The organism is Trinickia violacea (assembly GCF_005280735.1).
GTDB lineage: Bacteria > Pseudomonadota > Gammaproteobacteria > Burkholderiales > Burkholderiaceae > Trinickia_A > Trinickia_A violacea.
Map to the genome: position 1 here is coordinate 4,284,310 of NZ_CP040077.1, position 111,354 is coordinate 4,395,663.

Consider the following 111,354-nt stretch of genomic DNA (forward strand, 5'->3'; position numbering starts at 1 on the left):
CACCGCCGAGCGCGGCGCGAAGCTCGCCGAGCGCTTCAACGGCCGCTCGATCCCGCTCTCCGAATTGCCCGCGCGGATGCACGAGTTCGACATCATCGTGTCCTGCACGGCGTCGACGCTGCCGATCATCGGCCTGGGCGCCGTCGAGCGCGCGGTGAAGGCGCGCCGCCACCGTCCGATCTTCATGGTCGACCTGGCCGTGCCGCGCGATATCGAACCCGAAGTCGCGAAGCTCGAAGACGTGTTCCTCTACACCGTCGACGATCTCGGCGCGATCGTGCGCGAAGGCAACGCCTCTCGGCAGGCGGCCGTCGCGCAAGCCGAGACGATCATCGAGACGCGCGTCGCCAATTTCATGCAATGGCTCGACGCGCGCAGCATCGTGCCGGTGATCCGCCACATGCACACGCAAGCGGATTTGCTGCGCCAAGCGGAAGTCGAGCGGGCGCTCAAGATGCTCGCTCGCGGCGACGATCCCGCAGTGGTGCTCGAAGCGATGTCGCAATCGCTGACCAACAAGCTCATCCACGGCCCGACGCACGCGCTCAATCGCGCCAGCAGCGACAACCGCGATACGCTCATCGAGCTGATGGGCGGCTTCTACAAACACTCGAACTCTTCAGACCGTTAGCGGCGCTGCCTCGCATCCTTGCTCCGCTCCGGGAGCCCGCAGGCAGACTGATCGAGCCAGACTGATCCACCGATTCCCCGCCGCGGCCGCTCCGCCCCACCATTTCAGATTTGCAGCCTACCCGGGAGCCCCGCTCCACACCATGAAAACGAGCATGCAACTCAAGCTCGACCAGCTCACCAACCGGCTGGCCGAACTCAATGACCTGCTAAGCCGCGAAGACGTGACGTCGAACCTCGACCAATACCGCAAGCTCACGCGCGAGCACGCCGAAATCGGGCCGGTGGTCGAGCATTACGCGCGCTGGCGGCAGGCGCTCACCGATTCGGCGACCGCGCAGGAACTGCTCGCCGACGCGTCGATGCGCGATTTTGCCGAAGAGGAAGTGCGCGGCGCACGCGAAAGGATGGGCCAGCTCGAAGGCGAGCTGCGTACGATGCTGCTGCCGAAAGACCCGAACGACGAGCGCAACATCTTCCTCGAAATCCGCGCGGGTACGGGCGGCGACGAGTCGGCGCTGTTCGCGGGCGATCTGCTGCGCATGTATTTGCGCTTTGCCGAGCGGCAACGCTGGCAGGTCGAAATGATGTCGGAGAGCGGGTCGGATCTCGGCGGCTACAAGGAAGTGATCGTGCGGATCGCGGGCCAGGGCGCGTACTCGCGGCTCAAGTTCGAATCGGGCGGGCACCGCGTGCAGCGCGTGCCGGCGACCGAGACGCAGGGCCGCATCCATACCTCGGCGTGCACGATCGCGGTGATGCCGGAAGCCGACGAGATCGGTGAAGTCGAGATCAATCCGGCAGACCTGCGCATCGATACGTTCCGCGCGTCGGGCGCGGGCGGCCAGCACATCAACAAGACGGACTCGGCGGTGCGCGTCACGCACTTGCCTACCGGGATCGTCGTCGAATGCCAGGACGACCGCTCGCAGCACAAGAACAAGGATCGCGCGCTGAAGGTGCTCGCCGCGCGCATCAAAGATAAGCAGTCCCACGAGCAGCACGCGAAGGAAGCCGCGACGCGCAAGAGCCTGATCGGCTCGGGCGACCGGTCCGAGCGGATTCGCACCTACAACTTCCCGCAGGGGCGGCTCACCGATCACCGCATCAACCTGACGCTGTACAAGCTCGAAGCCATCATGGACGGCGATCTCGACGATCTGATCGCCGCGCTCGTCAGCGAACATCAGGCGGAGCTGCTGGCTTCGCTGGGCGACGCGGACTGAGTTCGCGCGACGTCTTCCGATTCGAGCCGCTTGCCGATGAACGCCACCGACGAAGCTGGACGCATGCCGCAAACCGCTGCCTCGCTGCTACGCGCATCGACGCTGCCCGCGCTCGAAGCGCGGATTCTGCTGACGCACGCGCTGGGTTGGCGTCGCACGGAGCTGATCACGCGGGGCGACGAGCCGCTCGCCGAAGCCGCGTGCGCGCAGTATCGGGCGCTCGAAGCGCGCCGCGCGGCCGGTGAGCCGATCGCGCAGATCGTCGGCGCACGCGAGTTCTTCGGCCTCGAATTCGAAGTGACGCCGCACGTGCTGATTCCGCGTCCGGAGACAGAGCTGCTGGTCGAAACGGCGCTTGCCGCGCTCGAAGGCATCACGGCGCCGCGCGCGCTCGACCTCGGTACGGGTACCGGCGCGATCGCGGTGGCGATTGCGTCGGCGCGGCCCGACGCGCGAGTCTGGGCGCTCGACCGCTCGGCCGAAGCGTTGGCTGTCGCCACGCGCAACGCGGCCAAGCTGCTCGACGCCAAGCGTCCCGGCGGCGCACTGCAGCTCCTGCAAAGCGATTGGTACACGGCGCTCGATCCCGCGCTCGCGTTCGACGCGATCGTCAGCAATCCGCCCTACATCCGGCACGGCGATCCGCATCTGACTGAGGGCGACTTGCGCTTCGAACCGCGCGGCGCGCTCACCGACGAAGCGGACGGCCTGTCTGCGATCCGCATCATCGTGGCGGGCGCGGGCGAGCGCCTCGTGTCACGCGGCCAGTTGTGGATCGAACACGGCTACGACCAAGCCGCCGACGTGTGCGCTTTGCTCGCGGCGCAAGGCTTCGAAAACGTCCATTCGCGCGCCGATCTCGCCGCCATCGAACGCATCAGCGGCGGCGTTTGGAAGCACGGCGGGACGAACGGCGAATGAACGGCGCGAACGCGCCAGCCGGCGCCACCGGCCCCGCTGAGGCCCGCGCCACGCTCAGCCCGGCCGGACGAATTCCGCTATCATTTCGATCTATCTCTACCCTACAAAACGCAAGGCCCCTCATGGAAACGCAACAACGCATCAAGCAAATCGTCGACGAGAACGCCGTCGTGCTGTTCATGAAAGGCAACGCGCAATTCCCGATGTGCGGCTTTTCGGGCCGTGCGGTGCAGATCCTGAAGGCATGCGGCGTCGATCAGTTCAAGACCGTCAACGTCCTCGAAGACGACGACATCCGCCAGGGCATCAAGGAATTCTCCAACTGGCCGACCATTCCGCAGCTCTACGTGAAGGGCGAATTCGTCGGCGGCTCGGACATCATGATGGAGATGTACCAGTCCGGCGAACTGCAGCAGCTGTTCGCAGCGGCGTAAAGCCGTCCGCCTCGCTTCACGCTACCGGCCAGCGGCAAGTTCGATGGACACACCCAGCATGCCGCCGCGCCGGCTGATCGTCGCGATCACCGGCGCCACTGGCGCCATCTATGGCGTGCGCCTGCTCGAGACGCTGCGGCGCGCGGGCGGCGTCGAGACCCACCTGCTGATCTCCGGCGCCGGCTGGCTCAACATCCAGCACGAACTCCAGCTCTCCAAAGACGATATCCATCCGCTCGCCGATGTCGTGCATTCGGTGCGCGACGTGGGCGCGAGCATCGCGTCGGGCTCGTTCGCGACCGACGGCATGATCGTCGCGCCCTGCTCGATGAAAACGCTCGCCAGCATCGCGCACGGCCTCTCCGACAACCTCATCACGCGCGCCGCGGACGTGACCCTCAAGGAACGCCGCCGCCTCGTGCTGATGGTGCGCGAAACGCCGCTGAACCTCGCGCATCTGCGCAACATGACGGCCGTGACTGAAATGGGCGGCGTCATTTTTCCGCCGCTGCCTGCGTTCTACAACAACCCGGCGTCGATCGACGAGATGGTCGATCACACGGTCGCGCGGGTGCTCGACATGTTCGCGATCGGCACGCCGCATGTGCCGGTGTGGCAAGGGATGCGTGGCGTCGACGGTTGATTGGCAACGCACGCGACACAATCAAATTCGTTTTGCCCCGTTTATCAAACGGGAGCGCGCGTCTATAGTCGTAGCAACTTCACTTTCCCGATCGCGCTCGACGCGATCCTGCTGCGATGTCCCGTCTTCCTTCTGTCTACCTGTCTCACGGCGCGCCGACGCTGCCGATCGATCCGTCGCTGCCGTCCGCCGAATTCGCGTCGCTTGCCCAGCATCTGCCGCGTCCGCGCGCGATTCTGATGCTGTCGGCGCATTGGGGCACGCTGGCGCCGGTCGCCAGCACCGCCGAAAAGCCCGAGACGATTCACGATTTCTACGGCTTTCCGCGCGCGCTGTACGAGATCCAGTATCCGGCGCCCGGCGCGCCCGAGGTGGCGCAGCAAGCGGTGGCACTGCTCGCGGAAGCAGGGATCGCGGCCGGCACCGAAACGCACGGTCTTGACCATGGCGCCTGGGTGCCGATGCTGCTGATGTTCCCGCACGCGGATATTCCGGTCGCGCAGCTGTCGATTCAGCCGCGCATGGATGCCGCTCATCACTACAAGATCGGGCGCGCGTTGCGACCGCTGCGCGACAGCGGCGTGATGGTGATCGGCTCCGGCCAGATCACGCACAACCTGCGTGCGGCGGATTTTTCGGCGCGTCCGGAAGATGCCGATCCGCGCGTCGATGAGTTCACGGACTGGTTCGAGGCGAAGCTCGCCGAACGCGACGTCGACGCGCTGCTCGACTATCGTCGCCAAGCGCCGCACGCGGTGCTGATGCATCCGACCGACGAGCATCTGCTGCCGGTGTTCTCCGCACTAGGCGCTGCAGACGACGACTACACGCTCGAGATCCAATCGCTCGGCACCTACCAGCGCTCGCTGGCGATGACGAACTACGTGTTCGGCGGAGCCAACTAGATAACCTAGGTCGCACCGACTCACGGCAGACGCAAAAGCCCGCCTGATCGCTCAGGCGGGCTTTTCGCATCAAGGACGCGTCTCTAAACTAACAACTGCTTAGACGCCGATCCCCTCGAGAATCTCGTCGTGCGATTCGCGCTCGTCGAGATACTCGGTTCGATAGCCGGTGTTGATACCCCAGAAGTAGAAGATCAACGCGACGACGGCAACGATCAGCATGTCCCAGCCGTAGGGCAGCACGCCCAGGCCGCCGAACTGGTGGCTGCCGATCAGCGACAGAAGCGCCATCGACGGCAGATAGGCCACGAGCCACCACGCCGCCTTGAGGTCACGCCCCCAGCCGGCCCAGCCCGACTTGCCCTGGAAGTAGAAGTACACCGGCAGCGCGACGATCATCAGCAGAATGATTTCGCCGGTCAGCGGCCACTTCGCCCAGTACAGCACCATCGACGCGCAAACGAACGCGAACGGCGCGATCACCTTCATGCCCGCCACCTTCAGCGGACGCTCGAGATCGGTCGCCGCGCGACGCAACGACATCAGGCTGATCGGGCCGGTCAGGTACGAGATCACCGTCGCGACCGAGATCACCGCCGCCAGCGAGCTCCAGCCGCGGAAGAAGAACAGGAAGATGAACGAGACGATCAGGTTGAACCACATCGCGTTGCGCGGCACGCCGTAGAACGGGTGCACGTTGCCGAACATCTTCGGCATCGTGTTGTTGCGCTCCATCGCGTAGATCATGCGCGTGGTCGTCGCCATGTAGGTCGTGCCGGTACCGCTCGGGCTCACGAACGCGTCGATGTAGAGCAGGATCGCGAGCCAGTTCAGGTTCAGCGCGAGCGCGAGTTCCGCGAACGGCGACTTGAAGTTGAAGTGGCTCCAACCCTTCGCGACGTCGCTCGGGTTCACCGCGCCGATGTACGCCACTTGCAGCAGCACGTAGATCACGAGCGCAAGCAGGATCGAGCCGATCACGGCGAACGGCACGCTCTTGGCCGGATTGCGCGCTTCACCGGCCAAGTTGATCGGGCTCTGAAAGCCGTTGAAGCTGAACACGATGCCGCTCGTCGCCACCGCGGTAAAGACCGCCGACCAGCCGTACGGCGCGAACGTGCCGGCTTCGCCGAAGTTCTGCGAATGGAAACCGGTCAGCAAGAGGCCGAGGATCGTCGCACCCGGGATGATGAACTTGAACACGGTGATGGCCGTGTTGGCGCGCGCAAACACCTTGACGCCCCAGTAGTTCAGCATGAAGTAGATCACGACGAGCACGGCCGAAAGCAATAGGCCGTTTGTCGTTAGCGAGCCGTTGACGAACAACTCATGCGCCCATTCATAGGGCCAAGTGCTCATGTACTGGATCGACGCTTCCGCCTCGATCGGAATCACCGACACGATCGCGATCCAGTTCGCCCACGCGCTGATGAAGCCGACGAGCGCGCCGTGCGAGTAGCGCGCGTAGCGCACCATGCCGCCGGATTCCGGGAACATGGCGCCGAGTTCGGCATACGTCAGAGCAATGGCGAGAATCACGACAGCGCCGATGATCCACGCGCAGACCGCGGCGGGACCCGCGATTTTGGCGGCCTTCCATGCCCCGAAGAGCCAACCCGAGCCGATGATGGAACCCAGGCCTGTCAGCATCAGTGCAAACGGTCCGACGTTCCGTTGTATAGAACTTTTCACGACTTCTCCTTCCTCTATCTCAAAAGGCATGGTCAGCGCGGTCTCTCACAAGACGACTCGGCGCAGGGCACGGGCGCTGCCACGCGTTCTGTGGGGGCCGATGTACCACTCGGTGCAACCGGCCACGCGGCGCGTAGTTTAACGGTTGCAACCTTCGAATGGCACCAAAATGGATTAGGCACTACAAAAAAAACGGTCAAACCGCAAGCTTTGTAAGCGTTATTCCCGTCATTTACGCGTAGCACATTAGAAAAGCCCCCCAAGCTTGTCGGGATTGGGTTGACCTTTGATCGCTTTCGCCTTATAAAGTGCGAGCAGGATTTCAAGTGGCGAGTGAATTGGTCTTTCGTAGTTTCGCCCCATCAACGGTACTCCGGTTGGTCCTATTACCCTTCCTTGATTTTCATGCGCTCCCCCAAGGCTTCGGCCTTTTTTACACATTGTTAGGAAAAAGTAATATGGAAACCGGTACCGTCAAGTGGTTCAATGACGCAAAGGGCTTTGGCTTCATCACGCCGGACGGCGGTGGCGAAGATCTGTTCGCGCATTTCTCGGAAATCCGCACGGAAGGCTTCAAGACGCTGCAAGAAAACCAGAAAGTGACGTTCGACGTTAAGACTGGCCCGAAGGGCAAGCAAGCCGCTAACATCAAGCCGGTGTAAGCGAGCGCTGCCTTAGCAGGACGCAAAAAGCCCCGCAATTGCGGGGCTTTTTATTTGTCGGATGAGAAAATCCGCTGCGCCTAAAAATGCATTAATGAAAAATGCGCTGCGCGTGAATTCCCAGGCCGGTCGCCACGCTGGCGAGGCGGTCGCCGAACACCGGCTTGGCAGCGGAGAAAGCGCCAGCCAAGGCGTTCGATAGGAACGCGAGGCCCGTCGAACCGCCCGTGAAATAGATCGCGCCAACGTCGCGCGGGGCGATGCCGGCAGCCTGCACCGTATCGCGCGCAGCCTGGACGATGCGCTGGACTTCGTCGAGACCGGCTTCGATCAGCTGCGCTTCGTCGAACGCGAGCCGCAGGTCATCCTCCACCTCATCCAGATCGATCAGCGTCTGGCCGCCGGCCGCGACGCCGATCTTCGCCTCTTCCGCCCGCGCGGCCAGCGCATGGCCGAGACGCCGCTCGACGACGCGCATCAGGCGGTCGTGCTGCCGCAAATCGGTGTAAAGGTGCCGCATCAGCTTCAACTCGCTGACACGCTTCGGCGCGTAGACGGTGTTGATCAAATGCCACGTCGCGAGGTCGAAATAGATGCGGTTCGGCAGTTCGCGTCCTTCCGGATCCAGCGAGCGGTAGCCGAGTTCGCGCAGGATCGTCGTGAGCTCGACGCGCCGGTCGAAATCCGTGCCGGCGACGTGCACGCCGTGATGCGCGAGCACGTCGTCCTTGCGCTCGATCCGTTTCATGCGCTCGGGGCCGACCCGCACGAGCGAAAAGTCCGACGTACCGCCCCCGATATCGGCGACCAGCACGAGCCCTTCTTCGGTGAGCCGCGATTCGTAGTCGAACGCGGCGGCGATCGGCTCGTACTGGAAGTGGATCTCGGTGAAGCCCACCGAGCGCGCCGCCGCTTCGAGCTGCTTCTGCGCGAGCCCATCGGCGCGCGGATCGTCGTCGACGAAAAACACCGGGCGGCCGAGCACCGCTCGCGCGATCGGCGCGCCGGCGAACGCCTCGGCCTTGCGCTTCAAGTGGTCGACGAAGATCGCGATGATGTCGGTGTATTTGATCGCGGAGCCGTCGCCGAGGTCGGTCGTCGTTTCCGCGAGCGCCGAGCCGAGAATGCTCTTCATCGAGCGCATCAGGCGGCCGTCGAAGCCGTCGATATACGCCTCGAGCGCGGCGCGCCCGAATTCGCGCGTGTGTTCGTCGGTGTTGAAGAAGACCGAGGTAGGGAGCGTCGTGTAGGCGCCCTCGACCGGTGCAAGCCGCACGCCGCCGCCGGAAGGCAGTGCGACGGCCGAGTTCGAGGTGCCGAAGTCAATCGCGCAGTAAGTCATGGCTTAAGTCGCATCACGCCTGGCGCGAACAATTGAGGACCGGTTTTTTATCATGAAAGCGCGGCGGCCAGCAACCCGGGCGCGCCCGCCGTCGTGTGCATCGGCGCGCACCGAGACGTCGCGGAACGCAATTTGCTCGCGGCTAGCGACTGACTATCGATTTTCTTTGCACGCGCTTGCGCGCCAAGCGGGTTCAGGAGCCTCCACGCAATGACGCACGAAACCATGTCGCAGACGGCGCCCGACATCATCGAAACCGACCTGCCCTCCCGCCTCGACCGCCTGCCGTGGGGACGCTTTCACACGCTGATCGTCGTCGCGCTCGGCGTCACGTGGCTCTTGGACGGCCTCGAAGTCACGCTCGCCGGCGCGGTGGCCAGCGCGCTGAAAACCAGCCCGGTGCTGCGTTTCTCGAACGCCGACGTGGGCTTGGCAAGCAGCGCCTACATTGCCGGGGCCGTGCTCGGCGCGCTCGTCTTCGGCTGGCTCACCGATCGGCTCGGGCGCCGCAAGCTCTTCTTCATCACGCTGAGCCTCTATCTGGCGGCGACAGCGGCGACCGCGACCTCGTGGAATCTCGCGAGCTTCATCGTGTTCCGCTGCTTGACGGGCGCCGGAATCGGCGGCGAATACGCGGCGATCAACTCGACGATCCAGGAATTCACCCCCGCCCGCGTGCGCGGCTGGACCGATCTGGCCATCAACGGCACGTTCTGGGTCGGCGCGGCGCTTGGCGCGGGCGGGTCAATCGTGCTGCTCGATCCGCACGTGCTGCCGGGCGACTGGGGCTGGCGCGCATGCTTCTTCATCGGCGCGGCGCTCGCACTCGTCATCGTCTTCATGCGGACGTGGATACCGGAGAGCCCGCGATGGCTGCTCACGCACAATCAGCCGAGCCCTGCCCGCCGGATCGTCGAGACGATCGAGGCGCGCTTTCGCGAAGCGGGCCGTGTGCTGCGCGACGACGGCGTGCGCGTGCTGCGGCTGCGCGAGCGCAAAGGCACCGCGCTGCGTGAGGTGCTGCATGCGCTCTTCGTGCTGCATCGGCGGCGCTCGCTCGTCGGCCTCTCGCTGATGACGGCGCAAGCGTTCTTCTACAACGCGATCTTCTTCACCTACGCGCTCGTGCTGACCGAGTTCTATGGCGTGCCGGGCGACCATGTCGGCTGGTATCTGCTGCCGTTCGCGCTCGGGAATTTTCTCGGGCCGCTCGTGCTCGGCCATGCGTTCGATGCGATCGGCCGCCGCGCCATGATCGCGTTCACGTATGCGGTATCCGGCGTGCTGCTGATCGCTTGCGGCTACCTGTTCGAGCGCGGCTCGCTCACCGTCATCGAGCAGACGGTCGCGTGGATGGTGATTTTCTTCTTCGCGTCGGCGGCGGCGAGCTCCGCGTATCTCACCGTCAGCGAATCGTTTCCGCTCGAAATCCGCGCGCTCGCGATCGCGGTGTTCTATGCGTTCGGCACGGCGCTCGGCGGTATCGCCGGGCCGGCGCTCTTCGGGCGTCTCATCGATACGCATCAGCGCAGCGAGGTGTTCTCGGGCTATCTGGTCGGTTCCGCGCTGATGATCGCCGCGGCGCTCATCGCGGCGATCTGGGGCATCAACGCGGAGCGCAAGCCGCTCGAGCATGTCGCTCTGCCGTTGTCGGCGGTGAGCGACGATCAAGCGGCGTCGCGATAATAAACAAAAACGCGCAGACGATGCTGCGCGTTTCATGCGTCGTGGCGGAAGCAGCGCCGTTCAGAACGCCTTCTTCCACGCCCCCGCGTACGCGATCTCACCGAGCGCCAAGCGCGTGCGCGGCGCCTTTTCGCGTTCCCGCAGCACCGGATCGAGCTTGTCCGCATCGCCGTAGTGGCCGATCGAAATGAACGCGATCGCTTCGACATCGTCCGGCAGCGCGAACGCCTCGTGGAACGCCTTGTGGTCGAAGCCGCTCATCTGGTGCGCGGCGAGACCCAGCGCGTGAGCCTGCAGCACCAGCGAGAAGCCCGCCGCGCCCGCATCATACGGCGCGACGCGATTCACTTCGCCCTTCGTGTTCAGCTTGTGCGCCGTCACTGCGATCAGCACCGGCGCGTTCGCGTTCCAGCCTTGGTTGAACGGCACGAGCGTCGCGAAGGCGCGCTTGAACGACGCTTCGTCGGTGTGGCGGTCGAACACGATGAAGCGCCACGGCTGCAGGTTGTAGCCCGACGGCGCCCAACGCGCCGCTTCGAGCACGGACTGCAGCTGCTCGCGGCTGATCGGTTCGTTCGAATACGCGCGCGGGCTCCAGCGGCCGGCGATGAGTTCGTGAATCGGGGTTTCGGTCGGTGCGGGTTTCTTGGACATGAGCTTCTCTTGGTCGAGTTCGGAAAACGGCGGCCAGCGCCCGGCCGCATAGCATAACCGTCCTCGCCCAAGCGCGCTCACCCGTTCGCGCGAAAGCAATCCATCCCCATCGATTTGGCCCAGCGAAACGGCGACTGACGGCCTTATGCGGCAGACGCCGCCGCGCCGACCTCCCCACGCCGATTGATGCGCAACACGATGAACGACGCGATCAGACACAGACCGCCCGAAATCATCGACGCCACCGTGTACGTGCCGAGGCTTGCGCGCAGCATCCCGGCGCCGAGCGCCGCGAACGCCGCGCCGAGCTGGTGGCCCGCGACGACCCAGCCGAACACGACGGGCGCCGCATCCTTGCCGTAAACGTCGGTGGTGAGGCGCACGGTGGGCGGCACGGTCGCGATCCAATCGAGCCCGTAGAACACCGCGAAAAGCGGCAGGCCGAAGAAGTCGATGCCGAACGCGTGCGGCAGATACATGAGCGACAGACCGCGCAGTCCGTAATACCAGAACAGCAGCACGCGGCTGTTGAAACGATCGGAGAGCCAGCCCGAGAGCGTCGTGCCGAACAGATCGAAGACGCCCATCGCCGCGAGCAGCGACGCGCCCTGCACTTCCGACAAGCCGTAGTCGCCGCACATCGCGATCAGATGCGTGCCGACATAGCCGTTCGTGCTCGCGCCGCAGATGAAGAAGCTGAAGAACAGCAGCCAGAAGTCACGGGTCTTGCTCGCCATCGCGAGCGTGCCGAACGCGATGGCGAGCGGGTTCTGCTTGGGAGCCTCGTTTCTGACGGGCGCGTCATGCGGCTCGCCGAACGGCCGCAGCGACAGGTCGGCGGGCCGCTCCGGCAGCAGAAACGCGACGAGCGGCAGCACCACGGCAGCGACCGCCGCGACGATCAGCACGACCGCGCGCCAGCCCTGATGCTCCACGACGGCGGCGAGCATCGGCAGGAACACGAGCTGCCCCGTGGCCGAGCTGGCAGTGAGCATGCCCATCACGAGACCGCGATGCGTCGTGAACCACCGGGTCACGACCGTCGCCGACAGCGTCAGCGCCGCCACGCCCGTCGCGCCGCCCACCATCACGCCCCAGATCAGGATCATTTGCCACGGCGCCGTCATCAGCGACGACAGCGCGACGCCGCCGGCCATCGTGGCGAGCGCGGCCAGCACCGTCGGCCGCACGCCGAAGCGCTGCATCGCGGCCGCCGCGAACGGGCCGGTCAGGCCGTACAGCGCGATGTTGACCGAGATCGCGAGCGAGATCGTCGCGCGGCTCCAGCCGAAGTCGTGCTCGAGCGGCACCATCATCACGCTCGGCGTCGCGCGGGTGCCCGCCGCGGCGAGCAGTACGAGAAATACCACCGCCGCCACGAGCCAGCCGTAGTGAAACCGCCCGCCTATCAGTTTTGTTGCCCAGTTCATCGACACTCCGATCCGCGCGCCCTTGCAAGGCGACGCAGCAGTTGATTGTTGCAACTTCTGACAAATATCTTGTGACCGATCGGTAACAATCTGAGTTGCGATGCTAGTTACCGATCGGTAACATGTCAAGCGATCACCCTGCGACGCGGACGGCTATCCGCGTCGCATCAAGCACTTCCCGTACTCAAGCAGGAGCCAGCGTGACTCGAACCGCTACCGATAAATCCGCCACGACGCCCGCACGCGCCCACACCGCGGGCTCCGAGGCGCAAGCGCAACTGCTGCGCGCTGCCAGCGAGCTGTTCTACCGGGAAGGCGTGCGGGCGGTCGGCGTCGATGCCGTGGTCGAACGGGCGGGCGTCAACAAGATGAGCCTGTACCGGCAGTTTTCGTCGAAGGACGATCTCGTCGTCGCGTATCTGGAGCAGTCCGACGTGAGGTTTTTCCGCCGCTTCGAGCACAGCATCGCGAAGCACCCCGGCGATCCGGTCCGCCAGCTCACGCAGTATTTCGAGGATTTGTGCGCGCGCGCGTCCGTCGAGGACTATCGCGGGTGCCCGTTCGTCAACGTGTCGGCGGAGTTTCCCGACGCGTCGCACCCGGCGCGGCTAGTCGTATCGCGCAACAAGGCGAAGCTGATGGCGCGGCTCGCGGAGATCGCCACGCAAGCCGGCGCGGATGACCCGCAAGCGTTGGCAGACGCGCTCGCGCTGTTGATCGAGGGGGTCTACGCAGCGAGCCAGACAGTCGGCCCCGGATGCGGGCCGATCAAGGCAGCGCCGCGCGTGGCGGCGCAACTGGTCGCGGCGGCGTGCGCTTAGAATGCACGGTTTCGATTGACCCAACGAACCATGCCGACGTCCGCCGACTCTCACGACCCCATCCTCGCCGCCACGCGCCACTGGCTGACGCGCGCGGTGATCGGGCTGAACCTGTGCCCGTTCGCGAAGAGCGTGCATGTGAAAAATCAGATCCGCTACGCAATCAGCGAAGCGACGGACATGGAAGGCGTATTGACGGATCTCGAAGCCGAGCTGAACGCGCTGGCGAGCGCCGATCCCGAGCAGATCGACACGACGCTCGTCATCTTCCCGCACGCGCTCGCCGATTTTCTCGACTTCAACGATTGTCTGTTTTTTGCAGACCGTTTGCTCAAGCAAATGCGGCTCGAAGGCACCTTGCAGATCGCGAGCTTCCACCCGCAGTATCAGTTCGAAGGCACCGAACCCGACGACATCGAGAACTACACGAACCGCGCGCCGTATCCGATCCTGCATCTGCTGCGCGAGTCGAGCATCGAGCGCGCGGTCGACGCGTTCCCCGACGCCGCCGATATCTACGAACGCAATCAGGAAACGCTGCGCCGCCTGGGTCACGACGGCTGGCGGGAATGGATGCTCAAGCCGGAGTAAAAAACCGCTCCCGCAACTCCTCGAGCCCAAGCGTGCCGAGCACTTCCCCCAGCCGCTCCGCCGGACGCCGCCGCGGCAGGTCCTTGTACTGCGCGATGATCAGCTCGTTCTTCATCGAGTGCTCCCAGCCGACGAGCTCCGTGACACTCACCTGATAGCCGTGCGCTTCGAGCTGCAGGCAGCGCAGCACGTTCGTGATCTGACTGCCGAATTCGCGCGTATGCAGCGGATGGCGCCAGATCTCGGTCAGCGCATTGCCGAGCGACTTCCCCTTGTTCTTGCGCAGCACACCCGCCACTTCCGCCTGGCAGCACGGCACGAGCACGATGAACTGCGCGCGCTTTTCGAGCGCGAAACGGATGGCGTCGTCGGTTGCGGTATTGCAGGCGTGCAGCGCGGTGACGATATCGATCGTCGCCGGCAGGCGATCCGAAGCGATCGATTCCGCCACCGACAAGTTCAAAAACGACATCCCCTTGAACCCGAGCCGTGCGGCCAGCTCGGTCGACTTCGCGACCAGCTCCTCGCGCGTTTCGATTCCATAGATGTGCGAAGAACCGTCGCCGGGCTGTTCCTTGAAGAACAGGTCGTAAAGGATAAAGCCCAGGTAGGACTTACCCGCGCCGTGGTCGATCAGCGAGACGTGACCCTGCTTTTGCTGGACCTCCGCGAGCAGCGGTTCGATGAACTGGAACAGGTGGTAGACCTGCTTGAGCTTGCGGCGGCTGTCCTGATTCATCTTGCCGTCGCGCGTCAGGATATGCAGTTCCTTGAGCAGCTCGATCGACTGATTCGGGCGGATTTCGTGGGTTTTGTTGGACATCGTGCAGACGCTAGGCGGCAAGTCGCACCCATACGTGCGAAAGCCTACAGAAGAAGAGAAACAATCGCGTCAGTTTACCGAAAAGCGCGCCGGACGACGCTTCGTACCCGCGTGCAAACCCGACAGACGGAATGGAACGCTTCATGCATATCGCTCACGCAAGCAGTCGCACATATAAACGAGGCTCGCTCGACACGCAAAAAACGCACGGCACAGGGAGACAACACGGGGACAGGTCGCGGCAAAGCGGCGCCACGCGGCAAGGCGCACAATGACAGCAAGCTCGCGACGAACTCGATCGTACCGGAGGTGCGCCATTGGCGCCGTAACGCGACCGCACACGTTACGTAACTCGATCATGCATGGCGCGGCGCGCTGGATCGCCGCGCGATACCCAAGTTGACGAAAGGACGACAGCGATGGCTACGATACCTAACGGAGACGCGGAGCAACAGTTTCAGGAGATGCTCGCCAAACTGCTGGCGACACCGTCCTGGTCCGAGAAACAGCAACTCGAGCTCGAAATGGCGCGCGACATTTCGATCGAGATGCTGCGTCTTGCCGAACTGATGCGCGACGGAGACGCCGGGCTCGAAAACTGCCTCACACTGCTCAAATACGCCAAGGTGATGGATTTCATTTTGACGACGCTCGCGTCGAGACGCGAGATCAAACCGCAAACGCTACGCGTCATCTTCAAGCTGGCCGGACTCAAGGTGGACGAGGCTTACCCCGGCTGAACGCGGGCCAGCGCAGGCCGCGCTTCTGCGCGGGTCTGCGCTTCCACGAAACGAGCCTGACTGCGGTGTCACGTCGCGCGGCGGCCCTCAAGCGCCCTCAAGCGCTGCGCGGGGCGTCGATCGGCGGCGTGCCATCATGAAAGAGCGACTTGAGTTGCGTCCGCAACTCAGGCGAATCGGCATGTTTGTGTACCGCAACCGCGTGCTGCACGGCGGCCTCCAGCAACTCGCCCTCCGAATCCGCGGATAGCGCGACCGAGCAGTCCATTTCGCTCGGAAATTCGCGGCAGTCGATGTACTTGCGGGTCATGGCGCTCTCCTCGTCATCGGAAAGGGTATTGAAAGAGTATAGGGCCCGGATTGCGGATTGAAAGGCCGCGATGTGACAATAGCGGCCCCGCCTGCCGGCTCTCGCGCGCGATCGATTGGCTGATCGGCGACGCGCGCCTGGGGCCGGCCCAGCTTGGTTTTCCGATCCGCACCGCATGTCCGTTCAACACACTGAATCCCCTTTTGTCGCCGTCGTCGGCGCCGGTCCTGCCGGGCTGATGGCCGCCGAGGTCCTGTCGCGCGCCGGCGTGCGCGTCGACGTCTTCGACGCGATGCCGTCTGCCGGGCGCAAGTTTCTGCTGGCCGGCATCGGCGGGATGAACATCACGCATTCCGAACCGCTCGACGCCTTCGTCGGCCGCTACGGCGCGCGGCGCGCTACGCTCGCGCCGCTCATCGACCGCTTCGGCCCCGTGGCACTGCGCGAATGGGTGCATGGACTCGGGATCGGGACGTTCGTCGGCAGCTCGGGCCGCGTGTTTCCGACCGAGATGAAGGCCGCGCCGTTGCTGCGCGCGTGGCTGCATCGGCTGCGTGAAGCGGGCGTGCGGCTGCATATGCGGCACCGGTGGATCGGCTGGAACGATGCGCCTTCGCGCGAAGCGCCTCATACGCTGCGCTTCGACACGCCCGAAGGCGAGCGCATCGTGCAAGCCGATGCCGTCGTGCTCGCGACAGGCGGTGGAAGCTGGCCGCGTCTTGGCTCCGACGGCGCGTGGGTGCCGCTCTTGGAAGCGCGCGGCGTGGAAGTGGCGCCGCTCAAGCCGTCGAATTGCGGATTCGACGCGAACTGGAGCGCGTTTTTTCAGGAACGCTTCGCCGGGCAGCCGGTGAAATCGGTCGCGATCGGGCTCGTGTCCGGCGACGATGGCGACGCGCCGCCATTCCGCCAGGGCGAGTTCATCGTCACGCAGACAGGCATCGAGGGCAGTCTCGTCTACGCGCTGTCGGCGCCGATCCGCGATGCGATCGCGGCCGACGGCGAGGTCACGATATGGCTCGACCTCGCGCCCGGATGGAGCGCCCAGCGCGTCGCCGACGAGCTGATGCGCCCGCGCGGCGCGCGCTCGATGTCGAGCCATCTGCAAAGCAAGCTGCACATCACGGGCGTGAAGCTCGGACTGCTGCGCGAGTGCTTGTCGAAAGACGCGTTCGCCGATCTCGAGCGGCTTGCGCGAGCGATCAAGGCACTGCCGCTGCGGCTCACGGGCGTCAAGCCGATAGACGAGGCGATCAGCAGCGCAGGCGGCGTCGCGTTCGAAGCGCTCGACGCGAACTTGATGGCCGAGCGCCTGCCCGGCGTGTTCTGCGCGGGCGAGATGCTCGATTGGGAGGCGCCGACCGGCGGGTATCTGCTGACTGCGTGCTTTGCGAGCGGTGCGGCGGCTGGGTGCGGGGTGCTTGAGTTTCTGGCGCAGGCGCGCGCGACTGATTAGATCTCACTTCACCTTCAATCGCCACAACGACGTCACTTCCGCGACCCGCGCCTGATAAAGCGGATCGCTCGCATCGGACGCCTTCGGATGCTTCGGCTTGATATCGTCGCGGCCCGCGACTCGCAGGCCCGCCGCCTCGATCATCGCAAGCAGCGCATCGCGCGAGCGCAAGCCGAGATGCTCCGCGAAGTCCGACATGATCAGCCAGCCCTCGCCGTTCGGCTCGAGATGCGCCGCGAGGCCATCGAGAAAGCCGCGCAGCATGCGGCTATCGGGGTCATAAACAGCTCGTTCGATCGGCGAGCTCGGCCGCGCGGGCAGCCAGGGCGGATTGCAGATGACGAGCGGCGCACGGCCTTCCGGAAAGAGATCGGCCTCGCGGAGTTCGACCTGCGACTGAAGACCCAGCCGCGAGAGATTCTCGCGAGCACAGGCGAGCGCGCGGAGGTCTTGATCGGTCGCGACGATGCGCTTCACGCCGCGCTTCGCGAGCAAGGCAGCCAGCACGCCCGTACCCGTGCCGATATCGAACGCAAGCGCTTGCGAAGGCAGCGGCGCCTTGGCGACCAAGTCGACATACTCGCCGCGCACCGGCGAAAACACTCCGTAGTGCGGGTGAATGCGCTCGCCATCGAGCGCCGGAATCTCGACGCCCTTCTTGCGCCACTCATGCGCGCCGATCAAACCGAGCAGCTCTCGCAGCGATACGACCGACGGTTCCTCACCTTCGCCATACGCTTCCGAGCACGCCTCGTGCACGTCCGGCGCGCGGCGCAGATCGATCGAGTAATCGGCTTGCAGCGGAATCAGCAGCATGCCGAGCGTGCGCGCGCGTTGCGACTGCGCTTGGCGGTGGAGATTGAACGCGTCGAGCGGAGACGTCGCGGCTTTGCGCGGCTTGCGATCGGCGCGCCGCGACATCGCCTGCAGCAATTGGCGCGCGTTCTGAAAGTCGCCGCGCCACAGCAGCGCGATGCCTTCGCAGGCTTGGCGATAGGCGGCGTCGGCGGTGGTGCGGTCGTCGGCGATCGTCACGCGCTTGGGCGGCGGATTGCCGGCCTCGGAGCGCCAGCGGGCGGTATGGGTGGTGCCGGCGGCGGGGTCTGTCCAGGTGAGGATGGGGAAGTCGGTCACGGGTCGAGCGTCGTGGTGGTGTTGGATTGGGCCGGGTGCATCGAATCTCTCGCTTCCTTCGCGCCGGCAATTTTCTCGAGTGCGGAGGAAAGGCGCTGCTTCAGTTCGGCGAGCGCCTGCTGCATCTCGCCGGCCGCGGCATCCGGCTCGCCGGCGAGCAGCGTCTCCAGCCGCACGCACGCTTCGACGACGTCTCCCATGTGAAGCATCGCAAACCCGCCCTTGATCGAATGGACCCGCGACGACACGTTTTCCCAGTCGCCCTGCGCCATCGCCGCGGTCAATTCCTCGAGCGATGCCGTGGTCTGCCGCTCGAGCGTGATGCGCAACCTGTCGGGCAATGAAGCGGCCAGCCCCTCCGCCGGGTTGTCGACGGCAGCTGCCGCTTTCGGGTCGGCCGCGAGCCTCAGGTAGCGCCGCACGGCGGATTCGATCGACGCGAGCGACATCGGCTTGAGCAGGACACCCGACATCCCCGACTCGCGAAAGCGCTGCGAATCCGCCGCCGTGACATCGGCCGTGATGGCGAGGATGGGCGTGCGCGACCCTTGATTGCGTACGCATCGAGCGAACGTATAGCCATCCATCACCGGCATGCCGAGATCGGAGAGTACGAGATCGTAGTGCCGCTCGTTGAACTTGCTCAGCGCGACCAGACCGTTCTCCACGATATCGCTCGTATAGCCGAGCGCATCGAGCTGGTCGCGGATCAGCTCGCGATTCACCTCGTCGTCTTCCGCCACCAGCAGATGAATGCCGCGTGTGTCGGTTCCTTCGTCTGCCGTCTGCGGCTCGATATCGCGCTCGGACACCGCATCGTCGCCAGGCAAAAGCGGCAGCGTCACCGAGAAGGTGCTGCCGTGACCCTCCCTGCTGTCCACGTCGATCGCGCCCCCCATGGCCTCGACCATTCGTTTGCAGAGCGCAAGCCCCAGCCCCGTCCCACCGTAGCGGCGTGTGATCGACACGTCGACCTGATCGAAGGCATCGAAGACGCGCGCCTGATGTTCCGCCGGAATGCCGATTCCCGTATCCATCACGCGTATCACGAGCGGCGGCATCGCGTTGCCTTCGCCTGAGCCCACATCGATCGACACGCTTCCCCGCTCCGTGAACTTGATGGCGTTCCCAAGCAGATTCACGAGGATCTGGCGAATCCGCCCCGGGTCGCCGATGTAATACCGGGGCAGCGCAGCGTCGATCGCACAGGTCAGTGTCAGCCCTTTACGCTGCGAGAGCGGCATGAACATCGCCATCGTCTCCCGGACCAGTTCCGCCGCGTCGAAGCGGATCGAATCGATGGTGATCTCGCCGGCTTCCACTTTCGAGAATTCGAGGATGTCGTTGATGATCTGCAGCAATGCCCGCGACGAAGACGCGACGGTGCGGACTCGCGCAGCAACCGGCGCGGCCTGCGGCAACCGTTCGAGTAGTTCGAGATGCCCCAGGATCGCATTCAGCGGCGTGCGGATTTCGTGACTCATTGACGCGAGAAACGCGCTCTTCGCCGCGTTCGCGCTGTCCGCCGCCGTGCGCGCGGCGGTCAACTGCCGTGCGAGCTGCCGCTCGGCCGTGACGTCCGACAGCGCCGCCACGATCACCGGCTGCCCCTGGTAATACGACGGGGTCAGTTTCGCGGCAATGTCGATCGTGGCGCCTTCCACGGTGGGCAGGCGAAGCTCGACATCGGAGGTCATCGTTGCACGGTCGCGCGACGCCTGGAAAACCGCAGGCGCCTGCTGCATGAGCACGTCGCCTATCGGGGCGGCTCCTCCCGTCGCGACGCGCCTGTCGAGCGCCTGCATATGCGCGCTTTCCAGCAACACGGTGCGGTTGTTTGCGTTGACGAGCGCGAGCCCGACCGGCGCGGTTTCGATTAGCGTGCGGCTCAGATGTTCGCTGTCGAATACCCGCTCCGAGCGTTCGAACAGCGGGACGAGAATCTTGCGGTTGAACAGAAGGACAAAGACCCACAACAGCAGGACGGCCAGGCCCGTCACGATGGCCGGTCCCGCGATCTCCCCCGCCACGCGGGACGCAATGACCCGGCCCGGCAGCGAATAGACCAGCGTCCAGCTGGTTTGGCCGAGCGGCGCGCAGATCAATAGCCCGCCATCATGGAACGTATCCGCGACACCGTGCGCCGACGCCCCAGGGGCCCGGCAGTGCGCCGTCACGTAGGCTTTCGCCGATGGATTCAACTGACCGGACGCACTGCTCGTCACCGGCTCAGAGCCCTCGTCCAGGATCCAGTAGGCGCCGGAAAAAGTACCCGGATCCAGTCGTTCCAGCAGGCGATCCGGACTAATCTGGCCGGCTACTACGCCGAACGGGCGGCCATTAACGCTAACGGGCGAGAGGATGCGAAGCAGGGATTTCCCGCTGAGCGGGTCGATCTGCGGACGCAGCCATCGCAGTTCGCGGGTGCCGCCCCGCCGCGCAGCGGTCCTTGGGGCGAGGTCCGCCAGCCCAGCCGCGTAGTAGCCCGACAGGCGCGCCGTATCGGCGATGACGGCTTGCACTTGCGGGTTGGCAAGATCGGGCAACGGGCTGATAGCCACTGTCGAGGCGGAAGGCGTCACGAGGTAGCCGCCGAGCCCCCACCGAAGCCCGACTGCGTCGTTCATCGTCTTCACCAGATTGCCGCCCGAGCCTGCGGTGCCCTTCGCGATGGCAAGGAATCGGCCGATCTCCTCGCCGGACCCGCCGCCCTCGCGAGAAAGCTGGAGAACCAATGAACCGCTGGAATCGGGCCCCGCAGGGAATGCCAACCGTCCGCCTTGCGCCTCGAATGTCCTCACGTCGCCGGCATCGCCTCCGCCGGCGCGCTTCGACGCGGTCTCGACACCGGCAGCCCCGATGCGGACACGGGTTTCGCTCGCCCAGACGATGTCCATGACGCGTCCCCAATCGCGCTGGAACGTCTGCCGCTCGTCATTCAGATCCTCGCGGACATACCCGACGAGACTCAGCGCAAAAGCCAGCAGAATAAAGAAAGTGAGAACCGCCGATCCCACGAACAGAATCGTCCGCTGATGGATTCGGAAGCGCGCGAGCAGTTTCGCTGAAGGCGATGGGCGCATGGCTGAAGAATATCGGGTTGATCCTTGCCGTCGATCGGGACGCGCTTCGGCTGCTCGCGAGGCGAGCAGCCTTGAATAGAGCGCCTAGTCGGGGCGTGACAGCCTGGCGACCGGTATCCAGTTTTCTACGGACAACACGTCCTGGGATGGTGCACAATTGCTGCCCTGACACATATTGAGACGAAGTTTCGGGCTTTCGGGCCCTGAATCCATAAGCAGCGTATAAGTATAACGGGCGGAAAATGAACACCAGTGACCGGTTTTCGATCAAAATCGCGATCGCCGACGACCATCCTACGGTCCTGGGTGGGCTTGTTCATGTGCTGACACCGGTCAGCACGATACAGATCGTCGCGACCTGCCAGAACGCGAGCGAACTGATCGCCGCGCTCCGGACCCAGCCCTGCGACGTGGTCGTTTCCGATTATGCAATGCCCGGCTCCCAACAGAGCGACGGACTCGCGCTCTTCGAGTACCTGCTGCGCCATTTTCCGAAAATCCGCATCGTCGTGCTCACGGTCATGGACAGTCCGGCCGTCATACGGGCGCTCACGACGGCCGGCGTGACCTGCATTCTGAGCAAGTCCGACGCAACCGGCCACATCATCACGGCCATTCATAGCAGCTTCGCCGGCGGCTCCTATCTGTCACCCACCATCGAGCAGGTGCTGAAAAACGCCGAGAAGGTCGGCGTCGAGCAGCCGCTGTCGCCGCGCGAGCTGGAAGTCGTGCGATTGTTCGCGTCGGGACTAACGATGACGGACATTGCCACCCGGCTGCATCGCTCCAAACAAACTGTCAGTACGCAGAAGACCACGGCGATGCGAAAGCTCGGCGTGGCCAACGATGTCGAACTCATCCACTATGCAATCGAAAGCGGGCTGATCGCTTCCACGGCCGCTAAGGAAGATTAAGCGCCCACGCCGGTTTCTCCACGAGGACGTCCGTTCCTCGAGCCGGCTGAGCAGCGCCATCGCGACGTCTCCGCGACTTGCCGCCGCTCATATCGGACTAGTCCGATCGAAAAGGCGGGATCTGGCGTACTAGTCCTATGCCGATTTGCTCGTAATACTTGTAAACTTACCTCTCTCTCAAATCTCTTACGTGGTTGGCCCTCGGGTTAAAACACCCTTGGGCGCAGTTCAATGCCGCGCCTACATTGATGGAAAAGGCGCCGTAGCTGGTCGCGCCGACGTTTGCCAGCTTGCCGAAGTGCCCGCGGAGCCTTGCCCCAACCCCATGCCGCGAGCCACATCAATCAACGGATACCATTGCATGAACCGCTTTTCCATCCGCGTTGCCATTGCCGACGACCACCCCGCGCTTCAAGTCGGACTTCAAGAAGTCCTAAGAAATACGGGGGAAATAGAAGTCGTCGGAATCTGCCGAAACTCCACCGATCTCGTTGATCTGTTGCGACACGTCGCATGCGATGTCGTTATCAGCGAATACTCGATACCCAGTGGCAAATACCGTGACGGCCTGGAACTCTTCGGATTTCTACGTCGAAATTTTTCTGAGATCGGAATCGTCGTCCTGACGACGATCACCAATCCCGCCATGATGCGGACCCTCGCGTCCCAGGACCATCTCTCCGTCGTCAGCAAGGCTGATACGATCAATCACATTATCACCGCGATTTACGCCACCTTTGCGGGCACAAAGTACAATTCGCCGACCATCCGGTCGATTGCATCGTGTATGCATGCCAGCTCAATCGATGTGGTTGCTGAACTGTCTCCGAGAGAAATCGAGGTGATGAGGCTCTTTGCATCCGGCAACACCATCACCGATATTGCGGCCTACTTGAAGCGTAGCAAGCAGACCATCAGTTCGCACAAGCGAAGCGCAATGCGCAAGGTCGGCGCTTCAAACGATATCGAGCTGCTTTCATTTATATTGAACGGGCAGGTTGGGATCTCGCCGCTGGACGCTCAGCCGGAAGGCGTCGATTCCGTCGGTGCCATACTGCAGGATTGCGACGCGACGTGATTAGAACGCTCCCGCACCTTTCTCCGCACCTGTAATTCCCCAAGCGGAGCGGAATAACCAGCCGCTCACGCGCTCGTCAAAATCGGCTACCTCGAAGCATTCTCCGATTCCGCAAGCCTCGAAGGGGGCATTAATGTCCCCTTCGGTTTGCGGGACGACTGCTCTCAGCGATCTAGTACAAGTACGAATCCAGGTGGCCGCATTTCGGCATATTCCAATATCGCGGCGGAATCATAGCTGAGACAATCTTTTCGACGGTCGCACTAAATAACGCTGCGATCATCTAGCACTCCTCGTGAGTTAATTTTTCCACGCAACACACGACGTAAAAGGTACAGAAAATATGAACCTCAAATTCAATCGCATCGCCCAAACGTTGGCAGCCCTAACTGCTGTCGCATCGGCTCCCGCAGCAATGGCAGCGGATGGCACGATCACCTTCACCGGTACGTTGAATGCCACCACTTGCACGATCACCGCAGGCGGTGGCGGAACCGGCACGAAAAACATTGCGGTGGAAATGCCGACCGTCTCGGCCAGCTCACTGTCGGCATCCGGCGACACTGCCGGGTTGAAGCCGTTTTCGATCAAGCTGAGCGGCTGCACGGGCGATGCCACCTCCGTCGCGACCCACTTTGAGAACAGCGGCAAGGTCGACCAGACAACCAACCGGCTTAAACTCGACACGGGCACCGGTGCAGCAGAAAACGTTCAAATCGAACTTTTGAACAAGGACAGGAGCCAGATCAAGATCGCCGCAACCTCGGGAAATCAGGAGTCGCAAAAGGTGGCTCTCACTGGCGGCGGCGCCCAACTGGACTACCACGCCCGGTACGTTGCCACTGGCGTGGCGAAAGCGGGTTCGGTTAACACGAGCATCGCGTATTCGCTCGAATACCAGTAAGCCAACAGACTGCCGGACCAGCGTTGCGGTCCGGCACACACACCAGGCGGCTCGGCTTGTGAGGGCCGCCTGGCCAATCCACCAGACAGGAAAAGCAAATGAGTCGCTGGATACCCAAAGTGCTCGCCATGCTGGCTCTGAACGCAATCGTTCTGGTCGGCCAGGCCCAGGCAAGTGTAGTGATCGCCGGTACGCGCGTCATTTTTTCGGGCGCCAACCGCGAAGTGAGCGTCAAACTCGACAACGACGGCAAGACGCCTGCACTCGTCCAGACCTGGATTGATACGGGCGACGCAAAGGCCGCTCCCGGGTCGATCAAGGTGCCCTTCGTCCTGACGCCATCGATGTTCCGCCTCGATCCGGGCAAGGGTCAGACAGTGCGCATGGTCTATACCGGCGAACCGCTGCCTGCGGACAGGGAATCCCTGTTCTGGCTGAACGTCCTCGAGATTCCCCCCAAGGTGCAGGATAGCGATGAAGCGAACAAGATTCAGCTAGCGTTTCGTACCCGCATCAAGGTGATGTATCGGCCGGCCGGACTGCCCGGAAACGCAGGCGAGGCCCACTCCCAACTGAAGTGGGAAATCGTGCACCGCGACGGCGCCAAAGGCTACGAACTCGCCGTGTCGAATCCCGGCCCATACGTCGTGAACCTGGGCAGCATCGAGCTTGATGTGGCCGGCCATAAGTACGAGATCGACCCCAAGTTTATTCCGGCGAAAGACTCGGCTTACTTTCCGGTTCCCGGTCTCTCCGCGGCCCCTGCGAACGGCGCCACCGTGACGTACAGCAGCATCGACGACTGGGGGCTCATCAATCCGGCAACGCCGGTCAAGGTCACTAGCAGCGACACCCCCCACTGAGGCGCACCACGTGCCCAGGCGGTTGACCTCCTAGTACGTCCCCGCTTCAACCATCCGTTCCTGCTGGCGCTGAACGCGCCCGGCAGGCGGGTGTTCGTCCGCTGCCCGACCGCACAGGGCAGCGGACGAACACCCGCGTATCACTCAAAAAACATTACAGGATCACTATGACGTTGCCTTCTCGCCACGGCAGCCTCGACGTCGGCCTGGTGCCGCGATTCGACCCGCTCTATCTGGCCATACTGTCCGCGCTTATGTTCTGGCAAGCGCCGGCGTGTGCCGCCCCCGAAAGCCAGAACGAACCGGCGGAGCACTCGAGCACCCAATCCGACGACGTCGAGTTCGACAACACTTTCCTCTCGCCCAATGGCGGCGGCAACGTCGATCTTTCCCGTTTCGCGAAGGGCAACGTCGTCCTGCCGGGCGAATACAGCGTCGACATCTACCTCAACGGCAATAACGTCGCGCGCACACCGGTGTTGTTCCGCGCCGTTGCCGGCCAGAAAAACGCGCAGCCCTGCTTCAATGCAGCACTCCTGCAGAGTCTCGGTGTCGATCTGCAAAAGCTGCCGGTCGACATGCAGAACCAGCTCAAGGCGAGCGACGCGTGCGTGGCGCTGCCCCAGGCGATCACGGATGCGACCGTCGCATTCGACTTCGGCGATCAGCGTCTCTCGGTCAGCATCCCGCAAAACGTGCTGCGCAGGACGCCGCGCGGTTACGTCAGCCCGGATCAGTGGAATGCCGGTGTCACCACCGGCATGCTGAACTACAACGCGAACGTGTACGCCACCCGCAATCCGGGCGGCGTCTCGACGTCGCAAGGCTATGCCTCGCTGACGGCGGGCCTCAACTTGGGCGGCTGGCATTTCCGGCACCAGGGCTCGTTCAGCTGGGCGAACACCGGCGGCAGCCAGTATCAGAACATCGCCACCTACGTGCAGCGCGATCTGCCTTCGCTCGCGTCTCAGCTCACGATCGGCGAAGCCTATACCAGCGGCGACCTGTTCGATTCCACCGCGTTCCGGGGCGTCCAGCTCGGGACGGACGACCGCATGCTGCCGGACTCGATGCGCGGCTATGCACCGGTCGTGCGCGGCATCGCCAACAGCAATGCGCAGGTCACGATTACCCAGGGTGGCCGCAAGATCTATGAGACGACGGTTGCGCCCGGGGCTTTCGAGATCGACGATCTGTATCCCACCGGCTTTGGCGGCGACCTGCATGTTTCGGTCAAGGAAGCCGACGGCTCGGTCCACAGTTTCTCGGTGCCGTATGCCGCCGTCCCCCTCGCATTGCGTCCCGGCTTGCACCGGTACAACTTCGTGATCGGCACGGTCCGCATGGCCCAAAGCAACGCCAACCCGGTGTTCGCGCAAGGCACGTGGCAGCAGGGCATCACCAACCTGATCACCGGCTACGGCGGCATGACGGCGGCTGAGGGTTACATCTCGGCCATGCTCGGTACCGCGCTCAACACGCCGATCGGCTCGGTCGGGCTGGATGTCACGCAAGCGATGACCTCCATTCCCGGCGCGCAGATCTACGGCGCGCAGCGCTACAACGGCACCAGTATGCGGGTCAGCTACTCGAAGTCGATTCCGCAAACGTCCACCGATATCGCCATTGCCGCGTACCGCTACTCGACCGGCGGCTTCTTTTCGCTCACCGACGCGATGCAGACGCGCGAAGCCATGGCGAACGGCGGTGCAGTGAGCAACGTCATGCGGCAACGCAACCGCGCCTCGGTCTCGGTCAACCAGGTGCTCGGCGAGAGAGCCGGGACTTTCGGCATGGCACTGTCGGGCAGCACCTACTGGAACCGCTCCGGCTCGGACCTGAGTTATAGCGTGGCGTACTCGAACGCCTTTCGCGATATCAACTACCAGCTTTCGGTGATGCGCGAAAGATCGAGCTTCGGTAGCACGAACACGACGTATTACGCGAACGTCAGCATTCCGCTGGGCAAGTCGAACTCGGTCATGTCTTCTTCCAGCCTGACCCGCGACACCAGCGGACGCACCCAGGCGCAGACGACGCTGTCGGGCAGCGCCGGGGCCGACAACACGCTGTATTACAGCGCGACGGCCAACTATGCGAATCAAAGCAGCAGCAGAGCGACGACCGATGGAAGCGGCTCGATCGTGTATCGCGCGCCGTACGCGGTATTGAGCGCGAGCGCCGGTGCAGGCCGGGGCTACCAGCAGGCATCGATCGGCGTGCAAGGCGGGGTGGTCGCGCATCCGGGCGGCATCACGCTGGCGCAACCGCTGTCGGACACGTTCGGCGTCGTCGAAGTGCCGGGCGCCGAAGGCGCACGTGTTCTCAATTCGCCTGGGGTACGGGTGGACAGTCGCGGCTACGCGGTCGTCCCTTCGCTCACGCCGTATTCGATGAATGCCGTCGAACTCGATCCGACCGGGCTTCCGCTCGACGTGGAGTTGAAGACCACCTCGCAGCAGGTTGCGCCCCATGCGGGAGCCGTGCCGTTGCTCAAGTTCCAGACCGACCTCGGCCGCACGGCGTTGATCACGGTCCGCCAGGCTAACGGCGAGGCCCTGCCGTTCGGCGCCGAAGTGCTCGACGAATCCGGCAAGGAGGTCGGCGTCGTGGGCCAGGGCGACCGGATCCTCGCTCGCGGACTCGAGAACGAGGGCACCCTGACCGTGCGCTGGAACGACAAGGCCGATACGTCATGCACCATGCCGTACAAACTGGGCGCGGCGAAAGACAGCAAGTCCACGCAGGGATACCAGCAGATCGAAACGAGCTGCCGGATTTCATTGCCAACTAATCAAGCTGCGGAGAATACCGTGGGCAAGCCGCTTCAGAATTGAGCGGCAAGGGGTCATCCAACATGAACAACTTGCTTTCTATTGCGGTATTGGTCGCCACTTCGCTCACGCGGATGGCCCTTCTCCGATGGGCCAGAAACGGCCTCGCTGCCGTGGGACTCCTGGCTGCGTTTTCGTCGCCGGCATCTGCCGCTTCGTTCACCATGTTCGGGTCGTCGATTGTCGTACCTTCACGGCCCGCAGCTGGCACGATCGTCGCGCGCGACTATCTCACGACGCAACAAGTGTGCGGCGCAGCGCAATGTTCGTTAGGTGGTGGGACCCTGAGTTTGTACCCTAACGGCGGTAGCTCATCGGTGACGGGGCCGGATATCAGTACCAATATCCCCGGTCTCAATACTCGAATACTCTTCAATGGGGTAGCGCAGAGGGGTGGCATGATAAATATGACGATTACTGCCCCCGTTGAGGTTCAGTTGGTCGCCACGGGATCGACGATCTCCAGCGGTTCTTTGGCCGGGACGGCCAGTTCTCCCGAGTACTTCATTTATGCTAATGATTATCTCAGGATCAGTCTTTCAGCAAAGGTCACGGTCGTCGATGGAACCTGCTCGGTTCCGAACCAGACCATCACGCTACTGCCAACGAGTTCGACAAAATTCACGGGCGTCGGCAACAGCCAGGGCACACAGAGTTTCAACCTGAACTTCACTAATTGCCCCGCGGGGTTCAACCGGGTGGGCTACAGCCTTGTACCGGTCGGCAGCGAAACGACGGTCCCGGGCGCATTGCCGCTCAGCACCGGCTCGACCGCGACAGGCGCTCGCATACGGGTTGCCAACGCAAGCGGCAATCCCGTGACATTCAACACATCGATCCCACTCACAGCCTATAGCCAGGCCACCGGTGGTTCGTATTCCGTTCCGTACCAGGCGTCGTATGTCCAGACGGGAACGAGCGTCAAACCAGGCACAGTGAACGGCCAAATGCAGGTGCTGCTCGACTATCAATAGGGGGCATCGGGGGGCGTCGAAACAATCTGCAAGTCACTTCGAATTCATGCGGCCAGGCAGCCAGCATGAATCGAATTCCTGGCTTCAGACCCACATGAGCCCCCCATTGCCTCGCATTGCACGCGCCGCTTTCCGGCCGGCAAGGCACGCGTGGAGCGCCTGACGTGCGAGCACGGCGTCCGGGCCGCGCCACGGCCGTTTCCAGGCACAAGCTCCCGGTCGCGCCGAATCTGTTGAACCGGGAGTTCGCGCCGGCTGCGCCGAATCATGTCTTACGTAGTCCTATTCGTACACGATCAAGGTTAATGCCCTACGGCATCGCCGCGCAAACACGGCGTGCCTTATCCAGCGGGTAGTTCAAATATTGCGCGGCCGCAAGCGCCTGCGCAACAGAAACCGCAAACCAGGACTAGTCTCATCCCGATCGATGTCAAAACCGTGCCTGTCAGAAGTCCGGAGCCCGACGATTCAGGTAGATTCCACTCATGTGTCACGGCCTCTCACTCACGGCGACAACCGGTCGCCTGCAGATCCACGAAAACGGACATGAAAATCATAATAACGGTTGCCGACAACCATCCAACACTGATCGTCGGCATCAAACATGAACTCGCCGGCATCCCGACCCTGGATGTCGCCGGCACAGCGTGCAACTCGACCGAGATCGTCAATCTACTGTCGAGCGTGTCGTGCGGCATCCTGATTATCGACTACGCGATGCCAGGCGACGAATTCGGCGACGGCATGGCGCTGCTGTCGTTCCTGCGGCAGCGCTATCAGGACGTCCGGATCATCGTCTTCACGTCACTCGGCAATCCGGCGACGGCGGCCGGGATCGCGCGACCGGGTATCCAGTCGGTACTCGATAAAGTCGCCGAGATCGGCCATCTGTTCTCGGCCATTCATGCCGGCGCGACCGGCATGGAGCAGCCGAAGGCCCCGCACAACAGCCGGAGCCTCCCCAATCCGGTCTCGGCGGCCGAATTGACGAGACGCGAGGCAGAAGTCGTGCGGCTGTACACATCGGGCATGTCCATCAACGAAATCGCCGCGCTGATGAAGCGCACGAAACAGACCATCAGCTCGCAGAAAATGAGTGCCATGCACAAGCTCGGCATCGAGCGTGATGCCGAGCTATTCCGGTTCGCTTACGAAACCGGGCTTGCGGGCGCGGCGCCCTGGGACTAGTACGAATTCAGGCGGCGCATTTCGGCATATTCCAATATCGCGACGGAATAATAACTGCTTCAATATTATTTGCAGTCCGCATTAGATGCTATTGCGCCTCACTGTCACGCCTCATTCCCCATTTATAAATCCCGTTATGCCACACACACCGCAAAAGGCACGAAAAATATGAAGCTCAAATTCAATCGCCTCATCCAGGCATTGACAGTCCTGACTGCTGGACGGTGAAGCTGCCGTCCCTTTCGCCCGCCGCACTGCCCTCCGCCGGCGCTGTTGCGGGGACTACGCCGTTTTCGATCATCCTGACCGGCTGTACGGGCACCGCCAGCACAGTGCAGACCTTCTTTGAGAACGGCTCTTTGGTCGACCAGGCAAACGGTCGGCTCAACATCACCACCGCTTCCACTGCAGAGAACGTTCAAATCGCACTTTTGAACGATTCGCAGACCATGATGGTGGTCGGCGGCCCTGATGGGACCCAGAAATCGCAGTCGGTGAGTATCAATAAAAACGACGGCCCGACCACGCTGAACTACTTTGCGCAGTACTACGCCACAGGCGCGGCGTCACCTGGCACGGTGAACTCGAACGTTTCGTATTCGCTGATCTACCAGTAAGCCAGGCCTTCCAAGCCACAAAAACAAACGGGCTACGCAATGATTGCGTAGCCCGTTTGACATGCCTGGTGCCGGCTGCAGGACTCGAACCCGCCACCTGATGATTACAAATCAACTGCTCTACCAGATGAGCTAAGCCGGCGTAAGACCGCGATTCTACTTCATTTCACGATCTTGAGGTGACCTCTGCCGCCGCCTTTTTGTCCGTCGTCGTCGGTAGGCGGTTCGTCGTCGTCGCCTTCGGTCTCGGCTTCGGCCGCCGCCGCGGGAGACTCGGAAGACACCGAAGCAGCAGCCGGTGCGGCGCTGACCGCAGGCTTGCCGGCCGCCGCGCCGGGCGCTTCTGCGCCTGCCGCCGCCGACTCGACCGGAAACGCCATCCCCTGCCCGTTCTCGCGCGCATAGATCGCGAGCACGTTCGCCACCTGCACCTCGATCTTGTGCGACTTGCCGGAAAAGCGCGCGCTGAATTCGATCCACTCGTTACCCATCTGCAACTGGCTCGTCGCCTCGAAGCTGATGTTCAGCACGATCTCGTCGTTGTGCACGAACTGGCGCGGAACGCGTGTGTTCTGGTCGACCCGCACCGCGATATGCGGCGTGTAGCCGTTATCCGTGCACCACTCGTACAACGCGCGCAGCAAATAAGGCTTCGTGGAAATCTCTTGCATCAACTGTCCTCACACGGAAGCGGCGCGCCGCCGTTCCTAGCCGGCGCGGCCGCTCCGAATCCATCTCAACGGCGCATCACCTTTTCCGACGGCGTCAGCGCTTCGATATAGGCCGGGCGGCTGAAAATGCGCTCGGCGTACTTCATCAGCGGCGCCGCGTTCTTCGACAGCTCGATGCCGTAGTGATCCAGACGCCACAAGAGCGGCGCGATCGCGACGTCGAGCATCGAGAACTCTTCGCCCAGCATGTACTTGTTCTTCAGGAAGATCGGAGCCAGTTGCGTCAGGCGGTCGCGAATCGCGAGACGCGCCTTTTCGTGATTCTTCTCGGCCGCCTTGCCCTTTTCGTTTTCGAGCGTGCCGACGTGAACGAACAGCTCCTTCTCGAAATTGAGCAGGAAGAGACGCGCGCGGGCGCGCTGCACCGGGTCGGCCGGCATCAGCTGCGGGTGCGGGAAGCGCTCGTCGATGTACTCGTTGATGATGTTCGATTCGTACAGGATCAAGTCGCGCTCGACCAGAATCGGCACCTGCCCATACGGGTTCATCACCGCGATGTCTTCGGGCTTGTTGAAGAGGTCGACGTCGCGGATCTCGAAGTCCATGCCCTTTTCGAACAGCACCAGCCGGCAACGCTGGGAGAACGGGCAAGTTGTGCCGGAATACAGAACCATCATGTTTAAAGTTTCCTCAAGAAGCTAAGGGCCGGCGCGCCGAAAAACCGTACCGCAGGTTTTTCCTTGCGCCGGCCCCACACCGATCACGGCATGTTTATTTGATGTCTTTCCAATATGCGGCGTTCAGCCGCCAGGCGAAAAAGGTCAAAACGCCCAGGAACAGCAGCACCCACACGCCAAGCTGCCTGCGGGTCTGCTGGGTAGGTTCGGACATCCACGACAGGTAGGCAACCAGGTCGCCGACGGCAGCATCATAATCTACTGACGACATCGTCCCAGGTTTCACCTGTTGAAACGCGACGAACCGATGGGATTTTTCACCCGTTTCCCGGTCGGTCACGTCCTCGAATTGCGCGGTGCGTTCCCCCTGCAGCTGCCACAGCACGTGCGGCATGCTGACGTTCTCGAACACCATGTTGTTCCACCCGGTCGGACGCGTGTCGTCGCGATAGAAGCTGCGCAGATACGTGTACAGCCAGTCGCGATTGCGCGCCCGCGCCTCCACCGACAAATCCGGTGGCGCCACCCCGAACCACGTCTTTGCGTCGCCCGGGCGCATCGCCACGGTCATCGTGTTGCCGACTTTATCGGTCGAAAACAACAGGTTCGCCTCGATTGCCTTCTGCGAAATGCCAATTTGCTCCAGTGAGCTGTAGCGCACCAGGCTCGCACTATGGCAACTCAGGCAATAGTTTACAAACAATTGGGCGCCATGCTGCAGGGAAGCGAGATTTTCCGTGTTATCGGGCGCACGGTCGAGCGGAAAATTTTCGTCCGCGTGGCCCGGGGCCGTGGCGAGCCCCAGAGAAAGTGCCGCAGCGCCAATAACCGCAAGCTTCGAAAGCAATTTCTTCATATCGTTGTCTCCGCTCGCGATTAATGGGGCTTGAACCGAACGCGCTCGGGCGGCTCTTTGAACTTGCCGAGCCGCGTCCAGAACGGCATGCCGAGGAAGAACGCGAAGTAGATCAGCGCACAGATCTGCGCGATCAGGGTCGCGGCCGGCGACGGCGGCTTGGTCCCAAGAAACGCGAGCGTGAAGAACGCGAGGACGAAGATCGCATAGAAGACCTTGTGGAAGAACGGCCGGTAGCGGATCGACTTCACGGGGCTGCGGTCGAGCCAGGGCAGGAAGCACAGCGAGATCACCGCCGAGCCCATCACGACGACGCCCCAGAACTTCGATTCTGTCAGATACATCGCGATCAGCACGAGCACCGCGAGTACCGGCAAGCCAGCCCGCCACTTGCCGCGCGCCCTGACAAGCGCGAGCAGGCCGAGCAGCGCGATCACGATCATGAGGACGATCTTGAACGGGTCGGTGGTGGCGCGCAGCATCGCGTAGAACGCGGTGAAGTACCAGACCGGCGCGATCTCGGGCGGTGTCTGCAGCGAGTTCGCCGGGATGAAGTTGTTCGCTTCGAGGAAGTAGCCGCCCATCTCCGGCGCGAAGAAAATGATCGCCGCGAACACGATCAGGAACACGCACGTGCCCAGGAAGTCGTGCACCGAGTAGTACGGGTGGAACGGGATGCCGTCGATCGGCTTGCCGTCCGCGCCCTTCTTCGCCTTGATCTCGATGCCGTCGGGGTTGTTAGAGCCCACTTCGTGCAGCGCGACGATGTGCGCGAACACGAGCAGGATCAACACGAGCGGAATCGCGATCACGTGGAACGCGAAGAAGCGGTTCAGCGTGACGTCGGACACGACGTAGTCGCCGCGAATCCACAGCGACAGATCCGGCCCGATGAACGGAATCGCCGAGAACAGGTTCACGATCACCTGCGCGCCCCAGTAGGACATTTGCCCCCACGGCAGCAGGTAGCCGAAGAATGCCTCGGCCATTAGGCTCAGGAAGATCGCGCAGCCGAACAGCCACACGAGCTCGCGCGGCTTGCGGTACGAGCCGTACAGGAGCCCGCGGAACATGTGCAGATAGACGACCACGAAGAACATCGACGCGCCCGTCGAGTGCATGTAGCGGATCAGCCACCCCCACGGCACCTCGCGCATGATGTACTCGACGGACGCGAACGCGAGTTGCGAATCCGGCTTGTAGTTCATCGTGAGGAAGATGCCGGTGACGATCTGGTTCACCAGCACGAGCAGCGCGAGCGAGCCGAAGAAGTACCAGAAATTGAAATTCTTCGGCGCGTAGTACTCGGAGACGTGCTTCTTCCACGTCTCGGTCATTGGAAATCGCTTGTCGATCCAGCCGGTAAAGCCTGTCGTCGTCTCCACTTCTTTTTCGGTCGTCGCCATTTACGCTTCTCCTTGCTCGTCCTTGCCGATCACGACGGTCGTTGCCGACGTGAACATGTAGCGCGGGATGTCGAGGTTCTGCGGCGCGGGCTTGTTCTTGAAGACACGGCCGGCGAGGTCATAGGTGGAACCGTGGCACGGGCACAGGAAGCCGCCCGGCCAGTTGTCGGGGAGGTTCGGCTGGGGCCCCTCCTGGAAGCGCTGCACCGGCGTGCAGCCAAGGTGCGAGCACACGCCGACGGCGACGAGGATGTTCTTGTGTTCGGCCCGGGAGCGGTACTCGTTGTTGCAATACTCGGGCAACGGCATGGTGAAGGGCTTCTTGGTGTGCGGATCGGCGACTTCGCTGTCCGCCTTGGTGACGTCGACGAGCATTTCGTCGGTGCGGTTGATGAGCCACACCGGCTTGCCGCGCCACGCCACGGTCATCATTTCGCCGGGCTTCAGATTGCTGATATCGACTTCGACCGGGGCGCCGGCCGCTTTGGCCTTGTCGGACGGCGCCAGGGAACCAACAAAGGGTATGACAGTGGCCACGCCTCCAAAGCCACCTGCTACGGACGTCGCTATCAGCCAGGTACGGCGGCCGCCGTCGACGCGCTGCTCTTCTTTGTCTCGCATCACACGCCCCACTTCTGAGTTGGATTTTTCCGTCACGTCTTTTTTCAAGCCCCGCTAGTTTGCGCGAATGGAGTCGGCATTTACAAGGCCCGATTGCCAAAAACCGTGCGAAGTCCTTGACGCATAAGGGTTTCCCCCCACGAATGCGACGTTTTATTGCCCCCTCTTTTTAAGCGTTTCCTTCGCCGGCCATGCCATTGCCGGCGAAGATTTTCGCGTGGTCAAACCGGGTTATGGATATCGATAAACAAGTGCTCGACATCGAAAGTTTCCGAAAGGTGCGCGCCGAGCGCCTGCACGCCGAAGCGCTCGGTCGCGTGATGGCCGGCCGCGAGGTAGGCGACGCCGCTTTCGGCCGACATGTGCGTCGTCGGCTCGGAGATTTCGCCGGTCAGGAAGACGTCGGCGCCCGCGTCGATCGCGGCCTCGAAGTAGCTTTGCGCGCCGCCCGTGCACCACGCGACGCGGCGCAGCTCCCAATCCGGATCGCCGAGCACGAGCGGCTCGCGGCCGAGCGTCTGCTCGACTTGCGCGGCGAAGTGCGCGAGCGTGATCGGCATCGGCAGCGTGGTCATCCAGCCGAGGTCCTGATCGCCGAAACGCCCGTCGGGAATCCAGCCCATGCGCTCGCCAAGCTGCGCGTTATTGCCGTATTCGGGGTGATCGTCGAGCGGCAGGTGAAAGGCAAACAGATTCAAATCGTTTGCCAGAAGAAGCTTGAGCCGCTTGTATTTGCGGCCGGTGATTTGCGGCGCTTCATTGCGCCAGAAATAACCGTGATGGACCAATACGGCGTCCGCGCCCCACTCCAATGCGGCCTCCAGAAAAGCGAGTGAAGCCGTGACTCCGGTCGCGATTTTATTGATGCGGCGGCGGCCCTCGACTTGCAGCCCATTCGGGCAATAGTCCTTGAACCGGCCGGTTTCTAACACGCTGTTCAAGTACAATTCAAGTTCGATCCTATCCATATAAACCTCTATTCATCAGATGCTTAGACGCTTTTGGCTGTTCTTTGCCCAAGCGGTGACCGTGCTTCTTGCGCTCATGTTCATTGTGGCGACGCTCAAGCCCCAATGGCTGACGAAACAAGGGCAATTCGGCAAGCAGCTCGCCGAACCGATCGTCGCTCTGCGGGAAGTGGCGCCAAGCATCGGCACCGGTCCCGCGACGGCTTCCTATGCCGACGCCGCCCAAAAGGCGATGCCGGCGGTGGTGAATGTGTTTTCCAGCAAGGACGGCGCGCTGCCGCCCGATCCCCGCGCGAAAGATCCGCTCTTTCGCTACTTCTTCGGCGACCGGAACAAGGGCAAGCAGCAGGAAGAGCCCGCCACCAACTTGGGCTCGGGCGTCATCGTGAGTTCTGAAGGTTACATCCTAACGAACCAGCATGTCGTGGATGGGGCACAAAAGATCGAGATCTCGCTGGCCGATGGGCGCACGACCGACGCCAAGGTCATCGGCGTCGACCCCGAGACCGACCTTGCGGTCCTGAAAGTCAACCTGACGAACCTGCCCACCATCACGCTCGGCCGCATGGATCAGGCGCGCGTCGGCGACGTCGTGCTCGCGATCGGCAACCCGTTCGGCGTCGGCCAGACGGTGACGATGGGCATCATCAGCGCGCTCGGGCGCAACCACCTCGGCATCAACACGTTCGAGAACTTCATCCAGACCGATGCGCCGATCAACCCCGGCAACTCGGGCGGTGCGCTCGTCGACGCGAACGGCAACCTGCTCGGCATCAACACGGCGATCTACTCGCGCTCGGGCGGCTCGCTCGGGATCGGCTTCGCCATCCCGGTCTCGACTGCGCGCAGCGTGCTCGAAAGCATCATCACGACGGGTTCGGTCACGCGCGGCTGGATCGGCGTCGAGCCGCAGGACGTGACGCCCGAGATCGCCGAATCGTTCGGGCTCGAGCAGAAGAGCGGCACGATCATCACCGGCGTCTTGCAGGGCGGTCCGGCCGACAAGGCGGGCATCAAGCCGGGCGACGTGCTGCAAAGCGTGAACGGCGAGGAAATCACCGATACGACGCGCCTCCTGAACGTCATCGCGCAGATCAAGCCGGGCACCGATGCCAAGATTCGCCTGATCCGCAAGAACAAGGCGATCGACCTCACGGTGATGATCGGCAAGCGGCCCCCGCCGCCGAAGCAGGCGACCACCGAGGACGATCAGAGCGACGAGTAACGCGATCTGGATGGATTGCGTGCCGCCCAGCCGGCACGCGGGCGACAGGAAAGCAAAAGGGCAGCCGCGGCTGCCCTTTTGCTTTCCCATGGTTCGCGGTTCAACTCGCCGCCTGCTCCTCGTCGGCCGCAGTCTCCACCTGCTTCCCGACGATCAGCCTCGCTGCGATGATCCCGGCTTCGTAAAGCACGATCAACGGCAGCGCGAGAATGAGCTGCGAGAACACGTCCGGCGGCGTCACGACGGCCGCGACAATGAACGCACCGACGATCACATACGGACGAATCTGCTTGAGCTTCTTGATCGTCACGAGCCCCATGCGCACGAGCAGCACCACGACGATCGGCACCTCGAAGGTCACGCCGAACGCAAGGAACATCGTCAGCACGAAGCTCAGGTAGTTGTCGATATCGGTGGACATCTCCGCGCCGAGCGGCGCGTTGTAGTGCGCCATCACGCGGAAGATCGTCGGAAACACGACGAAGTACGCAAACGCCATCCCGCACAGGAAGAGCACGTAGCTGCTGCCGACGAGCGGCATGACCAGCTTCTTCTCGTGCTGATACAGGCCAGGCGCGACGAACGCCCAGATCTGATAGAGCACGTACGGCAGCGCGATCACGAGCGCGACGAGCATCGTCACCTTCATCGGCACGAAGAACGAGCCGGTGACGTCGGTGACGATCATCTTGCCGCCTTTCGGCAGGTTCTCCATCAGCGGCCGCGCGAGCAGCCGGAAAATGTCGGGCGCCCAATACACGAGCCCGATAAAGACGACGATGACGGAGACGCCCGCCCGGATGATGCGGTCGCGCAGTTCGACGAGGTGGGAAATGAAGGTCTCTTCGGTGCCTTCTTCCGGGCTGCTCTGGCTATGCTGGGGGTCGCTCACAACGGCCCTCGGTAAGTGATTGACGATTCGGTCATCAGAAGAAGCGCTTCGTGCGGCGCAGGCTCAGCGGCGTATGCCGCGCGACGCGTGCCGCGCCCGACTGCACGTGCGTGCGGCGCAAGGTGGCGCGCTTGTACCACGTCGGCGTGGCGGCCTGCTTCATGCGCCAGCTCTTGCGCTTGCCCACGTGCGCGACGCTGCCCCGCCAAGAGGAAGCGCCAGCCCCCGCACCGCCATCCACGATGCTGCTTTCGGAAAACGTCGCGCCGCCCGCAATGCTCGGCGACACCGACGTCCCCGCGCTCCAAGCCTCGTTCAGCTCGGTTTCGTGGCGCTTGACGTTCTCGTGAATCGTGTTTTCGACGTTGCTCGCGGCCGTTTCGAACTCGGTCCTCATGCGCCGCAGCTCGTCGAGTTCGATTTCACGCGTGACTTCGGCCTTCACGTCGTTGATATAGCGCTGAGCGCGGCCGAACAGCGCGCCCGCGGTGCGCGCGACGCGCGGCAGGCGCTCCGGCCCGAGAACGACGAGCGCGACCACGCCGATCAGCGCCATCTTGGTGAGACCGAGGTCGAGCATATCGAGGCGGCTCCGTTAGTGCGGCGCCGCGGGTCAGCGGTAGTCGCTGGAGCGGGTCTTGTCCTTCGCCTCGACGTCGACGGTACCGTCGCGCGGCAGTTCGCGCTGCTGCGTGTCGGTCGACGGCGGCGTTTCCGCTTCCTTCATCCCTTCCTTGAAACCCTTCACGGCACCGCCCAGATCGCTGCCGATGTTGCGCAGCTTCTTCGTGCCGAAAACCAACGCGACGATCAGCAAAACGATCAGCCAATGCCAAATGCTCAACGAACCCATGATAAGTACTCTCCTTGACTTCGCCGGCTGTGGATCAAAGCGGCGAAGAACTCCGGCCTTGCGGCCTCAATCGAAACGCGCGCGCTTCGTGTTTTCCGTGTTCGGCGGGTTTACGGTGCGGCCCGCCTCTTGGATTCATTCGATAAGGGGAAATCACCCCATCCGGTGCCACGGGCGCGGGCCCGCGAGAATATGCGCGTGCAGGTGGTAGACCTCCTGTCCGCCTCCCGGCCCGGTATTGATCACCGTGCGGAAACCCGTCTCGCCGCCCGTGTAGGCGACGCCTAGTTTGGCGGCCAGTTGTGACACCAAGATCATCATTCTACCAAGCAGCGGGGCGTCGTTTTCGCTGCAATTCGACAGCGTTTCGATGTGTTTTCTGGGGATCACGAGGATGTGCGTTTCCGCTGCGGGGCGGATGTCCTTGAACGCGACGAATTCGTCGTCCTCATGGACTTTGGTGCTCGGAATCTGGCCTGCGGCGATCTTGCAGAAGAGACAGTTTTCGTGACTCATGGTCTTCCAAATAGGCTAGCCGGGCTGGCGCGCTCGACGAGGCTCAGAACCACGCGCGCGGCGTCAGCAGCGGCTTGTTGTCGTACAAGTACAGCCAACCTTTGATGATACGGTACAGCATCCAAATTCCGACGGCCCACAGCACCGGCACACCGATCAGCACAATGATCAGCGCAAGGCCGATCAGGTAGCCGGCGAGCCCGTACCAGAACGTACGGATCTGCCAGTCGAAATGCGCCTCATAGGGTGTGCCGGCGGCGTCCGAGCGCTTGACGTAGTTGATGATGACCGCGATCAGCCCCGTGAGGCCGCCCGTCAGCCAATGCACGGCGTAGAGCGCATAGAGCACATGGGTCAGCGTGCGCAGACCGCGCAGGCGGTCGGCCTCGAGCGCCCCCTGGTAAGACGGAGGCGTGTAGCCGCCTTGCGACTCTTCCATATTGCGTCTCCCCTTCTCTTGGTCAACGAAGCGTGTGCTCGCGGCGTGCGAAACGGCGCCGGCCGGACGACGGCATCAGCCGCCGTTTTCCTCGCGCTCGCGGCGCTTTCTCAGCGCTTTTTCCTCGATGCCCGACAGCCCTTCGCGACGCTCCAGCTCGGCGATCACGTCGGCGGGACTCAAACCGTAGTGGGACAGCATGACGAGGCAGTGAAACCACAGATCCGCCACTTCGCCGACGAGGCTCGTCGGCGCGCCGCCCTGGCGCAAGTCCTTCGCCGCGAGCACGACTTCGGTCGCCTCTTCGCCGATCTTCTTCAGCACGGCGTCGTCGCCCTTGTGGAAGAGGCGCGCGACGTACGACTGGTCGGGGTCGCCGCCCTTGCGGCTGTCGATCGTGGCCGCCAGGCGCAGCAGCGTGTCTTCGGTGGATGGCGTCATTTGTAGATGTGTTCGGGGTCTTTCAGCACCGGCTCCACGGCGACCCAGTCGCCGTCATCCGCGGTGCCTTCGAATTTCTGGAAGAAGCACGAGTGGCGGCCGGTGTGGCAGGCGATGCCCGACACCTGCTCGACCTTCAGCAGCACGACGTCTTCGTCGCAATCGAGCCGGACTTCCTTGACGTGCTGGACGTGGCCGGACTCCTCGCCCTTGAACCACAGGCGCTGGCGCGAGCGCGAGAAGTAGACCGCGCGGTGCGTCTCGATTGTCTTCGCGAGCGCCTCGCGGTTCATCCACGCGAACATCAAGACGTCGTTCGTCGACGCCTCTTGCGCGATCACCGGCACGAGGCCGTTGGCGTCCCACTGGACCTTGTCCAGCCATTGCTGGTCTGCGATCGTCATCTCAAAGCCTCACCGAAATACCCTGCTCGGCCATGAAGCGCTTGGCCTCGCCGACCGTGTGCTCGCCGTAGTGGAAAATGCTCGCGGCCAGCACGGCATCGGCACGGCCCTCGCGGATGCCGTCGGCGAGGTGCTGCAGCGAGCCCACGCCGCCCGATGCGATCACCGGCACCGGCACCGCGTCGGACACCGCACGCGTCAGCGCAAGGTCGAAGCCGCTCTTGGTACCGTCGCGGTCCATGCTCGTGAGCAGGATTTCGCCCGCGCCGAGCTCGGCCATCTTGCGCGCCCACTCGACGGCGTCAAGACCGGTCGCCTTGCGTCCCCCATGCGTGAACACTTCCCAGCGAGCCGGTTCGCCATCGGGCGACGTGCGCTTCGCGTCGATCGCGACGACGATGCACTGCGAGCCGTATTTATCGGCTGCATCGCGCACGAGCTGCGGGTTGGCGACGGCCGACGAGTTCATGCTGATCTTGTCCGCGCCCGCGTTCAGGAGGCGCCTCACGTCTTCGACCGCGCGCACGCCGCCGCCGACCGTCAGCGGAATGAACACCTGCGACGCCACCGCCTCGATGATCGGCAGGATCAGGTCGCGCTGATCGGAGGTCGCGGTAATGTCGAGAAAGGTGAGTTCATCGGCGCCTTGCTCGTCGTAGCGGCGCGCGATCTCGACCGGATCGCCCGCATCGCGCAGTTCGACGAAGTTGACGCCTTTGACGACACGCCCGGCGGTCACGTCGAGGCAGGGGATGATGCGTTTAGCTAGAGCCATGATGTTGCGTTGCCGCTGGTAAGGCCGCTCGCGCTTGAGCGAGCGGCGGGAGCCGACAAAGCGGCAGCGTGAACGGGCTGCCTCAGCGGGCAGATATCCGGCCGGTTCGGCCGAGAAGCGGCTGAATCAAGCGTCGTCCGATTCGCGCAGCGTGTCTGCGCGGGTCTGCGCCGCCGCGAAATCGAGGTCGCCCGAGTAGATCGCGCGGCCGCAGATCACGCCTTCGATGCCTTCGTCCTCGACTTCGCAAAGCGCGTCGATATCGTTGAGATTCGACAGCCCGCCGCTCGCGATCACCGGAATCTTCACCGCGCGCGCCAGGCGCACGGTCGCCTCGATGTTGATGCCCTGGAGCATGCCGTCGCGGCCGATATCCGTATAGATGATCGATTCGCAGCCGTAGTCCTCGAACTTCTGCGCGAGGTCGACCACTTCATGGCCCGTCAGCTTGCTCCAGCCGTCGGTGGCGACTTTGCCGTCCTTCGCATCGAGCCCGACGATGATGTGGCCGCCGAACGCCGTGCAGGCGTCCTGCAGGAACCCGGGGTTCTTCACCGCCGCCGTGCCGATGATCACGTAGGACAGGCCGTCGTCGAGGTAGCGCTCGATCGTCTCCAGATCGCGGATGCCGCCGCCCAACTGGACCGGAATCTCGTTGCCGACTTCCTCGATGATCGCGCGGATCGCGTCCTCGTTCTTCGGCTTGCCGGCGAACGCGCCGTTCAGGTCGACGAGGTGCAGCCGCCGCGCGCCGCGGTCGACCCAATGCCGGGCCATTGCCGCCGGATCCTCGGAAAAAATCGTCGCCTGGTCCATATCGCCTTGTTTGAGGCGCACACACTGACCGTCTTTGAGGTCGATGGCCGGAATCAGCAGCATAGCAATCGCGTCTAGTCTGGGAAAAAGTTGGGAAATCCACGGCGCCGGGCCTCGGGCCCGCGCCGTCTCGCTAGTTTAGTACAAGTCTTTCGGTGCTCTGCCCGCTACAAGTTACAGGATGATGGCTGACGCCCAACTTGTAGCAAGGCGCCGCCGAAATCCAGTCAGGCAGCATACGCACGAAAGGCGATAAGGGCTTCACGGGTTCCAGTGCACGAAGTTGCGATAGATGCGCAACCCCGTCTCGGCGCTCTTTTCCGGGTGAAATTGGGTTGCGAACAGGTTATCGCGCGCCACCGCCGACGTAAACGAGACGCCGTAGTCTGTCTCGCCCGCCGAATGGGCCGGGTTGTCCGGCACCACATAATAGCTGTGCACGAAATAGAAGAAGCTGCCGTCGGGCACCCCGTCCCACAGCGGATGCGGCGCGGCCTGGCGCACGCGGTTCCAGCCCATCTGGGGCACCTTGAAGCGCGAGCCGTCGTCCTGAAGCTGGCCGTCGAGCTCGAAGCGAACCACCTTGCCGGGCAGCAGGCCCAAGCCGCGCGTGTCGCCTTCGGCGCTCCAGTCGAACAGCATCTGCTCGCCGACGCACACGCCCATCAGCGGCTTCGTCTTCGACGCCTCGATCACCGCCTCCTGCAGCCCCGATTCGCCCAGGCAGCGCATGCAGTCGGGCATCGCGCCCTGTCCGGGCAGCACGACGCGGTCGGCGGCCCGGATCGCCTCCGGCCGGTCGACGATCGCCACGTCCGCCTCGGGCGCAGCCTTCTTGAGCGCCTGCGCTACCGAGCGCAGGTTGCCCATCCCGTAATCCACAATCGCAATCGAAGTTTTCATCTCAAGTTAGGCAGTAGTGCCTTCAATCCGTCGACGATGAACTCCACCGCCAGCGCCGACAACATCAAACCCATCAACCGCGTGCCAATATTGATGCCGGTCTGCCCGACCCAGCGGGCGATCGGCTCGGCGAGCCGCAACGAGAAGAAACAGATCGCCGCAAGAATCGCGCCGATCGCAATCAGTCCCACCCGATCGTACCAATGGTGCGAGTTCGCCGAATAGACGATCACCGTGCTGATCGAACCCGGCCCGGTCAACAGCGGAATCGCGAGCGGCACGACCGCAATGCTGTTCTTCGACTCAGCCTCGTCGCGCTCTTCAGGCGTGGAACGCGCGTTGCCGATCTGCGCGTTCAGCATGTTGATCGCCATCAGCAGCATGATGATCCCGCCGCCCACTTCGAGCGAGCCGACCGAGATGCCGAAGAAGCTGATGATCTGCTGCCCGAGCAGCGTCGTCACCGCGACCACGCAGAACACCGAGATCGAGGTAATCCGGATGGTGTGGCGCCGCTCGGCGTCACTCTGCTGCGACGTCAAGCTCAGAAAAAACGGCACGGCGCCGACCGGGTTGATCAGCGCCAGCAATGAAATAAAGGATTTAAGAAGATCCATCGCAAGCCGGCGCACGCATCCAAGCGTCGCCGGTCCGGTTCTCTCTCGCGTTAGCTTTAGAGACTGCCCTTGGTCGACGGAATCTGCCCCGCCGCGCGCTCGTCCAACTCGACGGCCATGCGCAGCGCACGGCCGAACGCCTTGAAAACCGTTTCCATCTGATGGTGCGCGTTGAGGCCCCGCAGGTTATCGACATGCAGCGTCACGCCTGCGTGGTTCACGAAGCCGCGGAAAAACTCGATCGACAGGTCGACATCGAAGTTGCCGATGCGCGCGCGCGTGAACGGCACGTGGAATTCGAGGCCCGGACGGCCCGAAAAGTCGATGACGACGCGCGACAGCGCCTCGTCGAGCGGCACGTATGCATGGCCGTAGCGGCGGATGCCCTTCCTGTCGCCGATCGCCTTCGCAACGGCCTGGCCGAGCGTGATGCCGGTATCTTCGACCGTGTGGTGGTCGTCGATATGCAGGTCGCCATGCGCCTCGATATCCAGGTCGATCAACCCATGCCGCGCGATCTGATCGAGCATGTGGTCGAGGAACGGCACACCGGTGGCGAGCTTTTGCTGGCCGGTGCCGTCCAGGTTGATCTTCACACGGATCTGCGTTTCGCTGGTATTGCGAACGACTTCCGCAACGCGCATGGGGGACCTCAAAGTAAGCAAGAAAAAAGGGATGCGGTTGAATGGATGCCGGCCGCGCGTTCAGTGGCGAACTTCGCGCGGCGGGCTTGGGTTCATCTCTGCTTCATTTCAACACGAGTTTCAGCGCTGCCAACAGTTGCGCGTTTTCTTCGGGAGAGCCGACTGTCAAACGCACGCAATTGGCGAGCAATGGGTGCATTTTACTCACGTTTTTGATCAGAACCCGCGCGGTTAGCAGCGTATCGAACGTGGCGGCCGCATCGGGCACGCGCACGAGCAAGAAGTTGCCGGCGCTCGGGAATACCGTCGTGCCCGGCAGCGCGCCCACCGCGTGCGCCAGCTTGGTGCGTTCGGCGCGCAATTCGGCGGCCTGCGCGTCGAGCACGTCGACGTGGTCGAGCAGGAAATCGGCCGTGGCTTGCGTCAGCACGTTCACGTTGTACGGGGGGCGCACTTTGTCGAATTCGGCTAGCCACGCCGGCGTGCCGGCCAGGTAGCCCAGGCGGATGCCCGCGAGCCCGAGCTTCGACACCGTGCGCATGACCACCACGTTATCGAAGGCGCCGGCACGCGGCATCCAGCTTTGCTGCGCGAACGGCTGATACGCCTCGTCGATCACCACGAGGCTCTTCTTCGCCGCCGCGATGATGCGCTCCATGTCTGCTTCGTCGAACAGCGTGCCGGTCGGGTTGTTCGGATACGCGAGATAGACGATGGCCGGCTCGTGCTCCGAGATCGCGGCCAGCATGGCGTCCGCGTCGAGCGTCAAGTCCGACTTGAGCGGCACGCCGACGAACTCCATCTGCGCGAGCTTCGCCGACACCTGATACATGACGAAGCCCGGCGCCGGCGCCAGCACCTTTGCGCCCGGCTTCGCACAGGCAACCGAAATCATGCTGATGATTTCATCGGAGCCATTGCCGAGCAGCACGTCGCAGCCGGCAGGCACCTGCATCACGCGCTTGATCTTGTCGATCAGCGCGGCCGGCCGAGGCGCCGGATAGCGGTTCAGCGCGACGCCCGCCAGATGCTCGCCGAGCTGCGCGGCGAGCGCCTCGGGCAGCGGAAACGGGTTCTCCATCGCGTCGAGCTTGACGAAGCCCGTCGCGTCCGGCACCGGATAGCCCGTCATCGAGAGCACATCGCGGCGAATGATGTCTTGTGGTGTCGTCATGATGGAATGAGTCAGCCGGTCTGCTTCATCCGGTATTCGGCGCTCTTCGCGTGCGCCTGGAGCCCTTCGCCGTAGGCGAGTTCCGCGGCGATCTCGCCGAGCGTCTGCGCGCCTTCCGCGCTCACTTCGATCACGCTCGAGCGCTTGAAGAAATCGTAGACGCCAAGCGGCGACGAGAAGCGCGCCGTGCGCGAGGTCGGCAGTACGTGGTTCGGCCCCGCGCAGTAGTCGCCGAGGCTCTCGCTCGTGTAGCGGCCGAGGAAGATCGCGCCTGCATGGCGGATTTCACGCAACCATTGCTGCGGGTCGAGCGCGGAGATTTCGAGGTGTTCGGGCGCGATGTCGTTGGCGATCGCGCACGCCTCGGCCATGTCGCGCACCTTGATCAGCGCGCCGCGGCCTTCGAGCGACTGCTGAATCACGGCGCGGCGCGGCATCGCCGGCAGCAGTTCGTTGATCGCGTCCTCGACGCGCGCGATGAATGCGTCGTCCGGGCACAGCAGGATCGATTGCGCGAGCTCGTCGTGCTCGGCCTGCGAGAACAGGTCCATCGCCACCCAGCGCGGATCGGTCGTGCCGTCGCACAGCACGAGGATTTCCGACGGCCCGGCGATCATGTCGATGCCGACCGTGCCGAACACGCGGCGCTTCGCCGATGCGACATACGCGTTGCCGGGGCCGCAGATCTTGTCGACCTGAGGAATCGTATCGGTGCCGTAGGCGAGCGCGGCCACCGCCTGTGCACCGCCGATCGTGAACACGCGATCGACGCCGCCCAGCAGCGCCGCCGCGAGCACGAGCTCGTTCTTCACGCCGTCGGGGGTCGGCACGACCATGATGATTTCGCGCACGCCCGCGACGCGTGCCGGAATCGCGTTCATGAGCACCGACGACGGGTACGCCGCCTTGCCGCCCGGCACGTAGATGCCGGCGCGATCGAGCGGCGTCACCTTCTGGCCGAGCACCGTGCCGTCGGCCTCGGTGTACTGCCAGCTATGGCTGCCGCACTCGATCTTCTGTTTCTCGTGATACGCGCGCACGCGCGCCGCCGCCGCTTCGAGCGCCGCGCGGCGCTTCGGCTCCAGCCCTTCGAGCGCCGCTTCCAGCTCGGCGTGCGGCAATTCGAGCGCCGCGACGCTCGGCGCCGTCAGGCGATCGAACCGGTTCGTGTAGTCGAGCACGGCCGCGTCGCCGCGCGCCGCCACATCGGCCAGAATCTGCGCGACCGAACGCTCGATCGCTTCATCCTCGCTCGCCTCGAACGCGAGCACGGCGTGCAACGCCGCCCGGAAACCGTCGGTGCTGGTGTCGAGTTTGCGAATGTTGAGAGACATGCTGATATCCGTAACGGTTAGGCGCGCCCGACGAAGCGTCAGACCACCGGCAAGCCGGCGCGCGATGCGCGTTCGAACGCATCGAGAAACGGCTTGAGGGCGGCGCGCTTCAACTTCAGCGCGGCCTGGTTCACGACGAGGCGCGACGAGATCGGCATGACCTCCTCGACCTCGACAAGATTGTTGGCGCGAAGGGTGCCGCCGGAGCTGACCAAGTCGACGATCGCGTCGGCGAGACCGACGAGCGGCGCGAGCTCCATCGAGCCATACAGTTTGATCAGATCGACGTGCACCCCCTTGGCGGCGAAGTGCTCGCGCGCGGTCTGCACGTACTTGGTCGCGACGCGCAGGCGCGCGCCCTGGCGCACGGCGCTCGCGTAGTCGAAGCCCGCCTTCACCGCCACCGACATGCGGCAGCGCGCGATGTTCAAGTCGATCGGCTGGTAGAGGCCGCTGCCGCCGTGTTCGAGCAAGACGTCCTTGCCTGCCACGCCGAAGTCCGCCGCGCCGTATTCGACGTAGGTCGGGACATCGGTCGCGCGCACGACGATGACGCGCAGATTCGCGTCGGTGGTCGGCAGGATCAGCTTGCGCGAGGTTTCCGGGTCTTCCGCGACCTGCACGCCGGCGGCCTGCAGGAGCGGCACCGTCTCTTCGAAGATGCGGCCCTTCGACAGCGCGAGCGTCAGCGGCGCGTTCGGCGCAACCCCGCTCATGCCTGGCTCCCCGCTTGACTCCCCGAGATGCGCCGCACCTTCGCGCCGACGCCCGTCAGCTTCGCCTCCATCTGGTCGTAGCCGCGATCGAGGTGATAAATGCGGTCGATGAGCGTTTCGCCGTCGGCGCACAGGCCCGCGATCACGAGGCTCGCGGACGCGCGCAGATCCGTCGCCATCACCTTCGCGCCGGACAGCCGCTCGACGCCCGTCACCAGCGCCGTGTTGCCGTCGATCGTGATGTTCGCGCCGAGGCGGTTCAATTCCTGCACGTGCATGAAGCGGTTCTCGAAGATCGTCTCGACGACTTGCGAGGTGCCGCCCGCGATGGCGTTGAGCGCCATGAATTGCGCTTGCATGTCGGTCGGGAACGCCGGGAATTCGGAGGTGCGGAAGCTCACCGCGTTCGGGCGCTGGCTCATGCGCACGCGCATCCAGTCGTCGCCCTCTTCGATCGTCACGCCCGCTTCGCGCAGCTTCATCGTCACCGCTTCGAGCGTTGACGGACGCACGTTGCGCAACGTGACGTCTCCGCCCGCCGCCGCGACCGCGCACAGGAACGTGCCCGCTTCGATGCGATCGGGAATCACCGTGTGCTTCGCGCCGTGCAGCGTGTCGACGCCCTGGATCACGAGGCGATCGGTGCCGATGCCGTCGATCTTCGCGCCCATCGCGACGAGCAGGTGTGCGAGGTCGCCGACTTCCGGCTCGCGCGCCGCGTTCTCGATCACGGTCTCGCCTTCGGCGAGCACGGCGGCCATCAGCAGGTTTTCCGTACCAGTGACGGTGATCATGTCCGTCACGATGCGCGCGCCCTTCAAGCGCTTCGCACGCGCCTCGACGAAGCCGTGCTCGATGTTGATCTCGGCGCCCATCGCCTGCAGGCCCTTGATGTGCTGATCGACCGGACGCGCGCCGATCGCGCAGCCGCCCGGCAGCGACACCTTCGCCTCGCCGAAGCGCGCGACGAGCGGCCCGAGCACGAGGATCGACGCGCGCATCGTCTTCACGAGCTCATACGGGGCGACAAGGTTGTCGACGCGCGAGGCGTCGAGGTGCACGCGGCCATCGGCGGCCTCGGCGCGCACGCCCATCTGGCCGAGCAGCTTGAGCGTGGTGCGCACGTCCTGCAGATCGGGGACGTTGTCGAGATGGACGGGCTCGGCCGTCAACAGTCCTGCACACAGAATCGGCAACGCAGCATTCTTCGCTCCGGACACGCGGATTTCTCCTGCGAGCCGGTGACCGCCTTCGATCACGAACTTGTCCATGCTTGGTCCTTGGTGTGCCCGATCAGCGGCCGGGCTTGCCGTGGCGGCGCCGCTCGCGGCGTCGCAGGTGTCTTGAGTAATGCGCACTAGCTTTCCAAATACAGATTATGCGGGTTGCCATTCGGCGGGCGTCAGCGTCTTCATGCTGAGCGCGTGGATTTCTTCACGCATGCGCTCGCCGAGCGCCGCGTAGACGAGTTGATGGCGCTGGATCAGCCGCTTGCCCTCGAACGCATCGGAAACGATGGTCGCGAAGAAATGCTGGCCGTCGCCTTCGACTTCGAGGTGCTGGCACGTGAGGCCAGACTCGATGTATTGCTTGACCTGTTCGGGAGTCGGCAACATGAAACGCTCCTTGTCGATGACTCGATAAGTTCAGTAACGCAGCTTGTAGCCCGATGCGAGCATCCGCATCGCGATCACAGCCAGCACGATAAAGAAACCGCCGACGATCGCGAGGGAGACGATGGGGTCGATGTCCGACAGCCCGAAGAACCCATAGCGAAAGCCGTCGATCATGTAGAAGAACGGATTGAGCCGCGACACCTCGCGCCACACGGGCGGCAGCGTATGCGTCGAATAGAACACGCCCGACAGGAACGTGAGCGGCATGATCAGGAAGTTCTGGAACGCGGCCAGTTGATCGAACTTCTCGGCCCAGATGCCCGCGATGAGCCCAAGCGTGCCGAGAATCGCCGAGCCGAGCACCGCGAACGCGACGATGTAGAGCGGCGCGGAAAAGCTCATCGGAATGAACCAGATCGTCACGACGAACACGCCGAGCCCGACGCACAGCCCGCGCACGACCGCGGCGAGCACGTAGGCGCCATACATCTCCCAATGCGCGAGCGGCGGCAGCAGCACGAACACGAGGTTGCCCGTGATCTTCGATTGGATCAGCGACGACGAGCTGTTCGCGAACGCGTTCTGCAGCACGCTCATCATCACGAGACCCGGGATCAGGAAGCTCGTGTACTCGACGCCGGGATACACCTCGACGTGACCGCGCAGCGCATGGCCGAAGATCGTCAGATAGAGCAGCGCGGTGATGACCGGCGCGAGCACCGTCTGGAACGCGACCTTCCAGAAGCGCAGGATTTCTTTATAAAACAGCGTGCGAAAACCGCTCATGCAAGCCCCTCGATCACTTCCGGTCCGTTCATCACCTGCACGAAAACGTCCTCGAGATCGGCCTTGCGGACTTCGATCTCTTCGAACGTGCAGCCGGCCGCGCGGCATTGCGCGAGGATGCGTTCGACGTCGTCATAACTGGAGAGGCGCAGCAAATGCTGACGGGTTCCGGCCGCGGCCGGGTCCACTTCGAGACCGCGCAGCTCGGCGGGCAACACGCCCGTCGCGAAGCGGACGAAAAGCTGCATGCCCGCGAAGCGCTGCAACAGCGCGCTCGTACGCTCGAGCGCCACGACCTCGCCCCGTCGCAGCATCGCGATGCGGTCGCACAGCGATTCGGCTTCTTCGAGGTAGTGCGTGGTCAGCACGATCGTGTGGCCCTCGCGGTTCAGGCGCGCGATGAATTTCCAGAGCGTCTGGCGCAATTCGACGTCGACGCCCGCGGTCGGCTCGTCGAGCACGATCACCGGCGGCCGGTGCACGAGCGCCTGCGCGACGAGGACGCGCCGCTTCATGCCGCCCGACAACGCGCGCATGTTCGCATCGGCCTTCTCGGTCAGATCGAGATTGGCCATCACTTCGTCGATCCAGTCGTCGTTGCGATTGAGGCCGTAGTAGCCCGACTGGATGCGCAGCGTCTCGCGCACCGAAAAGAACGGATCGAACACGAGCTCCTGCGGCACGACGCCGAGCGCGCGCCGCGCCTGACGGAAGTCGGACACGACGTCGTGCCCGCGCACCGCGACGCTGCCTTCGTCGGCACGCGCGAGCCCCGCGAGTATGCTGATGAGCGTTGTTTTGCCCGCGCCGTTCGGCCCGAGCAGGCCAAAAAATTCGCCTTCCTCGACCGACAGGCTGACGCCCTTGAGCGCTTGCAGATCCTTGTAGCGCTTCTTGACGTTACGGATTTCTATGGCTGACATGGGTGTACGCGGCCTGGGTCGGCGGCGCCTATCAGGTGCGATTCAGGTGAAAGCGGGAACGGAATTGGGGCCGGTTGGATGCCCCAAAAAACGTTTGATTATAGGACAACTCGGCTGAAGCCGACTTGTCGCGCCGGGAGTGTGGAGCGGCGTGCCAGCAGGCCCGCGCGCTTCAAAGCGGCGCCGAGACGGTGTCGAGTGAGGGTCGATGTCGGGCCGACAGCAGCGCGTCGACACCATAGGCTTGCGCGAGACTCGCAAGACCCGCGGGGAGATTGACGATATCGAGTGCCGCGCCGCGCGCCTGCGCGGCGCGCTGCCATGCGAGCAGCACGGCAAGCGCGGAGGAATCGAATTGCGAGAGCGATGCGCAATCGACGCCGGTCGCGCCGCCGCCGATCTCCTTGAGCCCAGCGGCGAGCGCGGCCTTCGCGCTCGCGTGGGTCAAGGTGCTGCCGGTGCTGAAGCGGTTCATTGAAGGACTCACGACGCCTTGCCGGCGGCAAGTTGCTGGTTGCGCTGCGTGAGGAACTGGATCAGGCCGTCGACGCCGCTTTGCTGGATTTTCTCGTTGAACTGCTGCTGATACGTCTGGATCAGCCAAGCGCCGAGCACGTTCAGGTCATAGACGCGCCAGCCTTGCGGCGTCTTGTACAGGCGATAGTCGAGCTCGACCGGCTGGCCGTTGTTCATCACGACCGAACGCACGACGACATCGGTGTCGTCCGGGTTCATGCGGAACGGCTTGTATTGGATCTGCTGGTCGCGCACTTGCGCGAGCGCGCCGGCATAGGTGCGGATCAGCAGCATCTTGAATTGCTCGACCAGCTGGTCTTGCTGCTGCGGCGTGGCAGTGCGCCATGCACGGCTCGTGGCGAGCATCGTCGTGCGGCGGAAATCGATGTACGGCAGGATCTTTTCGTTCACCAACTGCGTGACGCGATTGATGTCGCCGCTCTTGATGGTCGGGTCAGACTTGATCTGGTCGAGGACTTGCTGCGTGACGGTCTTGACCATGCCGTCAGGCGAGCTGGTATCGACCGTTTGCGCAAACGCGGCGTTTCCAAACGAAAAGAACGTAGCAAACAGGGAAATCAGGAAGAATTTTTTCATCGTCTACCTTGGATGAATAAGAGCGCTAGCCTTGGAGCCCTCAGCATTACGCGAGTTCGGCCGGTTGCCTAGCGCGAAACGGCAAATATTGTCTCGAACTGTTACCGCGACATTATCCGCGTCTCGCGCCGGGGTTGCTTACGGTTACGGCAAGTGCAGGTGCAGCGACGGCACGCCCTGCGACGGCGGCACGAACTGTTGCGCCGGCACTTGCGGAGCGCCCCCGTTCGGGCCGCCGAGCGTTGCCGGCGGGGTCGCCTCGACACCCGAAGCGGCCGATGCGGCCTCCGCCGGCGCCGCGGCTGCCGCCCCGGCGCTCGACGCGGCCTGTGCGGCGGCGGCCCCCGAAGCCGGGGCTTCCGCCGCGGCGCCTTCCGCGCCGTAATTCGGCAGCGACTGGTCGTAGTTCGGCAAGGCCGCATTGGCGTTGCCGTCCGAGATCAGGTACTGGCGGCGCTGCAAATACGCATTGCGGATGAACGAGTATTTGTCCAGCGCGGCGCCGCTCAGCACGTCGCCGGTCTGCAGCAGGTTGGCGCGGGTGTTGATCAGGTTCACGCCCCACAGCGACCAGCTGACCGACGACGGCTCGACGTACGTCAACGGATTGCCGAAGTAGTCCCCGACCAGCCCGACCGCGTCGCGCGCAGTGCTCGGGCCGAACAGCGGCAGCACGAGGTACGGCCCCGGCGGCACGCCATAGTGACCGAGCGTGACGCCCATGTCCGACGTGTGCTTCGGCAGCTTCGCGAGCGTCGCGACGTCGAACAGGCCGCCCACGCCGAACACGGTGTTGATGACGACGCGCATGATGTCGCCGACGCCGTCGGCGATCTTCAATTGCACCAGATTGTTAGCCGCGATGTAGACGTCACCGATATTCGAGAAGAAGTTCGTGACGCTCGTGCGCACCGGTTGCGGCACGGCCCAGGCGTAGCCCTGCGCGGCCGGCTTGAGCGCATAGGTGTCGACGGTATCGTTGAACTTGAACACCGTCCGGTTGAAGCCCTCGAATGGATCACCCTTAGTCGGCGTCTGCACGGTCGCGCAGCCGGCCAGGGCCGCCACCGCGAGCGTAAGCGCCGCATTTCTGATGCATGTGGTTTGCATTTCTTGTTCTCCTAAACTGGCTCTCTCAGCCCCCGGCGCCCGATGCCGGGGCCGGTGCTGCAGCGGGCGCGGACGACGCCGGCGCTTTCGACGCGCCCGAATCCGCTGCCTTGCTGTACAAAAACTGTCCGATGAGGTTTTCGAGCACGATCGCCGATTGCGTCATCGAAATCGTGTCGCCGGCCTTCAGCATGTCGGAGTCGCCGCCCGGATCGAGGCCGATGTATTGCTCGCCGAGCAGGCCCGCCGTGAGAATCTTCGCGGACGTGTCCTTCGGGAATTCGTATTGCTTGTCGAGGTCGATCGTGACGAGCGCTTGGTACGTGTTCGTATCGAAGCTGATCGAAGCGACCCGGCCGACCACCACGCCCGCGCTCTTCACCGGCGCACGCACCTTGAGTCCGCCGATGTTGTCGAACTTGAGCTTGACCGGATAAGTGGGCTGGAACGACAGCGAGCTCATGTTGCCGGCCTTCAGCGCGAGAAACAGCAGCGCGATAAAGCCCAGCACCACGAACAAGCCGACCCAGAAGTCGAGAGCATACTTTTTCATCGTCATCCCATTAGAAACCATGGCTGCGGGATCGAGCAGGTGCGGCGCTGCTGCACGCCGTTCGCCTCTGCTCGAGCACCGGCTTAGCTGAACATCAGCGCTGTCAGCAAGAAATCGAGACCGAGCACGGCCAGCGACGCGAAGACGACCGTCTTGGTCGTCGCGCGCGAGACGCCTTCCGGCGTCGGCTTGGCTTCGTAGCCCTGGAAGAGCGCAACAAACGTCACCGCGAAACCGAATACGACACTCTTGATGACGCCGTTGCCAACGTCGCGCCACACGTCCACCCCGCCCTGCATCTGCGACCAGAACGAGCCGGAATCGACGCCGATCATGATCACGCCGACCACGTAGCCGCCGAAGATGCCGACTGCGCTGAAAATCGCGGCGAGGATCGGCATCGAGATGATGCCCGCCCACATGCGCGGCGCGATCACGGTCTTGAGCGGATCGACGGCCATCATTTCGAGCGCCGTCAGCTGCTCGCCCGCCTTCATCAAGCCGATTTCGGCGGTGAGCGAGGTGCCCGCCCGGCCCGCGAACAGGAGCGCCGTGACAACCGGCCCGAGCTCGCGCACGAGCGACAGCGCGACCAGCAGGCCAAGCGCCTGCTCGGACCCGTAGCGGTTCAGCGTGTAGTACCCCTGCAAGCCGAGCACGAAGCCGACGAACAGTCCCGAGACCGCAATGATCACGAGCGAATAGTTACCGACGAAGTGGATCTGCTTTGTGACAAGACGCGGCCGGCGCAGAAGCGGGAAGAATTCGAGCACGAGCCGCAGGAACATGCGCGCCGCGTAGCCGGCCTTCTCCACGCCGCCGATCACCGAGCGTCCGATTGCGCTGATCATGCCTGCCCTCCGCCGACGCCGAAATCCGCCGCCAGCGACGTTTGAGTGGGGTAATGGAACTTGAACGGGCCGTCGGGGGCGGCGTCGATGAACTGGCGCACCGTCGGGTCGGTCGATTCGCGCAGCTGCGCGGGCGTGCCCTCCGCGAGCACGGCGCCGTTCGCGAGGAAGTAGACGTAATCGGCGATCGCGAACGATTCCGGCACGTCGTGCGTGACGAGGATCGACGTCGCGCCGAGCGCCTGGTTCAGCGTGCGGATCAGGTTCGCGGTGATGCCGAGCGAAATGGGGTCGAGGCCGGCAAACGGCTCGTCGTACATCATCAGCTCGGGGTCGAGCGCGATCGCGCGAGCGAGCGCCACGCGCCGCGCCATGCCGCCCGAAATCTCCGACGGCGCGAGATCGCGCGCGCCGCGCAGGCCGACGGCGTTGAGCTTCATCAACACCAGGTCGCGGATCAGCTCTTCGGGGAGATCGGTGTGCTCGCGCAGCGCGAAGGCGACATTCTCGAACACCGACATATCGGTGAAAAGCGCGCCGAACTGGAACAGCATGCCCATCTTGCGGCGCAGCGCGTAGAGGCCCTCGCGGGTCTGCTTGCCGACGTTCTGGCCCTGGAACAGCACGTCGCCGCGGCGCGCACGCACGAGGCCGCCGATCAGCCGCAGCACCGTGGTCTTGCCGCAGCCGGAGCCGCCCATGACCGCCACGACCTGACCGCGCGGGAAGCGCATGTTCAGGTTCGACAGGACGAGCCGGCCGTCGTTGTAGCCGAAATCGACGTTGCGAAGCTCGAGAAGGGTCTCGGAAGGAGAAGGCACGTAGCTGACAGTCCTTTTACGCGGAAGGCGAATTATAGGGCCTTCACGCAAATGTTGTCGCCGTGCGCCCCCTACCTTTTAACTGCGATCATGACAATCGATTATTACGCGAATTTTTGCTGCAACGCAACGACCGCCGCGGCGGGGTCCGCAGCCTCGGTCACGGCGCGCACGACCGCCGCGCTGGCGACGCCCGTCGCGAGCACGTCGGCCAGCACGGCGCCGTCGATGCCGCCGATCGCCACGAGCGGCACGACGCCCTCGAGCAAGCGCACGTAGCGGGCGAGCCTCGCCAAGCCCTGCGGGGCGGTCGGCATCACTTTCGTGGTGGTCGGGAAGACCGCGCCGAGCGCGATGTAGCTCGGCTTGAAGTGAAGCGCGGTCAGCATCTCGTAATAACCGTGCGTCGACAGGCCGAGGCGCAGGCCGGCTGCCGCGATCGCCTGGAGATCGGCCGTATGGACGTCCTCCTGGCCGAGATGCACGCCGTAAGCGCCCGCCGCGACCGCTTCGCGCCAGTGATCGTTGATGAAAACCTGGGCGTCGTGCTCGCGGCCCGCCGTCACGCAGCGTGAGATTTCGGCAGCCAGGACGTCGGGCTCGGCGCGCTTCAAACGCAATTGGGTGGTCTTCACGCCGTAGTCCAGCACGCGCTCGACCCAATCGGCACTCGGCAGCACCGGATAGAGGCCGAGCCGCTCGGGACAACGCGGGAACGCGGGCGTCGGCGCCGCCGGCAAGCCGGCGACGCGCGGAAAGCGGGACAGATCGACCGGCCAGGCGTCGTCGGCGCGCGTTTCGTCGCCGTCGCGCCACGCTAGTGCGAGCACGAGCGCGTCGTGCGCTTCAAAGCCGCAGTCGAGGAAGCCCGCGAGCGCGGCGAGCCAATCCTCGGCGAGCGGGCCCGCGCTTTCCAGCGCGTAACGGACCTCGCCGAGACGCAGCGTCACGTCGCCGGAAGCCGCCTCGATCACGCCCGCGCCGTTCGCGAGCCAGTGGTCGAGGCTGCCGGTGTGACCAGGAGCGCCTGCCTTCTGTTCGGTGAAAACGATGAGATCGCCGGCGCGCGGTTCATCCGGGGCGATCAGGCAAATGCGCCACGGCGCGTTCGCGGCCGGCCAATCGCCGAGCCGCGCGCGGATGCGCTCCGCGGCTTCGGTCAATTCGTCAGCGGGCGGCCAGAAGATTTCGCGATCGGGAAACGATAAGGTCCTCATGCCGAGCCCCCCGCGTGATGCCAGAACGGCATGCCGACCACCGGCGTGCTCGCCTGCGCGCTGTCGCGCTCGGCCATCGGACCGGCCAGATAAGCGCTGCGCCCTGCCTCGGCGGCCTGCGCGAACGCACGCGCCATCACGGGCGGATGCGTCGCCTGCGACACGGCCGTGTTCAGCAGCACGCCATCGAAACCCCACTCCATCACCTGGCACGCATGCGAGGGCACGCCAAGCCCGGCGTCGACGATCAGCGGCACGTCCGGCAGACGCTCGCGCAGCACGCGCAGCCCATACGGATTGACGACGCCCTTGCCCGTTCCGATCGGCGCGCCCCACGGCATCAGCGCCTCGCAGCCCGCGTCGAGCAGACGCCGGCCGATCACGAGATCCTCCGTGCAATACGGCAGCACCTTGAAGCCGTCCTTGACGAGCTTCGCCGCCGCTTCGACCAAGCCGATCGGATCGGGCTGCAGCGTGTAGTCGTCGCCGATCAGCTCGAGCTTGATCCAATCGGTTTCGAAGACTTCGCGCGCCATCTGCGCCGTCGTCACCGCTTCGGCGACGCTCTGGCAGCCAGCCGTGTTCGGCAGGAGCGGCACGCCGTGGCGCTTGAGCAAATCAAAGAAGCCGGCTTCGGCAGTATCGGCGTTCATCTGGCGGCGCAGCGCCACCGTGACCATGCCGGGCTTCGCGGCCGCGATCGAATCGGACAGCGACTGCAGCGACGGATAGCGCGACGTGCCGAGCAGCACGCGGCTCGCGAAAGTTTCGCCGTACAGCGTCAGCGAATCGGCGGCGAGGTTGGAAGTCATCGGAGAATCCTTGGGCTCAGGCGGCGGACTGCGGTCGATCGAGGCGTCGATTGCGCAGCCGCTCGAACCAATGAGGCAACAGTAAGAGCGAATGGTCGAATGGTCGTTGTTATCCGGCCGCGTCAGCCGCCGGCAACGGGTTGGACGACGTCGAGCTTGTCGCCCGCCTGCAACGCGCGCGCCGCATGCTGCGCGCGCGCGACGAAGTCGCCGTTGAGCGCGACCGCGAACGGCGGGCGCGCGCCGAACGCGGCGAGCGCGTCGGCGATGCTCGCGCCTTCCGGCAGCGACAGCAGCTTTTGATTGATCTGGATATCCATGGCTTTCTGAATCTGAGTCGGGTTCAGGCTTCGGCGCGCGGCATCGTCCGCTCGGACGCGTTCGATCCCCCAAAGGGACCGGCAACGCTCCGCTGGTGCAGCATCGGCGCCCAGCGATCGTTGGCGCGCCATTCGGCGAACGCGTCGGCATCGGCGATGCGCGCTTCGAGCAGCGCACCCGCGAGCCGCGCCGCGCATGCACTGACTTCGGGCACGATCATGTAGCCGTGCCGGTAGAGGCCGTTCACCGATAGCGTCGTCGCGCCATCCCACGTGATCGCCGGACGATGGTCCGGCAGCGTCGGACGGCACTGCGAATTCAATTCGAGGATGCGAGCTTCGCCGAAGCCGGGGTGCACCGAAAACGCCGCGCTCAGCAACTCGAGCGCCGAGCGCACGCTGACGGGCGACATGTCTTCGCCTTCGATCTCGGTCGCGCCGATCACGTAGATGTCGTTCTGCTTCGGCGCGATGTAGAGCGGATAGCGCGGGTGCAGCAACCGCACCGGCCGCGAGAGCCCGATGCCGGGCGCGTGGATGCGCGCCACTTCGCCGCGAATGCCGCGCAATGCGGGCAGCACCGGCTTCGCGCCGAGTCCGCGGCAATCGATCGTGATGCGCGCGTCCGGCAACGCGCGCTCGTCGACGCTCGTATTCCAGTGCGTCGCCACGCCGCGCTCGGAAAGACCTGCGGCCAGCGCGGAAAGCACTTGGCGATTGTCGAGCTGCCCTTCGCGCGGCAGCAGCAATCCTTGGTGAAAGCGTCCGCCGAGCGCCGGCTCGGCCTCGTCGACCTGCGCGCCGGAAAGCGTCAAAAACCCGCCGTCGAACAGCGGCGCCGGCGCATTCGCGCGCACGCGCCGCTCGAACAGAGACGCCTCGGCGCGGTCGGAGTGATGCCAGACGACGAGCGTACCGTTGCGCTGGAAGTAGACCGGTTCAGGCAATTGAGCGAGCAGCTTGGGCCACGCGTCGAGCGACTCGGCGCCAAGCTCGGTGATCAGCAGCTCGGCGCTCGCCGCTTCGGCGAGCGGCGCGAGCATGGCCGCCGCGACCCAGGCAGCCGCGCCTGAGCCCGCCGCATCGCCACGCTCATAAAGCGCCACGCTATGACCTTCGCCCGCGAGCCGCCAAGCCAGCAAACGACCGCACAGCCCGCCGCCGAGCACGGCGAAATCCGGGCGGCTTGAAACGGCTTTCGAGGAAACAACTGAAGATTGAACGCTCATCGGATCGATCCTTTCTGTACGGCAAAACGCACGTACCCAAGGACGAAACCGGCGGGTAAGGCCGGCCGGACGTTAGGCCCACATAGGGTGGACGCAGCCCGGCGGGAATCGAAATCCAATGGAAGCCAAGGGGGCTTCCGGAAACTTCCCGCGCCGGTATTACCCGGATCGGGTGCAAAGGGTCTCTCTCAGCCTTACCGCGGTATTACCGTGCCGCCCGCATGCAAAGCACCCCTGTTTCGTCGACGGCCATTAGACCATAAAAGGCGAAACCGCCGCAAACGGGAATGTCCCGTACCCCGGGGCCAGGTCAACAAAATGAGATAACTTGCCCCAATTTCTTACCCTCCCCCAAAGCGGCCGGAACACCCTGTAACGATAGTCCGCGAACGTTATTAAGACAGGCGCGACTGTCTGGCACAATGCCGTGAGCACAGACGCGTGCATCGGACGCGTAACCGGCGCGCACTCGAGCCCGGCACGGTCAAGCCTTGCGTCTGTCCACCCAGCCGGACCCGCTCGCCAGGACCGTTAAGACTCTTTTAAGAGGCTCACGCAAAAATCAGGCGTTTCGTGCCGCCTTCGTGCGGCACGCGTCGCCATTGCCGTGAGCCGGCACTACATCGGGAAGCTCATGAACCCAACCCTTTCCAAGTCCTCGCCAAGCGGCGTGCCGCGAGATTCAGACAAGATCTCCGCGTGGAGCCTGATCAAGCCCTATTGGGTGTCCGAAGAATGGAAGATCGCGTGGGGATTGTTGATCACGATCATCGCGATCAACCTCACCAGCGTCTGGCTGAACGTGAAGTTCAACACCTGGAACGGCGAGTTCTACAACGCCTTGCAGGCCAAGAACGTCCACGAGTTCCCGCACCTGATGATCGTCTTCACGGTCATCGTGTTCGCGTTGATCATCCTGTTCGTGTACGGCCGGTACCTGCGCCAGATGCTCGGGTTCCGCTGGCGCCAGTGGCTCACGCAGCGCTTCCTCGAAGAATGGCTCGGCGATGCCGCGTTCTACCGGATCGAGCGTGACCGCCTTGCCGACAACCCCGACCAACGTATCAGCGACGACCTTCAGTCGTTTGCGACCAGCACGCTGGCGCTGTCGCTCGATTTGCTGTCGACGGTCGTGACACTCATCTCGTTCGTGACCATCCTCTGGGGACTCGCAGGCGCGCTGACCGTCACGCTCGGCGGCATGCCGATCGTCATTCCCGGCTACATGGTCTGGGTTGCCGCGCTCTATGCGCTGGGCGGTTCGTACGTCATCTACAAGCTCGGCCACCCGCTCGTCTCGATCACGTATCAGCAACAGAAGGTTGAGGCGGATTTCCGCTTCGGCCTGATTCGGGTGCGCGAAAACGCCGAGCAGATTGCCTTTTACGATGGCGAAGCGACCGAGCGAGCCGTCGCGGGCAATGTCTTCCAGCGCATTCGCGATAACTGGTGGCGCGTGATGAAGTACACCAAGCGCCTGAGCTTCGTGCTGAGCTTCTACGGCCAGATCGCCATCATCTTTCCGATCGTCGTGGCGGCGCCCCGCTATTTCGCCGGCGCGTTCACGTTCGGCGTGCTGATGCAGATCCAGAATGCCTTCGGCACCGTCAGCGATTCGTTCTCCTGGTTCATCAACAGTTACTCGACTTTGGTCGAGTGGCGCGCCACCGCGAACCGTCTGCGCGAATTCAAGCGCGTGATGGGCGCGACGCACCTGAAGGAATCGATCCTGCCCGCCACCGAGCACGGCGGCATCAACCTGCACTACGTCGATTCGAACGCGCTCACCACCGACGGCCTGAAGCTCGCGCTGCCCAACGGCACCGAGCTCACGACGATCGGCAGCGTCGCGATCAAGCCGGGCTCGCGCTGGCTCGTGCGCGGACCGTCGGGCGCGGGCAAGAGCACGCTGATGCGAGCCCTCGCGGGCCTCTGGCCGTTCGGCGACGGGGCGATCGACGCGCCCGTCGACGCGCGCATGATGTTCATCCCGCAGCAGAGCTATCTGCCGATCGGCACGTTGAAGGCGGCGCTCGCGTATCCGTCGCCAGCCGATACCTTCACCGATGACGAGTGCCGCGAGGCGCTACGCGTGTGCCGCCTCGACGATTACGTCGATCGCCTCGGCGAGTCGGCGCACTGGCAGCGCGTGCTCTCGCCAGGCGAGCAGCAGCGTCTCGCGGGCGCGCGCGTGCTGCTCCACAAGCCCGACTACCTGTTCCTCGACGAAGCGACGAGCGCGCTCGATGCCGAAAACGAAGCGCGCCTCTATCACCTCTTCAACGAGCGGCTGCCGAAGGCGGCGATCGTGAGCATCGCGCATCGCGAATCGCTCGCGGCATTCCATGATGAGACGCTCGAGATCGAGCGCTCAGCCGAGCGCGCCGTCGCATGAACGCGCCCGGAGGGCCTGCCGGCGAGCGCCCGCTCGGGGAGACCGCGGTCGAAGCCCGCGGCGCCTCCGCGTTCGATCGCGTCGTCCTGATTACCGGCGCGGGCTCCGGAATCGGCGCGGCCCTGGCCCGGCAGATCGCCGCGCCTCGTATCGGCTTGATGCTGCACTCGCGCGGCGCCGATGCCGAATCGCGCAAGCGGCTCGAAGCCGTCGCGGCGCGCTGCGTCGAGCTCGGCGCGACGTGCGCGACCGTGCACGGCGATCTCGCCGAGCGCGGCGCGCCGGAACATATCGTCCACAGCGCGCTTGCGAAGTTCGGCGCGCTCGATCAACTCGTGGCCAACGCCGGCCACGCTCAGCGCCAGACGCTCGCGTCGCTCGACTCCGATACGCTCGCCGAATCGTTCGCTTCGATGCCGGGTGCGTTCGCGGCGCTCGTGAGGCGCGCGGCCGCCGCGCTCGAAACGTCGAGCTGCGCGCGCGTGGTCGCGGTCAGCTCGTTTGTCGCGCATCGCTATCGCGCGGACGCGCCGTTCGCTGCGACCGCGGCGGCCAAGGCCGCGCTCGAATCGCTCGTCAAGACGGCCGCGGCCGAACTCGCGCCCCACGGCATCACGGTGAACTGCGTCGCGCCCGGCTATACGCGCAAGGATCGCGGGCCGGCGCCCGAGAACGCCGCCATCTGGACGCATGCGGAGCAGGCGACGCCGCTTAGCCGCGTCGCCGATCCGGCCGACGTCGCCGCGCTGATCGCATTCCTGCTTTCCGATGCGGCGCGTCATATCACCGGTCAGGTGATTCATGTCGACGGCGGATTGACGTTGGGCTGACCGTTTCCTTTCGCCCTCCCCGCCATGGTTGCGCGCGCAACCATCGCACGCCGCACATGCTCCCCCTTCGCTTTTTGATCACTGGCCCGTCCGTCTAAGCCCGCCGTAAAATACCCGCCAAACCAAGGCGGGTCTCCTCGACCTGCACTAAAAGGAGACCTACCCGATGCGGTCCATCCAATGGTTCACCGAATTGTCGACGCGCGAGCGCCGCACGCTCTACGCCGGGTTCGGCGGTTATGCGGTCGATGCCTTCGACTTCATGATCTACTCGTTCCTGATCCCCACGCTGATCGCGACCTGGGGCATGACGAAGAGCGAAGCGGGCATGATCGCGACGAGTTCGCTGATCTCATCGGCGGCAGGCGGCTGGCTCGCCGGCATCCTCGCCGATCGTTACGGCCGCGTGCGCGTGCTGCAATGGACGATCGCCACTTTCGCGCTCTTCACCTGCCTGTCCGGCTTCACGCACTCGTTCTGGCAACTGCTCACGACGCGCACGCTGCAAGGCATCGGCTTCGGCGGCGAATGGTCGGTCGTGACGATCATGATGGCCGAGACGATCCGCTCGCCCGAGCATCGCGCAAAGGCCGTCGGCACCGTTCAGAGCAGCTGGTCGTTCGGCTGGGGCGCCGCGGCCATCCTCTACTGGGCCTTCTTCGCGCTCCTGCCCGAGCAATACGCGTGGCGCGCGTGCTTCTGGATCGGTATCGTGCCGGCGCTGTGGATTCTCTATATCCGCCGCAACGTGAGCGATCCCGACATCTTCCTGGCGACGCGCCGCGCGCGCGACGCGGGGCTCGACACCTCCCATTTCCTGCAGATCTTCACGGGGCCGCACTTGAAGGCGACCCTCCTCGGCAGCGCGCTCTGCACGGGGATGCTCGGCGGCTACTACGCGATCACCACGTGGTTGCCCACCTACCTGAAAACCGTGCGCCATCTGTCGGTGTTCAATACGAGCGGCTATCTGGTCGTGCTGATCGTCGGCTCGTTCTGCGGGTACATCATCGGCGCGATCCTCTCCGACAAAATCGGCCGGCGCGCGTCGTTCATCCTGTTCGCGCTCGGCTCGTTCGTGCTCGGCATGACCTACACGATGCTGCCGATCACCGATAGCGCCATGCTGCTGCTCGGCTTTCCGCTCGGCATCGTCGTGCAGGGAATCTTCGCGGGCGTCGGCGCGTATCTGTCCGAGCTGTATCCGAATGCGATCCGCGGCTCGGGCCAGGGCTTCTGCTACAACCTCGGACGCGGGCTCGGCTCGTTCTTCCCGATTCTGGTCGGCGTGATGTCGCAATCGATGGCGCTCGTCAAAGCGATCGGGCTCGTCGCCGGCAGCGGCTATCTGCTCGTGATTCTCGCGGCGCTCGCGCTGCCGGAGACGCGCGGCAAGTCGCTTACCGCGCCCGCTCCCGAACCCACGACATAACGCCACGCCCGAGCCTCACCCCGTATTTCGACCATGCATACGATTGTTCTCGGCGGCGGCGTGATCGGCGTCGCCACCGCGTTTTATCTGCGCGAGCGAGGCTGCGACGTCACCGTCATCGAACGCGAGCCCGACGTCGCGCTCGCCACCAGCTTCGGCAACGCGGGCGTGATCGCGCCCGGCTATGTGACGCCGTGGGCCGCGCCCGGCATGCCGGCGAAAATCCTCAAGTACCTGTTCAAGCCCGCGTCGCCGCTGATCTTCCGGCCGACGCTCGATGCCGCGCAATGGCGCTGGATCGCGAGGTGGCTGCGCGAATGCGACCTCGCGCGGTTCCGCGTGAACAAGGAGCGGATGCAGCGCATCGCGTACTACAGCCGCGCGTGCCTGCACGAGTTCCGCAATCAGCACGCGTTCGACTACCGACGCAGCCAAGGCTATTTGCAGCTCTTTCGCAGCGAGTTCGATGTGAAGCTCGCACAGCCCGCGCTCGCTGTACTGCGCGACGCGGACATCGCGCATCGCGAGGTGAGCGGCGCCGAATGCGTGCAGATCGAGCCGGGCTTGCGCTGGGCCAAGCAAACGCCGTATGCCGGGCTCTACCTGCCCGACGACGAAGCCGGCGATTGCGCGACCTTCACACGCGAGTTGCGCGCGGTCTGCGAAGCGAACGGCGTGCGGTTCCGCTTCGACACGCGCGTGGTTTCGCTCGACGTGCAAGGCGGCAAAGTGCGCGGCGCGCGCATCGAAAGCGCACAAGGCCCTCAGCAGACGCTGTCTGCCGACGCGGTCGTGACCGCGCTAGGCGTCGACAGCGTAGACGTCCTTGCGCCTCTCGGGGTGAGGGTCCCGCTCTATCCGGTAAAGGGCTACTCGGCGACGCTGCCTGTCGTCGACGACGAAAAAGCGCCGCGCGCCGCGCTGATGGACGAATCGCTGAAGACGGCGATCACGCGCTTCGGTCCGAAACTGCGGATCGCGGGCACGGCGGAACTCGGCGACCGCCGCGCGACCTTGCGCGAACAAGCGCTGCAGACGCTCATGAAGGTGCTCGACGACTGGTTCCCGCATGCGGCGAAGCCGTCGACCGCGCAATTCTGGGTCGGCCGCCGGCCGATGACACCCGACGGCGCGCCGCTCGTCGGGCCATGCGGCATCGACGGGCTGTGGCTCAACCTCGGGCACGGCTCGACGGGTTGGGCGATGTCGATGGGATCGGGAAAGGTGGTCGCGGATCTCGTCACGGGCGCTACGCCGGAGATCGATCTCGACGGACTGACGCTGGCGCGCTATCGCGCGTAGCCGGTACGCGTGCCTGCGCACGCAAGCTAACCGGTGGCGGCTTCGCCCTCCTCGCCGTCGGGCAACGCCGCCGACGCCAGCTCGCTATAGCGCGCCCCATGCCGCGCGAGCGTGCTCGAATAGAGCGCGAGCGTATCGAAACGGATCGACAGCCCGGCAACCGGCACCGGCAATTCGCAAAGCGCCGACGCGTCACGCGGAAACCGTGCAAGCGTGATGTGCGGACGGAACGCGCGATCGTCCATCGGCAATTCCAGCGCTTCCAACACCGCCCTAATACGCGCGGCGAGCGCAAACAATGCATCGGATTTCGCGAGCACCGCAACCGTCAGCCGCGGATGCGCCGGCCCGGGCCAATGCTCGATGCGCTCCGTGCGAAAGACCGGCAGCGCCTCGGCAACCGACGACAGCGAATAGCCGAGCAACCCGCCCTTGCAGGCGGAAATCGTCCCCAGAAACGCGACCGTCAGATGCAACTGATCGACCGGCACGCGCCGGGCAACCGGCGGCGAAGGAAGCCCGGAGAGCGTCTCGCGCGTCGCCGCATCGGGTGCGAGTGCGATGAAGCAGCGTTGCCAGTCGTCGTCCACGAGCGCCTCCGTTCGTCGGTTGGCCGAGTACGGGTATCGCGACCTGTCTATCGCGTTCGATTCCTACTGTACTGCGCGCGCACGCAGTGCGCATTCAGAAGAAACGAGGCCGGGTCGCCCTTGCGGGCGCCCGGCCTTCCTTACCGCTTTATCGTCTCCACCTAGCCCTGCTATTTGACTTGGCAGGGTTTTCCGGATCGATCGCCTTAGCGCGGCAAATCCGAATGCCCCATCAGGAACGCGTCGACCGAGCGCGCACATTGGCGGCCTTCGCGAATCGCCCACACGACGAGCGACTGGCCACGCCGCATGTCACCCGCCGTGAACACGCCTTCGACCGACGTGTAATACGCCTTGTCGCCTTCGGTCGAAGCGCGCACGTTGCCGCGCGCGTCCTTATCGACGCCGAACGCTTCGAGCACCGGCGACACCGGCTGCGTGAAGCCCATCGCGAGCAGCACGAGATCGGCCTTCAGCTCGAACTCGGAGCCCGGCACTTCCTGCATCTTGCCGTCCTTCCACTCGATGCGCGCGGCGATCAGCTTGTCGACCTTGCCGTTCTTGCCTTCGAAGCGCTTCGTCGCCACCGACCAATCGCGCTCGCAGCCCTCCTCATGCGACGACGAAGTGCGCAGCTTGACCGGCCAGTACGGCCACACGAGCGGCTTGTTCTCTTCTTCGGGCGGCTGCGGCAGCAGCTCGAACTGCGTGACGCTCTTCGCGCCATGGCGGTTCGACGTGCCGACGCAGTCCGAACCCGTGTCGCCGCCGCCGATCACGACGACGTGCTTGCCCTTCGCGAGCAGCTGGTCGGACACCTTGTCGCCGGCGTTGACCTTGTTCTGCTGCGGCAGGAACTCCATCGCGTAGTGAATGCCCGCGAGCTCGCGGCCCGGCACGGGCAGATCGCGCGGCGTTTCCGCGCCGCCCGCGATCACGATCGCGTCGAACTGTTCCTTCAGCTCGGCCGGCGTGACGGTTTCCTTCGCCGTGTTGCCGATATGCGCCGGCAGCGGATCTTTACCGATGAAGACATTGGCGCGGAACGTCACGCCTTCGGCTTCCATCTGGCGCATGCGGCGGTCGATCAGCCACTTTTCGAGCTTGAAATCGGGGATGCCGTAGCGCAGCAGACCGCCGATTCGATCGTTCTTTTCGAACACGGTCACGTCGTGCCCGGCGCGCGCGAGCTGTTGCGCGACCGCGAGACCCGCCGGGCCCGAACCGACGACGGCCACCTTCTTGCCCGTCTTGTGCTTCGGCGGCTGCGGCGCGACCCAGCCTTCGGCCCATGCCTTATCGATGATCGCGTGCTCGATCGACTTGATGCCGACCGGGTCCGCGTTGATGCCGAGCGTGCACGCCGCTTCGCACGGCGCCGGGCAGATGCGGCCCGTGAACTCGGGGAAGTTGTTGGTCGAATGCAGGACCTCGATCGCGTGCTTCCAATCTTGATGGAAGACCAGATCGTTGAAGTCCGGGATGATGTTGTTCACCGGGCAGCCGTTGTTGCAAAACGGAATGCCGCAGTCCATGCAACGTGCGCCTTGGATCTTCGCCTCGTCGTCGGTCAGTGCCGCGACGAATTCCTTGTAGTGCTTCACTCGCGTGAGCGGTGCTTCATACGCCTCGTGGCGGCGTTCGTACTCGAGAAAACCGGTTGCCTTGCCCATGGGGTTCTCTTCTCAATCTCTGTATCGGTAAGGGGATCGGCGCCCGCCGCTCGTGCGGCGGGTGCTTCGCAAAAACGCAGGTGACGGTTCGACGGTTGCGTATCAGGCGGCGATGGCTTCCTTGCCTGCCTTCTTCGCACCGAGTTCGCCGAGCGCGCGCTTGTACTCGGTCGGGAAGACCTTCACGAACTGACGGCGCGCCGCATCCCAGTTCTCGAGCAGCGCCTTCGCACGCGGCGAGCCGGTGAACTGGAAGTGACGCTCGACGAGCCCCTTCAAGAGCGCTTCGTCGGTCTGGCCCGCGTGCCACAGCGCGCGGTCCACCGTGCGTTCCTGCTCGACTTGCTGCAGGACCGGATCGAGCGCGACCATCGACTTGTTGCACTTGCCGGCGAACGCGCCGTCCGGGTCGTACACGTACGCGACGCCGCCCGACATCCCGGCCGCGAAGTTGCGGCCCGTCTCGCCGAGCACGACGACCGTGCCGCCCGTCATGTATTCGCAACCGTGGTCGCCCGTGCCTTCCACCACCGCCGTCGCGCCGGAATTGCGCACGCAGAAGCGCTCGCCCGCGACGCCGCGCAGGAACGCTTCGCCTTCGATCGCGCCGTACATCACCGTGTTGCCGCAGATGATGTTCTCTTCCGACTTGCCGCGGAAATCGTTGGTTGGACGGATGATGATGCGGCCGCCCGAGAGACCCTTGCCGACGTAGTCGTTGCCGTCGCCGACGAGATCGAGCGTGACGCCCTTGGCGAGGAACGCGCCGAAGCTCTGGCCCGCGGTGCCCTTCAACTGGATATGAATCGCGTCGTCAGGCAGGCCGTCGTGGCCGTACTTCTTCGCGATCATGCCCGACAGCATCGCGCCGACCGTACGGTTCACGTTGCGCACCGGCTGGATGAACGACACGTGCTCGCCCTTCTCGATCGCGGCCTTCGCCTTCTCGATCAGCGTATGGTCGAGCGCACGCGCGAGGCCGTGGTCCTGCTCCTCGACATGCTTGCGCGCGACATCGTCCGGCACTTGCGGCAGATAGAAGACGCGCGAGAAATCGAGCCCCTTTGCCTTCCAATGCTCGATGCCCTTCTTCATGTCGAGCAGGTCCGCGCGGCCAACCAGGTCGTCGAACTTGCGGATGCCGAGCTGCGCCATGATCTCGCGCACTTCCTCGGCGACGAAGAAGAAGTAGTTCACGACGTGCTCGGGCTGGCCCGAGAACTTCGCGCGCAGCACCGGATCCTGCGTCGCCACGCCGACCGGGCACGTATTCAGGTGGCACTTGCGCATCATGATGCAGCCTTCGACGACGAGCGGCGCCGTCGCGAAGCCGAACTCGTCGGCGCCGAGCAGCGCGCCGATCACGACGTCGCGGCCCGTCTTCATCTGGCCGTCGGCCTGCACGCGGATGCGGCCGCGCAGGCGGTTGAGCACCAGCGTCTGCTGCGTTTCGGCGAGGCCCAGTTCCCACGGCGTGCCCGCGTGCTTGACCGACGACAGCGGCGAAGCGCCCGTTCCGCCGTCATGGCCGGCGATCACGACGTGATCGGCCTTCGCTTTCGCAACGCCCGCAGCCACCGTGCCGACACCGTTCTCCGACACGAGCTTCACCGAAATGCTCGACGACGCGTTCACGTTCTTGAGATCGTGAATCAGCTGCGCCAAGTCTTCGATCGAATAGATGTCGTGGTGCGGCGGCGGCGAAATCAGGCCGACGCCCGGCACCGAGTAGCGCAGCTTGCCGATGTACTCGGACACCTTGTGCCCCGGCAACTGGCCGCCCTCGCCCGGCTTCGCGCCTTGCGCCATCTTGATCTGGATCTGATCGGCGGACGCGAGGTACTCCGCGGTCACGCCGAAGCGGCCCGACGCGACCTGCTTGATCTTCGAGCGCAGCGAATCGCCGTCTTTCAACGGGATGTCGCGCACGACTTCCGGGCCGATCACCGAGGCGAGCGTGTCGCCGTTCTTGATCGGAATGCCGCGCAACTCGTTGCGATAGCGGTTCTCGTCCTCGCCGCCTTCGCCCGTGTTCGACTTGCCGCCGATGCGGTTCATCGCGATCGCGAGCGTGGCGTGCGCTTCCGTGCTGATCGAGCCGAGCGACATCGCGCCCGTCGCAAAGCGCTTGACGATATCTTTCGCCGATTCGACCTCGTCGAGCGGAATCGCCTTCGCCGGCGCGACCTTGAATTCGAACAGGCCGCGGAACGTCATGTGACGGCGGGTCTGGTCGTTGATGAGGTGCGCGTACTCCTTGTACGTCTGATACGAATTGCTGCGCGCCGAGTGCTGGAGCTTCGCGATCGCATCGGGCGTCCACATGTGGTCTTCGCCGCGCACGCGGTAGGCGTACTCGCCGCCCGCGTCGAGCATCGTCGAGAGGACCGGGTCGTCGCCGAACGCGTCGCGATGCAGGCGAATCGCCTCCTCGGCCACTTCGAACAAGCCGATGCCGCCGACCTTCGACGCCGTGCCCTTGAAATACTTCTCGACCAGATCGTTCGCGAGACCGACCGCTTCGAAAATCTGCGCGCCGGTGTAGGACATGTACGTCGAAATGCCCATCTTCGACATGACCTTATGCAGGCCCTTGCCGATCGCCTTCGTGAAGTTGTAGACGGCCTTTTCCGCCGACAGGTCGCCCTTGAGCCCTTGTGCCAGCTGCGCGAGCGTTTCCATCGCAAGGTACGGGTGAACGGCTTCCGCGCCGTAGCCCGCGAGCAGCGCGAAGTGGTGCGTTTCGCGCGCCGAGCCCGTCTCGACGACGAGGCCCGTGCTCGTGCGCAAGCCCTGGCTCACGAGGTGCGTGTGGATCGCGGCGGTGGCGAGCAGCGCCGGGATCGCGACGTTGTCGCGGTCGGTGCGGCGGTCGGACACGATCAGCATGTTGTAGCCGGACTTCACGGCATCGACGGCTTCCGCGCACAGCGACGCGAGACGCGCCTCGATGCCTTCCTTGCCCCAGGCCACCGGGTAGCAGATGTTCAGCTCATACGAGCTGAACTTGCCGCCCGTGTACTGATCGATCGCGCGGATCTTCGCGATGTCCTTGAAGTCGAGCACCGGCTGCGACACTTCGAGACGCATCGGCGGGTTGATGTTGTTCGTGTCGAGCAGGTTCGGCTTCGGGCCGACGAACGACACGAGCGACATCACCATGTTTTCGCGGATCGGATCGATCGGCGGGTTCGTGACCTGCGCGAACAACTGCTTGAAGTAGTGATAGAGCGTCTTGTTCTTGTTCGACATGACGGCCAACGGCGAATCGTTGCCCATCGAGCCGACCGCCTCCTCGCCCTGCTGCGCCATCGGCGCCATCAGGAACTTGAGGTCTTCCTGCGTGTAGCCGAACGCCTGCTGGCGGTCGAGCAGCGCGGCGGCCTCACGGCGCTCGGTCACGACGTCTTCGGCCTTCGGCTCGATTTCGTCGAGCTTGATGCGCACGGCGTCGATCCAGCTCTTGTACGGCTTCGCGTTCGCGAGGTTGTCCTTCAGTTCCTTGTCGTCGATGATGCGGCCGTGCTCCATGTCGATCAGGAACATCTTGCCCGGCTGCAGACGCCACTTCTTGACGATCTTCGATTCCGGAATCGGCAGCACGCCCGCTTCCGACGCCATGATCACGAGGTCGTCGTCGGTGATGAGGTAGCGCGCCGGACGCAGGCCGTTACGGTCGAGCGTCGCGCCGATCTGGCGGCCGTCGGTGAACGCGATCGCGGCGGGGCCGTCCCACGGCTCCATCATCGCGGCGTGGTATTCGTAGAACGCGCGGCGGTTGTCGTCCATCAGCGTGTGCTGCTCCCACGCTTCCGGAATCATCATCATCACCGCGTGGACGAGCGGGTAGCCCGCCATCACGAGCAGTTCGAGACAGTTGTCGAACGACGCCGTATCCGACTGGCCCGGGTAGATCAGCGGCCAGAGCTTCGGCAGGTCGTCGCCGAGCACGTGTGAGGCGATCGCGCCGGTGCGCGCGTTCAGCCAGTTCACGTTGCCCTTCACGGTGTTGATTTCACCGTTGTGCGCAATCATCCGGTACGGGTGCGCGAGCTCCCAGGCCGGGAACGTGTTCGTCGAGAAGCGCTGGTGCACGAGCGCGAGCGCCGACACGACGCGCTCATCCTGCAGGTCGCGGTAGTACACGCCGACCTGGCCCGCCAGCAGCAACCCCTTGTAGACCACCGTGCGCGCCGAGCACGACGGCACGAAGTATTCCTTGCCGTGCTTGAGCTTGAGCGCCTGGATGCGGTGGCTCGCGGTCTTGCGGATCACGTACAGCTTCCGCTCGAGCGCGTCGGTCACCATGATGTCCTTGCCGCGGCCGATGAAGATCTGGCGGATCAGCGGCTCGGTCGCCTTCACCGTCGGCGAGATCGGCATCGCGTGATCGACCGGCACGTCGCGCCAGCCGAGCACGACCTGGCCTTCGGCCTTCACCGTGCGCTCGAGCTCCTGCTCGCAGGCGAGCCGCGACGCGTGCTCTTTCGGCAGAAAGATCATGCCGACGCCGTATTCGCCCGCGGGCGGCAGCGTCACGCCCTGGCGCGCCATTTCCTCGCGATAGAAGCCGTCCGGAATCTGAATCAGGATGCCCGCGCCGTCGCCCATCAGCGGATCGGCGCCGACGGCGCCCCGGTGGTCGAGGTTCTCGAGGATCTTCAGACCTTGCTGAATGATGTCGTGGCTTTTCTTGCCCTTGATGTGGGCGACGAAGCCGACGCCGCAGGCGTCGTGCTCGTTTTGCGGGTCGTACAGACCTTGCGCGGCGGGGACCGAGTGCATCGGTTGCAGGGGGTCGTTCATGGGGACACCGTGTGAGAAGGGCCGAAAGCGGCCGTTAAAACCATTTGTTGTTCCGCCATTCGCTGTGCCGGTGTGCAGCCGCGGGGGCGATCGGGCTTCCTGCGTTGTGCGCCTGGGAACCGCCGGAATTCGGAATATACGCGACGAATCAAAGGAATAGCAAATAAAACGTGATGGTCTGACACCAATTATCGAACTGGTGCATTGTCATCTCATTTTAATGGGGCCGCATCAAAAACGAGCAAAAAGAAACGGCATCCGTAGATACCGTTTCTTTGCCGCGGGCCGCTTGGACCCTCGTACTCGTTAGGGGCAGGCGCTGCCTATTGCGTATGCGGCGTCTCGCGGACCTTCCTCGGCCGGCCGCGCGGCAACGGGGAGACGCGCCGGTTCGCCGCGCGCGCCGCCCATTCCCGATACGAGTCGCCGCCGAGCACCCAGCCCTTCAGCGTGGCCTGCTGCAACTGGCTGGCTTCGCGCTCGTCGAGCGGCTGCTCGCAGAGCTCCTTGTACGCGCGCTGCCGTTCGAACGGCGTGTTGCCGAGCGACCAGTACAGCGGGTGGTCGGTGACGAGGCTGTCGATCGTCAGCCCGATGTGATGCCGATAGCTCGACCAACGATAGTCCTCAGGGAGCGTGGCGAGTTGCGCCCGCACGGGACACATTTCCACCACGCGGCTCGCAAGCAAAAAGTAACGCTCGCCTTCGATGACGGTCGCGCGGTAGCGCCCTTCCCAAAGCGTGCCGCGCCGCGCGTAACGCCGGTTGAAGTGGGCGACGTAGCGCCGGCCCACCGCCTGCATCGCTTTCGGCAAGCTCGCCTCGTCGCTCGGCGTCACCAGCAATTGCACTGCGCCGGGCATCAGCACATAGGCATGAATGGCTAGGCGATGATCGCGCGACGCTGCTTTCAGGCAATCGATAAATAGCTCGTAGTCCTGGTCGTCGACAAACGCGGGCTGCTGATCGAGTCCGCGCAGGATCACATGCTGTGGCTGTTCAGGAACGTAGAGACGTGCAAGGCGTGCCATGCTGGATTCCGTTTAGTCGCGTTGGTAATTACCCGAAGGTCTGAAAAGCCGCACCAACGTTCGCTTTAAGCGCGGCGCGGCTGAGCCCGAAGCGGCGCCGCGCTTAGGGAGAATGCTCTAGCGGGCGCATATGGTCTGATTCAAACCTTCTCTTCATAATAAGCGGGCCTTTTATGGAGGAGCACACATGAAATTAAAACAGGCCATCACGGGGGCGGCGGCGCTCGCCTGTATGACGGCGGCACATGCACAAACGGCCGGATCTTTTTACGTAACGACAGGCTGGTTCCATCTAGCACCTCAAAGCAGCAGCGACCCGCTGGAAATCATTAGCACCGGGGGCACGCCGGTCAATCAGTCCGTGGCGGGCACCAGCGCCAGTGTCGACAGCTCCGACACACTGGGCCTGAGCGTCGGCTACAACATTACCGATCACCTCGCCAGCGAAATCGAATTCGGCATTCCGCCGAAGTTCGATCTGCAAGGCTCTGGTGTGCTCTCGCAGTTCGGCACCCTCGGCACCGTGCGCCAATGGAGCCCGGCATTGCTGTTCAAGTGGAACTTCATGAGCCCGCAAGCGAAGCTCCGCCCGTATGTTGGTATAGGCGTGACCCGCGTCTGGTTCTCCGACGCCACGATCACCAACAACCAGTTTCAAGCTGACTTCCTGCATGGTGGTCCGACCAGCGTTTCCACGGATCGTTCCTGGGCCCCTGTGTTTAATTTGGGCTTCAACTACAACATCACGGACCACTGGTTCGCGGGCGTATCGATCTCGTACATCCCGCTCAGCGTGACCGCAAACTTCTCGACGGCCAATGTGGGCCCGACGAAAGTGACCGTGAATTCGCAAGCGAAGATCCGCCTGGACCCGATCGTCACTTACGCGAAGATCGGCTATCGCTTCTAAGCGTAGCGGAAATTTTAGGCTTGCATGAGTGCCGCCGCACGACAACGTGCGGCGTTTTTTATTAGGCGCGGCTTATATCGACAGGTTGTAAATTCGACGGCAAACCGGCAGACGTGATGCACTTTCTACCCTCGACCGCTTGGCAAGCGCCTTGAGCGCTTGCGCCGGGCGGGATGGCATCGAAGTTGCTGAAAAGAGGTTTTGGCATCCATGTCCATTACCGACGGAGCGATCAGCATGACAACATTGCCGAATACGAAAGACGCCATCGGAGATTCCTGGAGCAGCACCAAGCGGCACGCGCGCCGTATCGCACGGCATAGCCGGCACGCGGCCGAAGACGTCGGCGGCGAAATGCGCGAGTTGCTGGCCGAGCTCGAGCAAGCGCTCACCGACGGCACGCAGGCCGACGCGGCCGTGCTCCGCACTCAATTGAAAAAACGCCTCGACGATGCGCGCGCCCGTCTCGATGGCGCACAGCAGAGCGTGCGCGAACGCGCGACCGAAGTGTTCGCCGACGCCGACGACTACGTGCGGGAAAACCCGTGGCAAGCGCTTGCGATTGTCGGTGGCGTGGCGCTCGTCGCCGGGGCGCTGCTTTCGCGCGGAAGGTAGATGCGTGATGGACGGCGCGTCGTGTGCGTAGGAGCCGCGTTGTGCTCGACGCGCGCCCTCGTCGTTCGTTAATGCCGCGTCACGCCCGATCGAAGAAATCCGCGCCGATGAGATCGATGCGGTCGGTGCAGATCGAGTCCACGCCCCACTCGCCAAGCAGCCGCGCGCGCTCGGGATCATTCACCGTGTAAGCCAGGATAGACAGACCTGCCGCCTTGATTTGCGCGACGAGCCGCTCAGTCAGCTCGCGATGATTCGCATGCAGCGAGACACATTCGAGCGCCTCCGTCTGCGCGCGCCAGTCCGCGGGCACGCCATCGAACAGCAGCCCTCGCGGCAACTCGGGTGCGGCGTCGCGTGCGGCGGCTAGCGCGTCGTACGAGAACGACGACAAGAGCGGCAGCACCGCCGAGGATGACCAAAGCTGCGCCGCCTCCTCCGCGACGAGCCGTCCCGTTTGCACATCGCGTAGCGCGCACGGCTTGATTTCGACATTCGCCGCGAGACCCAGCGCCTTGCAGCGCGCGGCGACTTGCTCGAGCGTCGGCATCCGCTCGCCGGCGAAGCGTGCATCGCGCCAACTGCCGGCATCGAGCGTCACGATCTCGTCATAACGCAGCTTCGCCGCTGCGCCGCGCCCGTTCGACGTGCGGTTCACCGTGTCGTCGTGCAGCAGGAACACGACGTTGTCGGCCGAGAGCTTCGCGTCGAATTCGATCATCTTCAGGCCGAGGCGCGCGCCGGTTTCGATCGCTGCGAGCGTGTTCTCGGGCGCGAGCGTGCCGCCGCCGCGATGCGCGACCACGCGCGGATAAGGCCAGTTGTCGCTTCTCATCGTCGAGGGTTCCGTGGTTGCCGCTATGGCTTCAAAACGTGGCTTCAAAACGCGCGCCGGCCCGTATCGGGATCGAAGAAATGAAGGTGCTGCACCGGCAGCGCGGCAGGCAGTGTGTCGCCGCGTACCGGACGCTCCACATGCGGCAGGCGCACAGCCACATCATGCTCGCCCCAGCGTCCGTGCGCGAGATTGTCGGCGCCGAGGAGTTCGCACGACTCGACGGCGAGCGGCGCATGCGCTGCGGCGGTTTGCGGCGTCATGTGCTCGGGGCGGATGCCGAGAATCCAATCGCGTCCGTAGGCAATCTCGCGGCCGATACCGGGCGCGCCCGCAATCGGCAGCGCGGGGCCGCCGCCCGCGACTTCGAACGTCGCGCCATCGGGTGAAAGGCGGCCTTTGAGCAAGTTCATCGCCGGCGAGCCGATGAAGCTCGCGACGAACACGGTCGCGGGACGCTCGTAGACTTCGGTCGGCGCGCCGATCTGTTCCGCGTGTCCGCGATTCATCACGATCACGCGCTGCGCGAGCGTCATCGCTTCGATCTGATCGTGCGTGACGTAGAGGCTCGTCGTGCCAAGTCGCGCATGCAGGCGCTGGATCTCGAGCCGCATCTGCACGCGCAGCTTGGCGTCGAGATTCGACAGCGGCTCGTCGAACAGGAACACCGACGGCTCGCGCACGATCGCGCGCCCCATCGCGACGCGCTGGCGCTGGCCGCCCGACAACTCGCGCGGCTTGCGCTCGAGCAGTGCTTCGAGTTCGAGGATCTTCGCCGCCGCCGCGACGCGCGAGTCGATCGTGCCGCCCGCGATGCCGCGAATCTTCAGACCATACGCCATGTTCTCCTTCACGCTCATGTGCGGATAGAGCGCGTAGTTCTGGAACACCATCGCGATGTCGCGATCCTTCGGCTCGAGCGTATTGACGACGCGCTCGCCGATCGCGATCTCGCCTTCCGACACGCTCTCGAGCCCCGCCACCATGCGCAGCAACGTCGACTTGCCGCAGCCCGATGGACCGACCAGCACGACGAACTCGCCGTCCGCGACATTGACGTCGATCCCGTGCAGCACGAACTGCTTGCCGTCGTACGTCTTGCGCACGCTCTTCAAAGTCAACGCTGCCATGCTGTTTTTCTCTCCGTGATAGTCATGAATCACTTTTCCGAATCGACGAGCCCGCGCACGAACCAGCGCTGCATCGCGATCACGACGACGAGCGGCGGCAACATCGCGAGCAACGTCGCGGCCATCACGAGATGCCATTCGGTCGCGGTGTCGCCGGTGGCGATCATCGACTTGATGCCGACCACGGCTGTCGTGAGCGACTGATCGTTCGTGATCAGGATCGGCCACAGGTATTGATTCCAGCCGTAGATGAAGGTGATGACGAAGAGCGCCGCGATGTTCGTCTTCGACAGCGGCAGCACGACGTCCCAGAAGAAACGCAGCGGCCCCGCGCCATCGATGCGCGCCGCCTCCATCAATTCGTCGGGCAGCGTCATGAAGAATTGGCGGAACAGGAACGTGGCCGTCGCCGATGCGATCAGCGGCAACGTGAGGCCCGCGTAGCTGTTCGTCAAATGCATCGACGACACCACCTGCACCGTCGGGAAGATGCGCACCTCGACGGGCAGCATCAGCGTCACGAAGATCAGCCAGAACGCCGTGTTACGCAGCGGAAAGCGAAAGAACACAATCGCGTAAGCCGAGATGATCGACACGGCGATCTTGCCGATCGAGATCGCGAGCGCCATCACGAGACTGTTGAACAGCATCCGGCCCAACGGGCTCGCCGCGCCGCGGCTGCCGTGCGTCCAGACGCTCGCGATGTTCTCGAACAAGTGCGTGCTCGGCACGAGCGACAGCGGCACGGTAAAGACCTCTTGCGCGCTCATCGTCGCCGCGCAAAACGCGACGTAGACGGGAAACACGATCAGCGCGACGCCCGCGAGCAGCACTGCGTGACAGAAGAGATCGAAGCCTTTGCGATTTTCGATCATACGTACTGCACCTTGCGTTCGACGAAGCGAAATTGCACGACCGTCAGCGCGACGACGATCAGCATCAGCACGACCGACTGCGCGCCCGAGCTGCCGATATCGAGCCCTTGGAAGCCTTCGGTGAAGATCTTGTAGATGAGCGTCTTCGTGTCTTGCGCGGGGCCGCCGCCGGTGGCCGCGTCGATGACCGGGAACGTATCGAAGAAGGCGTAGACGAGGTTCACGACGAGCAGGAAGAAACTCGTCGGCGACAAGAGCGGCAGTGCGATGCCGAAGAAGCGCCGCACGGGGCCCGCGCCGTCGATCGCCGCCGCTTCGATCAGCGAGCGCGGAATCGCCTGCAGGCCCGCATAGAAAAAGAGGAAGTTGTAGCTGACCTGCTTCCAGACTGACGCGAGCACGACGAGGAACATCGCCTGCCCGCCGTTCAACGCGTGATTCCAGACGATGCCCGCTTTCGCGAGCGCGAACGTCACGAGGCCGATGCTCGGATTGAAGAGGAACGACCACAGCACCGCCGCGATCGCGGGCGCGACTGCGTACGGCCAGATCAAGAGCGTGCGGTATGCCTTCGAGCCGCGCGTCACGCGGTCCGCGCAGGCCGCGAGCAGCAGCGAGACGGCGAGTCCGCAAACGGTCACGAGCGCGCTGAAGACGAGCGTCGTCTTGAACGACGCGAGATACAGCGGGTCCGCAAACAAGTGTTCGAAGTTCGCGAAGCCGACGAATTGGCTCGACGTGCCGAACGCGTCTTGCGTTTGCGTCGATTGCCAAAGCGCGACGCCGGCGGGCCAGAGAAAGAAGAGCGCGGTGATCGCGAGCTGTGGCGCGATCAGCAAATAAGGCAGCACGCTCGTGCCGAAACGGGAACGTTGGTGCATGGTCGGTCGGTCAGTAAGGTGGCGTTGTAAAGCGCGGCGGCGTGCCTCTGTGTGCGCAGCGCACCGCGCCTCGCCACGGGAAGACGGCTCGCGCTGACGCTACCGGGCCGTCGCATTCGAAGCCATCCGCACGTGCAGTGACCTATCGCCGCGACGGCCCGGGAACGCGATCAGCTACCCGATTGCTCGAAGCGCCGCAGCAGTTCGTCGCCGCGCGACGTCGCCGAATCGAGCGCCTCCTTCGGCGTCTTCTTCTGCGCCCAGACCTGCTCGAGCTCCTCGTCGACGATCGTGCGGATCTGCGGCATGTTGCCGAGACGCAGCCCCTTCGTATAAGGCAGCGGCGGCTTGTTGAGCATCTGCTTGATCGCGGTGTCGGAGCCCGGGTTCTTGTCGTAGAAGCCCTGCTGGCGCGTCAGATCGTAGGCGGCTGTCGTGACCGGCAGATAGCCCGTGTCCTGATGCCACTTCGCGGCGACCGGCGCCGACGACAGATACGCGAGAAACTTCGCGACGCCCTTGTACACGGTCGGGTCCTTGCCCGCGAGCACCCACAGGCTCGCGCCGCCGATGATCGCGTTCTGCGGCGCGCCCTTCACGCTCGGGTCGTACGGCATCGGCCCGGTGCCGAAATCGAACTTCGCATACTTGAGGATCCCCGCGAGCGCGCCCGACGAGTTGATCGAGATCCCGCAATCGCCGCTGTAGAACTTCGAGTTCGCCTCGTCCTTGCGGCCGACGTAGGTGAACGTGCCCGTCTTCGCCATGTTCTGCAGGAACTGGATGTGCGCCACCTGCAGCGGTTTGTTGAACTCGAGCACCGTGTCGGTGCCGTCGTAGCCGTTGTTACGGCTCGCGATCGGCGTGCCGTGCCACACGCTGTACTCCTCGATCTGCGTCCAGGCCTGCCAGGCGGTCGTGAATCCGCACGACTGGCCGGCCGCCTTCAGCTTGGCGGCATCGGCGGCGACTTCATCCCAGGTCCGGGGCGGCTGGTTAGGGTCGAGGCCGGCCTTCTTGAACGCGTCCTTGTTATAAAAGAGGATCGGCGTCGAGCTGTTGAACGGCATCGACACGAGCTGGCCCGTCTTCGCGTCGCTGTAGTAGCTCGCGATGGACGGCACGAACGCCTTTTGGTCGAGCGGCACGCCCGCCTGCTTGAAGACGTCCGACACCGGCAACACGGCCTTTTTCGCCTGCATCATCGTCGCCGTGCCGACCTCGTAGACCTGCAGGATCGCCGGCGCGTTGCCGCTGCGATAGGCAGCGATGCCGGCCGCGAGCGTCTGGTCATAGGTGCCCTTGAAGACCGGAACGATCTTGTAGTCGCTTTGCGACGCGTTGAATTGCGCGGCGATATCGTTCACGCGCTCGCCGAGGGCGGCCTCCATCGCGTGCCAGAACTGGATCTCAGTGGCCGCGAACGCGGCGTGGCTCGCACCGGCGAACAGCGCTCCCCCGAGCGCCAGTGAACGGAACAGCGTCTTGTAACCCATCGACTTCTTCTCCTTTTGCTTGACGCGAATGGCCCGCGGCGCACGCCGGGCGTCCCAGGTCTCCTGCGGGATGAAAAATACGAACGAATGAAAACGTTTCGAAAACGTTTCCGAGCAGTCTAGTTGTCGTCTATGACAAACAGTCGTTGATATTCTTTCAGCGCGTAGCGATCGGTCATGCCGGCGATGTAATGCGCGATGAGACGCGGCTGCTGGGCCTTGTCGGCAGCCTGGTAGGCAGGGGGCAGGAGGCGCGGATCGTCGGTGAAAGCGCCGAACAGGCCGGTGACCACGCGCCGCGCCTTGTTCGCCATCCGCATCACCCGGTAGTGACGGTACAGGTTCTTGAACAGAAAGTGCTTGAGCGCCGCGGCCTGCGCGGCGACCTCCTCGCTGTGCGCGACGAGCGGCGGAGCGGCTCGCACGGCGTCGAGCGAATCCGGCGCGTGCGCGACGAGATTGCGCGTCGTCGCGTCGATGAGGTCGACGATCAGCGTGTTGATGATCCGGCGCACGGTTTCGTGGACCACCCGGCGCCCTTCGAGATCGGGATAGGCGCGCTTGGCGGCCTCGTAGTGGCGCTGCCACAGCTCGACCTGCGCCAGCTGCTCGATCGTCAGGAGCCCGGAACGCAGGCCGTCGTCGACATCGTGGTTGTTGTAGGCGATTTCGTCGGCGATGTTGGCGATCTGCGCTTCCAGTGACGGCTGCTGCCCGTTCAGGAAGCGCTCGCCGAGCGCGCCGAGCTTGCGCGCGTTCTCGCGGGAGCAATGCTTGAGGATGCCTTCGCGCGTCTCGAAGCAGAGGTTCAGGCCGTTGAACGCGCCGTAATGCTCCTCGAGCTCGTCGACGACCGCGAGGCTTTGCAGGTTGTGCTCGAAGCCGCCGTGCTCGCGCATGCACTCGTTGAGTGCATCCTGTCCGGCATGCCCGAACGGGGTGTGACCGAGATCGTGGGCGAGCGAAATCGCTTCGACGAGGTCTTCGTTCAAGCGCAGATTCCGCGCGATCGAACGCGCGATCTGCGCCACTTCGAGACTGTGAGTGAGCCGCGTGCGAAAGAGATCGCCTTCGTGATTGACGAAGACCTGCGTCTTGTATTCGAGGCGCCGAAAGGCGGTGGAGTGGACGATGCGGTCGCGGTCGCGCTGAAATTCCGTGCGCGCTTCGGGAGGCGGTTCGGCGTAGCGGCGGCCGCGCGATTGAGACGAATGCGCCGCATACGGCGCGAGGTGAGCTTCGAGGGATGCAACGGTGGGGGCTGCGAAGACGGCCGCTTTTCCGCTCCCATTGCGCTGGTCCGATACTGGCGACGTATCGCTTGGCCGAACGGCTGCCGCTTCGTGCGGCTCTTTCAGCGTTGCGCTGCGCTTTTCACTCACCGGTCACTCCCCCTCCGAATCACGGATCGCGCGTCGCGGCCCAGATGGCCCAGGCGACTTGGTCAGGCCAGACATGAGCCGGTCCAAGCCGGACTGACGCACCGTCAGAGACTTGCCGCGAGTGTCTCGTGGACGATGTCCTCGGGCGCAGTCGTTATCAGTGTTTCGCCGAAACGCTTCAGCAGAATGAATTTGATCGAGCCGGCCTCGGCCTTCTTGTCGACCTTCATCAGTTCCATATAGCGCGTAACGCCCAGCGCCGGCGCGCGCGTCGGCAGATGCGCCGCGGCGATGACAGCGACGAGCCGCTTGCGGGCGTCGTCATCGAAATGGCCCAGCCGCACCGACAAATCCGCGGCCATCGCCATCCCGCAGCCGACGGCCTCGCCGTGCAGCCACTCGCCATAGCCCAGCCCGGCCTCGATCGCGTGGCCGAACGTGTGGCCGAAATTCAGGATCGCGCGCAGCCCGCCTTCGCGCTCGTCGGCCGCGACGACCGACGCCTTGATCTCGCACGAGCGCTTGACCGCCTGCGCGAGCGCGTCCGGCTCGCGGCGATTCAGTGCGTCGACGTTCGCTTCGATCCAGTCGAAGAACGCGGCATCGGCAATCGCGCCCGTCTTGATGACCTCGGCGACGCCCGCCGCCAGCTCGCGCGCCGGCAGCGTGGAGAGCGCGGCGATGTCCGCGATGACGGCCTGCGGCTGATAAAACGCGCCGATCATGTTCTTGCCGAGCGGATGATTGATGCCCGTCTTGCCGCCCACCGACGAATCCACTTGCGACAAGAGCGTCGTCGGCACCTGAATGAACGGCACGCCGCGCATATAGCAGGCAGCGGCAAAGCCGGTCATGTCGCCGATCACGCCGCCGCCGAGCGCAATCAACGTGGTCTTACGGTCCGCATGCTCGGTGAGTAGCGCGTCGAAGATGAGGTTCAGCGTTTCCCAGTTCTTAAAGGCTTCGCCGTCCGGCAGCACGACCGTCGATATTTTCTTGCCGAGCGGCACGAGCGCTTGACGCAATACGTTGCCGTAGAGCGGATCGACCGTCGTGTTGGTCACGATCATCACCGACTGACCGGCGATGTGCGGCGCGAAAAGCTCGGTCTTGCCGATGAGTTCCGTGCCGATATGAATGGGATAGGCGCGTTCGCCCAAGTCGACGTTGACGGTAATCATGTATGTGCCTGTCCGGTGATGCCGGCCATTTCGAGCTGCATCAGCACCATGTTGACGAGACCGTTCACTGACGGACGCCCCGTTTCCACGATGAAGTGTGCGCATTCGCGATAGAGCGGGTCGCGCACGCTGTAGAGCGCTTCGAGCTTGGCCTTCGGGTCTTCGGTCTGCAAAAGCGGGCGGTTCTTGTCTTTACGCGTGCGCAGCCAAAGGTCGTGCGGATTCGCGCGTAAATAGACGACGAGGCCTCGCGAATGCAGGAATTCGCGGTTTTCCGGGCGCAGGATCGCGCCGCCGCCGGTGGCGAGCACAATGCCCTCGCGCGCGGTCAGGTCGGATATGACCGCCGCCTCGCGGTCGCGAAAACCGCCTTCGCCCTCGTGCTCGAAGATGATCGGGATGCGCGCGCCGGTGCGTGCCTCGATTTCGTGGTCCGAGTCGAAGAACGGCCGATCCAGACGGCGCGCGACCGCACGGCCCACGGTGGTCTTGCCTGCCCCCATGAGCCCTACGAAAAATACATTGGCGTGTGCATCCCGCGCTTGCAACGGTTTCCTCTGACTTGATCTGCTGTGGTTCGTGGCGCAGCTTACTGGCAAAGCGCCTGCCTTGTCGAGCATGGGGCCGGAACAACGGCCAGCCCGCCCGGGGCTCGTTCATGGCGTTTCGACGACGCGTGGTGTGATGAAAACGACCAGCTCGTTGCGTCGTTCGCTCTGCGCGCGGTGTCGAAAGAGCGCGCCCAAAAGGGGTATTTTGCCCAAGAGCGGCACCCGCGTCACATCATCCCTGTCATTGCTCTCATAAATCCCTCCTATCGAGACCGTTCCCCCGTCCTCCACTTCGACGCGTGTCTGCACGTGCTTGGTGTTGATCGCGGGGCCGTTGGCCGTCTGCTCGCCGACGCTGTCTTTCGCGACGTCGAGATCCAGAATCACGCGGCCCGCCGGCGTAATTTGCGGTTCGACCTCGAGTTTCAGGCTGGCTCGGCGAAACTGGACGCCCGACATGCCATTGCCCACCTTCGCCTGGTACGGCACCTCGGTGCCCTGCTCGACGATCGCCTTCATGCGGTCCGCCGTGACGACGCGCGGGCTGGACACGATCTCCCCGCGGCCCTCCGCTTCCAGCGCGCTCAATTCGACGTTCAAGAGCCGCGTGGCGCGCGCCGCGAACAACGTGAAGCCGGCTGTCGCGGCGTCGAAACCCGAGATCGGCCCCGCCGACAGGTCATACATCGAGCCATCCTGGCCGCCTGCGACGAAGCCCCGCGGCGTCCCCCCTTCCTGGGTCGCGCGCAGCGACAGGCGCGCGCCGAGATCGCGCGAAAAGCCGTGCTCGCCCTCGACGATGCGCGCTTCGATCAGCACCTGGCGCGTCGGCCTGTCGATCGACGCGAGCAGCTCGGCAATCTGCGCGAGACGAGCCTCGAGGTCGGTCACGAACATGAGGTTCGTGCGCGGGTCCGCCATGGCCGCGCCGCGCTTTGACAGCACGCGCTGGCCGCCCGGCGCGTTCAATAGCCGCACGACGTCCTCGGCGCGTGCGTAATGCAGCTCGAAGGTGCGGCTGGCCAGCGGCTCCAGCTCGGCGGCGCGAGCGTGTGCTTCGAAGCGCAGCCGCTCTCGGGCCGCGAGATCGGCAAGCGGCGCGACCCAAATCACGTTGCCGCGCCGCTCCATCGCGAGGCCGTTGACGTCGAGCAGCGTGTCGAACGCGTTGCGCCACGGCACGTGGTTCAAGCGCAGCGAAACGAAGCCGCGCACGCGCTCGCTCGCGACAATGTTCAGGTTCGTGAAGCGCGCGAACGCGTCGAGCACGGCGCCGAGTTCGGCGTTTTGAAAATTCAATGTGATGGGCTTGTTGTCGTCGGGACCGATATCGCTAGAAGCGTCTGTGCGGCGGCTCATGCGCTTTGCGGGCGCAAGCGGCACCGGCGGGCCTTCGAGCGGTGCCGCCGCGGCGCCGCTCGGGCTCTCTGTCGGCGCGACACCCGGCGTTTGCTTTGTCGCTGCTGCTGCGGCCTCGCTTTCTTTGTCGCTCGCTTCCTCGGCATCCGGCGACGTAAAGCCGCTCGACAGTTCCGTCGCTTCGCTTCGGAACGGATTCGGAACTTCCGCCCCGCCGTGCTTGAACAACGGCAACACCCCGCGCCGCCCGACCGAATCGTCGAGCGGCATCTCCGTGGGCAGTGGCGGCAGCGGTGGCAGCGACTGAAGCGACGCGCGCGCCGCCGTCGCCATGAAACACGCGATGACGACGCCCCATCGGATGCCATTGCGGATCGTCATCGCGCATCCTCCGGCAGCGTAAGCAACCGCACGCCGACATCGCTCGACAACGTGACGCCTCGGTCGTCGATGCGGGTCACTTTCTCCCGGCCGATCGACTGCCCGGTTGCGAGCGAGGTCGCGCCATCGGCTGCCGTCACCAACGCGAGACCGCGCGTGCCCTCGCGAAGCAAGCCGACGAGGTGCAGCATCGATCCGGCGTTGGCGAGCACAGCTGGCGCAGCGGCAAACGGGTCGGCGAACCACGCTTCGTCGGCGTCATCGCCGCCCGGATCTGAATCGGCGACAGCAGACGGCACGAGCGACGAGGGCAGCGCGTCGAAGAATGCCAAGGTCATGCTAATCGACAGCTCGTCGCCGTCGTGCTTCACGAGCAGATCCTCTGGAACGACCAGCACCGGCAGGCTCGGCAATCCCTGCAGGAAATCGAGCAACCCGGCGAAATTCGCACGCGCGACCACACGGACCGGACGCGCCGCCTCGATACCCTCGCCGTAGGGCTTGGCCGGCTCGAGCGCGCGCAGCGTCAAGCCGCTTCGTGCGGCGAGCGCCGAAACGGCGTGCCAATTGCCGACGGACGAACTGGCCCGGTCGTCGGTCGACGTTGTGGCGTGGGCCATCTCCAAACGCAGAGCCGGGAGCCTTGCGACGGCCGTGCGCGCGTCGGATAAGCGGTGCTCCACATCCGCCAGGGCCGCCTGGCTGGCGCTCTTGCGGCCAAGATCCGCTGCATCCCACGCGCATGCGCCAATCGCGAAGACCACCGCCGCGATCACGGCGCCTACCGTCAAACGCCGTGCGCCTGTCCACGCCTCCAGCGGCACGTGCGGACTCGATAGCCAGCTTGCAAAACGGCCCAGCCCCACGTCGCCGTGCGGTCGGAACAGACGATCCGCAATCGAACTCATCGTGCGCCCCCTTTGTGGTCCCCGCGGCGTTTCGTTTCCTCGGCAGGTTTGGCTGCCGCACCGTCCCAACGCAGATGGGCGGCAAATTCGATTGCGCTGCCGACGCCAAAGCCATCATTGCCCGGCAATGCCGCTACGTGCCGCAGATCGGCGACATCCACCGATTGAATGCCGCGCGCGCCGTTCAATCGCGCGAGCCACGCGGATGAAGCATCGCTGTCCGTTGCGCTCGCGATAAGCGTCACTTCACGATCCGTTTGCTTCAACTCGCGCAAAACGATGCCCGGGTAGGTCTCCCGGCTCAGCGCATCGACGAGGTCGAGCAAACGCGCTCTCGGTTCCACCAGCTTTTGCGCCAGCGCCGTGCGCTTGCGCAGATCCGCTCGCTGGCCTTCGAGTCGACGGTACTCGGCAAGCGGCACGCCGAGGCTCGCCAGCGTCAATTCGAGCGCGTCTCGCTTCGCGTCCAGGCCGGCGCGCTCCAACGCTTCCCAGCCCACCCACGCCGTCACCGCCGCGCACCCGATCAGCACCGCCACCAAGCACTCGATCAGGCAACGCCGGCGCGCGCGACGGGCATTGCGCTGCCGATACGGCAACAAATTGAAACCGCCCAAATGCGCGCGACGCCCGTGCGTCGACTGTGCCGATCCGCGCAATTTCCACAGCCGCTGCGCCGTCATTCGAAAATTCCGCGCAACGCCAGACCGAACGCAACGGCAAACGACGGCGCCTGACGCAGCTCGACGGGAGCCCGGCTCGATCCATCGCAAAACGCGCCGCATTCGAACGGCAGGACGCTGCAACCCAGCAGGTCGCCGACGTCGGCGACCGCGAGCCCCACGCTACCGAGCAAATCGAGTTCGCCCCCGAGCAGCGCGCAGCCGAGCGCGCCGCCATCGGCCAGTTCGCGCAACGCGTCGGCAAAGTCGTCATGCTCCGGCGCGGGATATCGGATGTGCGCCTCGATCACGTCATTCGCTATCCGCCAGCCGTACACGCCGTCGCCGCCTACCCACAACGCGGCGTAACGTTCGCGCGGATTCAACTCGAATTCGGCGGCATGCCGCAACGCGCGCAGCGCGGCGGGCGGCTCGCCGTCCAATGCGATCAATTCGATGCCGGCGGCAGCCGCCGCCTCGACACGGGCTTCGAGATGCTGTCGCGGCGTCGCGGCGATCGTCACCGAGGGCGCGTTGCGGCTGGCGTCGCTGGGCGCGTCGTCGATATACCAGTCGACCGCCAGCGCATGCCGCTCGATGCCGGCGACGCGCTCGGCCTCGGCCATCACGGCCGGCTCGATGCCGGCCAGAACACGCATGGACGTGGCGCTCGGCGTACGTGGCACGAGCCGCGACAGCGCGACCGACACCACCACCGTCGCCGACCCCGGCACGGCCATCGCGCAGATCAGCTTGCGCGTCGCGCACCGGTCCGGAAGCTGCGCGAAAGCGTCGCACAGCGCCGACGCCACCGCGCCCCGATCGACGATTTGCGCCCCCGCCATCGCCCCGCCGGCAAGCGGCGCCGCGGCAAGACACTCGACGCTCACCGGCCCCGCCCCGCGCCCGCGCTGGCTCAACACGGCAAGCCGCACCTCCCGCGGACCTAGGTCGATACCCGCCGCGAAGCGGCGTTTGGTGGGCAGCAGCGTGTTAGTGATCGGCATGACTCCTCCTTGCAGCATGCGCGCCGAACCGTTCGGGCGCTCGTTCGTAAGTGCTATTCGCCTGACGAATTCTGCAAAGACAGGGGAGCCTGCGGCACTCGGCCGAATGGCTAACGCGACGTTGCGCGCGCTCCGAAGGCCCGCCGAAGCACTACATTGGTATTCAGCGGTGTAGATGGCAGCGCGTAAGCGATTCGAAAGCGTACAGCCCCGGCCAGCTATAATCGCGAGTCTGCTTTTTGGTGTTCGTATGCAATCCTCCCCCCCAACGTCTCCGTCAACCGCCCCGAAGAAGCGCAAACATCCGTTGTGGCTGAAGCTGCTGCTCGGTTTTGCCGGTCTCGTCGCCGCGTTCGTCGTCTGCGTGGGGCTCGTGCTCGGCTATGCGCTCGTGGTCGCACGCCCGAACCTGCCGTCGATCGACGCGCTCACCGACTATCGCCCGAAGGTGCCGCTGCGCGTCTACACGGCCGATCACGTCCTGATCGGCGAGTTCGGCGAAGAGCGCCGCGACGTCGTGCACATTCAGGACGTGCCCGACTATCTGAAGAAAGCGGTCCTCGCGATCGAGGACGCGCGCTTTTACGATCACGGCGGCGTCGATTTGACCGGCATCGCGCGCGCCGGCATCGTCGCACTGACGAACGGCCATGCGACGCAGGGCGCCAGCACGATCACGATGCAGGTCGCGCGCAATTTCTTCCTCTCGAGCGAAAAGACCTACACGCGCAAGATTTACGAGATGCTGCTCGCCTACAAGATCGAGTCGAAGCTGACCAAGGATCAGATTCTCGAGGTGTACATGAATCAGATCTACCTCGGCCAGCGCGCATACGGTTTCGCGAGCGCGGCGCGCGTCTATTTCGGCAAGGACCTGAAGGACATCACGCTCGCCGAAGCGGCGATGCTCGCCGGCTTGCCGAAAGCGCCTTCCGCGTACAACCCGGTCGTCAATCCGAATCGCGCGAAGGTGCGGCAGGAGTACATCCTGCAACGGATGCTGGAGCTGCACTACATCACTCAGGCACAGTACGACGACGCCGTGAAGCAGCCGCTCGTCGTCAAGGGCTTGGGCAGGGAATTCAGCGTGCACGCCGAGTACGTCGCCGAAATGGTGCGCCAGATGATGGTCGCGCAATACCGCGAGGAGGCGTACACGCGCGGTCTGAACGTCGTCACGACGATCGATTCGGCGGATCAGGACGTCGCGTATCGGGCGCTGCGCCGCGGGCTGATGGACTACGAGCGGCGGCACGGCTACCGCGGCCCGGAAGCGTTCATCAATCTGCCCGCGGACGCGAGCGAGCGCGAACAGGCCATCGACGACGCGCTCGCCGAACATCCGGACAACGGAGAAATCATTGCGGCGGTCGTGACGTCGGCCACCCCGAAGGAGGTGCAAGCGGCCTTCATCGACGGCAATGTGGCGACGATCACCGGCGACGGCCTGCGCTTCGTCGCCTTCGCGCTCGGTCCGCGCGCGCAGCCGAATCAGCGCATTCGGGACGGCGCGGTCGTGCGCCTCATCAAGAACAGCGACGGCAGTTGGGCGATCACGCAGTTACCGCAAGTCGAAGGCGCATTCGTTTCGGTCGTGCCGCAGGACGGCGCGATTCGCGCGCTCGTCGGCGGCTTCGACTTCAACAAGAACAAGTTCAACCACGTGACGCAGGCGTGGCGCCAGCCGGGTTCGAGCTTCAAGCCGTTCATCTACTCGGCGTCGCTCGACAAGGGACTTGGCCCCGCCACCATCATCAACGACGCGCCGCTCTTTTTCAGCGCGGCCGAAACCGGCGGTCAGCCGTGGGAGCCGAAGAACTACGGCGGCGGCTTCGAAGGCCCGATGACGATGCGCACGGCGCTGCAAAAGTCGCGCAACTTGGTATCGATCCGCATCCTGTCGCAAATCGGCACGAAGTACGCGCAGCAATACATCACGCGCTTCGGCTTCGACGCGGACCGTCACCCTGCGTATTTGCCGATGGCGCTCGGCGCGGGTCTCGTCACGCCGCTGCAAATGGCGAGCGCGTATTCGGTGTTCGCGAACGGCGGTTACCGGATCAACCCGTATCTGATCGCCGAAGTCACCGACCCGTCCGGAAACATCCTCGCCCGCTCGCAGCCGATCATCGCCGAGCAAAATGCCCCGCGCGCGATCGACGGGCGCAACGCGTACGTCATGAACAGCCTGCTGCAAAGCGTCGCGCAGCGCGGCACCGGCGCCAAGACGAACGTGCTCAAGCGCACCGACCTCGCGGGCAAGACCGGCACCACCAACGATTCGCGCGACGCCTGGTTCGCCGGCTACCAGCACACGCTGACGGCCATCGCTTGGATCGGCTACGACAATCCGCGCAGCCTCGGCGACCGCGAAACCGGCGGCGGCCTCGCGCTGCCGGTGTGGATCGACTACATGGGGCAGACGCTCAAGGGCGTGCCCGAATACAAGATGCCGATGTCGGACGACGTCGTATCGATCGACGGCGAACTGTATTTCAGCGAATTCACGCCGGGCAACGGCTTTCTCGCGAGCGTAGGCGTCAGTCAGGCTCCGGCCGATGGCGAAGTCGTCGATTCAGCCTCGCAAGCGATGCCGGAGCATGTGGGCGATCAGGAAAAGCAGGACATCATGAACCTGTTCCGCGGCCGCTGAGATAGGCGGCTAATGGCTGGCTGAAGGCTCACCGAAGGCTCGCTGAAGAACCGACCTGTCATCGGCGAGCCATGCACGGTCACTCCCGGAACTCGACAGGCTCGCCGGCCTGCTGCGACGCATATTGCGAAAGCGCGGTAAAGAATTCCTGGCCGCTGCGCGTGTCGCGCCATTCGCCGTCGACAAACTTGAAATGAAAACCGCCGGCCTTCGCCGCGATCCAGATCTCATGCATCGGCGGCTGAAGATTCACGATGATCTTCGTTTTGTTCTCGAATTCGAGCGTCAGAACATTGCCCGTGCGTTCGAATTCGATATCGGCGTCGATATCGTCCGATGCGCGCTCAATCGCGGCCAGAACGGCTTCCGCGCGGGTCAGGTATTCACTGTCGGTCATGCTAAACTCCACCGATTAATTATTCAGGGACGGTCATGCGAGTCGTTTTGAGGATGAGCGCGATTGTAGCGGCTTTGGCTCTCACCACCGCTGCGCTTGGCGGCTGCGGGCAACGCGGGCCGCTCTACATGCCGACCGTCCCGCCGCTGCCGAAGAAGCCCACCGACCAAATGGAACCGCCCCCATCCGACGTGAAGCCGGATGCGGAAACGGGTGCGATCCCAGCCTCCGGCGCAACGGGCGCCGCTTCCGATACGTCGTCCACCCCGCTCTCGCTTTCGCCGGACAGCCGACTCGGCACGACGACGAGCACGGCCAAGCCAGCGTCCAGCCCCGCTTCGGGTTCGTCCCAAGATCAATAGTCCTACCGCATGAGTCAATCCGCATTCGCCTTCGTCGACGGCGTGCTGCACGCCGAAGGTGTGTCCGCCGTCTCGCTTGCCGAGCAATTCGGCACCCCCCTGTACGTGTATTCGCGCGCGGCGCTGACGCAGGCCTACCAGGCTTATGCGAACGCGTGCGCGGGACGGCGCGCGTCGGTGCACGTCGCCGTGAAAGCGAACAGCAACCTCGCGGTGTTGAACGTATTCGCACGCCTCGGCGCGGGCTTCGACATCGTATCCAGCGGCGAGCTCGCGCGCGTGCTCGCGGCCGGCGGCAAAGCGGAGAACACCGTGTTCTCGGGCGTCGGCAAGAGCGCCGGGGAAATGCGCGAGGCTCTCGCCGCGGGCGTGAAGTGCTTCAACGTCGAATCGATTCCGGAACTCGACCGGCTCAACGCGGTGGCTGCGTCGATGGGCAAGACGGCGCCCGTCTCGCTGCGCGTGAATCCCGATGTCGATCCGAAAACGCATCCGTACATTTCGACCGGCCTCAAAGCCAACAAATTCGGCGTCGCGTTCGACGATGCGCGTGCGACCTACCGCGCCGCGGCCTCGATGCCGAACCTGCACGTAGTCGGCATCGACTGCCATATCGGGTCGCAAATCACCGAGATCTCCCCGTACCTCGATGCCGTCGATCGGCTCCTCGAACTCGTCGAGCAGATCGAGGCGGACGGTACGAAGATTCACCACATCGACGTCGGCGGCGGCCTCGGCATCCAGTACGACACGGAAACGCCGCCCGACATCGGCGAATTCGTGAAGACGCTGCTCGACCACATCGACGCGCGCGGCCACGGCCATCGCGAGGTGTTCTTCGAGCCGGGCCGCTCGGTCACGGGCAATGCGGGCATCCTGCTGACGCGCGTCGAATTCCTGAAGCCGGGCGAAGAGAAGAACTTTGCGATCGTCGATGCCGCGATGAACGATCTCGCCCGCCCCGCGATGTATCAGGCGTTCCACGCGATCGAACCCGCCGTGACGCGCGACGCGGCGGCGCACGTGTATGACGTGGTTGGCCCTGTCTGCGAAAGCGGCGACTGGCTCGGCCGCGACCGGCAACTGGCGATCGAAGCGGGCGACCTGCTCGCGATCCGCTCGGCCGGTGCGTATGGGTTCGTGATGAGCTCGAACTACAACACGCGTCCGCGAGCCGCCGAGGTGATGGTCGACGGCAACGACGCGCACGTCGTGCGTGCGCGCGAAAACGTGAAGGACCTGTTCGCCGGCGAGACGGTGCTGCCGAAGTAAAGCACCACACGGCGCGAAGCAAAACGTAAAAGGCGGGGCTCACTGGTAAGAGCCCCGCCTTTTTTATCGACGCGCTTTATCAACGAGCAAAGCGCCTGAACCGCTTTCGCGTCAAAGCCGCTGCCGCTCGAAGAACCGTCCGCGCACCCACACGAGCAAGCGCCAGCCAAGCAGCGCGATCACGATCGCACCGTAAATCTTCGGCAGGATCAGGTCGTGCTTGCCCGCCTTCATCCACCAGAAATGCAGGATCGCGAGCCCGGCGATCGCATAGATCGCGCGATGCAGTTGCTGCCAATGCCGGCCGAGCTTGCGCGCCATCGCGCGTGGCGACGTCGCCGCGAGCGGAATCAGCAGCAGGAACGCGGCAAAACCGACGGTGATGAACGGCCGCTTGCCGACGTCTTTCAGCATCGCGGCGACATCGAACCACTTGTCGAACCAGATATAGGTCGTGAAGTGGAGCGTCGCATAGAAGAACGCGTAGAGCCCGAGCATGCGACGAAAACGCAGCAGCGCGTTCACGCCTGTGAGACGGCGCAGCGGCGTGACGGCCAGCGTGATGCAGAGGAAGACGAGCGTCCAAAGGCCGGTCGAGCGCGTGATGAATTCGATCGGGTTCGCGCCGAGCCGGTCGGTCAGTCCGAACAGCACGATGCGAGCGAGCGGATACCAGGCCGCAATGAAAACCGCGATCTTGGCGGGCGCGATCCAGCGTTCGCCCTTGCGCGCGGCCGGGCGTGCCGCCGACGCCGCCTTCGCAGGGCGAGCGTTCCCGCTGCCTTGACTGGTGACGGTGGTTTGCATGTCGGTCATGATCGACGCCGCTTAGCTCAGAAGAATTTCCGCAAATCCATACCCTGATACATCGAAGCGACGAGATCCCCGTAGCCGTTGAACATCAGCGTCTTGCGCTTCGGCGTGAAGAACCCGTCCTCGCCGATACGCCGTTCGGTCGCCTGGCTCCAGCGCGGGTGATCGACGTTCGGGTTCACGTTCGAATAAAAGCCGTACTCGTTCGGCGCCTCGGTATTCCAGCTCGTCGGCGGCTGCTGTTCGACAAAGCGGATCTTCACCAGCGACTTCGCGCTCTTGAAGCCGTACTTCCACGGCAGAACGACGCGAATCGGCGCGCCGTTCTGATTCGGCAGCACCTGCCCGTAGACGCCGACCGTCAACAGCGTCAACGGATTCATCGCCTCGTCCATCCGCAGACCTTCCGAATACGGCCAGTCGAGAATCGGCTGGGCGAGCCCAGGCATCTGCGACGGGTCCGCGAGCGTGATGAATTGCACATACTTCGCGTTGCCGGTCGGCTGCGCGCGCTTGATCAACTCGGAAAGCGGGAAGCCGACCCACGGAATCACCATCGACCACCCCTCGACGCAGCGGTGCCGGTACACGCGCTCCTCGAGCGGCGCGACTTTGAGCAGCTCATCGATATCGTAGACCTTCGCGTTCTTGACCTCGCCCTCGACGCTCACGCGCCACGGATGCGGCCGCAGCGTATGCGCATTTTCCGCCGGATCGCCCTTGTCAGTGCCGAATTCGTAGAAGTTGTTATAGGTCGTGATGTCCTTGTACGGCGTGACCTTGTCGACGACGACGAACTTCGGATTGGTCTTCGCCGCGAGCTTCTGCGCCTTCGCGTCGGGCGACTCGTAGTTGGCGAACGCCGGATCGCTGATGCCGAAGAGGCCGCCCGCCGCGGCCACACCCGCCATGCCCGCCAGTTGCAACACGCGCCGCCGGTTCTCCCATACGGCGCGCGGCGTGATTTCGCTCGCAGCGATGTCGCCGCCCTGCAATTGAATTCGCTGTCCTCGCTTGGTCCACATGTTGAAAGCTCCTGGTAGGCGGTTTGGGCCGACCGCGCATGCTCATTCGACCCATCGGCTTTATATACCGTTCGGGGTAGCGTAGCGGATGCAAAAACGACCACTCCCCAGACAAAAAAACCGCCGGTGCTTAGCACTCGGCGGTTTTTAGTCGCGGCAGAACGGCGAATATTACAGCTTGCCGTAACTATGCAAGCCGGACAGGAACATGTTGACGCCGAGGAACGCGAACGTCGTGACCAACAGGCCAGTCAGCGCCCACCAGGCAGCGACCGCGCCGCGCAGCCCCTTCATCAAGCGCATGTGCAGCCACGCCGCGTAGTTCAGCCAGACGATCAGCGCCCAGGTCTCCTTCGGGTCCCAGCTCCAGTAGCCGCCCCAGGCTTCGGCGGCCCACAGCGCGCCGAGGATCGTCGCGATCGTGAAGAACGCGAAGCCGACGGCGATCGACTTGTACATCACGTCGTCGAGCACGTCGAGTTCCGGCAGGCGGTCGGCCAGCACCCCGCGCTCTTTCATCAGGTACGCCACGCCGACCATCGCCGACAACGCAAAGCTGCCGTAGCCGATGAAGTTCGCCGGCACGTGGATCTTCATCCACCAGCTTTGCAGCGCCGGCACGAGCGGCTGGATCTGCTGCGCGTCGCGCGAGATCGAGTACCACATCAGAAAGCCGACCGCGGCGCTGATGATCAAGAGGACAAACGCCCCGAGCGCGCGCGTGCTGTAGTGCTGCTCGTAGTACAAGTAGAAAAGCGCCGTGATGAGGCTGAACAGGACGAACACTTCATACAAGTTCGAGATGGGGATGTGTCCGACATCGGCGCCGATCAGATACGACTCGTACCAGCGCACCATCATGCCCGTGAAGCCCATCAGCACGGCGGCCCAGGTGAGCTTGGAGCCGATCGCGCCGCCCGACGGCGAGCGCGACAGCATGCCGATCCAGTAGAACAGCGTAGCGAGCACGAAGAGCGCGCTCATCCAAAGAATCGCCGACTGGCTCGACAGGAAATACTTCAGAAAAAACGCCGAATCCGCGCGCGTCAGATCGCCTTGGTAGGTCTGAATCGCGAACAGCGACAGCACAGCGATGCCAGCAATCAGCAAGCGCACCGGCTTCCAGCGCCACCCCAGCACGACGAACACGGGCACCGAGCACACCAGCACGAGCTTGTCGTAGTAGTTCATGAAGGCGTGGTAGCGCGATAGCGCGAACCCCGCTCCGGCGACCATCGCGAGCGCGAACAGCCAGTCGAATGCGTTAAGACGCTTGAGGAAAGGGCGCTCGTCGTACAAGCCGGCGGGAGCGGCCGACGCGGGCCGTGGCTTGGGTTGAGACGCGGAGACTTGTGTCAAATCCATGATGTTACCGAGTGGAATTCTGCGAACCGGAGGATGGCGGGGCGCTTCTGTCGTGGGGAGCGCTTGCGTCACGGGACGGTTCGACCGTCGAATTCGTGGCCGAATTAGCCGCAGCTTCCGTTGCTGCGACGCCCAGCGTGGCCCCGACTGCATCGCGCGTGCGCGCGAATTCTTTTTCGAAGTCGAGCGTCTTGCGCGCCGTCGACATCGCCATCACCACGGAAGTGCCCGTGGCGGTGTCCTTGAGCCAGAACCAGAGTCGCCGCTCGCGCACATAGAACATCGAAAAGATGCCGAGCACGAGCAACAGGCTGCCAAGATACACCACTTTTTTGCCGGGTGCGCGCGTCAACTGAAATACCGAAGCTTGCACCTGCTTATATGAGTCGAGCTGCAAGAAGACCGGTGATCCATACAAAAAGCTGTCGGATAGCGCGTTGATCGAGCTTTGGACGAAGCGGATGGCGTCGGCGTCGGGCTTCATGTCGGGCTCGCCGGCTTGCTCTCGCGCGATCTGCCAAAGGTCCCAGGTCGAGCCTTCGAGCATGCGCAGCAGCAAAGATGCCGCTTTTTGCTGCTCATCCTTCGGCACCGAACGGTCGATAAAGGTCGCGACCGCCTGGTAGCCGCCGAGCGGATGGCCGTCCGCGCCGTTGCCGATGCCGATGTCCGCGCCGGCAAATAGGGTGAGAACGCGCAGCGCGCTGTCCTGCAGATGGTCGCGCAGCGCAGCGTTCTGATCGGTCACCGAACGCTCGGCAAAGCGTTGGGCAGCTTGAGCACGCAGCGCCGGGTTGGCAAGCGCCGCGCGCAACTGCATCCATTCCTTGAGCGTGCCGCCGCTGTCGGCGGGAATGCGCAGATAGCGGAACGGATCGTTCGGCGTCGTGCGCATGCCGGCCAGGAACATGCGCTCGCCATTCACGTCGACGGGCAGCATGTAGTTGTTGAACTCGCGCGCCTGGCCATCGGTGCCGCGGATCTTGTACTGCACCGACGGGCCGACATTGTGCAGCGTCAGCGGATTCTGCGTCTTCGCGCCCGAGCCGAGCCGCTGGTCGAGCTCTTCGGCGAGCGTTTTGTGCGCGACGCCGCGCACGTCGTTGCTGCCATTCGCGTCCGTGACATTTTCGACGTTGATCGCACGGAAATCGCTGAATTCGACCGTCTCCCCTGCCGTGCCGGGAATCGCCGCCATCGACGCGCCCAATGGCGCCGACGCCCCGATCGCCCCGCCGAACGGATAGGTCTTCGCGTTGTCGCCCACCATCGGCCAAGCGGTCATCGTCATCTGCGAGCCGCCGTCCTGGAAGCTCGATTGGTAGATCGACACGCCGTCGTACTCGAACGGCTTGTTCACCTCGACCCGCGCCGGAATCTCCTTGCCGGTCTTGTGATCGATCACGACGATGTCGCTCGCGAAGAGCTTCGGCATGCCGGTCGAGTAATAGTCGACGATGAACTTGTTCAACTGAATCGAGAACGGCAGGTCTTGAATCAGCGAGCCGTTCGGCTGATTCAGGATCGCCGTCGACACATGCTGTCCCTCGGGCACCCAAGCGTAGCCGCGGAACGTCGGATTCGACGACGACAGACGGTGGTTCGGCGTGATCTCGCTGATGACCGCGCTCGTATCGACCGGCGTCTTGTTGAAGAGCCACATCTGCAGCTTGATGGGCAGGTTGCTGTCGAGCAGGCCGCCGATGCAGATGATGACGATCGCGAGGTGCGCAAAGATATAACCAATCCTCGTCATTGCACCGCGCTTGGCCGCGATCAACGTGGCGCCGTCGCTCTCGCGCGTGACGAACTTGTAGCCGAGCTTGCCCGAGAGCGTGCCGAGCGTCGCCGCGGTATTCGCGCGCGTGCCGTGCACACCGAACTCCGCCTTGTGATGGAACGCGCGCAGGCTGCCTTCGCGCACTTTGTCCTTCCAGCTCTTCATGTCGGCGATCATCTTCGGCGCATTGCGCAGCACGCACAGCGAGATCGACACGATGAGAAAGCCCAGGATGAGCATGAACCACCACGAGCTGTAGACGGTGTACAGGCTCAGCGAACGGAAGATATCGGCCCAGAACGGACCGAACTGATTGACGTAGTTGGGGTACGGATCGTCCTGAGTCAGCACCGTGCCGATGATGCTCGCGATCGACAGAATCACGAGTAGCGCAATCGCGAACCGCATCGAACTCAGCAATTCGACGGCGCTCTTGACCGCCCGCTGACCCGACTTCAACTCATAACCCGACGTGGTGACGCTCATTCAAACTCCGACTGACCAGCAAAAAAGGGTGAAGGGCACCGCCTTGAAGCGGTGCCCCCACCCTTTGTTGTTCTCGCCGGGCTCGCTCACCCGGCTTGATTTTGATCGGGCCTGCTAATGCAGACCCGCAATGTAATCCGCGACTGCCTTGATTTCGTTCTCCGACAAGCGGGACGCAATCGTATGCATCGCTTCGTTGTTGTTGCGCGCGCCCGAACCTTGCTGGAACGCCGTCAACTGCGCGACCGTGTAGTCCTGCCATTGCCACGACAGACGCGGATACTGGATCGGCATCCCCTGCCCGGTCGGACCATGGCAGCTTGCGCACGCCGGCACGCCCTTGTCCGCGATGCCGCCGCGGTAGATCTGCTGCCCCAGCGCAATCGTGCTCTTGTCGTGCGCGAACCCGGGTTTCGACGTCTGCGAGGCGAAATAGGCCGCGACGTTGATCATGTCCTGATCGGATAGCGCGCCGGCAAAGCCAGCCATGACGTCATTCTTGCGCGCGGCGACTTTCGCGCCGGCCTGCACCTTGAAATCCTTGAGCTGCTTGACGAGATATTCCTGATGCTGCCCCGCGAGCTTCGGGAACGCGCCCGTGGCACTGTTGCCGTCTGCGCCATGACACGCGGCACAGACCTGCGTGGCGATTTGCTGACCCCGATTCAAATCCGGCTTGGCGGCTTCCGCCGCTCCAGACTGCCCTGCCAACCCCATCAAACCTGCTGCTACCGTTACTTGAAGCACCATCAAAGTCTTGCACAGTCGATTCATTCGCACACCCGGTTTCGTCTTGTGAGAATTGAGTGCTCTCAAGGACATCGCAAGCGATGCCACTCCTTACGGAGCAAGGAAATGCCGAGCTGCGCCCGCCGATTTCCCCTATGAGGTTCTGCAAAATACGACGGCGACCGATCTACCGCGAGGCCACGCGTTTCGAGACGCGCAAGCGCCCCTCTGGTCTTCAGTAAACCATCGTATTGTACAATAACTCGCTAATCGTCTAGGCGCCAGTCGGGCTTGCCCCGCATCCCTTCCCATCCATCCGGCGCCTCCTTTTCTGGTTTCCCTCCATGGCCTTCCTGCTCCATCAAGCCCGCTTTTTCACGACTGTTAACCACTTGCGCGATCTGCCCCCGACGCCTCAGCCGGAGATTGCGTTCGCGGGACGCTCGAACGCGGGCAAGTCGACGGCCATCAACGTGCTTTGCAACCAAAAGCGCCTCGCGTTCGCCAGTAAGACACCTGGACGCACGCAACATATCAATTACTTCTCGGTCGGCCCGGCCGCGGAGCCGGTCGCCCATCTGGTCGACTTGCCGGGCTACGGCTACGCCGAAGTGCCGGGTGCCGCGAAGGAACACTGGGAAGCACTGCTCTCGAGCTACCTGCAATCGCGCGCCCAGTTACGCGGCATGATCCTGATGATGGACTCGCGCCGCCCGCTCACCGAGCTGGATCGCAGGATGATCGAGTGGTTCGCCCCCACCGGCAAGCCGATTCACACGCTGCTGACCAAGTGCGACAAATTGACACGCCAAGAGAGCATCAACGCGCTGCGCGCGACGCAGAAGGGCTTGAAGGAATATAAAGACGCCGGCTACGAGGGGGAGCTGACCGCGCAACTCTTTTCGGCGCTCAAGCGCACCGGTCTCGAAGACGCGCACGAATTGATCGAAAGCTGGCTCTTGCCTGCAGAGAATGGCGACGACGAGGCACAATGACCGGCCGAATGTTGTGCAAGCAACTTTCCGTCGGCAACGCAGCGGCGGAACCCGTCGTTCGCACATAAAAAAACCCGCCGGATAACGGCGGGTTAACAGCCTAATCGAAAAACGACAGGCACCCGCTCAGGGAGGAGAAGCGGGGAACTCGGCGCCAAGCGCCTCGCTCGATCGCTATCATATACCATTGTCTCAATAAAATTTCGCACGGGCCGAAGCAGTATTTCTCGCCACTCAAGACATTCAATATGAGCTTCTATCCGCATCACCGCCCCCGCCGCATGCGCCGCGACGACTTTTCGCGCCGCCTGATGCGCGAGAACCTGCTGACTACGAACGATCTGATTTATCCGGTATTCATCACCGAGGGCACGAACGCACGGCAAGCCGTGCCGTCGATGCCGGGTGTCGAGCGTGTGTCGGTCGACCTGCTGATGGGCGTCGCCGAACAATGCGTCGAGCTCGGCGTGCCGGTGCTGTCGCTCTTTCCGGCGATTGAGCCGTCGCTCAAGACGCCCGATGGCCGCGAAGCGGCCAACCCGGAAGGCTTGATTCCGCGCGCTGTTCGCGAGCTCAAAAAGCGCTTTCCGGAACTGGGTGTGCTGACCGACGTCGCGCTCGACCCCTACACGAGCCACGGCCAAGACGGTGTGCTCGACGAAGCCGGCTACGTGCTCAATGACGAAACGGTCGAAATCCTCGTTGATCAGGCGCGCGCGCAGGCCGAGGCCGGCGTCGATATCGTCGCGCCGTCGGACATGATGGACGGCCGTATCGGCGCCATTCGAGAGATGCTCGAAAGCGAAGGCCACATCTACACGAAGATCATGGCTTACGCAGCGAAGTACGCGTCGGCGTTCTACGGGCCGTTCCGCGATGCCGTCGGTTCCGCAACGAACCTCGGCAAGAGCAACAAGATGACCTATCAGATGGACCCGGCCAATTCCGACGAAGCCCTGCGCGAGGTACGCCTGGATATCGAGGAAGGCGCGGACATGGTGATGGTCAAGCCGGGCATGCCGTACCTCGACATCGTGCGACGCGTGAAGGACGAATTCCGCTTCCCGACCTATGTCTATCAGGTCAGCGGCGAGTACGCGATGCTCAAAGCCGCCGCACAAAACGGCTGGCTCGATCACGATAAGGTGGTGATGGAGTCGCTGCTAGCGTTCAAGCGTGCTGGTGCGGATGGCGTGCTGACGTATTTCGCACTCGACGCAGCGCGACTGCTGCGCGCATAAAAGTAGTTCGCGCGGCTTAATAGTTGGGAAGTTTGACGGCGGCGCCCCTCGCGGAGTGCCGCCGTTTTTCGTTTGGACGGAGTGCACGGCGAGCGCACGGCCGCGCCTGCCTTCGGGTCATGTGTGGCCGCGAATGCAGCGCGCATGGCGCGCGCTGCCCGGCCGAATTCAAACGACGATGGGATGCTCTCAGGACTGCGGCGCCGCGGCCCGATCGAGACTACGCAAGAACGCATCCGCCGATTCATACCCGACGACGCGCAATGTCTCGTTGCCGTTCTGATCGAAGAAGATGATTCCCGGCGGACCGAAGAGCTTGAAGCGCTTGAGCAGCGCCTGGTCGTCGGTGTTGTTCGCCGTCACATCGGAACGCAAGAGATTCAATTGCTGGAGACGCGCATGCACGCGCGGGTCGCTGAACGTAAAGCGCTCCATTTCCTTGCAGCTCACGCACCAGTCCGCGTAGAAGTCGAGCATCGCCGGGCGCGCCGACGTCTTCAGCACATGATCGAGCTCGTCGGATGAGCGCACCGGCGCGAAAGGCGGCTCGGCCTGCTGCGCGGCCACCGTCGGACCTGCCGCGGAATGCGACGCGAGCACGGCAAGCGGCCGAAGCGGATCGGTCGAGCCCGCAGCCAGGCCCACGAGCAGCACTGCCCCCCAAATCGCCAATGCCGCGCCTATCCCCCGCCCCAGGTGGCGCCAGACAGAAGGTCCACCCACGTTCGGCGTGAATAGGCCAAGTGCCGCGGCGGAAATCAGCAGCCATAGCGCGCCGAGCAGCATTTGGGCCGACGCGCCGAGCACCGGCCAAACGATCCACAAGGCCGCCGCGAGCAGCACGACGCCAAAGAAGACCTTGACGCCGTCCATCCAGGCCCCGGCCTTCGGCAAGAACGTGCCCGCCCCCAGTCCGATAATCAGCAGCGGAACGCCGAGGCCGATACCCATCGAAAACAGCGCGGCGGCGCCGAGCACCGCATTGCCGGTATGCGCGATGAACGCGAGCACGGCGAAGAGCGGCGCCGTCATGCACGCGCCGACGACCAGCGCCGACAGCGCGCCCATCACCGCCACAGCGGCGAACTTGCCACCTGAGCGCCGACCCGACGCGCGCGACACGCCATCTTGCCAGCGCTGCGGCAACGCGATGTCGAAGCCTGCGATCAAAGAAAGCGCAAACACCGTCAGCAGCACCGCGAACACGCCAAGCACCCACGGATTCTGCAGCCATGCTCCGAGGCTTTGCCCAACGAGTGCGGCAGCAATCCCGAGCGCCGTATAAACGAGCGCCATGCCGATCACGTATGAGAGCGACAATGCAAACCCGCGCGCTCGCGTGACCTTGGCCCCTTCGCCAATGATGATCGCCGAGAGGATCGGAATCATCGGGTACGAGCACGGCAGCAGGCTCAGCACGATCCCGGCGACGAAGTACAGGCCGACGATCGCGAGAAAACCTCCGCCCTCGAGCAGCGACTGCGCGTAATCGGCGCTCGTCGCGCGTTCGTACCACGAGGCTTGATCCGCTGCGATCGTTCCGGTCGTTGCCGCCGGCGCCGCACCCTCGGCGGCAGCATGCAGCGCCGCGCCATCGACGCGAAATTCGTGCTCGGCCGGTGGATAACAAATACCCGCGTCCGCACAACCTTGCGATGTGACAACCAGTTCGAAGGGGCCGGCGGCCTGCTTGACCGGAACGCGGATCGTCAGGTCGTTCCGGTAGGTTTCGACGTTCTTGTTGAAGGTCGTGTCGAATTTCACATTCCCCGCAGGCAACTGCGGATCACCAAGCGTCGCCGTGCCGCTTTTAACGGCGAATGCAAAGCGCTCACGGTACATGTAGTAGCCGTCGGCGATCTTGAAGTGGACGAGGACCTCGCCCGGCTGCTCGCTGGCGCTGAATTTGAACGCGACCGACGGATCGAGAAAGTCATCGGCCGCGCGCGCAGCCGGCGCCATTCCGACGAAAGCACACAGGCACGCCACGAGTAAAACCAAGAAGCGCGCAACCGCATGTGCGCGTTGGCGAGAAACGTTAGACATGGATAGGTCGTTGTGTTTCGGCTGTGACCCACTGCCCATAAGCCGCTGATGCGGTGGCCTGCCAGGACAGGATTTCGGGGGTCTCGTACGGATGGTTCGCCTGGATGAATTGTTCGAGTTCCAGCGAGCGCGCGGCACTCGTCTTGAAGAGCATCTGGATCTCTTCGGCGGATTCGATCTTACCTTGCCAGTGATAGCGGGAACGCACCGTCCCCAATTCAGTGACGCAAGCGGCCAAGCGCGCGTTCAACGCGCCATCAGCCAGCTTCTGCGCCGCCTCTGAATCGGGCACTGTCGTCAGTATCAGGATCACATTCTGGGTCACGGAATCTCCTGCAAGAGCGGCCGCTCGAGCACGCGTATCGTACACCCCGATACGCAGCGCCGCTTCGATCGGATTCAACCCGGCATCCGACGCTACGTGCGTCGCCGCACGCCGCCCAAAAGCAAAAAGGGCCAAGCTCGCGCTTGACCCTTTTTTGCCTACGCCGAGACGCTTATTCAGCTTCTTGGACGTTTTCCGCTTCCACCGGTTCCGGACGGTCGAGCAGTTCGACCAGTGCCATCGGCGCGTTGTCGCCAACACGGAAACCGAACTTCAGGATACGCAGGTAGCCGCCCGGACGGTTCGCGAAGCGCGGACCGAGCACGTCGAACAGCTTCGTGACCGAGTCACGATCACGCAGGCGGTTGAACGCCAGACGACGGTTTGCCAGCGACGGCTTCTTGCCGAGCGTGATGAGCGGCTCGACGACTTTACGGAGTTCCTTCGCCTTCGGCAGCGTGGTCTTGATGACTTCGTGCTCGATCAGCGAGTTGGACATGTTACGGAGCATTGCCAGACGGTGGCTGCTCGTGCGGTTCAGTTTCCGCAGGCCATGACGGTGACGCATTTCAATTTCCTTGATTCAAAGTTTTGATCCAGCTCTTCTATCGCCTTCACCGCTCCAACTGAGCGACAAAGTGCACGGGCCGGTAGTGAAAAAGGCAAGACGCGGATTCTAAAGGAAAATCCGCGTCGATGCCAGGTCAGCAGTATTACTTGTCCAAACCAGCCGGCGGCCAGTTTTCGAGCTTCATGCCGAGCGTGAGGCCACGCGAAGCGAGCACTTCCTTGATCTCGTTCAACGACTTGCGACCGAGGTTCGGAGTCTTCAGCAGCTCGTTTTCCGTACGCTGGATCAGATCGCCGATGTAGTAGATGTTCTCGGCCTTCAGGCAGTTCGCCGAACGAACCGTCAGCTCGAGATCGTCCACCGGACGCAGCAGGATCGGATCGATCTGCGGCGCACGCGACGGTGCTTCCGCCGTAGCTTCGGTGCCTTCCAGCGCAGCGAACACCGACAGTTGATCGACCAGGATGCGCGCCGATTGACGGATCGCTTCTTCCGGCGAGATCACACCGTTGGTTTCGATGTTCATCACGAGCTTGTCGAGGTCGGTACGCTGTTCGACACGCGCGCTTTCCACGGCGTAGCTCACACGGCGCACCGGCGAGAACGACGCATCCAGGACGATACGGCCGATGATCTTGGCCGTTTCTTCACCGTAGCGGCGCACGTTGCCCGGCACATAGCCGCGGCCCTTCTCGACCTTGATCTGCACGTCGAGCTTGCCGCCCTTCGACAGATGCGCGATCACGTGATCCGGGTTGATGACTTCACAGTCGTGCGCGAGCTCGATGTCGCCGGCGGTGACCACGCCTTCGCCTTCCTTGCGCAGCGTAACCGTCACTTCGTCACGGTTATGCAGCTTGAACACCACGCCCTTCAGGTTCAACAGCAGGTTGACTACGTCCTCTTGCACCCCGTCGAGCGTCGAGTACTCATGTACGACGCCTGCGATCGTCACTTCGGTGGGCGCATAACCCAACATCGACGAAAGCAGCACGCGCCGAAGCGCGTTACCCAAGGTATGGCCATAACCGCGTTCGAACGGTTCCATGACCACTTTCGCGTGGCTCTCGCCCAGCGATTCCACAGCGATGATCTTGGGTTTCAACAAACTGGTTTGCATAGGTTTTCCTCTTCAATACCCTCGGCTCGTTACACCGATAAGGCTGACCGGTAACAACCTGAAAATAAACAGCCGAGGCAACCCCTTGCACAACGCAATCAGGGTACCCCGGCCGTTAATCCGATTAGCGCGAATACAATTCGACGATCAGGCTTTCGTTGATATCGCCACCGATGTCTGCGCGATCCGGCATCTGCTTGAACGTGCCTTCGAACTTCTTCGAGTCGACCGCAACCCAGCTCGGCATGCCGCCTTGCTCGGCCAGCGACAGCGCTTCGAGAATACGCGCTTGCTTCTTCGATTGTTCGCGCACTGCCACCACGTCGCCCGACTTCACTTGCAGCGACGGGATGTTCGCGACTTGGCCGTTCACGACGATCGCCTTGTGGCTCACGAGCTGACGTGCTTCAGCGCGCGTCGAGCCGAAGCCCATGCGGTAGACGACGTTGTCGAGACGCGATTCGAGCAATTGCAGCAGGTTTTCACCCGTGTTGCCCTTGCGGCGGTCGGCTTCGGCGAAGTAGCGGCGGAACTGGCGCTCGAGCACGCCGTAGATACGCTTCACTTTTTGCTTTTCGCGCAGCTGCGTGCCGTAGTCGGACGTACGAGCGCCCGAAGTGCGGCCGTGTTGACCAGGCTTGCTGTCAAGCTTGCACTTGTCGGCGAGCGAGCGACGTGCGCTCTTCAGGAAGAGGTCGGTGCCTTCACGGCGGGACAGCTTGGCCTTAGGGCCGGTATAGCGTGCCACGTTGCTTTCCTTCTATGTTTAATCACGCAAACTTCCGTCTGCGCTAGTTCGGACCCTTTGGGCCGAACGGTGGGCTTAGAGTCAATCAATGCGCAAACGGCCCATCGGCGCCGATATGTCTCAATCGGCGACAACAGGCAATTTGCAAATGCGCGTCTTAGATGCGACGACGCTTCGGCGGACGGCAGCCGTTGTGCGGAACAGGCGTCACGTCGGAGATCGCGGTGATCTTGATACCAAGACCATGCAACGCGCGCACCGCCGATTCACGGCCCGGGCCGGGGCCCTTGATCCGCACTTCGAGGTTCTTCACGCCGTATTCCATCGCCACGCGGCCAGCCGATTCGGCTGCCACCTGAGCTGCAAACGGCGTCGACTTACGCGAGCCCTTGAAGCCTTGGCCACCCGACGTCGCCCAGGCAAGCGCGTTGCCTTGACGATCGGTGATCGTGATGATGGTGTTGTTGAACGACGCGTGAACGTGAACCACGCCCTCGGCGACGTTCTTCTTGACCTTCTTGCGAACGCGTTGCGCCGCGGAGTTGTTCGAAGCCTTAGCCATTACGTTTTCCTGTAACTGTCAGTCCCGCTTACTTCTTCAGCGATTGCGCTGCGCGGCGCGGACCCTTGCGCGTGCGGGCATTCGTCCGGGTGCGCTGGCCACGCAGGGGCAGGCCCTTACGATGGCGCACGCCACGGTAGCAGCCGAGGTCCATCAGGCGCTTGATATTCATCGTCACTTCACGGCGCAGATCGCCTTCGACGACGAACTTGCCGACCTCTTCACGCAGCTTTTCGAGGTCTGCGTCGGTCAAATCCTTGACCTTCTTCGAGAATGCCACACCAGCCGCTTCGCAAATATCGCGCGAGCGCGTGCGGCCGATACCGAAGATCGCCGTCAGACCGATTTCGGTATGCTGGTGGTTCGGGATGTTAACCCCTGCAATACGAGCCATTGTTTTTCCTCAAACAAAAAGCGCAAGCAAAAGCGCGGCGTTCAGCCTTGACGCTGTTTGTGGCGCGGATCAGAGCTGCAAATCACGCGCACAACGCCTTTGCGCTTGATGATCTTGCAATTGCGACAAATGCGCTTAACCGATGCCATCACTTTCATGATATTACCCTTTTTTCAAGTCACTTCGCCCGGAACACGATCCGCGCACGCGACAGATCGTAAGGCGTCAATTCAACCGTCACCTTGTCGCCGGGCAAGATCCGGATGTAGTGCATCCGCATCTTTCCGGAAATATGCCCCAACACGACATGGCCGTTCTCCAGCTTCACGCGGAAGGTAGCATTGGGCAGGTTTTCGATGACCTCGCCCTGCATCTGGATTACATCGTCTTTGGCCATAAGTCCTTTCAACGCATCGGGATGTTGCCGCCCTTGAAATTGGCTTTCTTGAGCAGCGACTCATACTGTTGCGACATAACGTACGACTGCACCTGCGCCATGAAGTCCATCGTGACGACGACAATAATCAGCAGCGACGTTCCACCAAAATAAAACGGCACGTTCCAGCGCAGCACCAGAAACTCTGGCAGCAAGCAGACGAACACGATATAGATCGCACCGGCCAGCGTCAGACGCGTGAGGATGCGGTCGATATAGCGTGCGGTCTGGTCACCTGGGCGGATACCCGGAACAAACGCACCACTCTTCTTCAGGTTGTCGGCCGTTTCCCTGCTGTTGAACACCAGTGCGGTGTAGAAAAAGCAGAAGAACACGATCGCCAACGCATACAACAACACGTACACAGGCTGACCAGGCTTCAGTGCTTCGGCCACGTTGTGCAGCGTGTCCGCGAACCAGCTGTTACGCGACCCCGAACTAAACCAGTTCAGGATGGTTGCCGGGAACAAGATGATCGACGATGCGAAGATCGGCGGAATCACGCCCGACATGTTCAACTTCAACGGCAAATGCGACGACTGACCGCCGTAAATCTTGTTGCCGACCTGACGCTTCGCGTAGTTCACGAGGATCTTGCGCTGGCCGCGTTCGATGAACACCACCAGATACGTCACGCCTGCAATCAGTGCGACGATGATGATCGCCGAGACCGGCCCCATCGAACCGGTTCGCACCAGCTCGAACAGCCCGCCGATTGCATTCGGGAAGCCCGCCGCAATCCCACCGAAGATGATGATCGAGATACCGTTGCCGAGGCCGCGTTCCGTGATTTGCTCACCGAGCCACATCAGGAACATCGTACCGGTCACGAGCGTCACGACCGTCGTCAAACGAAACACCATTCCCGGATCGATCACCAGGCCCGGCTGGTTCTCAAGCGCAACGGCGATGCCGAAAGCTTGGAACGTTGCCAGCAGAACGGTGAAAACCCGCGTGTACTGCGTAATCTTTCGCTGACCCGCCTGACCTTCTTTCTTCAGCGCTTCGAGCTGCGGCGACACGATCGCCAGCAACTGCATGATGATCGACGAGGAGATGTACGGCATGATCCCCAACGCGAAAATCGTGAATCGCGAAAGCGCGCCACCCGAGAACATGTTGAACATGCCAAGGATGCCGCCGGACTGGCTTTGGAACAGCTTTGCCAGCTGATCCGGGTCGATGCCCGGCACCGGAATATGCGCGCCGATGCGGTAGACGACCAGCGCCAGCAGCAGGAACACTGCACGCCGGCGCAGATCGCCAAACTTCGCCGTGCTTCGACCGGGTTTTGCGAGACTCGGACTGTTAGCCAAGTACCTTCTCCGATGCAAATGCTATTGACGGCAATCGGCTGTCGACTGCGCCAATTACTCGGCGAACGAGCCGCCTGCTGCTTCGATCGCAGCGCGCGCGCCCTTCGTCGCACCCAGACCCTTCACGACGATCTTGCGAGTGATCTCGCCCGTCTTGATGATCTTTGCGCTCTTGATCAACTCACCGACCAGGCCCGCTTGCTTCAGCGCCAGCAGATCGATTTCGTCGACCGGCAGCGCTTGCAGATCAGCCAGATTCACTTCACCGACGAATTCCTTCGTGAGCGACGTGAAGCCACGCTTCGGCAGACGACGTTGCAGCGGCATCTGACCGCCTTCGAAGCCAACCTTGTGGAAGCCGCCCGAACGCGATTTCTGACCCTTGTGACCGCGGCCAGCAGTCTTGCCGAGGCCGGAGCCGATGCCGCGACCCACGCGACGCTTCGCGTGCTTCGAGCCTTCTGCCGGCTTCAGGTTATTCAATTCCATTATCAACTCCTTGATTGCCTGAAGCGCTTAGCCGATGACCTTAACAAGGTACGAAACCTTGTTGATCATGCCGCGCACAGCCGGCGTATCTTGCAGTTCGCTGACCGAGTTGAGTCGGCGCAGGCCCAGGCCACGCACCGTCGCGCGATGCGATTCGCGGGTCCCAATCAGGCTCTTGACGAGCTGAACTTTGACAGTTTTTTCAGACATGGTGACCACCTAGGCTTAGCCCAAAATATCTTCGACGGACTTGCCGCGCTTCGCCGCGATGTCGCCCGGGGTGGACTGCTTGCGCAGGCCGTCGAGCGTTGCACGGACGAGGTTGTACGGGTTCGTCGAACCGTGGCTCTTCGCCACAACGTTCTGCACGCCCATCACGTCGAACACTGCGCGCATCGGGCCGCCGGCGATCACGCCGGTACCGTCCTTCGCCGGAGCGAGGAGAACCGTCGATGCGCCGTGCTTGCCGTGCACTTCGTGCTGCAGCGTGCCGTTCTTGAGCGGCACCTTGAACATGTTGCGGCGGGCTTGTTCCATCGCCTTCTGGACAGCGACCGGCACTTCCTTCGCCTTGCCCTTGCCCATACCGACGCGGCCATCGCCGTCGCCAACCACGGTCAGTGCGGCGAAGCCGAGAATACGGCCACCCTTCACGACCTTGGTCACGCGGTTGACCGAAATCATTTTTTCGCGAAGGCCGTCGTCGCGTTCGTCAGCCTGAACTTTCGCTTGCATCTTTGCCATGACGAATTCTTCCCTTAGAACTTGAGCCCGGCTTCGCGCGCGGCATCAGCCAGCGCTTTCACGCGGCCGTGGTAGCGGAAACCCGAGCGGTCGAAGGCGACGGATTCGACACCGGCGGCCTTGGCCTTTTCTGCGATACGCTTGCCGATCAGGGTCGCAGCAGCGATGTTGCCGCCCTTGCCCGACTTGTCGGCGAGTTCCGCACGCACTTCGGCTTCGAGCGTCGATGCGCTGGCGAGCACCTTGGTGCCGCACGGCGAGAACACTTGTGCATAGATATGCGTGTTCGTGCGGTGCACAGCAAGGCGCGCGACTTGCAATTCAGCGATCTTGATACGCGTCTGGCGAGCGCGGCGCAGGCGAGATTGAGTCTTATCCATGATTGCGCACCCTTACTTCTTCTTCGTTTCTTTGAGGATCACGACCTCGTCGGCATAGCGCACACCCTTGCCCTTGTAGGGCTCAGGCGGACGGTAGCCGCGCACTTCCGCCGCTACTTGGCCGACCTTCTGCTTGTCGATCCCCTTGATCACGATTTCCGTTTGCGACGGGGTTTCAGCCTTCACGCCTTCCGGCATCTGGTGCACCACCGGGTGCGAGAAACCCAGCGACAGGTTCAGCTTGTCGCCTTGCGCTTGCGCACGATAACCAACGCCAACCAGCGTCAGCTTGCGCTCGAAACCCTTGTTGACGCCGTTCACCATGTTCGCAACGATTGCGCGCATCGTGCCCGACATCGCGTTTGCTTCGCGGCTTTCGTCAACCGGCTCGAACTTCAGCGTGCCGTTGTCGTTCACCACCTTCACCAGCTTGTTCGCAGCTTGCGAGATCGTGCCCAGCTTGCCCTTGATCGTAATCAGGGCGTCGCTCAGGGTCACCTCGGCGCCTTCCAGCGCGATCGGGCTTTTACCTACTCGAGACATGTTTCTCTCCCCTTCGGCCTTAAGCGACGTAGCAGATGACTTCGCCGCCCACGCCAGTGGCGCGCGCTTTGCGATCCGTCATCACACCCTTGGGCGTCGAAACGATCGCCACGCCAAGGCCATTCATGACCTGCGGGATCTCGTTACGACCGCGGTACACGCGCAGACCAGGCTTCGAGACGCGCTCGAGGCGCTCGATGACCGGACGGCCAGCGTAGTACTTCAATGCAATGTTCAATTCCGATTTCGCGCCTTCCGACTTCACCGCGAAACCATCGATATAGCCTTCGTCCTTCAGGACCTGCGCAATCGCAACCTTGACTTTCGACGAGGGCATCGTCACCGAAACCTTCTCGACCATCTGCGCGTTGCGGATGCGAGTCAGCATATCGGCGATAGGATCACTCATGCTCATTTATGTTTCTCCTATTACCAGCTCGCCTTGGTCAGGCCAGGGATCTCGCCGCGGAATGCGATTTCACGAATCTTGTTACGCGCCAGGCCGAATTTGCGGAACGTGCCACGCGGACGGCCCGTGATTGCGCAGCGGTTGCGCTTGCGGGTCGGATTCGAGTTACGCGGCAGTTGTTGCAATTCCAGACGAGCTGCATAGCGCTCTTCTTCCGACTTGCTTTGGTCGTCGATGATCGCCTTCAGCGCGGTGCGCTTCGGTGCGAACTTCGCCGCAAGGCGGGCGCGCTTCTTTTCACGTTCGATCAGTGCCAGTTTAGCCACGGTAACCTCAGTTTCTGAACGGGAACTTGAAGCTGGCGAGCAGAGCCTTTGCTTCGTCGTCGGTCTTCGCGGTCGTCGTGATGCTGATGTTCAGCCCACGCAGCGCGTCGATCTTGTCGTAATCGATTTCGGGGAAAATGATCTGCTCTTTCACACCGATGTTGTAGTTGCCACGACCGTCGAACGCACGACCCGACACGCCGCGGAAGTCGCGCACGCGGGGCAGCGCAACCGTCACGAAACGATCGAGGAATTCGTACATTGCCTGGCCGCGCAGCGTGACCATCGCACCGATCGGATAACCTTGACGGATCTTGAAGCCGGCGATTGCCTTGCGAGCCTTCGTAATGACAGGCTTCTGGCCGGCGATCTTCGTCAGGTCGCCAACGGCGTTTTCGATGATCTTCTTGTCAGCGACGGCTTCGCCAAGACCCATGTTCAGGGTGATCTTGGTGATGCGCGGCACTTCCATCACGGACTTGTAACCGAACTTCTCGATGAGGCCGGGTACAACCTTCTCTTTATAAAATTCTTGCAAACGAGCCATTTTTTACTCCGCAGCGTCAGGCGCTCAGCTCGGCACCGGTCGTTTTCAGGAAGCGAACTTTCTTGTCGCCCTCGACCTTGATGCCCACACGCGAGGCCTTGCCATTCGCGTCGACCAGAGCGACGTTCGAAATATGCAGCGGCATCGTCTTGGCTTCCACGCCGCCCGTCGTACCCTTCATCGGGTTCGGCTTC

Annotated in this window: 116 protein-coding genes, 1 tRNA gene, 1 pseudogene and 1 riboswitch (2 of these 119 cut by a window edge); of the genes and pseudogenes, 33 read left to right on the forward strand and 85 right to left on the reverse strand. The window is 63.6% G+C overall.

Annotation, left to right across the window (positions count from 1 at the left end; all coding sequences use genetic code 11):
* The 6 genes from hemA to FAZ95_RS19575 form a co-directional block, all read left to right on the forward strand.
* Positions 1-631 carry the end of a glutamyl-tRNA reductase gene (gene hemA / locus FAZ95_RS19550; protein ID WP_137333955.1) on the forward strand. Its footprint begins 656 nt before the window's first position, so only the last 631 of its 1,287 coding nucleotides appear in the window; the start codon falls outside the window, past its left edge; its stop codon occupies positions 629-631.
* A gap of 142 nt (positions 632-773) precedes the next feature.
* Positions 774-1,856 carry a peptide chain release factor 1 gene (gene prfA, locus FAZ95_RS19555; protein ID WP_137333956.1) on the forward strand — a complete coding sequence of 361 codons (1,083 nt, stop codon included), beginning with the start codon at positions 774-776 and terminating at the stop codon, positions 1,854-1,856.
* A 36-nt stretch (positions 1,857-1,892) separates the two neighbouring features.
* Complete coding sequence (gene prmC, locus FAZ95_RS19560; protein WP_137333957.1) at positions 1,893-2,777, forward strand: peptide chain release factor N(5)-glutamine methyltransferase; 885 nt, start codon at positions 1,893-1,895, stop codon at positions 2,775-2,777.
* 122 nt (positions 2,778-2,899) lie between these two features.
* Complete coding sequence (gene grxD / locus FAZ95_RS19565) at positions 2,900-3,211, forward strand: Grx4 family monothiol glutaredoxin (protein WP_137333958.1); 312 nt, start codon at positions 2,900-2,902, stop codon at positions 3,209-3,211.
* A 43-nt stretch (positions 3,212-3,254) separates the two neighbouring features.
* Positions 3,255-3,854, forward strand: a complete 600-nt coding sequence (locus FAZ95_RS19570; RefSeq protein WP_137333959.1) for a UbiX family flavin prenyltransferase — start codon at positions 3,255-3,257, stop codon at positions 3,852-3,854.
* A gap of 116 nt (positions 3,855-3,970) precedes the next feature.
* The gene (locus tag FAZ95_RS19575; RefSeq protein ID WP_137333960.1) at positions 3,971-4,759 is read left to right on the forward strand and encodes a DODA-type extradiol aromatic ring-opening family dioxygenase; all 789 of its coding nucleotides are present in this window, start codon (positions 3,971-3,973) and stop codon (positions 4,757-4,759) included.
* Between the two features lie 99 nt (positions 4,760-4,858).
* Here the strand turns inward: FAZ95_RS19575 and FAZ95_RS19580 are convergent, their stop codons facing one another.
* A complete protein-coding gene (locus FAZ95_RS19580; protein WP_137333961.1) occupies positions 4,859-6,451 on the reverse strand; it encodes an APC family permease in 1,593 nt (530 codons plus the stop codon).
* A 458-nt stretch (positions 6,452-6,909) separates the two neighbouring features.
* On the opposite strand from FAZ95_RS19580, the gene FAZ95_RS19585 reads away from it, so the two are divergent.
* The gene (locus FAZ95_RS19585; protein WP_137333962.1) at positions 6,910-7,113 is read left to right on the forward strand and encodes a cold-shock protein; all 204 of its coding nucleotides are present in this window, start codon (positions 6,910-6,912) and stop codon (positions 7,111-7,113) included.
* 91 nt (positions 7,114-7,204) lie between these two features.
* Here FAZ95_RS19585 and FAZ95_RS19590 read toward each other — a convergent pair whose 3' ends face one another.
* Entirely contained in the window at positions 7,205-8,455 is a 1,251-nt protein-coding gene (locus tag FAZ95_RS19590; RefSeq protein WP_137333963.1) for an Hsp70 family protein, read from the reverse strand.
* A gap of 210 nt (positions 8,456-8,665) precedes the next feature.
* On the opposite strand from FAZ95_RS19590, the gene FAZ95_RS19595 reads away from it, so the two are divergent.
* Positions 8,666-10,141 carry an MFS transporter gene (locus FAZ95_RS19595; RefSeq protein WP_137333964.1) on the forward strand — a complete coding sequence of 492 codons (1,476 nt, stop codon included), beginning with the start codon at positions 8,666-8,668 and terminating at the stop codon, positions 10,139-10,141.
* 60 nt (positions 10,142-10,201) lie between these two features.
* Here the strand turns inward: FAZ95_RS19595 and FAZ95_RS19600 are convergent, their stop codons facing one another.
* Positions 10,202-10,795, reverse strand: a complete 594-nt coding sequence (locus tag FAZ95_RS19600; RefSeq protein ID WP_137333965.1) for a nitroreductase family protein — start codon at positions 10,793-10,795, stop codon at positions 10,202-10,204.
* Between the two features lie 143 nt (positions 10,796-10,938).
* Positions 10,939-12,225 carry an MFS transporter gene (locus FAZ95_RS19605; RefSeq protein WP_137333966.1) on the reverse strand — a complete coding sequence of 429 codons (1,287 nt, stop codon included), beginning with the start codon at positions 12,223-12,225 and terminating at the stop codon, positions 10,939-10,941.
* 200 nt (positions 12,226-12,425) lie between these two features.
* Between FAZ95_RS19605 and FAZ95_RS19610 the strand changes: the two genes are divergently transcribed.
* Both FAZ95_RS19610 and FAZ95_RS19615 read left to right on the forward strand, forming a co-directional pair.
* The gene (locus FAZ95_RS19610; RefSeq protein WP_137333967.1) at positions 12,426-13,046 is read left to right on the forward strand and encodes a TetR/AcrR family transcriptional regulator; all 621 of its coding nucleotides are present in this window, start codon (positions 12,426-12,428) and stop codon (positions 13,044-13,046) included.
* A 30-nt stretch (positions 13,047-13,076) separates the two neighbouring features.
* Positions 13,077-13,637, forward strand: a complete 561-nt coding sequence (locus FAZ95_RS19615; RefSeq protein WP_137333968.1) for a DUF1415 domain-containing protein — start codon at positions 13,077-13,079, stop codon at positions 13,635-13,637.
* Here the strand turns inward: FAZ95_RS19615 and FAZ95_RS19620 are convergent.
* Positions 13,624-14,460 (reverse strand): class I SAM-dependent methyltransferase, encoded by an 837-nt coding sequence (locus FAZ95_RS19620; RefSeq protein ID WP_137333969.1) that lies wholly within the window; start codon positions 14,458-14,460, stop codon positions 13,624-13,626. The genes FAZ95_RS19615 and FAZ95_RS19620 overlap by 14 nt on opposite strands.
* A 419-nt stretch (positions 14,461-14,879) precedes the next feature.
* On the opposite strand from FAZ95_RS19620, the gene FAZ95_RS19625 reads away from it, so the two are divergent.
* A complete protein-coding gene (locus FAZ95_RS19625) occupies positions 14,880-15,200 on the forward strand; it encodes a type II toxin-antitoxin system HicA family toxin (RefSeq protein WP_137333970.1) in 321 nt (106 codons plus the stop codon).
* 97 nt (positions 15,201-15,297) lie between these two features.
* Here the strand turns inward: FAZ95_RS19625 and FAZ95_RS19630 are convergent, their stop codons facing one another.
* The gene (locus tag FAZ95_RS19630; RefSeq protein ID WP_137333971.1) at positions 15,298-15,510 is read right to left on the reverse strand and encodes a DUF1059 domain-containing protein; all 213 of its coding nucleotides are present in this window, start codon (positions 15,508-15,510) and stop codon (positions 15,298-15,300) included.
* Between the two features lie 175 nt (positions 15,511-15,685).
* On the opposite strand from FAZ95_RS19630, the gene FAZ95_RS19635 reads away from it, so the two are divergent.
* The gene (locus FAZ95_RS19635) at positions 15,686-16,966 is read left to right on the forward strand and encodes a TIGR03862 family flavoprotein (RefSeq protein WP_137333972.1); all 1,281 of its coding nucleotides are present in this window, start codon (positions 15,686-15,688) and stop codon (positions 16,964-16,966) included.
* Between the two features lie 3 nt (positions 16,967-16,969).
* Here the strand turns inward: FAZ95_RS19635 and FAZ95_RS19640 are convergent, their stop codons facing one another.
* Positions 16,970-18,100: a methyltransferase gene (locus tag FAZ95_RS19640; protein WP_137333973.1), complete on the reverse strand. Its 1,131-nt coding sequence runs from the start codon at positions 18,098-18,100 to the stop codon at positions 16,970-16,972.
* Positions 18,097-21,117, reverse strand: coding sequence for an ATP-binding protein (locus tag FAZ95_RS19645; RefSeq protein ID WP_137333974.1), 3,021 nt, complete (start codon positions 21,115-21,117; stop codon positions 18,097-18,099). Before FAZ95_RS19645 ends, FAZ95_RS19640 begins: the two co-directional genes overlap by 4 nt.
* A 308-nt stretch (positions 21,118-21,425) precedes the next feature.
* Between FAZ95_RS19645 and FAZ95_RS19650 the strand changes: the two genes are divergently transcribed.
* The 9 genes and pseudogenes from FAZ95_RS19650 (at position 21,426) to FAZ95_RS19690 (ending at position 30,555) form a co-directional block, all read left to right on the forward strand.
* Positions 21,426-22,097 carry a response regulator gene (locus FAZ95_RS19650; RefSeq protein WP_137333975.1) on the forward strand — a complete coding sequence of 224 codons (672 nt, stop codon included), beginning with the start codon at positions 21,426-21,428 and terminating at the stop codon, positions 22,095-22,097.
* Positions 22,098-22,458: 361 nt separating this feature from the next.
* Positions 22,459-23,175: a LuxR C-terminal-related transcriptional regulator gene (locus FAZ95_RS19655; protein WP_137333976.1), complete on the forward strand. Its 717-nt coding sequence runs from the start codon at positions 22,459-22,461 to the stop codon at positions 23,173-23,175.
* Positions 23,176-23,518: 343 nt separating this feature from the next.
* Positions 23,519-24,079 carry a fimbrial protein gene (locus tag FAZ95_RS19660; protein ID WP_137333977.1) on the forward strand — a complete coding sequence of 187 codons (561 nt, stop codon included), beginning with the start codon at positions 23,519-23,521 and terminating at the stop codon, positions 24,077-24,079.
* A gap of 98 nt (positions 24,080-24,177) precedes the next feature.
* Positions 24,178-24,942 carry a fimbria/pilus periplasmic chaperone gene (locus FAZ95_RS19665; protein ID WP_137333978.1) on the forward strand — a complete coding sequence of 255 codons (765 nt, stop codon included), beginning with the start codon at positions 24,178-24,180 and terminating at the stop codon, positions 24,940-24,942.
* A 167-nt stretch (positions 24,943-25,109) separates the two neighbouring features.
* Positions 25,110-27,779, forward strand: a complete 2,670-nt coding sequence (locus FAZ95_RS19670) for a fimbria/pilus outer membrane usher protein (protein WP_137333979.1) — start codon at positions 25,110-25,112, stop codon at positions 27,777-27,779.
* Between the two features lie 20 nt (positions 27,780-27,799).
* The gene (locus FAZ95_RS19675) at positions 27,800-28,750 is read left to right on the forward strand and encodes a fimbrial protein (protein ID WP_137333980.1); all 951 of its coding nucleotides are present in this window, start codon (positions 27,800-27,802) and stop codon (positions 28,748-28,750) included.
* Between the two features lie 123 nt (positions 28,751-28,873).
* Positions 28,874-29,037: pseudogene (locus tag FAZ95_RS19680) on the forward strand (IS3 family transposase); the annotation flags it as partial.
* A gap of 259 nt (positions 29,038-29,296) precedes the next feature.
* Entirely contained in the window at positions 29,297-29,938 is a 642-nt protein-coding gene (locus FAZ95_RS19685; RefSeq protein ID WP_137333981.1) for a response regulator, read from the forward strand.
* 224 nt (positions 29,939-30,162) lie between these two features.
* Positions 30,163-30,555, forward strand: coding sequence for a fimbrial protein (locus tag FAZ95_RS19690; protein ID WP_175425651.1), 393 nt, complete (start codon positions 30,163-30,165; stop codon positions 30,553-30,555).
* Between the two features lie 66 nt (positions 30,556-30,621).
* On the opposite strand, the gene FAZ95_RS19695 is transcribed toward FAZ95_RS19690, so the two are convergent.
* From FAZ95_RS19695 to FAZ95_RS19725, 7 genes are all read right to left on the reverse strand, one after another.
* A tRNA-Thr gene (locus tag FAZ95_RS19695) sits at positions 30,622-30,697 on the reverse strand.
* 19 nt (positions 30,698-30,716) lie between these two features.
* Entirely contained in the window at positions 30,717-31,226 is a 510-nt protein-coding gene (locus FAZ95_RS19700; RefSeq protein ID WP_137333983.1) for a ClpXP protease specificity-enhancing factor, read from the reverse strand.
* 65 nt (positions 31,227-31,291) lie between these two features.
* Positions 31,292-31,903, reverse strand: a complete 612-nt coding sequence (locus tag FAZ95_RS19705) for a glutathione S-transferase N-terminal domain-containing protein (protein WP_006052302.1) — start codon at positions 31,901-31,903, stop codon at positions 31,292-31,294.
* A 94-nt stretch (positions 31,904-31,997) separates the two neighbouring features.
* Complete coding sequence (locus FAZ95_RS19710) at positions 31,998-32,759, reverse strand: cytochrome c1 (protein WP_137333984.1); 762 nt, start codon at positions 32,757-32,759, stop codon at positions 31,998-32,000.
* Positions 32,760-32,779: 20 nt separating this feature from the next.
* On the reverse strand, positions 32,780-34,165 hold the full coding sequence (locus FAZ95_RS19715) for a cytochrome b (RefSeq protein WP_137333985.1): 1,386 nt from the start codon (positions 34,163-34,165) through the stop codon (positions 32,780-32,782).
* Entirely contained in the window at positions 34,166-34,786 is a 621-nt protein-coding gene (gene petA, locus FAZ95_RS19720) for a ubiquinol-cytochrome c reductase iron-sulfur subunit (protein WP_137334641.1), read from the reverse strand.
* A gap of 221 nt (positions 34,787-35,007) precedes the next feature.
* Positions 35,008-35,754 carry a Nif3-like dinuclear metal center hexameric protein gene (locus FAZ95_RS19725; RefSeq protein WP_137333986.1) on the reverse strand — a complete coding sequence of 249 codons (747 nt, stop codon included), beginning with the start codon at positions 35,752-35,754 and terminating at the stop codon, positions 35,008-35,010.
* A gap of 19 nt (positions 35,755-35,773) precedes the next feature.
* On the opposite strand from FAZ95_RS19725, the gene FAZ95_RS19730 reads away from it, so the two are divergent.
* Complete coding sequence (locus FAZ95_RS19730) at positions 35,774-36,979, forward strand: S1C family serine protease (protein WP_137333987.1); 1,206 nt, start codon at positions 35,774-35,776, stop codon at positions 36,977-36,979.
* A gap of 100 nt (positions 36,980-37,079) precedes the next feature.
* On the opposite strand, the gene tatC is transcribed toward FAZ95_RS19730, so the two are convergent.
* From tatC to FAZ95_RS19875, 29 genes are all read right to left on the reverse strand, one after another.
* On the reverse strand, positions 37,080-37,871 hold the full coding sequence (gene tatC, locus FAZ95_RS19735; protein ID WP_137333988.1) for a twin-arginine translocase subunit TatC: 792 nt from the start codon (positions 37,869-37,871) through the stop codon (positions 37,080-37,082).
* A gap of 34 nt (positions 37,872-37,905) precedes the next feature.
* Entirely contained in the window at positions 37,906-38,451 is a 546-nt protein-coding gene (gene tatB / locus FAZ95_RS19740) for a Sec-independent protein translocase protein TatB (protein WP_137333989.1), read from the reverse strand.
* 33 nt (positions 38,452-38,484) lie between these two features.
* Positions 38,485-38,724, reverse strand: a complete 240-nt coding sequence (gene tatA, locus FAZ95_RS19745) for a Sec-independent protein translocase subunit TatA (protein ID WP_137333990.1) — start codon at positions 38,722-38,724, stop codon at positions 38,485-38,487.
* 153 nt (positions 38,725-38,877) lie between these two features.
* On the reverse strand, positions 38,878-39,240 hold the full coding sequence (locus FAZ95_RS19750) for a histidine triad nucleotide-binding protein (protein WP_137333991.1): 363 nt from the start codon (positions 39,238-39,240) through the stop codon (positions 38,878-38,880).
* A 43-nt stretch (positions 39,241-39,283) separates the two neighbouring features.
* Positions 39,284-39,679 (reverse strand): DUF4870 family protein, encoded by a 396-nt coding sequence (locus FAZ95_RS19755; RefSeq protein WP_137333992.1) that lies wholly within the window; start codon positions 39,677-39,679, stop codon positions 39,284-39,286.
* A 75-nt stretch (positions 39,680-39,754) separates the two neighbouring features.
* A complete protein-coding gene (locus tag FAZ95_RS19760) occupies positions 39,755-40,120 on the reverse strand; it encodes a phosphoribosyl-ATP diphosphatase (protein WP_137333993.1) in 366 nt (121 codons plus the stop codon).
* The gene (gene hisI / locus FAZ95_RS19765) at positions 40,117-40,524 is read right to left on the reverse strand and encodes a phosphoribosyl-AMP cyclohydrolase (protein ID WP_137333994.1); all 408 of its coding nucleotides are present in this window, start codon (positions 40,522-40,524) and stop codon (positions 40,117-40,119) included. Before hisI ends, FAZ95_RS19760 begins: the two co-directional genes overlap by 4 nt.
* A gap of 1 nt (position 40,525) precedes the next feature.
* On the reverse strand, positions 40,526-41,299 hold the full coding sequence (hisF, locus tag FAZ95_RS19770) for an imidazole glycerol phosphate synthase subunit HisF (RefSeq protein WP_137333995.1): 774 nt from the start codon (positions 41,297-41,299) through the stop codon (positions 40,526-40,528).
* 126 nt (positions 41,300-41,425) lie between these two features.
* A complete protein-coding gene (gene hisA, locus FAZ95_RS19775) occupies positions 41,426-42,178 on the reverse strand; it encodes a 1-(5-phosphoribosyl)-5-[(5-phosphoribosylamino)methylideneamino]imidazole-4-carboxamide isomerase (protein WP_137333996.1) in 753 nt (250 codons plus the stop codon).
* 198 nt (positions 42,179-42,376) lie between these two features.
* Entirely contained in the window at positions 42,377-43,018 is a 642-nt protein-coding gene (hisH, locus tag FAZ95_RS19780; protein ID WP_137333997.1) for an imidazole glycerol phosphate synthase subunit HisH, read from the reverse strand.
* On the reverse strand, positions 43,015-43,635 hold the full coding sequence (locus tag FAZ95_RS19785) for a YchE family NAAT transporter (protein WP_137333998.1): 621 nt from the start codon (positions 43,633-43,635) through the stop codon (positions 43,015-43,017). The genes hisH and FAZ95_RS19785 overlap by 4 nt, the downstream gene beginning before the upstream one ends.
* Positions 43,636-43,691: 56 nt before the next feature.
* A complete protein-coding gene (hisB, locus tag FAZ95_RS19790) occupies positions 43,692-44,279 on the reverse strand; it encodes an imidazoleglycerol-phosphate dehydratase HisB (RefSeq protein WP_137333999.1) in 588 nt (195 codons plus the stop codon).
* Positions 44,280-44,382: 103 nt separating this feature from the next.
* Complete coding sequence (gene hisC, locus FAZ95_RS19795; RefSeq protein ID WP_137334000.1) at positions 44,383-45,453, reverse strand: histidinol-phosphate transaminase; 1,071 nt, start codon at positions 45,451-45,453, stop codon at positions 44,383-44,385.
* Positions 45,454-45,464: 11 nt separating this feature from the next.
* Complete coding sequence (gene hisD / locus FAZ95_RS19800; protein WP_137334001.1) at positions 45,465-46,787, reverse strand: histidinol dehydrogenase; 1,323 nt, start codon at positions 46,785-46,787, stop codon at positions 45,465-45,467.
* A gap of 38 nt (positions 46,788-46,825) precedes the next feature.
* Complete coding sequence (gene hisG, locus FAZ95_RS19805; RefSeq protein WP_137334002.1) at positions 46,826-47,503, reverse strand: ATP phosphoribosyltransferase; 678 nt, start codon at positions 47,501-47,503, stop codon at positions 46,826-46,828.
* The gene (murA, locus tag FAZ95_RS19810) at positions 47,500-48,774 is read right to left on the reverse strand and encodes a UDP-N-acetylglucosamine 1-carboxyvinyltransferase (RefSeq protein ID WP_437437713.1); all 1,275 of its coding nucleotides are present in this window, start codon (positions 48,772-48,774) and stop codon (positions 47,500-47,502) included. The genes hisG and murA overlap by 4 nt, the downstream gene beginning before the upstream one ends.
* A gap of 105 nt (positions 48,775-48,879) precedes the next feature.
* Entirely contained in the window at positions 48,880-49,119 is a 240-nt protein-coding gene (locus FAZ95_RS19815; protein ID WP_137334004.1) for a BolA family protein, read from the reverse strand.
* A gap of 30 nt (positions 49,120-49,149) precedes the next feature.
* The gene (locus tag FAZ95_RS19820; protein WP_137334005.1) at positions 49,150-49,905 is read right to left on the reverse strand and encodes an ABC transporter permease; all 756 of its coding nucleotides are present in this window, start codon (positions 49,903-49,905) and stop codon (positions 49,150-49,152) included.
* Positions 49,902-50,828, reverse strand: coding sequence for an ABC transporter ATP-binding protein (locus FAZ95_RS19825; RefSeq protein WP_137334006.1), 927 nt, complete (start codon positions 50,826-50,828; stop codon positions 49,902-49,904). The genes FAZ95_RS19820 and FAZ95_RS19825 overlap by 4 nt, the downstream gene beginning before the upstream one ends.
* Positions 50,829-51,000: 172 nt before the next feature.
* The gene (locus FAZ95_RS19830) at positions 51,001-51,303 is read right to left on the reverse strand and encodes an STAS domain-containing protein (protein WP_137334007.1); all 303 of its coding nucleotides are present in this window, start codon (positions 51,301-51,303) and stop codon (positions 51,001-51,003) included.
* An 8-nt stretch (positions 51,304-51,311) separates the two neighbouring features.
* Positions 51,312-51,941: an MlaC/ttg2D family ABC transporter substrate-binding protein gene (locus tag FAZ95_RS19835; RefSeq protein ID WP_137334008.1), complete on the reverse strand. Its 630-nt coding sequence runs from the start codon at positions 51,939-51,941 to the stop codon at positions 51,312-51,314.
* Positions 51,942-52,085: 144 nt separating this feature from the next.
* Entirely contained in the window at positions 52,086-53,051 is a 966-nt protein-coding gene (locus tag FAZ95_RS19840; protein ID WP_137334009.1) for an MlaA family lipoprotein, read from the reverse strand.
* A gap of 25 nt (positions 53,052-53,076) precedes the next feature.
* Positions 53,077-53,610: an outer membrane lipid asymmetry maintenance protein MlaD gene (mlaD, locus tag FAZ95_RS19845; protein ID WP_175425652.1), complete on the reverse strand. Its 534-nt coding sequence runs from the start codon at positions 53,608-53,610 to the stop codon at positions 53,077-53,079.
* A 77-nt stretch (positions 53,611-53,687) separates the two neighbouring features.
* Positions 53,688-54,455 carry a lipid asymmetry maintenance ABC transporter permease subunit MlaE gene (gene mlaE / locus FAZ95_RS19850; protein WP_137334011.1) on the reverse strand — a complete coding sequence of 256 codons (768 nt, stop codon included), beginning with the start codon at positions 54,453-54,455 and terminating at the stop codon, positions 53,688-53,690.
* Positions 54,452-55,276, reverse strand: coding sequence for an ABC transporter ATP-binding protein (locus tag FAZ95_RS19855; RefSeq protein WP_137334012.1), 825 nt, complete (start codon positions 55,274-55,276; stop codon positions 54,452-54,454). The genes mlaE and FAZ95_RS19855 overlap by 4 nt, the downstream gene beginning before the upstream one ends.
* A gap of 104 nt (positions 55,277-55,380) precedes the next feature.
* Complete coding sequence (thiE, locus tag FAZ95_RS19860) at positions 55,381-56,493, reverse strand: thiamine phosphate synthase (RefSeq protein ID WP_137334013.1); 1,113 nt, start codon at positions 56,491-56,493, stop codon at positions 55,381-55,383.
* Positions 56,490-57,305: a thiazole synthase gene (locus tag FAZ95_RS19865; RefSeq protein ID WP_137334014.1), complete on the reverse strand. Its 816-nt coding sequence runs from the start codon at positions 57,303-57,305 to the stop codon at positions 56,490-56,492. The genes thiE and FAZ95_RS19865 overlap by 4 nt, the downstream gene beginning before the upstream one ends.
* 122 nt (positions 57,306-57,427) lie before the next feature.
* A complete protein-coding gene (gene thiS, locus FAZ95_RS19870) occupies positions 57,428-57,625 on the reverse strand; it encodes a sulfur carrier protein ThiS (RefSeq protein WP_137334015.1) in 198 nt (65 codons plus the stop codon).
* Between the two features lie 23 nt (positions 57,626-57,648).
* A complete protein-coding gene (locus FAZ95_RS19875; RefSeq protein WP_137334016.1) occupies positions 57,649-58,854 on the reverse strand; it encodes an FAD-dependent oxidoreductase in 1,206 nt (401 codons plus the stop codon).
* Positions 58,855-58,982: 128 nt separating this feature from the next.
* Positions 58,983-59,100, reverse strand: a riboswitch (TPP riboswitch).
* A 388-nt stretch (positions 59,101-59,488) separates the two neighbouring features.
* On the opposite strand from FAZ95_RS19875, the gene FAZ95_RS19880 reads away from it, so the two are divergent.
* The 4 genes from FAZ95_RS19880 to FAZ95_RS19895 all read left to right on the forward strand — a co-directional run bounded on the left by FAZ95_RS19880 (position 59,489) and on the right by FAZ95_RS19895 (position 64,813).
* Positions 59,489-61,249, forward strand: a complete 1,761-nt coding sequence (locus tag FAZ95_RS19880) for an ABC transporter ATP-binding protein/permease (protein WP_137334017.1) — start codon at positions 59,489-59,491, stop codon at positions 61,247-61,249.
* Positions 61,246-62,079: an SDR family NAD(P)-dependent oxidoreductase gene (locus tag FAZ95_RS19885; protein WP_137334018.1), complete on the forward strand. Its 834-nt coding sequence runs from the start codon at positions 61,246-61,248 to the stop codon at positions 62,077-62,079. The genes FAZ95_RS19880 and FAZ95_RS19885 overlap by 4 nt, the downstream gene beginning before the upstream one ends.
* 166 nt (positions 62,080-62,245) lie before the next feature.
* The gene (locus tag FAZ95_RS19890; RefSeq protein ID WP_137334019.1) at positions 62,246-63,511 is read left to right on the forward strand and encodes an MFS transporter; all 1,266 of its coding nucleotides are present in this window, start codon (positions 62,246-62,248) and stop codon (positions 63,509-63,511) included.
* 33 nt (positions 63,512-63,544) lie between these two features.
* Positions 63,545-64,813, forward strand: a complete 1,269-nt coding sequence (locus FAZ95_RS19895; RefSeq protein ID WP_137334020.1) for a D-amino acid dehydrogenase — start codon at positions 63,545-63,547, stop codon at positions 64,811-64,813.
* Positions 64,814-64,839: 26 nt separating this feature from the next.
* Here the strand turns inward: FAZ95_RS19895 and thpR are convergent, their stop codons facing one another.
* The 4 genes from thpR to FAZ95_RS19915 all read right to left on the reverse strand — a co-directional run bounded on the left by thpR (position 64,840) and on the right by FAZ95_RS19915 (position 72,913).
* Positions 64,840-65,403, reverse strand: a complete 564-nt coding sequence (thpR, locus tag FAZ95_RS19900; protein ID WP_137334021.1) for an RNA 2',3'-cyclic phosphodiesterase — start codon at positions 65,401-65,403, stop codon at positions 64,840-64,842.
* 206 nt (positions 65,404-65,609) lie between these two features.
* Positions 65,610-67,076 carry a glutamate synthase subunit beta gene (locus tag FAZ95_RS19905; RefSeq protein WP_137334022.1) on the reverse strand — a complete coding sequence of 489 codons (1,467 nt, stop codon included), beginning with the start codon at positions 67,074-67,076 and terminating at the stop codon, positions 65,610-65,612.
* Between the two features lie 102 nt (positions 67,077-67,178).
* Positions 67,179-71,882 (reverse strand): glutamate synthase-related protein, encoded by a 4,704-nt coding sequence (locus tag FAZ95_RS19910; protein WP_137334023.1) that lies wholly within the window; start codon positions 71,880-71,882, stop codon positions 67,179-67,181.
* A gap of 323 nt (positions 71,883-72,205) precedes the next feature.
* Positions 72,206-72,913 (reverse strand): transposase, encoded by a 708-nt coding sequence (locus tag FAZ95_RS19915; protein WP_137334024.1) that lies wholly within the window; start codon positions 72,911-72,913, stop codon positions 72,206-72,208.
* 187 nt (positions 72,914-73,100) lie between these two features.
* On the opposite strand from FAZ95_RS19915, the gene FAZ95_RS19920 reads away from it, so the two are divergent.
* Positions 73,101-73,823, forward strand: coding sequence for an OmpW/AlkL family protein (locus FAZ95_RS19920; RefSeq protein ID WP_137334025.1), 723 nt, complete (start codon positions 73,101-73,103; stop codon positions 73,821-73,823).
* Positions 73,824-74,060: 237 nt separating this feature from the next.
* A complete protein-coding gene (locus FAZ95_RS19925) occupies positions 74,061-74,438 on the forward strand; it encodes an ElaB/YgaM/YqjD family protein (protein WP_137334026.1) in 378 nt (125 codons plus the stop codon).
* A 79-nt stretch (positions 74,439-74,517) separates the two neighbouring features.
* Here FAZ95_RS19925 and ugpQ read toward each other — a convergent pair whose 3' ends face one another.
* From ugpQ to pilM, 12 genes are all read right to left on the reverse strand, one after another.
* Complete coding sequence (gene ugpQ, locus FAZ95_RS19930; RefSeq protein WP_137334027.1) at positions 74,518-75,273, reverse strand: glycerophosphodiester phosphodiesterase; 756 nt, start codon at positions 75,271-75,273, stop codon at positions 74,518-74,520.
* Between the two features lie 44 nt (positions 75,274-75,317).
* On the reverse strand, positions 75,318-76,403 hold the full coding sequence (locus FAZ95_RS19935; RefSeq protein ID WP_137334028.1) for a sn-glycerol-3-phosphate import ATP-binding protein UgpC: 1,086 nt from the start codon (positions 76,401-76,403) through the stop codon (positions 75,318-75,320).
* Positions 76,404-76,432: 29 nt separating this feature from the next.
* Positions 76,433-77,278, reverse strand: coding sequence for a sn-glycerol-3-phosphate ABC transporter permease UgpE (gene ugpE, locus FAZ95_RS19940; RefSeq protein WP_137334029.1), 846 nt, complete (start codon positions 77,276-77,278; stop codon positions 76,433-76,435).
* Positions 77,275-78,159: a sn-glycerol-3-phosphate ABC transporter permease UgpA gene (gene ugpA, locus FAZ95_RS19945; RefSeq protein WP_137334030.1), complete on the reverse strand. Its 885-nt coding sequence runs from the start codon at positions 78,157-78,159 to the stop codon at positions 77,275-77,277. Before ugpA ends, ugpE begins: the two co-directional genes overlap by 4 nt.
* Positions 78,160-78,329: 170 nt before the next feature.
* Positions 78,330-79,655, reverse strand: a complete 1,326-nt coding sequence (ugpB, locus tag FAZ95_RS19950; RefSeq protein WP_137334031.1) for a sn-glycerol-3-phosphate ABC transporter substrate-binding protein UgpB — start codon at positions 79,653-79,655, stop codon at positions 78,330-78,332.
* Between the two features lie 119 nt (positions 79,656-79,774).
* On the reverse strand, positions 79,775-81,013 hold the full coding sequence (locus FAZ95_RS19955) for a deoxyguanosinetriphosphate triphosphohydrolase (RefSeq protein ID WP_437437745.1): 1,239 nt from the start codon (positions 81,011-81,013) through the stop codon (positions 79,775-79,777).
* Between the two features lie 128 nt (positions 81,014-81,141).
* Positions 81,142-82,218, reverse strand: coding sequence for a 3-dehydroquinate synthase (aroB, locus tag FAZ95_RS19960; RefSeq protein ID WP_137334033.1), 1,077 nt, complete (start codon positions 82,216-82,218; stop codon positions 81,142-81,144).
* Entirely contained in the window at positions 82,215-82,766 is a 552-nt protein-coding gene (locus FAZ95_RS19965; RefSeq protein WP_137334034.1) for a shikimate kinase, read from the reverse strand. The genes aroB and FAZ95_RS19965 overlap by 4 nt, the downstream gene beginning before the upstream one ends.
* A 108-nt stretch (positions 82,767-82,874) precedes the next feature.
* On the reverse strand, positions 82,875-84,509 hold the full coding sequence (locus FAZ95_RS19970) for a type IV pilus secretin PilQ (RefSeq protein ID WP_137334035.1): 1,635 nt from the start codon (positions 84,507-84,509) through the stop codon (positions 82,875-82,877).
* The gene (locus FAZ95_RS19975; protein ID WP_137334036.1) at positions 84,506-85,417 is read right to left on the reverse strand and encodes a hypothetical protein; all 912 of its coding nucleotides are present in this window, start codon (positions 85,415-85,417) and stop codon (positions 84,506-84,508) included. The genes FAZ95_RS19970 and FAZ95_RS19975 overlap by 4 nt, the downstream gene beginning before the upstream one ends.
* Entirely contained in the window at positions 85,414-86,100 is a 687-nt protein-coding gene (locus tag FAZ95_RS19980; RefSeq protein ID WP_137334037.1) for a PilN domain-containing protein, read from the reverse strand. Before FAZ95_RS19980 ends, FAZ95_RS19975 begins: the two co-directional genes overlap by 4 nt.
* Positions 86,097-87,086 carry a pilus assembly protein PilM gene (pilM, locus tag FAZ95_RS19985; RefSeq protein ID WP_137334038.1) on the reverse strand — a complete coding sequence of 330 codons (990 nt, stop codon included), beginning with the start codon at positions 87,084-87,086 and terminating at the stop codon, positions 86,097-86,099. The genes FAZ95_RS19980 and pilM overlap by 4 nt, the downstream gene beginning before the upstream one ends.
* A 250-nt stretch (positions 87,087-87,336) precedes the next feature.
* Between pilM and FAZ95_RS19990 the strand changes: the two genes are divergently transcribed.
* Positions 87,337-89,739 (forward strand): penicillin-binding protein 1A, encoded by a 2,403-nt coding sequence (locus tag FAZ95_RS19990; protein WP_137334039.1) that lies wholly within the window; start codon positions 87,337-87,339, stop codon positions 89,737-89,739.
* 79 nt (positions 89,740-89,818) lie between these two features.
* On the opposite strand, the gene cyaY is transcribed toward FAZ95_RS19990, so the two are convergent.
* Positions 89,819-90,136 (reverse strand): iron donor protein CyaY, encoded by a 318-nt coding sequence (gene cyaY, locus FAZ95_RS19995; protein ID WP_137334040.1) that lies wholly within the window; start codon positions 90,134-90,136, stop codon positions 89,819-89,821.
* 35 nt (positions 90,137-90,171) lie between these two features.
* On the opposite strand from cyaY, the gene lptM reads away from it, so the two are divergent.
* Positions 90,172-90,498 (forward strand): LPS translocon maturation chaperone LptM, encoded by a 327-nt coding sequence (gene lptM / locus FAZ95_RS20000; protein ID WP_137334041.1) that lies wholly within the window; start codon positions 90,172-90,174, stop codon positions 90,496-90,498.
* 9 nt (positions 90,499-90,507) lie between these two features.
* Positions 90,508-91,770 (forward strand): diaminopimelate decarboxylase, encoded by a 1,263-nt coding sequence (lysA, locus tag FAZ95_RS20005; protein WP_137334042.1) that lies wholly within the window; start codon positions 90,508-90,510, stop codon positions 91,768-91,770.
* A gap of 111 nt (positions 91,771-91,881) precedes the next feature.
* On the opposite strand, the gene msrQ is transcribed toward lysA, so the two are convergent.
* The 5 genes from msrQ to FAZ95_RS20030 form a co-directional block, all read right to left on the reverse strand.
* Positions 91,882-92,577 (reverse strand): protein-methionine-sulfoxide reductase heme-binding subunit MsrQ, encoded by a 696-nt coding sequence (msrQ, locus tag FAZ95_RS20010; RefSeq protein ID WP_254699946.1) that lies wholly within the window; start codon positions 92,575-92,577, stop codon positions 91,882-91,884.
* Positions 92,578-92,603: 26 nt separating this feature from the next.
* Positions 92,604-93,608, reverse strand: a complete 1,005-nt coding sequence (msrP, locus tag FAZ95_RS20015; RefSeq protein ID WP_137334044.1) for a protein-methionine-sulfoxide reductase catalytic subunit MsrP — start codon at positions 93,606-93,608, stop codon at positions 92,604-92,606.
* Between the two features lie 171 nt (positions 93,609-93,779).
* Positions 93,780-94,973 carry a c-type cytochrome biogenesis protein CcsB gene (gene ccsB / locus FAZ95_RS20020; protein ID WP_137334045.1) on the reverse strand — a complete coding sequence of 398 codons (1,194 nt, stop codon included), beginning with the start codon at positions 94,971-94,973 and terminating at the stop codon, positions 93,780-93,782.
* 4 nt (positions 94,974-94,977) lie between these two features.
* On the reverse strand, positions 94,978-97,239 hold the full coding sequence (locus FAZ95_RS20025; RefSeq protein ID WP_137334046.1) for a cytochrome c biogenesis protein ResB: 2,262 nt from the start codon (positions 97,237-97,239) through the stop codon (positions 94,978-94,980).
* Between the two features lie 114 nt (positions 97,240-97,353).
* Complete coding sequence (locus tag FAZ95_RS20030) at positions 97,354-98,013, reverse strand: c-type cytochrome (protein ID WP_137334642.1); 660 nt, start codon at positions 98,011-98,013, stop codon at positions 97,354-97,356.
* 299 nt (positions 98,014-98,312) lie between these two features.
* Between FAZ95_RS20030 and yihA the strand changes: the two genes are divergently transcribed.
* On the forward strand, positions 98,313-98,963 hold the full coding sequence (gene yihA / locus FAZ95_RS20035; RefSeq protein WP_137334047.1) for a ribosome biogenesis GTP-binding protein YihA/YsxC: 651 nt from the start codon (positions 98,313-98,315) through the stop codon (positions 98,961-98,963).
* A gap of 248 nt (positions 98,964-99,211) precedes the next feature.
* Positions 99,212-100,204: a porphobilinogen synthase gene (gene hemB, locus FAZ95_RS20040; protein WP_137334048.1), complete on the forward strand. Its 993-nt coding sequence runs from the start codon at positions 99,212-99,214 to the stop codon at positions 100,202-100,204.
* Positions 100,205-100,393: 189 nt separating this feature from the next.
* Here the strand turns inward: hemB and dsbD are convergent, their stop codons facing one another.
* The 19 genes from dsbD to rplX form a co-directional block, all read right to left on the reverse strand.
* On the reverse strand, positions 100,394-102,250 hold the full coding sequence (dsbD, locus tag FAZ95_RS20045) for a protein-disulfide reductase DsbD (protein WP_137334049.1): 1,857 nt from the start codon (positions 102,248-102,250) through the stop codon (positions 100,394-100,396).
* Complete coding sequence (gene cutA, locus FAZ95_RS20050; protein ID WP_137334643.1) at positions 102,243-102,575, reverse strand: divalent-cation tolerance protein CutA; 333 nt, start codon at positions 102,573-102,575, stop codon at positions 102,243-102,245. The genes dsbD and cutA overlap by 8 nt, the downstream gene beginning before the upstream one ends.
* Before the next feature lie 172 nt (positions 102,576-102,747).
* Positions 102,748-103,143, reverse strand: a complete 396-nt coding sequence (gene rplQ / locus FAZ95_RS20055) for a 50S ribosomal protein L17 (protein WP_136899532.1) — start codon at positions 103,141-103,143, stop codon at positions 102,748-102,750.
* A gap of 145 nt (positions 103,144-103,288) precedes the next feature.
* On the reverse strand, positions 103,289-104,266 hold the full coding sequence (locus FAZ95_RS20060; protein ID WP_137334050.1) for a DNA-directed RNA polymerase subunit alpha: 978 nt from the start codon (positions 104,264-104,266) through the stop codon (positions 103,289-103,291).
* A gap of 124 nt (positions 104,267-104,390) precedes the next feature.
* Complete coding sequence (gene rpsD, locus FAZ95_RS20065; protein WP_137334051.1) at positions 104,391-105,014, reverse strand: 30S ribosomal protein S4; 624 nt, start codon at positions 105,012-105,014, stop codon at positions 104,391-104,393.
* 157 nt (positions 105,015-105,171) lie between these two features.
* Positions 105,172-105,576: a 30S ribosomal protein S11 gene (rpsK, locus tag FAZ95_RS20070; protein WP_006052224.1), complete on the reverse strand. Its 405-nt coding sequence runs from the start codon at positions 105,574-105,576 to the stop codon at positions 105,172-105,174.
* 28 nt (positions 105,577-105,604) lie between these two features.
* The gene (gene rpsM / locus FAZ95_RS20075) at positions 105,605-105,970 is read right to left on the reverse strand and encodes a 30S ribosomal protein S13 (protein WP_137334052.1); all 366 of its coding nucleotides are present in this window, start codon (positions 105,968-105,970) and stop codon (positions 105,605-105,607) included.
* A 41-nt stretch (positions 105,971-106,011) separates the two neighbouring features.
* Complete coding sequence (gene rpmJ / locus FAZ95_RS20080; protein WP_004199844.1) at positions 106,012-106,128, reverse strand: 50S ribosomal protein L36; 117 nt, start codon at positions 106,126-106,128, stop codon at positions 106,012-106,014.
* A 20-nt stretch (positions 106,129-106,148) separates the two neighbouring features.
* On the reverse strand, positions 106,149-106,367 hold the full coding sequence (gene infA / locus FAZ95_RS20085) for a translation initiation factor IF-1 (RefSeq protein ID WP_004521905.1): 219 nt from the start codon (positions 106,365-106,367) through the stop codon (positions 106,149-106,151).
* Between the two features lie 8 nt (positions 106,368-106,375).
* Complete coding sequence (gene secY, locus FAZ95_RS20090) at positions 106,376-107,722, reverse strand: preprotein translocase subunit SecY (protein ID WP_137334053.1); 1,347 nt, start codon at positions 107,720-107,722, stop codon at positions 106,376-106,378.
* Between the two features lie 54 nt (positions 107,723-107,776).
* Positions 107,777-108,211 carry a 50S ribosomal protein L15 gene (rplO, locus tag FAZ95_RS20095; protein ID WP_137334054.1) on the reverse strand — a complete coding sequence of 145 codons (435 nt, stop codon included), beginning with the start codon at positions 108,209-108,211 and terminating at the stop codon, positions 107,777-107,779.
* 27 nt (positions 108,212-108,238) lie between these two features.
* Positions 108,239-108,421 carry a 50S ribosomal protein L30 gene (gene rpmD, locus FAZ95_RS20100; protein WP_004202755.1) on the reverse strand — a complete coding sequence of 61 codons (183 nt, stop codon included), beginning with the start codon at positions 108,419-108,421 and terminating at the stop codon, positions 108,239-108,241.
* 15 nt (positions 108,422-108,436) lie between these two features.
* Positions 108,437-108,955: a 30S ribosomal protein S5 gene (gene rpsE / locus FAZ95_RS20105; RefSeq protein WP_137334055.1), complete on the reverse strand. Its 519-nt coding sequence runs from the start codon at positions 108,953-108,955 to the stop codon at positions 108,437-108,439.
* Positions 108,956-108,969: 14 nt separating this feature from the next.
* On the reverse strand, positions 108,970-109,335 hold the full coding sequence (gene rplR / locus FAZ95_RS20110) for a 50S ribosomal protein L18 (protein WP_137334056.1): 366 nt from the start codon (positions 109,333-109,335) through the stop codon (positions 108,970-108,972).
* Between the two features lie 12 nt (positions 109,336-109,347).
* Positions 109,348-109,878 carry a 50S ribosomal protein L6 gene (rplF, locus tag FAZ95_RS20115; protein WP_137334057.1) on the reverse strand — a complete coding sequence of 177 codons (531 nt, stop codon included), beginning with the start codon at positions 109,876-109,878 and terminating at the stop codon, positions 109,348-109,350.
* Between the two features lie 19 nt (positions 109,879-109,897).
* Positions 109,898-110,293 carry a 30S ribosomal protein S8 gene (rpsH, locus tag FAZ95_RS20120; protein WP_137334058.1) on the reverse strand — a complete coding sequence of 132 codons (396 nt, stop codon included), beginning with the start codon at positions 110,291-110,293 and terminating at the stop codon, positions 109,898-109,900.
* 14 nt (positions 110,294-110,307) lie between these two features.
* On the reverse strand, positions 110,308-110,613 hold the full coding sequence (gene rpsN / locus FAZ95_RS20125) for a 30S ribosomal protein S14 (protein WP_137334059.1): 306 nt from the start codon (positions 110,611-110,613) through the stop codon (positions 110,308-110,310).
* Between the two features lie 7 nt (positions 110,614-110,620).
* On the reverse strand, positions 110,621-111,160 hold the full coding sequence (gene rplE / locus FAZ95_RS20130; protein ID WP_006052214.1) for a 50S ribosomal protein L5: 540 nt from the start codon (positions 111,158-111,160) through the stop codon (positions 110,621-110,623).
* A 16-nt stretch (positions 111,161-111,176) separates the two neighbouring features.
* Positions 111,177-111,354, reverse strand: partial view of a 50S ribosomal protein L24 gene (gene rplX / locus FAZ95_RS20135; RefSeq protein ID WP_137334060.1) — the 3' portion only. The gene runs 131 nt beyond the window's last position; 178 of the gene's 309 nt are visible here — the last part of the coding sequence; its start codon lies off the right edge, out of view — the gene reads right to left on this strand; it ends in the stop codon at positions 111,177-111,179.

Bases quoted from the DNA above. Each gene is read 5' to 3' on its own strand.
- prfA (WP_137333956.1), top strand. From the start codon at position 774: ATGAAAACGAGCATGCAACTCAAGCTCGACCAGCTCACCAACCGGCTG.
- prmC (WP_137333957.1), top strand. From the start codon at position 1,893: ATGAACGCCACCGACGAAGCTGGACGCATGCCGCAAACCGCTGCCTCG.
- grxD (WP_137333958.1), top strand. From the start codon at position 2,900: ATGGAAACGCAACAACGCATCAAGCAAATCGTCGACGAGAACGCCGTC.
- FAZ95_RS19570 (WP_137333959.1), top strand. From the start codon at position 3,255: ATGGACACACCCAGCATGCCGCCGCGCCGGCTGATCGTCGCGATCACC.
- FAZ95_RS19575 (WP_137333960.1), top strand. From the start codon at position 3,971: ATGTCCCGTCTTCCTTCTGTCTACCTGTCTCACGGCGCGCCGACGCTG.
- FAZ95_RS19585 (WP_137333962.1), top strand. From the start codon at position 6,910: ATGGAAACCGGTACCGTCAAGTGGTTCAATGACGCAAAGGGCTTTGGC.
- FAZ95_RS19590 (WP_137333963.1), bottom strand. From the start codon at position 8,455: ATGACTTACTGCGCGATTGACTTCGGCACCTCGAACTCGGCCGTCGCA.
- FAZ95_RS19595 (WP_137333964.1), top strand. From the start codon at position 8,666: ATGACGCACGAAACCATGTCGCAGACGGCGCCCGACATCATCGAAACC.
- FAZ95_RS19600 (WP_137333965.1), bottom strand. From the start codon at position 10,795: ATGTCCAAGAAACCCGCACCGACCGAAACCCCGATTCACGAACTCATC.
- FAZ95_RS19605 (WP_137333966.1), bottom strand. From the start codon at position 12,225: ATGAACTGGGCAACAAAACTGATAGGCGGGCGGTTTCACTACGGCTGG.
- FAZ95_RS19615 (WP_137333968.1), top strand. From the start codon at position 13,077: ATGCCGACGTCCGCCGACTCTCACGACCCCATCCTCGCCGCCACGCGC.
- FAZ95_RS19620 (WP_137333969.1), bottom strand. From the start codon at position 14,460: ATGTCCAACAAAACCCACGAAATCCGCCCGAATCAGTCGATCGAGCTG.
- FAZ95_RS19625 (WP_137333970.1), top strand. From the start codon at position 14,880: ATGGCTACGATACCTAACGGAGACGCGGAGCAACAGTTTCAGGAGATG.
- FAZ95_RS19630 (WP_137333971.1), bottom strand. From the start codon at position 15,510: ATGACCCGCAAGTACATCGACTGCCGCGAATTTCCGAGCGAAATGGAC.
- FAZ95_RS19635 (WP_137333972.1), top strand. From the start codon at position 15,686: ATGTCCGTTCAACACACTGAATCCCCTTTTGTCGCCGTCGTCGGCGCC.
- FAZ95_RS19650 (WP_137333975.1), top strand. From the start codon at position 21,426: ATGAACACCAGTGACCGGTTTTCGATCAAAATCGCGATCGCCGACGAC.
- FAZ95_RS19655 (WP_137333976.1), top strand. From the start codon at position 22,459: ATGAACCGCTTTTCCATCCGCGTTGCCATTGCCGACGACCACCCCGCG.
- FAZ95_RS19660 (WP_137333977.1), top strand. From the start codon at position 23,519: ATGAACCTCAAATTCAATCGCATCGCCCAAACGTTGGCAGCCCTAACT.
- FAZ95_RS19665 (WP_137333978.1), top strand. From the start codon at position 24,178: ATGAGTCGCTGGATACCCAAAGTGCTCGCCATGCTGGCTCTGAACGCA.
- FAZ95_RS19670 (WP_137333979.1), top strand. From the start codon at position 25,110: ATGACGTTGCCTTCTCGCCACGGCAGCCTCGACGTCGGCCTGGTGCCG.
- FAZ95_RS19675 (WP_137333980.1), top strand. From the start codon at position 27,800: ATGAACAACTTGCTTTCTATTGCGGTATTGGTCGCCACTTCGCTCACG.
- FAZ95_RS19685 (WP_137333981.1), top strand. From the start codon at position 29,297: ATGAAAATCATAATAACGGTTGCCGACAACCATCCAACACTGATCGTC.
- FAZ95_RS19700 (WP_137333983.1), bottom strand. From the start codon at position 31,226: ATGCAAGAGATTTCCACGAAGCCTTATTTGCTGCGCGCGTTGTACGAG.
- FAZ95_RS19705 (WP_006052302.1), bottom strand. From the start codon at position 31,903: ATGATGGTTCTGTATTCCGGCACAACTTGCCCGTTCTCCCAGCGTTGC.
- FAZ95_RS19710 (WP_137333984.1), bottom strand. From the start codon at position 32,759: ATGAAGAAATTGCTTTCGAAGCTTGCGGTTATTGGCGCTGCGGCACTT.
- FAZ95_RS19715 (WP_137333985.1), bottom strand. From the start codon at position 34,165: ATGGCGACGACCGAAAAAGAAGTGGAGACGACGACAGGCTTTACCGGC.
- petA (WP_137334641.1), bottom strand. From the start codon at position 34,786: ATGCGAGACAAAGAAGAGCAGCGCGTCGACGGCGGCCGCCGTACCTGG.
- FAZ95_RS19725 (WP_137333986.1), bottom strand. From the start codon at position 35,754: ATGGATAGGATCGAACTTGAATTGTACTTGAACAGCGTGTTAGAAACC.
- FAZ95_RS19730 (WP_137333987.1), top strand. From the start codon at position 35,774: ATGCTTAGACGCTTTTGGCTGTTCTTTGCCCAAGCGGTGACCGTGCTT.
- tatB (WP_137333989.1), bottom strand. From the start codon at position 38,451: ATGCTCGACCTCGGTCTCACCAAGATGGCGCTGATCGGCGTGGTCGCG.
- tatA (WP_137333990.1), bottom strand. From the start codon at position 38,724: ATGGGTTCGTTGAGCATTTGGCATTGGCTGATCGTTTTGCTGATCGTC.
- FAZ95_RS19750 (WP_137333991.1), bottom strand. From the start codon at position 39,240: ATGAGTCACGAAAACTGTCTCTTCTGCAAGATCGCCGCAGGCCAGATT.
- FAZ95_RS19755 (WP_137333992.1), bottom strand. From the start codon at position 39,679: ATGGAAGAGTCGCAAGGCGGCTACACGCCTCCGTCTTACCAGGGGGCG.
- FAZ95_RS19760 (WP_137333993.1), bottom strand. From the start codon at position 40,120: ATGACGCCATCCACCGAAGACACGCTGCTGCGCCTGGCGGCCACGATC.
- hisI (WP_137333994.1), bottom strand. From the start codon at position 40,524: ATGACGATCGCAGACCAGCAATGGCTGGACAAGGTCCAGTGGGACGCC.
- hisF (WP_137333995.1), bottom strand. From the start codon at position 41,299: ATGGCTCTAGCTAAACGCATCATCCCCTGCCTCGACGTGACCGCCGGG.
- hisA (WP_137333996.1), bottom strand. From the start codon at position 42,178: ATGCTGCTGATTCCGGCCATCGACCTCAAAGACGGTCAGTGTGTGCGC.
- hisH (WP_137333997.1), bottom strand. From the start codon at position 43,018: ATGAAAACTTCGATTGCGATTGTGGATTACGGGATGGGCAACCTGCGC.
- FAZ95_RS19785 (WP_137333998.1), bottom strand. From the start codon at position 43,635: ATGGATCTTCTTAAATCCTTTATTTCATTGCTGGCGCTGATCAACCCG.
- hisB (WP_137333999.1), bottom strand. From the start codon at position 44,279: ATGCGCGTTGCGGAAGTCGTTCGCAATACCAGCGAAACGCAGATCCGT.
- hisC (WP_137334000.1), bottom strand. From the start codon at position 45,453: ATGACGACACCACAAGACATCATTCGCCGCGATGTGCTCTCGATGACG.
- hisD (WP_137334001.1), bottom strand. From the start codon at position 46,787: ATGTCTCTCAACATTCGCAAACTCGACACCAGCACCGACGGTTTCCGG.
- hisG (WP_137334002.1), bottom strand. From the start codon at position 47,503: ATGAGCGGGGTTGCGCCGAACGCGCCGCTGACGCTCGCGCTGTCGAAG.
- murA (WP_437437713.1), bottom strand. From the start codon at position 48,774: ATGGACAAGTTCGTGATCGAAGGCGGTCACCGGCTCGCAGGAGAAATC.
- FAZ95_RS19815 (WP_137334004.1), bottom strand. From the start codon at position 49,119: ATGTTGCCGACTCCCGAACAGGTCAAGCAATACATCGAGTCTGGCCTC.
- FAZ95_RS19820 (WP_137334005.1), bottom strand. From the start codon at position 49,905: ATGAGCGGTTTTCGCACGCTGTTTTATAAAGAAATCCTGCGCTTCTGG.
- FAZ95_RS19825 (WP_137334006.1), bottom strand. From the start codon at position 50,828: ATGTCAGCCATAGAAATCCGTAACGTCAAGAAGCGCTACAAGGATCTG.
- FAZ95_RS19830 (WP_137334007.1), bottom strand. From the start codon at position 51,303: ATGAACCGCTTCAGCACCGGCAGCACCTTGACCCACGCGAGCGCGAAG.
- FAZ95_RS19835 (WP_137334008.1), bottom strand. From the start codon at position 51,941: ATGAAAAAATTCTTCCTGATTTCCCTGTTTGCTACGTTCTTTTCGTTT.
- FAZ95_RS19840 (WP_137334009.1), bottom strand. From the start codon at position 53,051: ATGCAAACCACATGCATCAGAAATGCGGCGCTTACGCTCGCGGTGGCG.
- mlaD (WP_175425652.1), bottom strand. From the start codon at position 53,610: ATGACGATGAAAAAGTATGCTCTCGACTTCTGGGTCGGCTTGTTCGTG.
- mlaE (WP_137334011.1), bottom strand. From the start codon at position 54,455: ATGATCAGCGCAATCGGACGCTCGGTGATCGGCGGCGTGGAGAAGGCC.
- thiE (WP_137334013.1), bottom strand. From the start codon at position 56,493: ATGAGGACCTTATCGTTTCCCGATCGCGAAATCTTCTGGCCGCCCGCT.
- FAZ95_RS19865 (WP_137334014.1), bottom strand. From the start codon at position 57,305: ATGACTTCCAACCTCGCCGCCGATTCGCTGACGCTGTACGGCGAAACT.
- thiS (WP_137334015.1), bottom strand. From the start codon at position 57,625: ATGGATATCCAGATCAATCAAAAGCTGCTGTCGCTGCCGGAAGGCGCG.
- FAZ95_RS19875 (WP_137334016.1), bottom strand. From the start codon at position 58,854: ATGAGCGTTCAATCTTCAGTTGTTTCCTCGAAAGCCGTTTCAAGCCGC.
- FAZ95_RS19880 (WP_137334017.1), top strand. From the start codon at position 59,489: ATGAACCCAACCCTTTCCAAGTCCTCGCCAAGCGGCGTGCCGCGAGAT.
- FAZ95_RS19885 (WP_137334018.1), top strand. From the start codon at position 61,246: ATGAACGCGCCCGGAGGGCCTGCCGGCGAGCGCCCGCTCGGGGAGACC.
- FAZ95_RS19890 (WP_137334019.1), top strand. From the start codon at position 62,246: ATGCGGTCCATCCAATGGTTCACCGAATTGTCGACGCGCGAGCGCCGC.
- FAZ95_RS19895 (WP_137334020.1), top strand. From the start codon at position 63,545: ATGCATACGATTGTTCTCGGCGGCGGCGTGATCGGCGTCGCCACCGCG.
- FAZ95_RS19905 (WP_137334022.1), bottom strand. From the start codon at position 67,076: ATGGGCAAGGCAACCGGTTTTCTCGAGTACGAACGCCGCCACGAGGCG.
- FAZ95_RS19910 (WP_137334023.1), bottom strand. From the start codon at position 71,882: ATGAACGACCCCCTGCAACCGATGCACTCGGTCCCCGCCGCGCAAGGT.
- FAZ95_RS19915 (WP_137334024.1), bottom strand. From the start codon at position 72,913: ATGGCACGCCTTGCACGTCTCTACGTTCCTGAACAGCCACAGCATGTG.
- FAZ95_RS19920 (WP_137334025.1), top strand. From the start codon at position 73,101: ATGAAATTAAAACAGGCCATCACGGGGGCGGCGGCGCTCGCCTGTATG.
- FAZ95_RS19925 (WP_137334026.1), top strand. From the start codon at position 74,061: ATGACAACATTGCCGAATACGAAAGACGCCATCGGAGATTCCTGGAGC.
- ugpQ (WP_137334027.1), bottom strand. From the start codon at position 75,273: ATGAGAAGCGACAACTGGCCTTATCCGCGCGTGGTCGCGCATCGCGGC.
- FAZ95_RS19935 (WP_137334028.1), bottom strand. From the start codon at position 76,403: ATGGCAGCGTTGACTTTGAAGAGCGTGCGCAAGACGTACGACGGCAAG.
- ugpE (WP_137334029.1), bottom strand. From the start codon at position 77,278: ATGATCGAAAATCGCAAAGGCTTCGATCTCTTCTGTCACGCAGTGCTG.
- ugpA (WP_137334030.1), bottom strand. From the start codon at position 78,159: ATGCACCAACGTTCCCGTTTCGGCACGAGCGTGCTGCCTTATTTGCTG.
- ugpB (WP_137334031.1), bottom strand. From the start codon at position 79,655: ATGGGTTACAAGACGCTGTTCCGTTCACTGGCGCTCGGGGGAGCGCTG.
- aroB (WP_137334033.1), bottom strand. From the start codon at position 82,218: ATGATTACCGTCAACGTCGACTTGGGCGAACGCGCCTATCCCATTCAT.
- FAZ95_RS19970 (WP_137334035.1), bottom strand. From the start codon at position 84,509: ATGACGATCCGCAATGGCATCCGATGGGGCGTCGTCATCGCGTGTTTC.
- FAZ95_RS19975 (WP_137334036.1), bottom strand. From the start codon at position 85,417: ATGAGTTCGATTGCGGATCGTCTGTTCCGACCGCACGGCGACGTGGGG.
- FAZ95_RS19980 (WP_137334037.1), bottom strand. From the start codon at position 86,100: ATGACGGCGCAGCGGCTGTGGAAATTGCGCGGATCGGCACAGTCGACG.
- pilM (WP_137334038.1), bottom strand. From the start codon at position 87,086: ATGCCGATCACTAACACGCTGCTGCCCACCAAACGCCGCTTCGCGGCG.
- FAZ95_RS19990 (WP_137334039.1), top strand. From the start codon at position 87,337: ATGCAATCCTCCCCCCCAACGTCTCCGTCAACCGCCCCGAAGAAGCGC.
- cyaY (WP_137334040.1), bottom strand. From the start codon at position 90,136: ATGACCGACAGTGAATACCTGACCCGCGCGGAAGCCGTTCTGGCCGCG.
- lptM (WP_137334041.1), top strand. From the start codon at position 90,172: ATGCGAGTCGTTTTGAGGATGAGCGCGATTGTAGCGGCTTTGGCTCTC.
- lysA (WP_137334042.1), top strand. From the start codon at position 90,508: ATGAGTCAATCCGCATTCGCCTTCGTCGACGGCGTGCTGCACGCCGAA.
- msrQ (WP_254699946.1), bottom strand. From the start codon at position 92,577: ATGCAAACCACCGTCACCAGTCAAGGCAGCGGGAACGCTCGCCCTGCG.
- msrP (WP_137334044.1), bottom strand. From the start codon at position 93,608: ATGTGGACCAAGCGAGGACAGCGAATTCAATTGCAGGGCGGCGACATC.
- ccsB (WP_137334045.1), bottom strand. From the start codon at position 94,973: ATGGATTTGACACAAGTCTCCGCGTCTCAACCCAAGCCACGGCCCGCG.
- FAZ95_RS20025 (WP_137334046.1), bottom strand. From the start codon at position 97,239: ATGAGCGTCACCACGTCGGGTTATGAGTTGAAGTCGGGTCAGCGGGCG.
- FAZ95_RS20030 (WP_137334642.1), bottom strand. From the start codon at position 98,013: ATGAATCGACTGTGCAAGACTTTGATGGTGCTTCAAGTAACGGTAGCA.
- yihA (WP_137334047.1), top strand. From the start codon at position 98,313: ATGGCCTTCCTGCTCCATCAAGCCCGCTTTTTCACGACTGTTAACCAC.
- hemB (WP_137334048.1), top strand. From the start codon at position 99,212: ATGAGCTTCTATCCGCATCACCGCCCCCGCCGCATGCGCCGCGACGAC.
- dsbD (WP_137334049.1), bottom strand. From the start codon at position 102,250: ATGTCTAACGTTTCTCGCCAACGCGCACATGCGGTTGCGCGCTTCTTG.
- rplQ (WP_136899532.1), bottom strand. From the start codon at position 103,143: ATGCGTCACCGTCATGGCCTGCGGAAACTGAACCGCACGAGCAGCCAC.
- FAZ95_RS20060 (WP_137334050.1), bottom strand. From the start codon at position 104,266: ATGCAAACCAGTTTGTTGAAACCCAAGATCATCGCTGTGGAATCGCTG.
- rpsK (WP_006052224.1), bottom strand. From the start codon at position 105,576: ATGGCTAAGGCTTCGAACAACTCCGCGGCGCAACGCGTTCGCAAGAAG.
- rpsM (WP_137334052.1), bottom strand. From the start codon at position 105,970: ATGGCTCGTATTGCAGGGGTTAACATCCCGAACCACCAGCATACCGAA.
- rpmJ (WP_004199844.1), bottom strand. From the start codon at position 106,128: ATGAAAGTGATGGCATCGGTTAAGCGCATTTGTCGCAATTGCAAGATC.
- infA (WP_004521905.1), bottom strand. From the start codon at position 106,367: ATGGCCAAAGACGATGTAATCCAGATGCAGGGCGAGGTCATCGAAAAC.
- rplO (WP_137334054.1), bottom strand. From the start codon at position 108,211: ATGGAATTGAATAACCTGAAGCCGGCAGAAGGCTCGAAGCACGCGAAG.
- rpmD (WP_004202755.1), bottom strand. From the start codon at position 108,421: ATGTCTGAAAAAACTGTCAAAGTTCAGCTCGTCAAGAGCCTGATTGGG.
- rpsE (WP_137334055.1), bottom strand. From the start codon at position 108,955: ATGGCAAAGATGCAAGCGAAAGTTCAGGCTGACGAACGCGACGACGGC.
- rplR (WP_137334056.1), bottom strand. From the start codon at position 109,335: ATGGATAAGACTCAATCTCGCCTGCGCCGCGCTCGCCAGACGCGTATC.
- rplF (WP_137334057.1), bottom strand. From the start codon at position 109,878: ATGTCTCGAGTAGGTAAAAGCCCGATCGCGCTGGAAGGCGCCGAGGTG.
- rpsH (WP_137334058.1), bottom strand. From the start codon at position 110,293: ATGAGCATGAGTGATCCTATCGCCGATATGCTGACTCGCATCCGCAAC.
- rplE (WP_006052214.1), bottom strand. From the start codon at position 111,160: ATGGCTCGTTTGCAAGAATTTTATAAAGAGAAGGTTGTACCCGGCCTC.